The 115343-nt window shown below is 43.4% G+C and carries 89 protein-coding genes, 5 pseudogenes and 2 riboswitches; of the genes and pseudogenes, 61 read left to right on the plus strand and 33 right to left on the minus strand.

What is annotated here, in order from left to right; all coding sequences use genetic code 11:
* The first annotated feature begins 372 nt into the window (after positions 1-372).
* The 5 genes from V7K49_RS10735 to V7K49_RS10755 all read left to right on the plus strand — a co-directional run bounded on the left by V7K49_RS10735 (position 373) and on the right by V7K49_RS10755 (position 6622).
* Positions 373-1557 carry an AbrB family transcriptional regulator gene (locus V7K49_RS10735; protein ID WP_335205520.1) on the plus strand — a complete coding sequence of 395 codons (1185 nt, stop codon included), beginning with the start codon at positions 373-375 and terminating at the stop codon, positions 1555-1557.
* A gap of 930 nt (positions 1558-2487) precedes the next feature.
* Complete coding sequence (locus tag V7K49_RS10740; RefSeq protein WP_335205521.1) at positions 2488-4029, plus strand: calcium-binding protein; 1542 nt, start codon at positions 2488-2490, stop codon at positions 4027-4029.
* Entirely contained in the window at positions 3965-5035 is a 1071-nt protein-coding gene (locus V7K49_RS10745; protein ID WP_335205522.1) for a calcium-binding protein, read from the plus strand. The genes V7K49_RS10740 and V7K49_RS10745 overlap by 65 nt, the downstream gene beginning before the upstream one ends.
* Positions 5036-5634: 599 nt before the next feature.
* Positions 5635-6450, plus strand: a complete 816-nt coding sequence (locus V7K49_RS10750) for a DUF1838 domain-containing protein (RefSeq protein ID WP_335205523.1) — start codon at positions 5635-5637, stop codon at positions 6448-6450.
* Positions 6451-6493: 43 nt separating this feature from the next.
* Positions 6494-6622 (plus strand): hypothetical protein, encoded by a 129-nt coding sequence (locus tag V7K49_RS10755; protein WP_335205524.1) that lies wholly within the window; start codon positions 6494-6496, stop codon positions 6620-6622.
* Positions 6623-7016: 394 nt separating this feature from the next.
* Here V7K49_RS10755 and glsA read toward each other — a convergent pair whose 3' ends face one another.
* Positions 7017-8000 (minus strand): glutaminase A, encoded by a 984-nt coding sequence (glsA, locus tag V7K49_RS10760; protein ID WP_335205525.1) that lies wholly within the window; start codon positions 7998-8000, stop codon positions 7017-7019.
* A 1249-nt stretch (positions 8001-9249) separates the two neighbouring features.
* On the opposite strand from glsA, the gene V7K49_RS10765 reads away from it, so the two are divergent.
* The 7 genes from V7K49_RS10765 (at position 9250) to V7K49_RS10795 (ending at position 16674) form a co-directional block, all read left to right on the plus strand.
* Positions 9250-10368, plus strand: coding sequence for a septal ring lytic transglycosylase RlpA family protein (locus V7K49_RS10765; protein ID WP_335205526.1), 1119 nt, complete (start codon positions 9250-9252; stop codon positions 10366-10368).
* 183 nt (positions 10369-10551) lie between these two features.
* Positions 10552-12159 (plus strand): bifunctional pantoate--beta-alanine ligase/(d)CMP kinase, encoded by a 1608-nt coding sequence (locus V7K49_RS10770; protein ID WP_335205527.1) that lies wholly within the window; start codon positions 10552-10554, stop codon positions 12157-12159.
* 509 nt (positions 12160-12668) lie between these two features.
* On the plus strand, positions 12669-13271 hold the full coding sequence (locus V7K49_RS10775) for a superoxide dismutase (RefSeq protein WP_335205528.1): 603 nt from the start codon (positions 12669-12671) through the stop codon (positions 13269-13271).
* 348 nt (positions 13272-13619) lie between these two features.
* Entirely contained in the window at positions 13620-13955 is a 336-nt protein-coding gene (locus V7K49_RS10780) for a hypothetical protein (protein WP_335131698.1), read from the plus strand.
* 143 nt (positions 13956-14098) lie between these two features.
* Positions 14099-14326 carry a hypothetical protein gene (locus tag V7K49_RS10785; protein WP_335205529.1) on the plus strand — a complete coding sequence of 76 codons (228 nt, stop codon included), beginning with the start codon at positions 14099-14101 and terminating at the stop codon, positions 14324-14326.
* Positions 14327-14388: 62 nt separating this feature from the next.
* Positions 14389-15525, plus strand: a complete 1137-nt coding sequence (locus V7K49_RS10790; protein WP_335205530.1) for an AIR synthase related protein — start codon at positions 14389-14391, stop codon at positions 15523-15525.
* 462 nt (positions 15526-15987) lie between these two features.
* A complete protein-coding gene (locus tag V7K49_RS10795) occupies positions 15988-16674 on the plus strand; it encodes a PHP domain-containing protein (protein ID WP_335205531.1) in 687 nt (228 codons plus the stop codon).
* A gap of 97 nt (positions 16675-16771) precedes the next feature.
* Here the strand turns inward: V7K49_RS10795 and V7K49_RS10800 are convergent, their stop codons facing one another.
* From V7K49_RS10800 to V7K49_RS10815, 4 genes are all read right to left on the minus strand, one after another.
* The gene (locus V7K49_RS10800) at positions 16772-17476 is read right to left on the minus strand and encodes a precorrin-2 C(20)-methyltransferase (protein ID WP_335068202.1); all 705 of its coding nucleotides are present in this window, start codon (positions 17474-17476) and stop codon (positions 16772-16774) included.
* Between the two features lie 2 nt (positions 17477-17478).
* Entirely contained in the window at positions 17479-18105 is a 627-nt protein-coding gene (locus tag V7K49_RS10805) for a precorrin-8X methylmutase (RefSeq protein WP_335205532.1), read from the minus strand.
* Positions 18106-18273: 168 nt separating this feature from the next.
* Positions 18274-19875 carry a precorrin-3B synthase gene (gene cobG, locus V7K49_RS10810; RefSeq protein WP_335205533.1) on the minus strand — a complete coding sequence of 534 codons (1602 nt, stop codon included), beginning with the start codon at positions 19873-19875 and terminating at the stop codon, positions 18274-18276.
* A riboswitch (adenosylcobalamin-variant (AdoCbl-variant) riboswitch) is annotated at positions 19862-19954 on the minus strand. Its footprint overlaps the gene before it by 14 nt.
* 140 nt (positions 19955-20094) lie before the next feature.
* Positions 20095-20511, minus strand: a complete 417-nt coding sequence (locus tag V7K49_RS10815) for a hypothetical protein (RefSeq protein WP_335205534.1) — start codon at positions 20509-20511, stop codon at positions 20095-20097.
* A 386-nt stretch (positions 20512-20897) separates the two neighbouring features.
* Here V7K49_RS10815 and V7K49_RS10820 point away from each other — a divergent pair, with 386 nt between their 5' ends.
* Entirely contained in the window at positions 20898-21098 is a 201-nt protein-coding gene (locus V7K49_RS10820) for a hypothetical protein (protein WP_335205535.1), read from the plus strand.
* Here the strand turns inward: V7K49_RS10820 and V7K49_RS10825 are convergent.
* Positions 21095-21946: an FAD-binding domain-containing protein gene (locus V7K49_RS10825; protein WP_335205536.1), complete on the minus strand. Its 852-nt coding sequence runs from the start codon at positions 21944-21946 to the stop codon at positions 21095-21097. The two genes, V7K49_RS10820 and V7K49_RS10825, sit on opposite strands and share 4 nt — an antisense overlap.
* Before the next feature lie 225 nt (positions 21947-22171).
* On the opposite strand from V7K49_RS10825, the gene V7K49_RS10830 reads away from it, so the two are divergent.
* The 4 genes from V7K49_RS10830 to V7K49_RS10845 are packed head-to-tail and all read left to right on the plus strand — an operon-like array spanning position 22172 to position 26024.
* Entirely contained in the window at positions 22172-23680 is a 1509-nt protein-coding gene (locus V7K49_RS10830; RefSeq protein ID WP_335205537.1) for a serine/threonine-protein kinase, read from the plus strand.
* On the plus strand, positions 23628-24107 hold the full coding sequence (gene bcp, locus V7K49_RS10835; protein ID WP_335205538.1) for a thioredoxin-dependent thiol peroxidase: 480 nt from the start codon (positions 23628-23630) through the stop codon (positions 24105-24107). Before V7K49_RS10830 ends, bcp begins: the two co-directional genes overlap by 53 nt.
* A gap of 54 nt (positions 24108-24161) precedes the next feature.
* Positions 24162-24788: a type I restriction endonuclease gene (locus V7K49_RS10840; protein WP_335205629.1), complete on the plus strand. Its 627-nt coding sequence runs from the start codon at positions 24162-24164 to the stop codon at positions 24786-24788.
* Between the two features lie 3 nt (positions 24789-24791).
* On the plus strand, positions 24792-26024 hold the full coding sequence (locus V7K49_RS10845; RefSeq protein ID WP_335205539.1) for a cysteine desulfurase family protein: 1233 nt from the start codon (positions 24792-24794) through the stop codon (positions 26022-26024).
* Here the strand turns inward: V7K49_RS10845 and V7K49_RS10850 are convergent.
* Positions 25972-26928, minus strand: coding sequence for an aldo/keto reductase (locus tag V7K49_RS10850; protein ID WP_334869259.1), 957 nt, complete (start codon positions 26926-26928; stop codon positions 25972-25974). The two genes, V7K49_RS10845 and V7K49_RS10850, sit on opposite strands and share 53 nt — an antisense overlap.
* Before the next feature lie 311 nt (positions 26929-27239).
* On the opposite strand from V7K49_RS10850, the gene V7K49_RS10855 reads away from it, so the two are divergent.
* On the plus strand, positions 27240-27980 hold the full coding sequence (locus V7K49_RS10855) for an SDR family oxidoreductase (RefSeq protein ID WP_334869257.1): 741 nt from the start codon (positions 27240-27242) through the stop codon (positions 27978-27980).
* A 276-nt stretch (positions 27981-28256) separates the two neighbouring features.
* Here the strand turns inward: V7K49_RS10855 and V7K49_RS10860 are convergent, their stop codons facing one another.
* The 4 genes from V7K49_RS10860 to lepA form a co-directional block, all read right to left on the minus strand.
* Positions 28257-28481, minus strand: a complete 225-nt coding sequence (locus tag V7K49_RS10860) for a hypothetical protein (protein WP_335205540.1) — start codon at positions 28479-28481, stop codon at positions 28257-28259.
* A gap of 31 nt (positions 28482-28512) precedes the next feature.
* Positions 28513-29493, minus strand: coding sequence for a cyanophycinase (locus V7K49_RS10865; protein ID WP_335205541.1), 981 nt, complete (start codon positions 29491-29493; stop codon positions 28513-28515).
* 556 nt (positions 29494-30049) lie between these two features.
* A complete protein-coding gene (locus V7K49_RS10870; protein WP_335205542.1) occupies positions 30050-31237 on the minus strand; it encodes a glycosyltransferase family 4 protein in 1188 nt (395 codons plus the stop codon).
* A 1079-nt stretch (positions 31238-32316) separates the two neighbouring features.
* On the minus strand, positions 32317-34128 hold the full coding sequence (lepA, locus tag V7K49_RS10875; protein WP_334869249.1) for a translation elongation factor 4: 1812 nt from the start codon (positions 34126-34128) through the stop codon (positions 32317-32319).
* 734 nt (positions 34129-34862) lie between these two features.
* Here lepA and V7K49_RS10880 point away from each other — a divergent pair.
* The 8 genes from V7K49_RS10880 (at position 34863) to V7K49_RS10915 (ending at position 45900) form a co-directional block, all read left to right on the plus strand.
* Positions 34863-35099, plus strand: coding sequence for a hypothetical protein (locus V7K49_RS10880; protein WP_012408258.1), 237 nt, complete (start codon positions 34863-34865; stop codon positions 35097-35099).
* Positions 35100-35268: 169 nt separating this feature from the next.
* A complete protein-coding gene (locus tag V7K49_RS10885; protein ID WP_335205543.1) occupies positions 35269-37071 on the plus strand; it encodes an ATP-binding protein in 1803 nt (600 codons plus the stop codon).
* 532 nt (positions 37072-37603) lie between these two features.
* Positions 37604-37834 carry a NifU family protein gene (locus tag V7K49_RS10890; protein ID WP_012408256.1) on the plus strand — a complete coding sequence of 77 codons (231 nt, stop codon included), beginning with the start codon at positions 37604-37606 and terminating at the stop codon, positions 37832-37834.
* A gap of 78 nt (positions 37835-37912) precedes the next feature.
* On the plus strand, positions 37913-40147 hold the full coding sequence (locus tag V7K49_RS10895; RefSeq protein WP_335205544.1) for a glycoside hydrolase: 2235 nt from the start codon (positions 37913-37915) through the stop codon (positions 40145-40147).
* A 444-nt stretch (positions 40148-40591) separates the two neighbouring features.
* On the plus strand, positions 40592-41644 hold the full coding sequence (locus V7K49_RS10900; protein WP_335205545.1) for a serine/threonine-protein kinase: 1053 nt from the start codon (positions 40592-40594) through the stop codon (positions 41642-41644).
* A gap of 444 nt (positions 41645-42088) precedes the next feature.
* Entirely contained in the window at positions 42089-44122 is a 2034-nt protein-coding gene (locus V7K49_RS10905) for a serine/threonine-protein kinase (RefSeq protein WP_335205546.1), read from the plus strand.
* Positions 44123-45192: 1070 nt separating this feature from the next.
* Positions 45193-45492: a WGxxGxxG family protein gene (locus tag V7K49_RS10910; protein WP_334869236.1), complete on the plus strand. Its 300-nt coding sequence runs from the start codon at positions 45193-45195 to the stop codon at positions 45490-45492.
* A 216-nt stretch (positions 45493-45708) separates the two neighbouring features.
* Positions 45709-45900, plus strand: coding sequence for a hypothetical protein (locus tag V7K49_RS10915; RefSeq protein WP_334869234.1), 192 nt, complete (start codon positions 45709-45711; stop codon positions 45898-45900).
* Positions 45901-45999: 99 nt separating this feature from the next.
* Here V7K49_RS10915 and V7K49_RS10920 read toward each other — a convergent pair.
* Positions 46000-46641: pseudogene (locus V7K49_RS10920) on the minus strand (universal stress protein); the annotation flags it as partial.
* A gap of 326 nt (positions 46642-46967) precedes the next feature.
* Between V7K49_RS10920 and V7K49_RS10925 the strand changes: the two are divergent.
* Together V7K49_RS10925 and V7K49_RS10930 are read left to right on the plus strand one after the other, a co-directional pair.
* Positions 46968-47537 carry a hypothetical protein gene (locus V7K49_RS10925; RefSeq protein ID WP_335205547.1) on the plus strand — a complete coding sequence of 190 codons (570 nt, stop codon included), beginning with the start codon at positions 46968-46970 and terminating at the stop codon, positions 47535-47537.
* Between the two features lie 493 nt (positions 47538-48030).
* Positions 48031-48895: pseudogene (locus tag V7K49_RS10930) on the plus strand (LynF/TruF/PatF family peptide O-prenyltransferase).
* 9 nt (positions 48896-48904) lie between these two features.
* Here the strand turns inward: V7K49_RS10930 and V7K49_RS10935 are convergent.
* From V7K49_RS10935 to V7K49_RS10950, 4 genes and pseudogenes are all read right to left on the minus strand, one after another.
* Entirely contained in the window at positions 48905-49825 is a 921-nt protein-coding gene (locus tag V7K49_RS10935; protein WP_335205548.1) for a hypothetical protein, read from the minus strand.
* 69 nt (positions 49826-49894) lie between these two features.
* Positions 49895-51554: pseudogene (locus tag V7K49_RS10940) on the minus strand (chloride channel protein); the annotation flags it as partial.
* Positions 51555-51749: 195 nt separating this feature from the next.
* The gene (locus V7K49_RS10945) at positions 51750-53063 is read right to left on the minus strand and encodes a TldD/PmbA family protein (protein WP_335205549.1); all 1314 of its coding nucleotides are present in this window, start codon (positions 53061-53063) and stop codon (positions 51750-51752) included.
* A gap of 252 nt (positions 53064-53315) precedes the next feature.
* Complete coding sequence (locus V7K49_RS10950) at positions 53316-54176, minus strand: Tab2/Atab2 family RNA-binding protein (RefSeq protein WP_334869221.1); 861 nt, start codon at positions 54174-54176, stop codon at positions 53316-53318.
* A gap of 200 nt (positions 54177-54376) precedes the next feature.
* On the opposite strand from V7K49_RS10950, the gene V7K49_RS10955 reads away from it, so the two are divergent.
* Both V7K49_RS10955 and V7K49_RS10960 read left to right on the plus strand, forming a co-directional pair.
* A complete protein-coding gene (locus tag V7K49_RS10955) occupies positions 54377-54877 on the plus strand; it encodes a hypothetical protein (RefSeq protein WP_335205550.1) in 501 nt (166 codons plus the stop codon).
* A gap of 38 nt (positions 54878-54915) precedes the next feature.
* Complete coding sequence (locus tag V7K49_RS10960) at positions 54916-56175, plus strand: hypothetical protein (protein ID WP_335205551.1); 1260 nt, start codon at positions 54916-54918, stop codon at positions 56173-56175.
* A gap of 68 nt (positions 56176-56243) precedes the next feature.
* Here V7K49_RS10960 and V7K49_RS10965 read toward each other — a convergent pair whose 3' ends face one another.
* Positions 56244-56891, minus strand: a complete 648-nt coding sequence (locus V7K49_RS10965; protein ID WP_334873684.1) for an HAD-IA family hydrolase — start codon at positions 56889-56891, stop codon at positions 56244-56246.
* A 463-nt stretch (positions 56892-57354) separates the two neighbouring features.
* Positions 57355-58548 carry an NAD(P)/FAD-dependent oxidoreductase gene (locus V7K49_RS10970; RefSeq protein WP_334873686.1) on the minus strand — a complete coding sequence of 398 codons (1194 nt, stop codon included), beginning with the start codon at positions 58546-58548 and terminating at the stop codon, positions 57355-57357.
* A 193-nt stretch (positions 58549-58741) separates the two neighbouring features.
* On the opposite strand from V7K49_RS10970, the gene V7K49_RS10975 reads away from it, so the two are divergent.
* Both V7K49_RS10975 and V7K49_RS10980 read left to right on the plus strand, forming a co-directional pair.
* Positions 58742-59365 carry a 4Fe-4S single cluster domain-containing protein gene (locus V7K49_RS10975; RefSeq protein WP_334873688.1) on the plus strand — a complete coding sequence of 208 codons (624 nt, stop codon included), beginning with the start codon at positions 58742-58744 and terminating at the stop codon, positions 59363-59365.
* 248 nt (positions 59366-59613) lie between these two features.
* A complete protein-coding gene (locus V7K49_RS10980) occupies positions 59614-60033 on the plus strand; it encodes a hypothetical protein (RefSeq protein WP_335205552.1) in 420 nt (139 codons plus the stop codon).
* A 165-nt stretch (positions 60034-60198) separates the two neighbouring features.
* Here the strand turns inward: V7K49_RS10980 and V7K49_RS10985 are convergent, their stop codons facing one another.
* Entirely contained in the window at positions 60199-60516 is a 318-nt protein-coding gene (locus tag V7K49_RS10985; RefSeq protein ID WP_334873692.1) for a DMT family transporter, read from the minus strand.
* Positions 60517-60983: 467 nt separating this feature from the next.
* Between V7K49_RS10985 and V7K49_RS10990 the strand changes: the two are divergent.
* Positions 60984-61433 (plus strand): annotated as a pseudogene (locus tag V7K49_RS10990) (Hsp20/alpha crystallin family protein).
* A gap of 241 nt (positions 61434-61674) precedes the next feature.
* On the opposite strand, the gene V7K49_RS10995 reads toward V7K49_RS10990, so the two are convergent.
* Positions 61675-61974 (minus strand): ferredoxin, encoded by a 300-nt coding sequence (locus tag V7K49_RS10995; RefSeq protein WP_334873694.1) that lies wholly within the window; start codon positions 61972-61974, stop codon positions 61675-61677.
* 103 nt (positions 61975-62077) lie between these two features.
* The gene (locus tag V7K49_RS11000; protein WP_335205553.1) at positions 62078-62947 is read right to left on the minus strand and encodes a uroporphyrinogen-III synthase; all 870 of its coding nucleotides are present in this window, start codon (positions 62945-62947) and stop codon (positions 62078-62080) included.
* 958 nt (positions 62948-63905) lie between these two features.
* Here V7K49_RS11000 and V7K49_RS11005 point away from each other — a divergent pair.
* Together V7K49_RS11005 and V7K49_RS11010 are read left to right on the plus strand one after the other, a co-directional pair.
* Positions 63906-64745 carry a hypothetical protein gene (locus V7K49_RS11005; RefSeq protein WP_335205554.1) on the plus strand — a complete coding sequence of 280 codons (840 nt, stop codon included), beginning with the start codon at positions 63906-63908 and terminating at the stop codon, positions 64743-64745.
* A 221-nt stretch (positions 64746-64966) separates the two neighbouring features.
* Positions 64967-65878: a S1C family serine protease gene (locus tag V7K49_RS11010; protein WP_335205555.1), complete on the plus strand. Its 912-nt coding sequence runs from the start codon at positions 64967-64969 to the stop codon at positions 65876-65878.
* A gap of 193 nt (positions 65879-66071) precedes the next feature.
* Here V7K49_RS11010 and V7K49_RS11015 read toward each other — a convergent pair whose 3' ends face one another.
* Positions 66072-66215 carry a hypothetical protein gene (locus V7K49_RS11015; protein WP_335205556.1) on the minus strand — a complete coding sequence of 48 codons (144 nt, stop codon included), beginning with the start codon at positions 66213-66215 and terminating at the stop codon, positions 66072-66074.
* Between the two features lie 77 nt (positions 66216-66292).
* Between V7K49_RS11015 and V7K49_RS11020 the strand changes: the two genes are divergently transcribed.
* The 7 genes from V7K49_RS11020 (at position 66293) to V7K49_RS11050 (ending at position 73214) form a co-directional block, all read left to right on the plus strand.
* Positions 66293-67129, plus strand: coding sequence for a S1C family serine protease (locus V7K49_RS11020; RefSeq protein WP_334873706.1), 837 nt, complete (start codon positions 66293-66295; stop codon positions 67127-67129).
* On the plus strand, positions 67126-67758 hold the full coding sequence (locus tag V7K49_RS11025) for a response regulator transcription factor (RefSeq protein WP_334873708.1): 633 nt from the start codon (positions 67126-67128) through the stop codon (positions 67756-67758). Before V7K49_RS11020 ends, V7K49_RS11025 begins: the two co-directional genes overlap by 4 nt.
* A 401-nt stretch (positions 67759-68159) precedes the next feature.
* Positions 68160-68636: a GlcG/HbpS family heme-binding protein gene (locus V7K49_RS11030; RefSeq protein WP_335205557.1), complete on the plus strand. Its 477-nt coding sequence runs from the start codon at positions 68160-68162 to the stop codon at positions 68634-68636.
* Positions 68637-68719: 83 nt separating this feature from the next.
* Positions 68720-68908: riboswitch (cobalamin riboswitch) on the plus strand.
* 19 nt (positions 68909-68927) lie between these two features.
* Complete coding sequence (locus tag V7K49_RS11035) at positions 68928-69119, plus strand: CbtB-domain containing protein (RefSeq protein ID WP_334873712.1); 192 nt, start codon at positions 68928-68930, stop codon at positions 69117-69119.
* A gap of 38 nt (positions 69120-69157) precedes the next feature.
* Positions 69158-70378, plus strand: coding sequence for a hypothetical protein (locus tag V7K49_RS11040; RefSeq protein WP_335205558.1), 1221 nt, complete (start codon positions 69158-69160; stop codon positions 70376-70378).
* A gap of 830 nt (positions 70379-71208) precedes the next feature.
* Positions 71209-71640, plus strand: a complete 432-nt coding sequence (locus tag V7K49_RS11045) for a DUF1636 domain-containing protein (protein ID WP_334873718.1) — start codon at positions 71209-71211, stop codon at positions 71638-71640.
* Between the two features lie 356 nt (positions 71641-71996).
* Positions 71997-73214 (plus strand): glycosyltransferase family 4 protein, encoded by a 1218-nt coding sequence (locus tag V7K49_RS11050; protein ID WP_335205559.1) that lies wholly within the window; start codon positions 71997-71999, stop codon positions 73212-73214.
* A 205-nt stretch (positions 73215-73419) separates the two neighbouring features.
* Here the strand turns inward: V7K49_RS11050 and V7K49_RS11055 are convergent, their stop codons facing one another.
* Positions 73420-73701, minus strand: coding sequence for a hypothetical protein (locus tag V7K49_RS11055; protein ID WP_273764913.1), 282 nt, complete (start codon positions 73699-73701; stop codon positions 73420-73422).
* A complete protein-coding gene (locus V7K49_RS11060) occupies positions 73682-73927 on the minus strand; it encodes a hypothetical protein (protein WP_334873723.1) in 246 nt (81 codons plus the stop codon). The genes V7K49_RS11055 and V7K49_RS11060 overlap by 20 nt, the downstream gene beginning before the upstream one ends.
* A 1528-nt stretch (positions 73928-75455) precedes the next feature.
* Here V7K49_RS11060 and V7K49_RS11065 point away from each other — a divergent pair.
* The 9 genes from V7K49_RS11065 (at position 75456) to V7K49_RS11105 (ending at position 86233) form a co-directional block, all read left to right on the plus strand.
* Positions 75456-76241 carry a hypothetical protein gene (locus V7K49_RS11065; protein WP_335205560.1) on the plus strand — a complete coding sequence of 262 codons (786 nt, stop codon included), beginning with the start codon at positions 75456-75458 and terminating at the stop codon, positions 76239-76241.
* Between the two features lie 483 nt (positions 76242-76724).
* Positions 76725-77945 carry an MFS transporter gene (locus V7K49_RS11070; RefSeq protein WP_335205561.1) on the plus strand — a complete coding sequence of 407 codons (1221 nt, stop codon included), beginning with the start codon at positions 76725-76727 and terminating at the stop codon, positions 77943-77945.
* A 142-nt stretch (positions 77946-78087) separates the two neighbouring features.
* Positions 78088-79065 (plus strand): hypothetical protein, encoded by a 978-nt coding sequence (locus V7K49_RS11075; RefSeq protein WP_335205562.1) that lies wholly within the window; start codon positions 78088-78090, stop codon positions 79063-79065.
* Between the two features lie 341 nt (positions 79066-79406).
* On the plus strand, positions 79407-80267 hold the full coding sequence (locus V7K49_RS11080; protein ID WP_335205563.1) for a toll/interleukin-1 receptor domain-containing protein: 861 nt from the start codon (positions 79407-79409) through the stop codon (positions 80265-80267).
* Between the two features lie 759 nt (positions 80268-81026).
* Positions 81027-82082, plus strand: a complete 1056-nt coding sequence (locus tag V7K49_RS11085; protein ID WP_335205564.1) for a BMP family protein — start codon at positions 81027-81029, stop codon at positions 82080-82082.
* Positions 82083-82280: 198 nt separating this feature from the next.
* Positions 82281-83777: an ABC transporter ATP-binding protein gene (locus V7K49_RS11090; RefSeq protein WP_335205565.1), complete on the plus strand. Its 1497-nt coding sequence runs from the start codon at positions 82281-82283 to the stop codon at positions 83775-83777.
* 15 nt (positions 83778-83792) lie between these two features.
* On the plus strand, positions 83793-83975 hold the full coding sequence (locus tag V7K49_RS11095; RefSeq protein WP_334873735.1) for a hypothetical protein: 183 nt from the start codon (positions 83793-83795) through the stop codon (positions 83973-83975).
* A gap of 181 nt (positions 83976-84156) precedes the next feature.
* Positions 84157-85218, plus strand: a complete 1062-nt coding sequence (locus V7K49_RS11100; protein WP_335205566.1) for an ABC transporter permease — start codon at positions 84157-84159, stop codon at positions 85216-85218.
* A gap of 76 nt (positions 85219-85294) precedes the next feature.
* Positions 85295-86233, plus strand: coding sequence for an ABC transporter permease (locus V7K49_RS11105; RefSeq protein WP_335205567.1), 939 nt, complete (start codon positions 85295-85297; stop codon positions 86231-86233).
* A gap of 87 nt (positions 86234-86320) precedes the next feature.
* Here V7K49_RS11105 and V7K49_RS11110 read toward each other — a convergent pair whose 3' ends face one another.
* Entirely contained in the window at positions 86321-87766 is a 1446-nt protein-coding gene (locus V7K49_RS11110) for an FAD-binding domain-containing protein (RefSeq protein ID WP_335205568.1), read from the minus strand.
* Between the two features lie 293 nt (positions 87767-88059).
* On the opposite strand from V7K49_RS11110, the gene V7K49_RS11115 reads away from it, so the two are divergent.
* A complete protein-coding gene (locus tag V7K49_RS11115) occupies positions 88060-88413 on the plus strand; it encodes a S8 family serine peptidase (protein WP_334873785.1) in 354 nt (117 codons plus the stop codon).
* On the opposite strand, the pseudogene V7K49_RS11120 reads toward V7K49_RS11115, so the two are convergent.
* A pseudogene (locus V7K49_RS11120) lies at positions 88350-88664 on the minus strand (hypothetical protein); the annotation flags it as partial. The gene V7K49_RS11115 and the pseudogene V7K49_RS11120 overlap by 64 nt on opposite strands.
* 361 nt (positions 88665-89025) lie before the next feature.
* Here V7K49_RS11120 and V7K49_RS11125 point away from each other — a divergent pair.
* On the plus strand, positions 89026-89469 hold the full coding sequence (locus V7K49_RS11125) for a TOBE domain-containing protein (protein WP_334873742.1): 444 nt from the start codon (positions 89026-89028) through the stop codon (positions 89467-89469).
* 214 nt (positions 89470-89683) lie between these two features.
* Here V7K49_RS11125 and V7K49_RS34640 read toward each other — a convergent pair whose 3' ends face one another.
* Positions 89684-89941, minus strand: a complete 258-nt coding sequence (locus tag V7K49_RS34640) for an LCCL domain-containing protein (RefSeq protein WP_442942330.1) — start codon at positions 89939-89941, stop codon at positions 89684-89686.
* A gap of 451 nt (positions 89942-90392) precedes the next feature.
* Between V7K49_RS34640 and V7K49_RS11130 the strand changes: the two genes are divergently transcribed.
* Positions 90393-90578 carry a DUF2949 domain-containing protein gene (locus V7K49_RS11130; protein WP_334974369.1) on the plus strand — a complete coding sequence of 62 codons (186 nt, stop codon included), beginning with the start codon at positions 90393-90395 and terminating at the stop codon, positions 90576-90578.
* 92 nt (positions 90579-90670) lie between these two features.
* Positions 90671-92539 (plus strand): ATP-dependent zinc metalloprotease FtsH4, encoded by a 1869-nt coding sequence (gene ftsH4, locus V7K49_RS11135; RefSeq protein WP_334873746.1) that lies wholly within the window; start codon positions 90671-90673, stop codon positions 92537-92539.
* A 204-nt stretch (positions 92540-92743) separates the two neighbouring features.
* Here ftsH4 and V7K49_RS11140 read toward each other — a convergent pair whose 3' ends face one another.
* From V7K49_RS11140 to V7K49_RS11155, 4 genes are all read right to left on the minus strand, one after another.
* Positions 92744-96370 (minus strand): beta strand repeat-containing protein, encoded by a 3627-nt coding sequence (locus V7K49_RS11140; protein ID WP_335205569.1) that lies wholly within the window; start codon positions 96368-96370, stop codon positions 92744-92746.
* Between the two features lie 281 nt (positions 96371-96651).
* Positions 96652-96822, minus strand: coding sequence for a hypothetical protein (locus tag V7K49_RS11145; protein ID WP_335205570.1), 171 nt, complete (start codon positions 96820-96822; stop codon positions 96652-96654).
* An 84-nt stretch (positions 96823-96906) separates the two neighbouring features.
* Positions 96907-98079, minus strand: a complete 1173-nt coding sequence (gene moeB / locus V7K49_RS11150) for a molybdopterin-synthase adenylyltransferase MoeB (protein ID WP_335205630.1) — start codon at positions 98077-98079, stop codon at positions 96907-96909.
* 140 nt (positions 98080-98219) lie between these two features.
* Positions 98220-98678 (minus strand): M67 family metallopeptidase, encoded by a 459-nt coding sequence (locus V7K49_RS11155; RefSeq protein ID WP_334873750.1) that lies wholly within the window; start codon positions 98676-98678, stop codon positions 98220-98222.
* 372 nt (positions 98679-99050) lie between these two features.
* Between V7K49_RS11155 and V7K49_RS11160 the strand changes: the two genes are divergently transcribed.
* The 4 genes from V7K49_RS11160 to V7K49_RS11175 all read left to right on the plus strand — a co-directional run bounded on the left by V7K49_RS11160 (position 99051) and on the right by V7K49_RS11175 (position 108550).
* Complete coding sequence (locus V7K49_RS11160; protein ID WP_335205571.1) at positions 99051-99656, plus strand: hypothetical protein; 606 nt, start codon at positions 99051-99053, stop codon at positions 99654-99656.
* Positions 99643-101106 (plus strand): calcium-binding protein, encoded by a 1464-nt coding sequence (locus V7K49_RS11165; RefSeq protein WP_335205572.1) that lies wholly within the window; start codon positions 99643-99645, stop codon positions 101104-101106. Before V7K49_RS11160 ends, V7K49_RS11165 begins: the two co-directional genes overlap by 14 nt.
* 1126 nt (positions 101107-102232) lie before the next feature.
* Positions 102233-104311 (plus strand): calcium-binding protein, encoded by a 2079-nt coding sequence (locus tag V7K49_RS11170; protein WP_335205573.1) that lies wholly within the window; start codon positions 102233-102235, stop codon positions 104309-104311.
* 1356 nt (positions 104312-105667) lie between these two features.
* Positions 105668-108550: a beta strand repeat-containing protein gene (locus tag V7K49_RS11175; protein WP_335205574.1), complete on the plus strand. Its 2883-nt coding sequence runs from the start codon at positions 105668-105670 to the stop codon at positions 108548-108550.
* An 87-nt stretch (positions 108551-108637) separates the two neighbouring features.
* Here V7K49_RS11175 and V7K49_RS11180 read toward each other — a convergent pair whose 3' ends face one another.
* The gene (locus V7K49_RS11180; protein WP_334873763.1) at positions 108638-109984 is read right to left on the minus strand and encodes a DUF58 domain-containing protein; all 1347 of its coding nucleotides are present in this window, start codon (positions 109982-109984) and stop codon (positions 108638-108640) included.
* Between the two features lie 729 nt (positions 109985-110713).
* Here V7K49_RS11180 and V7K49_RS11185 point away from each other — a divergent pair.
* Positions 110714-111712: a helix-turn-helix transcriptional regulator gene (locus V7K49_RS11185; protein ID WP_335205575.1), complete on the plus strand. Its 999-nt coding sequence runs from the start codon at positions 110714-110716 to the stop codon at positions 111710-111712.
* Between the two features lie 313 nt (positions 111713-112025).
* A complete protein-coding gene (locus V7K49_RS11190; RefSeq protein ID WP_335205576.1) occupies positions 112026-113201 on the plus strand; it encodes a TonB-dependent receptor plug domain-containing protein in 1176 nt (391 codons plus the stop codon).
* Between the two features lie 812 nt (positions 113202-114013).
* On the opposite strand, the gene argJ is transcribed toward V7K49_RS11190, so the two are convergent.
* Positions 114014-115327, minus strand: a complete 1314-nt coding sequence (gene argJ, locus V7K49_RS11195; RefSeq protein WP_334873770.1) for a bifunctional ornithine acetyltransferase/N-acetylglutamate synthase — start codon at positions 115325-115327, stop codon at positions 114014-114016.
* Between the last annotated feature and the right edge of the window lie 16 nt (positions 115328-115343).

The following is a 115343-nucleotide window of genomic DNA, read 5'->3' on the forward strand; positions in this document are numbered from 1 at the left end:
CCTCTAGTTATTTTGGGCGATCGCATTAGCTTGAGTACATAAGTTAAATTAATAAAAAAGCTTGTATCGATGAATCAAAGTGTAAGTGTTGCTCCGCTGAACCATTGAAAGGAATACAAATATATTTGTAAGGGGCACAACCGCAATTGTGCCCCTATCCTCTCTCTATAGGCATTTTTGTTTGAATGGAAGACGCGGTAAATTTAGACCTAGAACACCAATTCAGTAATCCTGGAAAAACCTCTCTCCCAACCGTTGTCGGGTTGGGGGCTGGGGGGTTAGGTTTTTGATTACTAAATCGATCCTCTAGTTATTTTGGGCGATCGCATTAGCTTGAGTACATAAGTTAAATTAATAAAAAAGCTTGTATCGATGAATCAAAGTGTAAGTGTTGCTCCCAACCTGGAAGAACACACTCATGAAAATCCAGTTATTACCAAACAACAGCTATTTGCGAAGCAACTAATTGTCCTTGTCTTGGAAATACTTCTGGCATTACCTTTGGGTTTACTGCTGGCAAAGTTTCAAATTGGCAGAATTGCCTGGATATTTGGTGGGATTGCTGCTGGTACATTGGTTCTTCAAGGGTGTCGAATTTTCTATCAATATTCCCCCCAACCTAACCGCACTGCTAGAAAAGTGGGAATGGCACTTGTAGGCTTAACTGTTGGCGCTTCCAGTGCCCACAGTAATCTAGCTAGTGTTGTTTATGATATTCCGATATTTATTTTTCTTACCTTGTTTCTGCTGCTGAGTGGAAGCTGTATTGGTTATATTTACTCCCGCCTCAGCAAAACCAACTTAATGACAGCAATGCTGGCTACAGTTCCTGGCGGTGTCGGAATTATGGCAGCGATCGCCGCCGATTACAATAAAAATGTTACCTTGGTTGCCCTAGTTCAGGCGATTCGCGTCACCTCAGTAGTTGTTCTCATTCCTTTCATTGCTAAAACATCAGCTGGTAATTACTATCCCCAAACACTCCCGGTCAACGGTGCTTGGCTCAATTTTGATCCATCTCAACTAGAATTACTCTTATTAGTACTGCTAATCACTGGATTGGTAGTTTATCCCGCTATATTATTTAAAATTCCCGCTGGCGATTTTTTTGGTGCATTATTAATTGGTATCGGGTTTAATCCTTTGCTACATTGGCTGCCTTTCGTGGGTGATATTAGCTTTAGTCCGCCGCCTTTAATTAACTTATTGGGTCAAATGCTCCTGGGAATTACTATTGGTGAGTATTGGGGAGACAAACCCAACTTTACAAAGCAGACTGTCGCTTATGCCTTGATGTCTGTAGCGATGACCCTTGTAGCCGGAGCGATCGCTGCTATACTTGCAATGCAATTAACCTCTTGGGACTGGCTAACCTGTCTCTTAGTCACAGCACCAGGAGGATCAGCAGAAATGATCCTGGTTTCCCTAGCATTGAATCATAATGTTGAAATTGTCACAACTGGTCATTTAGTGCGATTGATTGCGATTAATAGTTCTTTACCACTCTGGGTGTTTTTGTTTCGCCGTTTGGATGAGAAAGTTTCAAAGCCAGTTTAATTGATGAAGGCAGGAAACAGGGGGCAGGGGAGGCATACTTCTCTACGAGAGGCTGCGCCAACGACTGCGCTCAGGTTTCTAGCTTTGAATTGGTTGCACACTCAGGCGATAGCGGAGATTGTGCAGAATAAGACCAGATTTGGGGACGTTTGCCCTGGCACTCACTCCAACCCTAAATTTCGTATTTTTAGCCTTAAAGAAGTATCCTAGAGCGATCGCTTCATCTCCATGAAAATATAAAGATTACATAAAGATAAGTATTTCTGTATACATTTACCAGCAAATAATGTGAAGAGTATGCAAAGATATATTTTATAGTATAGACATTTAAGTAAATATTCGGGTAGTTAATTATTGTTGGGTTATTTTAGATATTTCCTATTTTCAAGCTATACACCCACAAACAATAGCCCACAACAAGGGCATAAAGATATCCCCTGTCACGCTTAGGGTAACACTCGTTCCTTGCTAACGCTGCGCGATCGCAGTCGCCTGGTTCGGGAAACCATCCTGTAGCGCTGTCTTAACCTATTCCTTTTTTTCAAAATAGTAGGACTTACGCATTGACAAAAAACCAAATATGAAGTGTGGGATTTAGGCATTCAAGCTTGATTCTCGGCATTTTTCCAGTAATAGCTACTGAATCAAAGATAGTTTAGAAAAGCCTGAAACAACCTATTTTCCTTAATACACACGCTCATAAATTTGTAGAGTGCCTAAGACTTAGAGAGTCCAAGATAGTTCAATAATTGCTACTTAATAAGCTGGTCAACAGATTGAATCTTGGGAAAAATTTGTAACCCTCAAGGGTGACTTTAAAGTATTGCCAAAAGTGTCAACTCTTGGCGAGTTCATTGTACTTTAAAACAGTACTAACAGCAGGTTGAAAACTTAACTTACTCAAAAAATCGATTTAGGTAGATAAAAGGTATGGCAAATATCATTGGAACCAACGGTAATGATACCCTAGTGGGCACCTCCGATGCGGACAAGATTAACGGTAAAGCTGGGAACGATATCATCATAGGCAATGAAGGCAATGACACCCTAACTGGTGGCGGTGGCAATGATAGATTTATTTTCACCTCCTCTTTCAACTCCCAGTACGAGACTGACATTATCATCACTGATTTTGGTGGCGTAGGTAAAAGCTCAAATCCCTCGGCAGCAGTCATAGCTGAAGTGGATACTTTGATATTTCAAGGTTCTGGCTTCACTGCCCAAAATCTGCTACTTGCCCAGAATGGCAGTAATCTGGAAATTTTCTTTGGGGGTAATAGCAAATTGATCCTGCAAAACTTTACCTTGGAAAACTTAAATAACCTATCAACGGTGGGCAATATCCTGTTTGATGGACAAATCAGCATTCAGGACAGCTTTGATGTCGTCAATGCTAACTCCACCCAACAGAACCCGTTTCGCAAGAACACAGTCACCTTCTTTAACGATCTGAATAACTATGTCAACGGCTTTGACAATTCAGATGATGTTATTAATGGTCAGGGTGGTGATGACTACATCAACGGTAAGAGTGGCAATGACCTGCTCCGTGGCGGCGTGGGGAATGATACTCTCATTGGTGGTGCGGGGAATGATACTCTCAGCGGTGATGCGGGAAATGATGTTCTCAGCGGTGGTGCGGGGAATGATAATCTCAGCGATGGTGAGGGGAATGATGTTCTCAGCGGTGGTGCGGGGAATGATTATCTCAACGGTGGCGAGGGGAATAACACCCTTAACGGTGGTATTGGTAACGATAGCTTTGGCTTTACAACAGGCGCTAACCTAATCAATGGAGACGATGGCAATGATTATATCTCTGGCTATGTCTTCTACCGCGACGGTAATGGTACTTCTGGAAATAACACCCTCAACGGTGGCGCTGGTAACGATACCTTGAATATTGACAATTCAAGAGGTGATAACCTACTGTTTGGGGGCGATGACGATGATTCTCTAAGTGCCTCTGGTGACTCAACTAGATACGGCAACGCCGCAGCCTCAGGCGATAACACTCTAAATGGTGGCGCTGGTAACGATACCTTGAATTTTGACTTTGCAACAGGCGATAACCTACTGTTTGGGGGTGATGACAATGATTATCTCTCTGCCTCTAACTACGATTTCCCTGATGGCATTGCCGCTTCTGGCAAGAATACCCTCAATGGTGGCGCTGGTAACGATTTCTTGGGTATTGACTTTGCAACAGGCGATAACCTATTAGATGGAGGCAGTGGTAATGATTATCTCAGAGCTTCTGCCTACTACTCCGACGGCTCCACCTACGTCTACAGTGGCGCTTCTGGCAATAACACCCTCAACGGTGGTACTGGTGATGATACCTTGAATGCTGACTATTCAAAAGGCGATAATCTGCTTTTTGGAGGCAATGGCAATGATTCTTTGAGTGCCTCTGGCTACTACAAAGAATCAACCAACAGATTCTTCTTTTGTTACTGCCTCAGGCAATAACACCCTCAACGGTGGTGCTGGTAACGATAAATTAAATGTTGACTTTTCAACGGGTAATAACTTATTAGATGGAGGCGATGGCAATGATTCTCTGAGTGCCTCTGGTAAATACGGCTATACTCCTGGCTTGTTTGGCAAGAATACTCTCAGTGGTGGTACTGGTGATGATAGATTGAGTGTTGACTATTCAACAAGCGATAATCTGCTCTCTGGAGGAGATGGCAATGATTCTTTGAGTGCCTCTGGCTCCTACAGATATGGCGATACCAATGAATCTTACTATACTGCTTCAGGCAAGAATATCCTGGACGGTGGTGCTGGTGATGATACCTTGAATGTTGACGATTCAAAAGGCAATAATACCCTCAACGGTGGTGCTGGTGACGATAGCTTGAATGCTGACGGTTCAAGAGGCAATAATCTGCTCGTTGGGGGCGATGGTAATGATTATCTCTCTGCCTCTGGCTTGACCAACTACAGCGGGGTTACTTTGGGCAATAATACCCTCAACGGTGGTACTGGGAACGATTTCTTGGATATTCAGTTTTCAACAGGCAAGAATTTAGTTGATGGAGGTGATGGCAATGATTATCTCGTAGCCTCTAACGCCTCAGGCAATAACACCCTCATGGGTGGTGTTGGAAATGATACCTTGACAGGTGGAAACGGTAATGATGTCCTCTATGGAGGGACTGGTACTGATACCTTTGTTTTCTTAACTTACAATCAAGGCGTTGATAGTATTTATGACTTCAACGCAAGTAGTGAACTTATTTGGGTATCGGCTAGTGGTTTTGGTGGAGGGTTATTACCAATTTACCTCTCAGCTAGTCAGTTTACACTTGGAACATCTGCAACGACGAGCGCCCAGCGATTTATCTATGATGACACTACAGGTGCATTGTATTTTGACCAAGATGGTAGTGGGGGTGCTACTCAGGTAAAATTTGCCCAACTATCTGCTGGAGTGTCACTAACCAATAACAATTTTTATGTGACTGGTTAATCGTAATGAGTGCTTCATAATTATATTGGCGTTTAGACTAGTCAGGAGTGCAAAACTCAGAAGGCTCATTCTATAAAGCCTAAAAACCAAAGTTTTAGTTTCTGGAAACATCTTAAATCCGTATCCTTATTTTTTGGAAATTTAGTTTCGCACCGGAAACTAGTCTAAACACCAATTCTTAGCTGGAGAACTGAAACCTGAGAATGTTGCGTAGGCGTAGCCCGTCGTAGACATCGCAGTTGGGCTTGCTTCTTTCGGACTTGATTTGTGTAGCGCCGTTCGCAGCAATGGCAAATTAGATGAAGAGAAGCTCAAACTATTCTTCCAACAATTGAAATAGCGTATTGGGCACTTGTACTGAGCATCTCGACTTCTCTACGAGACGCTACGCGAACGCTCGATGCAGCCGGCGTCGTAAAGCCTGCGGCATAGCTACGCTTAGGGCGCAGCCTCTGGTAGAGAAGTATTGGACTGGAGGCAGATAAAACTCCCAACTCCTGTACAGACGCGATTAATCGCGTCTCTCCTAACTCCCAAAGATGCAACTTGAATGCTGATTAGCTTATTCTTTTGTTATCCAGATACTAAGGATGCTTTAGATGGTTGCCCAAATCCAAGAACTTGAAGCCCAGCACTGGGTTAAAACTCGTTCTTCCCTCGACCCTAGCGAATCCACTTTCCTGATTTGGAAAGGTAAAATTTACGCCTTTATCCCCGGTGAGAAAAGACAACTCCTGTTTAAGATGCTGGGATTGAGTGTTAGCCGATGTATTCCCACAGCAGAAGGTAGCTGGGATTTTACTTCTAGGGAACTGACTTACTATCTCAACCCAAAAACAGATGAAGTTTTGTCCAAATGGGAGAATCCTTGGACAGGCGAGACAGTTCCGGTGATTCACGTTGCCAATAATCCAGTGCAGGGTAAATTTGATGGAAATTTTCCCGCACAAGTAGACGGTGACAGCACAACCTTCGTTTTTGATATATTTCCCTATTACCCCAATCCCTTAGCAGACGATCCAAAATTTGCCGAATACAGCCCAAATCCAATTTATCAGGCAGCCGAATTGTTTAAATTGACTGTGCCAACCGCAGATTTATTCAACACAGCCCTCCCCTCAGTTTCTCAACTCAAACTGAGTTGGGATAGGATTGGTCAATGGCTTCCCTGGATGAAAATGGGCGATCGCCCCGGTAATCTGATCTACAGTGCTGTTGGCAGCAAAGTCAATGGTTTAACAGAACTGCCCCCACTGCTGCAAGACGAAATTAATAACCGTATTCCTCTATATAAAAAAGCCCCAAAAGCATTGACAGATGGAGAAGATATGACTTCCTGGTTGTACTTCCAAAAGCACTTTCAAGCTTACTTGGCTGGTGAAATCTTCCCGCTTCCCCAAGCAGAAGAATTGTAAACTAGCCAGAAAGCAATATCGAACTCTTGCCAGGAAATAGCTGATGGTGATCCGAGAAGCCAACTTAGCCGATGCACCCACAATCGCTAGAGTGCATGTAAATGCTTGGCGGACAACCTATAGCAACTTAATGCCAGCAAAGTTTCTGGCAGATTTATCTTATGAAGAATGAGAGACAAAATGGGTAAAAATTTTCAGCAATATAGCTCAAGATAATTTCACCTATGTTGCTGAGGGTGAAATCGGACAAATAGTTGGTTTTGCTAGTGCAGGTCAAGAGAGGACAGGCGATCGCATTTATCAAAGTGAGTTGTACGCTATCTATATATAGTGTTATTTTGCGATCGCTAATAAATTTCAGATTAGATCTCTTGCATAAATCAAAAGCCCTCACCCTAAATCCCTCTCCCAAGGATGGGAGAGGGACTTTGAAATTGCCTCCCCTTCTCCCAAGGATGGGAGAAGGAGTTGGGGGTTGAGGGTAGTTTTGTATTCGTGCAAGAGGTTTATTGTTCAATCCAAAATCCAAAATCCAAAATCCAAAATCTAAAATTCTTCTACCTCCTTCAATCAAATTTCGCCTCTTGACCTGAACAATCAAATAGATGTAAACATAACCGTTGGGAAAGTTCTTCACACACCTTTACCCCCCGCACACTGTTACCACGCACATCCAGCAGCGGCGAAAAAACTCCAATGCCCATCTTATTGGGTACAACGGCGATAATCCCACCACAAATACCGCTTTTCGCCGGAATACCAATTTTATAAGCCCACTCACCTGCAAAGTTGTACATGCCACAGGTATACATAACACTCAGAATATCTTTGATGTAATGCTTATTTACCGCCTGTTCTTTGGTGATCGGGTTAATACCTCTGTTAGCAAGGGTAGCCGCCATCACCGCTAAGTCTTGGCAATTCACCATCACAGCACACTGCTGGAAATAAAGATCCAGCGCTTCTTCAATGTTCCGGTCAATCATCCCAAAGTTGAGCATCAGATGCGCCATTGCGCGGTTGCGATGCCCTGTACTCCGTTCTGAGGTAAAAACTGAAATATCAACGAACACGTCGCGGCCAATATATCGCCGGAACATATCTAGCATCCGGTTGAGGCGTTCGGTTGGGCCGAAACCTTTGATTAAGCTAGTGGTGGCGATCGCTCCAGCATTTACCATTGGGTTATAAGGTCGCTTTGATTGCTCATCCAAAATAATCGCGTTGAATGCATCCCCCGTTGGTTCCACGCCAACTCTAGTCAAAACGTAATCCAGTCCATGATCTTCTAGAGCAAGCCCATAAGCAAACACCTTGGAAATTGACTGAATGGTAAAGAGTTGCTCGTAGTCCCCAACTTTGTAAATCTGACCATCTACTGTCACAATGCAAATGCTGAACAATTCCGGGTTTACCTTTGCCAGTTCCGGAATGTATTTCGCTACTGCACCCTCCCGCAGTAACTTGTACTGGGAATGCAACTCGTTGAGAACAGCTAATAATGGCGATGGATCGATTTCTAAATCTCCTTGATTTGCTTGGCTTGTCATCAGGCTGATAGCATTTCCCAAATTACCTAGTATATAGGAATCTTATTTGATTTGTGAATAAGCTCCGTACATCTGTAAAGTGTCGAAATCAAAGGTAGTGTGTCTAATAAATGCGATCGCAACCCTAACTAAAAAATTGGAATCATAATCTTGCCAAAAAAGATAGTTTTAAGATTTTAGGACTAGCCCTTTTAAGGTGAGCATATGTACTATCAACGTTTTTACGGCATTTCAGGCATCGGCTGGAATTGAACAAAGAATTTATCCATTAAACTCCAATTTGGACTGTAAATTAAGCGATGCCTACGGCGGGCTACGCCTACGCCTCAGCCAAAATACCAAACATTAGGTTAAAACATCATTTATTTCATAGTACAAACGTTCACCTTGAAAGGGCACAGCCCCACATCTCTACAGTTGAAAAGATTTTTGAAAAGATAGCTTGCTCTCAAAAATCATTCTTGATCAACTACTTAGTCCAAAAAACAACCCTTGTTTTTTTTTATACCTTATAAATTTAATCTCAAAGCGATCGCCAAGATTTACCAATTTTTTCATCATTAATCACAAAAAATATTAAGTTGAGTATCCTCCTTTTTTTTATACTCAGTAATACTGTCATAATAGGTTACATTTATCACTAAATTTAGTCTAGTCATGGAGAATAAAAGTCATGATTAATGTCAGTAGAAAAAACTTTGAAAAAAGATATTAAACTCAAACTAATTTGCATAATTATTTCGGATGTAACTCTTATCACGACTTATTCATAGGTAAATCTAAATATTTCATTAAATAAATAATTTTAAGTATTTATGCTGATGCCATTTGATGAAATTTATTATATCGGGGTTTAATCGTAAATAGTCGATAGGAATGTTATCTATAATACAATGGTCGTTGCGAGCCTTTAGAAGCGATGTGAATAGGGTATCGTCACTTTGGTGTGCAATAAATGTAAAGTTTTTTTAAGAAATTTTTGACTTGCATTAAAAAGCGTTACATAGCCAAAGTCCCCATTTGAGAAAGGTTTCGCCCTTGAAATTGGAATTTAAATAGAATCAAGTTGCCGATAATTACGCTAAAACCCTGATCCCCAAGCCAAAAGGTTCATGCTAGTCTGTTGCAGTTATCAAAACAAAGTGAAGACGGAACGAGTTCAAGTTATCAGGAGGGAAGTCACTCTCACTAGTGAAAAATCCCGCGAGTTATAAAACTTAAGTTCTACAGTCGCTTTAAAAACGGACGCATGAATCAAAGACATTTGTGGATTATTGTTACCCTGTCTATGGCTGTTTTGGGCATCCCCTCAGTCGGTTGCACTCAAACCATCAAGGGAAATGCGCTAGCTTCCCAAAAATCGTCTGCCCCTGATGTGGTGAAGGTGGGAGAGTACCAATCTAGAGCAGGGAAACAAACCTTGGATGCTGTGATTACCCAAATTCATCCTCACAACATTGGAGGACGTAAGGCAGCAACCCTTTTTATCCGAAATATACCTGTTCTCACCTTTTTGAGTTCTCTACCAGATACGAGCGTTGAAACTAAAAAAGTTGGTGCAATTGGAGATACTGGGGGCGTACAATCGTACGCCCTTATTGCTAGCAATTCACCAAAGACGGTGAGGACTGGGAACTTAACGGATGTGAGTAACCAGATTAGCTCTGTTGACAATGATCCGGTTCAGATAGCTGGTGTAATAGCAGCAAAGATCAACCAGTTGAACCGGGAAAATGTGGACGGGAGTAAGATTACCGTAAGTTGGAAAGCAGGGGGCGAATCTACTGCCAATCAAGCCCAAAACAAAAGCGCTCCCCTCCAGCCAGATGGCGATCGCTATGTAATCAAAATTAATGGCGAAGAATTGGTCGAAATCAACGAAAATACGCGATTAGCAGGTACTACCAACAATTTGGCGGAAGATGCATTGCAAGCAACCAATCGCCTGCGGAGGCTACTAGGCAATGCATCTCCCTTAAAAGATATTGCGAATTTACCAGTGCGTATACCAATATCAATACCTAAATTATCAATACCTAAATTGCCAAAACAGATTGCCGTCGGCCCAGTGCGAATCTCTTTCGGAGGCATGGCTTCCTATTACGGCTATGATGGTTCTGGTAATCGTACTGCTAGCGGTCAGAGGTTCAATCCAGAAGAAATGACTGCCGCTCATCGCAGCTTACCCTTTGGTACGCAAGTTCGTGTAACTAACACCTACAATGGTCGTTCTGTAGTAGTGCGGATTAATGACCGAGGCCCGTTCATTCGCGGGCGAATCATTGACCTGTCTGCTGGTGCGGCTCGGATTTTGGGAATGATGGGCAGTGGCGTGGCACAAGTGCATATTGAAGTCTTAGAGAAATAATCAAGTGCTGAGTGCTGAGTAGGGAATCTCACTTCTTTACTCAGAACCGGAACTCAGAACTCGCAACTGTTTTGCCCAATCCCCAGTTCCGGATTACTTAATTCCCCTAGTTCAACCATCTCTTCCCTCTATTTCAGATATAAACTAGCGGGGGAGGGATCGATAAGAACTAGGGGTATTTTTGTGCGCCTGTTGACAACAGTCGCAGCTTTACGCTGCTATTTAACTAAACGCTGCTCAGAAAACAAGCTGATGGCAGTTACTGAGGATCTGAGATTAGATGAGATGACTAACTGGTATCAGACGGCAGTTGGGCTGGTGCCAACGATGGGGAATTTGCATCAAGGTCATTTAAGCTTGATCCAACGGGCGCGGCAAGAAAATTCTACGGTGATTGTTAGTATTTTCGTCAATCCCCTGCAATTTGCTCCCAACGAGGATTATCAACGCTACCCTCGCACTTTAGAGCAAGACCAACAATTTTGCGAACAAGCTGGGGTAGATGCCATTTTTGCACCAACTCCGGAAGAAATGGCAGTTCCCCACAAAAGTATACAAGAATCAAAGGTTACACAAGTTATCCCCCCATCTGCTATGATAACAGGCTTGTGTGGTCGTTCTCGGCTAGGTCACTTTCAGGGTGTCGCTACGATTGTGACCAAACTTTTCAACTTGGTACAGCCTGACCGTGCCTACTTTGGTCAAAAGGATGGCCAGCAACTGGCAATTATTAAACGCTTAGTAGCTGACTTAAATTTGCCAGTAGAAATTGTTGCTTGTCCAACAGTACGCGAAGCGTCAGGTCTTGCCTTCAGTTCTCGTAATCAATATTTGACTGCAACGGCAAAAGAGCAAGCAGCGGTGTTATATCGCGGCTTGCGACGAGCTGAAGCTGCATTCATTGCAGGCGATCGCAATAGCAACAAGTTGATAGCAGTGGTACAGCAAGAAGTGGCAATGGTCAGCACGATTTTAGTGGAATATATTGAATTGCTTGAACCGACTACGTTGATGTCTTTAGAAAAAGTTGAGGAGGAAGGAATGTTGGCGATCGCAGCTCGTCTTGGTTCTACACGTTTGATTGACAATACGATATTGCGCGAGCGTCAACCTATTATCGCCATTGATGGCCCAGCCGGTGCTGGAAAATCTACAGTGGCGCGTCAAGTGGCAGCAAATCTAAGTTTAGTGTATTTAGATACAGGAGCGATGTACCGTGCTGTCACTTGGTTAGTACTGCAAAAGGGGATTGCCATTGACGATGAGTGTGCGATCGCCGAATTAACTAGCCAGTGTAAAATTGAACTTACTCCTACCCAGGATTTAGAATCGACAGTGCGGGTTCGGATTAACGGTATCGATGTTACCCAGGCAATTCGCACGATTGAGGTAACATCTCTTGTATCGGCGATCGCGGCACAAAGCGCTGTCCGTCAAGCATTGGTTAAACAACAGCAAAACTGGGGTAAAAGAGGTGGTTTAGTAGCTGAAGGTCGGGATATCGGTACTCACGTGTTCCCCGATGCCGAAGTTAAAATCTTCTTAACCGCTTCTGTGAGTGAACGCGCCCGTCGCCGCCAGCAAGACTTTAACAAACAAGGTCAACCCGAAGTGAGTTTAGAGCAGCTGGAACACGATATTGCCGAACGTGACTGGAAAGATAGTACACGCAAAGTTTCTCCTTTGCAAAAAGCAACGGATGCGATCGAAGTTCAAACCGATGGTTTGGACGTATCTGAAGTCACCGCACAAATTGTTAACTATTACCAGCAGCGTTTATCTCAGTGGTAATTACCGCTATTTGCTGTTAGTTTTTTAGTTTCAAGGGGTGGTGGGTGAGTGATTATTCACTTACCATCCTCAACACTGCACCCAAAAACAAAATATTAGATAATTTTACTATTGGCTTTCTTGACTGAAATCAAGCTTTGTATTAGAAATTTTAGATAATTTAAATATTATTAAATCATCTCGCTTTCGGCTGATTTATTACATCATAATTAATCCTACTAAAGATAGAAGTATGAAAGTTTTAATTGCTAAATGCTAATTAATTATCGGTCTCTAGCGATGAAATATTAGCCATTTTTATTTATAATCATTAATTACTAGCGATTTGACTTATCACAAAAGTAGTTTGTTTTCATCTTCACTTTGTCTTCATTTTGGTAGTAAAATGAGATGTTAAGTTTTATGTTCCATAATGAAAGACATAAAACTCTCAAAAACAAAAGCTGCTAATTTCCTAAGCTTCTGCAATAGCTTTCAACTGGAAACCGATAAAGAGAGGATTTCACACAATGGTATTTGTACAAGAACCACTACCCTTTGACAAGAATGCTTTAGAGCCTTATGGCATGAAAGCTGAGACTTTCGAGTATCACTATGGCAAGCATCACAAAGCTTATGTAGACAACCTGAACAAGCTCACTGAAGGTACTGAACTTGCCGATAAGTCTCTGGAAGAAGTGATCAAAATTTCCTTTAAAGACTCCTCTAAGGCGGGAATCTTTAACAACGCTGCTCAAGTTTGGAACCACACCTTCTTCTGGAATTCTTTGAAACCCGCAGGTGGCGGCGCACCCACTGGTGAAATCGCAGCCAAGATTGATAAAGACTTCGGTAGCTTTGACAAATTCAAGGAAGAATTCTCTAATGCAGCCACAACTCAATTCGGCAGCGGATGGTCTTGGCTGATTGATGATGGTGGTACGCTGAAGGTGATTAAGACACCAAATGCAGAAAATCCACTAGCTCATGGACAGAAGGCACTCCTAACCTTGGATGTTTGGGAACACGCTTACTACATTGACTACAAAAACGCTCGTCCAGCGTTTATCAAGAATTTCCTAGAACAGTTGGTGAACTGGGACTTTATTGCTGAAAATTTGGCTAAAGCTTAATGAATTGCCAGTTTTGAACTGGCTGCGATGCCTTTTGGCAAGCTGCTTTGCGTCTACGTGGCTTGTGCCAGATATGTAAAGTAGAAACAATCAGTTAATTGACCAATATTGTTAGCAGTCACGAACTAGTCTCGTGGCTGTTTTTGGTTGAACGTTGAAGGGATGGGGGAGATCAGGGAGTAAAATCTAGCTTTTCTGAGAATTGCGATTGATTAATTATGACCGGGATAATGCTGTTGGTTTTGTGTCATGAATCGTAAAATAGCATTTGGATCGTAACTGGGACATCCTCTATTTGCCCCAGATTAGAGCTAAAAATTTTGAAACCTGGACTTAGGAGTAAAAACAATGGTGCAAGCTGTACAACAAGAACTGACACTAGAAAAGGTAAATAAAGCTATTGAGGCAATCCTCAATGTTTTGGATGTTCCCGAACCCGGAAATGATTTACACGCCAAGGCTTTATCTGCCTTTGTAAATGGTGATTACCAAACTGTAAAGCGGTTAGCCTCGACCAATTTATCTGATTGTTATGTTAAGGCACTGGGTTATTTAGGTGGGGCTTTGAAGCTAACGCCAAACACTGACACAATTCTGGCAGAGTCGGCACGAGCAGCAGCTGACTTTGCACGAGAGAGAACATTACGTGAACTTGGAGATGCGATCGCATCTGCACTCAATTAATAGTTTTTCTTAGAGGATGTTTTAAAAGTCCTCACCACTTAATAGTTCAGATGAACTATAAATTACAAATAAAAAGGGAGATGAAAAATTGTCTACGAAAGTTGATACCCTTATCAGATATAGATTTTATTCAATTCGAGCAAATGTCAAATAATGAGCTAACGGGCAGTAGTAAAGAACTAGCACAATACATCGAAGCAACGAATAGCATCTCTAAACCTTGGCTATTGGTACAACTGCGCCTCAAAAAATTGCAAGAGCGTCGAGCCACCCTTACAAACGATGTCTATACCAAAGAATTAGAAGATATTTACCAAGACTTGATGAATTTGGGGGAATGGTGGCACGGTATTGAAGATGAGGTATTTTAAAGTGAGGAGTTATGAGTTTTCCTAACTCCTAACTCCTAACTCCTAACTTAAAACGCAACCTGATGCCTCAAGCTCTCGATCAAGTCGATTACGATACTCTCGATGCCGCAAAGCGACGCTTCATTGATGCCGCAAAACGCACACTTGGCTTTGCAAGCGCTTATGGTATCGTGCCTGCATCGGGTCTCGGAGCAAGCGCTAACACCTTCAACTTCAACCTCGCTCCGTTTCTGGAGGTAGGGGCTAGAGAACTTTCTATGACACTTGTCCCCGAGGGACTGGGCACCGCAGACGATACCCGCCCTGACGACCTCTGTGAAGAAGAGCTTCGACGATTCTGGTGGAACATTGGTATCAAGATTATCTCGTGTCTGACGAACGACGCCGCAACCTCAGGTATGCAGACTCTACTTCTTGGTCTCTATCTGCCGTCAAGCACTCCTGAAACAATCTTCACCCCCGCCTTCCTTGATGGGTTTCTTGATGGAGTGGTCGAGGGGTGCAAACGAGTGGGCTGCGTGTACCTCTCAGGGGAAACTCCTCAACTCAAAACCAAGATGATTCCAGGTCGGCTCGACATTGCAGGCTCCGTCTTTGGAGTTATGCCGCCTGGTGTCGCTCCCATTGATAGCTCGCGTCTGGATGCCGGAAATACCATTGTTCTGGTTGAGAGTTCGGGGCCCCATGAGAACGGCTTTACCCCAATGCGAAAGCTTGCCCAGTCGCTCCCTGATGGCTATAGAACAAAACTTCCCAGTGGGCAGGAGTTCTGGGAAGCGATGAATGCCGCGTCGTATCTCTACACACCACTTGTGCAGGCGGTGCTTGGCGAGGGAATTCGTCCCACCGCGATGGAGAATATCACTGGACATGGATGGCAGAAGCTGATGCGATCTGTGAAGCCGCTCCGGTACGTGATCGAAACGATGCTCCCAGTGCCGGAGATATTTACGTTTGTCGAGGGTCATCTTGAGGGCGGGGCAGAGACGATGCTTTCCGTGTTCAATTACGGTGCAGGATTTGCATTCTATACAGAGTCGGAGCAGGATGCAGAGAGGATCGTCATTCTCGCAAGAGAACATAAGCTAACGGCTGTGATTGCCGGAAGGGTTGAAGCGTCCCTTGCCCGTGAGGTGGTGGTAGCGCCACTTGGAGTCACCTTGAAGGGAGAGTCTTTTGGGATTGCGCGGGGGGTATAATCAGCTGTAAGCGATCGCTAGTTTTCTTGGAGCTATTCTAGACTCACTTATGCGATGCCTGCGGCGGGCTACGCCTACGCTAAAGTCATGACTGGATTAAATAATTCAGTGTAAATATTGAAATAAACGGTGCTTTTTTGCACGCTCTTTATAGTTACAGTTCAGGCTGATTAGAGAAAATTATTCTACTAAGTCTTTAAAAATAAGTCATTCAGCACAAATAAGATAAACAGATTTCTAAAATTTATATGTAATATTATTTACTACTTATTGAGAATGTAGTTTAAACTACCTATTACCACTGAGGTTAAGATTTGCTAACCTAGTCTTAACATATTGAAAAATTTGCTGAGAAAGCTGAGAAAGTAGCCACCAACACTAATTTATAGTGTTGGAGATTTCTGATCTATAAATGGGGCATTTTAGTGTGTTAAAAAAATATATTTTTATTCAGAGGGGGTTATGGCTGTAAATTTGGCCCAAACTACTGCTTCTGCGGAACTTTTGAAGCAAGTATTCCAAAACATTGATGCACAGAGTTGTCCAAGGTTATTCAACTTTCATATGCACACTGTCTACTCGGATGGCAGGTTGCAGCCGAGTGGATTGATGGAGCAGGCGATCGCTATTGGGCTAAAAGGGTTAGCCATCACCGATCATCATGGTATTATCGGCTATCAAGCGGCCCTTGCTTGGTTAGAAGACTGGAAGTGGAATAATCCTGGTGCAAGCACTCCTTACCTGTGGAGTGGCGTGGAAATCAATGCCAACCTTTTGGATATAGAAGTTCACATTTTGGCTTATGCTTTTGGAACAGAACACCCTAGTATGAAACCCTATCTGCAAAGAAGGGCGACTACAGGCAAAGAATATCAGGCAAGTAACGTGATTGCCGCTATTCATGAAGCTGGGGGATTGGCAGTTCTGGCTCATCCAGTTCGTTACAAGCGATCACATTTTGACTTAATTCCCGCTGCATCCCAAAAGGGTATCGATGGTGTGGAAAGTTTCTACGCCTACAATAACCCTAACCCCTGGAAACCCAGCACTTTGGAATCAGAACAGGTGCAAAAGTTGGCTGATGAATACTTTCTTTTCAATACTTGTGGTACTGATACCCACGGTTTGAGTATGCTACAACGTTTGTAAAAATGAATCCATTTTTTTCGACTCTCCTGGTTGAATCTGCCAGGAGGTTATTCTATTTTGGATTTTCGATTAGTCAAGCCGACTATTCATCAAAGGACTATAGTCGATTCTTGGTGGGAATCACAATCATCGAGAAATAGGGGACTTTGGCTGGATCAACTTCATCCAGAGGTATGATGCGTTGCTGTGACGTTGATGCCCGCTCAATATATCTTGCTCGCGATGCTAACCCTAATTTATGTAGGATATCCCGCACTTTGGTAAAGTGGCGACCTAGTTTCATAATTGCTGCTGCATCAGTCATCAGCAGATGTGTAGTAAGTTCTTCTGCTGGCAATGGGGCGGGTAGGACTGTGAGAATATCGGTGTAGTAGGTGAAAGGTACACCCAAGGCTACCGGACAAGCCATCAGCGAGGAAACTCCGGGGACAACTTCTGTTTCATACTGGTCACATAACCGCGTGAACAGATACATGAAGGAACCATAGAAAAATGGATCGCCTTCGCACAGCACTACAACATCTCGACCCGCTGCTAAATGGTCGGCAATTGGTTCAATTTCCTTATCATAAATAGACTTGGCCTTTTCTGGCTCTAAGGCGCGGGGGAGGTGAAATAGCACCTCGATTTGATTGCCAGGAAGATACTGCGCCACGATCGCTCTAGCAATACTCTCTTTATTTGTTGCTGATTGATAGGCTACCACGGGAGCCGCACGTAATAATCGCAGTGCCTTCAGAGTCAATAGTTCTGGATCGCCTGGCCCGACACCAATTCCATAGAGACGACCTTTGGTTTTCATATTCATTCTTCCTCCGTTGCCAAGGCGTTAACTGCGGCGGCGGCGATCGCACTCCCACCGCGCCGACCATGTAAGGTTAAAAATGGTACATTCCTACTGTCTGCTGCGAGTGCTGCTTTCGATTCGGCTGCACCAACAAACCCAACTGGAAAGCCTAAGATAATAGCAGGTTTGTCAGCTACTTCATCAAGCATTTCTAAGAGTCTAAATAGTGCTGTAGGTGCATTGCCAATTGCGATAACTGCTCCTTGGAGGTGCGATCGCCATAATTCTAAAGCTGCCGCCGACCTTGTAGTACCCAAACGCTGGGCAATTTCTGGCACTTCCGGCTCGTTGAGGGTACAAATAACTTGATTGTTTGCAGACAACCGCCGCCTGGTAATGCCATCGGCAACCATCCGGCAATCGCATAGAATCGGCGCTCCTGCTGCCAGTGCTGCCCTTGCGGATTGCACCGCTGTTGGTGAATATCCCAAGTCAGTGACGATATCCGTCATCCCACAGGCATGAATGAGACGTACAGCAACTTTTGCTACATCCGTTGGTAACACATCTAGGTTTGCTTCTGACCGGATGATTGCAAAAGAATTACGGTAAATTTCGTTGGCATCTCGGATGTAGTCGGGCATTCGATTTGGGATTTTAGATTTTGGATTGATTTGTTTAATATAGATATTTCCTTTTGATTAGAAGAATACCTAATTTAATTAACCGCAGAGGCGCAGAGAACACAGAGGAAGAGAAACAGAGGAATTGGGTAATCTTGCACTGTGAAGGGAGTAATCAATTATCTGTATTTATTTGTGTGCATCTGTGGTTCCATTTTCTAAGTATTTATTAAATAATTGCTGTAATTGTGCTAAGTGATATCGATTAGCAAATTTCCCAAAGGACTGATCAGAATTTAGGCGTTGAATTTTGTATACATATAGCATCCGCTCTATTAATGCAGGTAGTTCGGCAAAAGTCACATATTGATATAGTTCACGTCCGAATTTCTGCTTGCTGTCACCAACATAAACGTGATAGCCCTCTACAGTTCCATTGTCCGTCTCAATGCTGACACCGAGCAGAGTAATATCACTCTTGCTATGCTGGGCGCAGGATTTTTTGCAGCCACTGAAGTGGATATTAACTGGGCAATCCAGAGTGACGCGAGTTTCAAGATATTCTGCTAATGCCAACGCATGACTTCTGGTGTCCGTGGCAGAAGCAGCGCAACCCTTCTTACCAGAACAGGCAACTAATGCACTCTTGATGTTGGTTGCAGAAGAATCTAATCCTAATAAAGCAATTTCACTTTGGACATCGGCAAGCCATTGCTGAGGAATATCTGTTAGCAGCAAATTTTGCCAGGGGGTTAACCGAAGAGTGCCGCTACCATATTTTGCTGCTAAATCTGCCAAACCCCATATTTGCCTACTCTCCAATCGTCCCAGAGGTAAGACGATACCAATGTAAAATAAGCCTTTCTGACGTTGGGGATGGATGCCAATATGCTGATATTTCCCATCTCCTTCCAAAAGAGTAGAGAATTCTTTCCCCAACCCTACAAGGGTTGGGGGTTCGGGGATTAGGTCTTTTCTTGTTTCACTGTACAAAAGAGGGAAAGGTAGACGCTGCTGAACTTCCTGAAGATAATTTTCACAACCCAACGTATTCAATAACTCTAAGAGACGTAGCCGACGCTTACTTGTAGTATGACTATGAGCTAGATAAACATCTGCCAAAGCTGCCAAGACGGGCAAACATTGCTCTGGTGGTAACAAAATTCCTATATCGCTAGGCGGTTGACCCTTTGTGCCTACACTAAGATAGAGGCGGAAGTAAACATTACCATCAATTAAAACAGCCGCAAATAGGATATCATTCAAGCGATCGCCCACTCGAATTATTCCACCACCATCAAAGCAAACGCTAAATTTTGCCGACAGTCCCGAAAGTGCCGAATGTGCAGCAATATAATTTTCCCAAGCTTGGACAAAAGGGCGAGTGTCAATTAATTCCTGCTGGTCGATACCAGCAGTTGGACTGGTCATAATATTACGGATGTGGTCTACAACAGTGTTGCCAGAACCCAATCCCATATCCTGTAAGAGCTTCAGAACTTCAGCACTTATCCCCGTGCGGATCTCACGGATTTGGAGGTTAGCTCGATTAGTCACATCCACATAACCGCCCCCGTGCTGCTCTGCTATGTGTGCAATCGCACGGCACTGCTGACTACTAATAATTCCACCTGGTATTCTAATCCGAGATAATATACCATCTGCGGCGGGTGTAGGATAAAACAAGCCAGGACAAGCGGCAAATCCAGAAAGCAAACTTGGAACTCCTTCCCCGTGCAACGCAGGGAGTAGACGGTGAGTGTATCCTGAGGACATCTTGAGAGTTGGCATTCTGACTTGGGTGATCCCATCACAGCTGCGGCACAGTCCCGGAATTTCACCGGAGTTTCCCAACTCCAAGTTTTAGTAATTTAGCACGAGATGGTAGTCAGAAAATTTAATGCTTCATATTTTGAATCAGCCTATCTACTACCAAGGAGTTGCGATCGCAAAATCTTGCATCTGTTGGTAGAAGAAGCGATCGCCAGACATTACAATTTTACAATTGGGCTATTCAAAAACATAATTTTGAGCCACTTTCCAATAGCGTGAGAACCGCTTCAGGTCAATATAGCCGTCATACTCAAAAAATGGCTCTACCTCCAGCACTTCCACTGCTATAGAACCCTTCATTTGATTGCAGATATCATCAAACCGGGGACTGGGACTGTTAGCTGTGACGACTAAATTCGCATCATGTTCTTGAGCAAAAGCTAAAATTTCTTGTGCCATATCACCACGACGGATAACAACAGGTAACTCTAGCAAGCATTCGTAGATGAAAGTGAGGCGTTTGAGACTCAGTTGCCATTCTTTTATCAAAGCCTCGTCCCAAACCCAGATAGCTGGGGCATCGGAGTATTTTTGCAGTACAGGGTTGTATGGACTGAGGCAATCTCCATGTACCCAAACAATTGGTTTACTCATTAGATTTTGGTTTTGTTTCCTGTTAAAAGGCAAAAAATCTTAATACAGCATTTCACTAATTCATAGCGAATTACAGCAGTTTTCATGTATTTAGAACCACATCTGTCGTAGAGGCACAGCATTGCTCATTGGTGTCAACTTAAGCAAAAACTCCTTTAAAACCTCGTTTCCAGTCTCTGGCTGGAAATGCTCTTTCATTGCGGCTCTGCCGCTAGTCTTGAGGCAGAGCCTCTCATTAGGCATTCCCAATCGGAGACTCTTAACGAGACACCTCTAAAAGTTTGTTCTAGACTGGCTTTTGCCTTAAGTTGACACGTATGAGCATTGCTGTGCCCGTAGAGCGTGGTCTATTTACCTGAAAATAAGCTGTAAATTTGGCAATGCCAATGCGTCCCTCTACAATGCCAATGCGTCCTTCTGCAATGCCAATGCGTCCCTCTGCAATGCCAATGCGTCCCTCTGCAATGCCAATGCGTCCCTCTGCAATGCCAATGCGTCCCTCTACAATGCCAATGTGTCCTTCTGCAATGCCAATGTGTCCCTTTGCATTTAAAAATGCGACAAATGTTATGCTGACATGTACTTAGCGCCGCTTCTTCCCACGCTGCCAACTTTGGCTATTGGCTTGTTGACTAAATTCCCCTTTAGGAAAAAGTCGCTGTTCTAATTCTTCATAACTACCTTCAAAATCACAATGACCGTAAAGGGGACATTTCTGGCAATAAACGCTTTTGGTGTAGCGTTCTAAGTTTTCACGGTTGAAAAAATACGGTTTCTGACTAAATGTGCTGGCAACCCACTGCCATGACATATTATTGCTAGCAGGATCTCCATCTAAAAGGTGTTCGAGAAACCACTTGGCTCCTGTTTGCCAACGAATACGCCGCCAATGGACAATGTAAGCCGCTAGCCACATCCGGGCGTGGTTATGTAGATAGCCAGTTTCTTTTAAGTCACGGCTAAAGCTGTCGATGCAAACTCTGCCTGTGGTTCCTTGTCTGATATCTTGCGGCAATTCCGGTGCATATTCACCCACAGTGTAACCAGTTTTGTACTCTTCCTGGTCTTTCCAGATTGCATCCCCTAACTTGACATACAACCGTTGCCAGTAGTCACGCCAACCTAACTCGTTAATTAGTTTCGTAGCATCGTCTTGCTGCTGTACCCGTTCAAGGACATAATCTCGGATTTCTCGCAAACTCAAAACGCCATAGCGGATGTAAGGCGAAAGTCGTGTTACAGCACCTGTAAAAAAATTACGTGTTTGCGCGTAGCTTATTGGGTCGATTTTTTGCAGCGCATCTTCTGCCGCTTTGCGTCCTCCCAAAGTTTCGCTGATGTGGCGATCGCGTTCTGCTGCATCTGGGAATTGTCCACGGAGGTAGGCTACCAACTCATCGCGGTTAGTAAATTCGCGTTGCATATCTTTAGACATATGAACTTTGAAAGGTGGGAATAAATAAACAAAAATACCTGTAGGCTAAGTCATTATTATCGCGGATAAATACAAGCGATCGCTCTCAACCTGATGAGATAACTTTTTTCAAGGAATGGGTGCGTAGGCATAGCCGCACAGCAGGCATCGCTGTGATGCAGATTTTATCCAGGCTATCAGTAATTAAAGCTAAAATATGAGATAAATATGTAACTTTTCGAGACGATGAGCCTGTGTATCAATCCTAACTGCCAAAATTCTGACAACCCTGATAATCTACTGTACTGTCAAAGCTGTGGCTCTGAATTGCTACTAGAAGGGTGTTATCGAGTCACACAACCTATAGGCAAAGGTGGCTTTGCTAAAACATTTGAGGTAAGTGACAGTGGTAAGCTAAAAATTTTGAAGGTTCTTATACTTAATGAAATTAAAGCAGTATCACTTTTTCAGCAAGAAGCTGAAGTTTTAAAGCGACTAAATCATCCAGGAATTCCTAATGCTGAGGAATATTTCAAGTTTTTTCCTCAAAATAGCCAAGAGCCAGTTCACTGTTTGGTAATGGATAAAATTGATGGAGAAAATTTACATGAATGGTTAGAAAAACGTGGTAATCGCCCCATCAGTGAAAAGCAAGCAGTCCTTTGGTTAACACTGTTGGCAAATATTTTGCACGAAGTACATCAGCAGCAGTTTTTCCATCGTGATATAAAGCCTTCAAACATTATGCTAACTGCTAATGGACAATTGGTATTAATCGACTTTGGTATTGCGCGGCAAATTACCGGAACTTATGAGATAAAACAAGCAGCAGGTCAAATCACAAGATTTGCTTCTGATGGCTATGCTCCGTTAGAGCAAATCACTGGTCATGCTGTTTCACAATCAGATTTCTTTGCCTTGGGTCGTACTTTTGTCCATTTGCTGACAGGAAAATATCCTCTTGATCTGATGAATGACCCCTATGGCGATCCATATACTGCTGATCTAAACTGGCGTGTTGAGGCTAATCATATCTCTCCTTTGTTAGCCAATTTTATTGATCATCTGATGATGCGATCAGTAAAGGATCGACCAGTCAACACCCAAGCAATTTTGGAAAGCTTGGCAGAAATTCACTATACTTTATATCCGCCTAAACAACCAAAACCTAAGCTGAGTAATCTACAAACAGCAGTAAAGTCGCAAGAAATCACATTACAAAGCATCATCGGTGATTTATCATCTTGGCATTCAAGCCCAGTTAACTCTGTAGCTATTAGCCCCGACGGACAAATATTAGCTAGTGGTAGTACAGATGGAAAAATCAAAGTGTGGAACTTGGAAATAAAAGAAGAAATTTACACCCTTACTGAACACTCTGCCTCTATTAACTGCGTTGCAATCAGCTCAGATGGAGAAACTCTAGCTAGTGGTAGTGAGGATATGACAAGCAAGATATGGAATCTTAAAACTGGGGAATTAATTCAAAGCTTTGGTGTCCACTCAAAGGGTGTTACGTCTGTTATATTTCATCCAAGTAAGCAGATTCTGTTTACTGCTAGCTTGGACAACATTATTAAGCAATGGGACTTAAAAACAGAAAAAATAACTCATACTCTTGTTAAACATGGTAAATACGCAGTATCGCTCAACTTATGTACAATTCTAAAGCGATGTCTACGCAATCTTTCATACCCCCATCATGAGCAACATTCCCCAAGTCGGACAACCAGCGCCAGATTTCTCCACTCCTGACCAAAATGGCAATTCAGTCACTCTCGACGACCTTAGCAGTGAGTGGATTGTCTTCTACTTCTACCCCAAAGATGATACACCGGGCTGTACCACCGAAGCAAAAGATTTCACCGAGTTGTATCAAGACTTCAGCGCACTGGGAGCTAAAATCTTAGGCGTGAGTCCAGATTCGGGTAAGTCCCATTGTAAATTTATCAGCAAACATAATTTGTCAATCACCCTTTTAAGTGACCCAGAACATATTTTGACAGAAGCCTACGGCGCTTGGCGCTTAAAAAAGTTTATGGGCAAAGAATATATGGGCGTTGCTCGCTCAACTTTCCTAATTTCACCTGATAAAATTATTGTCTATGCTTGGCCTAATGTAAAAACCAAAGGTCATGCTCAGGCAGTTTTAACTAAATTACGGGAATTAGCAGCCACGTAACGTAATTGGATGCAGGTATAGTTACAGCAATGCTACGTGAATTATATTTATAGTATGGTTCAATTTATCCAAGCCCAAAATATCGGGCTTGCTTATCTGGAAGAAAGATTTAGTCTACAGCTAGTCGAAGATGAGACGTTCTTCACAGAATGGTTTGATAATTTACCGGAAATTACAGATTTAGAAAAGCAAGATTTAGACAGAGTAAAACTTCATTTTCTCCGTTTAATCAAGCGTCCTCCTTTGTCAGAAGAAACGGTGAAATTAGTAGTTTTATCTCCTTTACTCAATTTAGCTGGATTTTATGATGAGCCTTTTTATCTGAGAGGCGAGCAATCAATAGAAATTTCTGCTGAGGATGAAGAAGAAATTATCAGAGGGCGCATTGATGTTCTAGTTATTCAAGAAAAATTGTGGTTGTTAGTAATTGAATCTAAAAGGGCTAGTTTTTCTCTTTTAGAAGCCGTACCTCAAGCACTTGTTTATATGCTGGCTAATCCTAGTCAAGACAAACCTAATTTTGGATTAGTAACAAATGGTAGTGATTTTATTTTCCTGAAACTTACCAAACAAAATCAGCCAAGGTATGCTATATCTGACCAATTTACACTTTTAAACCGAAAAAATGAATTGTATCAAGTTCTAAGTGTATTAAAAAATTTGAGTCAAGTTTTGAGTTAATTTATGTCTATTCGCCCTATCTATCTTGATTGTCATGCTACCACCCCCGTAGATGAACGGGTATTAGCAGCAATGCTCCCCTACTTCACAGAACACTTTGGTAACCCATCGAGTATTAGTCATATTTATGGTTGGGAAGCAGAAGCTGCTGTCAAACAAACACGAGACATTTTAGCAGCAACAATTAACGCCACACCAGAAGAAATTGTTTTTACGAGTGGTGCAACAGAAGCGAATAATTTAGCTATTAAAGGTGTTGCCGAAGCTTATTTTCAAAAAGGTCAGCATATTATTACTGTTGCCACTGAACATAGTGCAGTTATTGATCCTTGTAATTATTTAAAAACTCTCGGTTTTGAAATTACTATTCTCCCTGTCCAAAAAGATGGATTGATTGATTTAAATGAGTTAAAAAAAGCTTTCCGTCCTGAGACAATTTTGGTATCGGTGATGGCTGCAAATAATGAAATTGGCGTGTTACAGCCTTTAGCAGAAATTGGGGAAATGTGCCGCGATGGGCTACGCCCCGCCGGAGGCGATCGCCAAGTCCTATTTCACACCGATGCAGCCCAAGCTATTGGTAAAATTCCCCTAGATGTGCAAGCGATGAAAATTGACTTGATGTCGTTAACAGCACACAAAGTATATGGCCCAAAGGGCATTGGGGCGCTGTACGTCCGCAGGCGCAACCCCAGAGTGCAACTGGCTCCCCAGCAGCACGGCGGCGGACATGAGCGGGGGATGCGTTCTGGGACATTGTATCCACCGCAAATTGTCGGCTTTGGGAAAGCTGTAGAAATCGCTTTGGCAGAACAAGCAACAGAAAGCCAACGCCTCACCCAGTTAAGGCAAAGCTTGTGGGAACAGCTTTCCCAAGTTGAAGGAATTCATCTTAATGGACATCCACAACAGCGATTGGCGGGAAACTTGAATATCAGTGTTGAGGGAGTGGATGGAGCCGCACTTTTGCTAGGATTGCAGCCAGTAATGGCGGTTTCTTCTGGTTCTGCTTGCTCGTCGGCAACCACTGCACCCTCCCATGTTCTTACAGCACTGGGACATTCAGAACAGCTAGCTTATGCCTCAGTGCGGTTTGGTATTGGACGGTTTAATACCCAAGAGGAAATTGATATTGTGGCAAAACATGCGATCGCTACCATTCAAAGTTTACGCAATCCCTATTTTATGGATTCTCCCGTAAGAAAGCGCCAATCTGATCTAGCTCCTGCTGATTGAGGCGAAACTCTCCAGCCCCGATGATTCCTTCTACCTGCTTGGGATTGCGTCCGCCAACGATCGCCCCTGTCAAAGCCGGATTGTTTAAAGTCCAAGCGATCGCCACCTCACCGGGGGAGCGATCGTGTTGTTCACCAATGTGCTGCAACACCTCCACCAGCTTCAGGTTACGAGATAGACGTGGCTCCTGAAATTCACTATTCTTTTTGCGCCAATCATCATCTGGGAAATTAGCAACCCGCTCAGGTGTCATCTTTCCTGTAAGTAAGCCAGATTGCATAGGTGAATAAACAATCACACCTATGTTGTTTTCCTTACAAAAAGGTAGAATTTCCTTTTCGACATCGCGCTTAACCAGTGAATAAGGCGGTTGCAATGAGGTAACTGGTGCAATCTCCTGGGCACGTTTCAACTGTTTTACATTGAAATTTGAAACCCCGATATAGCGAACCTTGCCCTCATCCTTGAGCTTGGCGAGAGTTGTCCAGCCTTCTTCAACTTCTGAGTCAGGGTTGGGCCAGTGGATCTGGTAGAGGTCGATAGTTTCAATATCGAGTCGGCGCAGACTAGCTTCAACCTCCCCCCGCAGAGAATCCGCCTTCAGGCTATTACCAATTTTGCCCTTTTCATCCCAGATCATTGAGCATTTAGTGAAAATGTAAGGGCGATCAGATCGACCTTTGAGCGCCTTAGCAACAACCTCCTCTGAATGCCCCAGACCATAGACAGCTGCGGTGTCAATCCAATTAACGCCGAGGTCGAGAGCGTGATTGATCGCTGCGATCGATTCCTGGTCATCCTGCTCTCCCCAACCAAAAGCCCATCCACCTCCACCGATCGCCCAGGCTCCAAAGCCGATTGGGGTAATGTGAAGCTCCGAATTGCCGAGCTGTTTGGTTTGCATATCTAGCTTATCCAAAAATTTTTGAGTCAATTGCTAGTGTACGCTGCAAATATCTTCTCAACCGCTATCTGAAGTGTGAATGGCTATTGGTGGAAACACGACAGCTAATCACTACTTGTGTAGATTACTAAATCTTGAATGTTGTGTTGTTCCTTAATTCTTGTACACTAGTACACTGTGGCGAAAAATAAGCGGCATCCTCTTGTTTTGTCTGGTTAAATTGAGATGCTAGCTGGATTTACGCGCCCGCTGTACTAGACTTGCTCGAAGATAGTAACATTTGTGAGTGTTTATCAAAATAGAGAAGTAATATGTCAGAAGATTTAAAAGGCAAAGTTGCGCTGATCACAGGTGCAAACAAAGGTATCGGGTTTGAGATTGCCCGCCAATTGGGTTCTAGAGGTGCTACTGTTCTTGTTGGTGCAAGAGATATAGGACGTGGTGAAGAAGCAGCGAATAAACTTCGTTCAAATCAGATCGATGCCCGAACAATTCAGCTTGATGTCATCGATCAAAAAACAATTGACTCTGCGGGTAAACAAATCGAGAGCGAATTCGGAAAACTTGACATCCTTGTAAACAATGCTGGGATAGTAAGTGATGGCGATCGCTTTCCACCCAGTCAAGTTGAAATTGAAACACTGCGACACACTTACGAGACAAATGTGTTTGGAGTGTTTGCAGTTACAAAAGCCCTGTTGCCACTCTTGAAGAAGTCAAAAGCAGGGCGAATAGTGAATTTATCAAGTGGTTTAGGTTCTCTGACTCAAAACTCTGACCCAAATGGTGAGTTCGCTGATTCTAGGTATCTTGCTTATAACTCATCAAAGACAGCATTGAATGCGATCACAGTTCTGTTGGCCGGTGAACTTAAAGATACCCCGATTAAAGTCAATGCTGCTGATCCTGGTTTCACAGCAACTGACATTAATCAACACCGAGGGTACCGCACTGTTGAGCAGGGAGCGATCGCACCAGTAAGACTTGCTACTCTACCTGATGATGGTTCTAGCGGAGGGTTTTTTAATGAAAATGGCGTGGTTCCCTGGTAGAAAGTAAGGGGGCATGGGGCACTTGTACTGAGCATCTCGACTTCTCTACGAGACGCTACGCGAACGCTCGATGGAGCCGTTGTCGTAAAGCCTGCGGCATAGCTACGCTTAGGGCGCAGCTTCTCCAAGAGTTGTATTGAGCAGGAGTTAGAAAACTCGTTTCATCCACCTTTGAACTGGATGAATCCACCTTTGATACTCGTTAACGAGTGTTTGAACTGGATGAATCCACCTTTGATACTCGTTAACGAGTGTTTGAACTGGATGAATCCACCTTTAATACTCGTTAACGAGTGTTTGAACTGGATGAATCCACCTTTGATACTCGTTAACGAGTATTTGAACTGGATGAATCCACCTTTGATACTCGTTAACGAGTGCTTGAACTAGATAAATCCACCTTTGATACTCGTTAACGAGTGCTTGAACTAGATAAATCCACCTTTGATACTCGTTAATCAGTCTTTGAACTGGATGAATCCACCTCAGAATTCCGTTCATCCACCTTGTCCCCTTGTCCCCCACTCCCCACTCAATAGGGATTTGAATCAATCCGTCCCCTTTTAACACTCCTGAGATAGTAGCCAGAAGTTGGTCTATTTTTAAGATTAAAGGTGTCGCCCTTGCGAACTTTCCAAATTTTGTAATTGGAAAAGGTCAAAGGCGTTCGGGGTTCGCATACTTCAGGTATATGATTACCAAGTACAAAGTACACCGCACCCCTACCCATAACTCTCACTAAACCGTTTTTATCCACAAGAACCGATGTACTTTCACTAACCGCTATGCCTAAAACACTGCTAGATACACCGTCCTTAATTTGACGGGCAATAAAAGTCATAATTCGACCCATTCTTTCCCGCCTGTCGAAGTGCGTATCTACAATAGTTCCCTTCAAATTGCTCCAATTGAAAAAGTTGTAAGTAAAAGTGATGTCCCGGTAAGGATCTTCGAGTGCGTCTCTAGTTTCAATGCCTTTTTCGGAAGAAGCACAAGCATCATAGACACAATCACTTTGGATCATCGCACCCGCACTGGTGCCACCAACGCCACCACCCTTAAGGTAAACTGACTTAACGGCAGCCTCAAGCTTGGTATCTTTCCAGTTGCGGATGTATTCACATTGGTCGCCACCAGCAAAGAAAATCACATCAGCATTTCTGACTTTTTCATAAATCTCAGCTTTGTTTGCTTCTTGCCTATTGCTAATCACAAGAGTTTCCACAAACTTTACGCCCCTCATGGCATAAATTAGCCGATTGTAATCGTGATTACCATTAGTGCGGATAACTACAACATTAACTTTAGTGCCGGAGTCACTACCTCCCCTGACTTCGTTAATCATCCACTGGATGGCATCATCAACATCGGGGCCACCCCCACCTAAGCTCAGGACTGGGCCCGCTAAAGAAGAACGGATATCATTGGAGGGGGAGGGGCGGACATCAACAGTGTCACCCAGGAAGTAGCGTTTCCAGTTTTCGATAAAACGGGTTATAAGGAAGGTTCCCATATTCAACAACTTGATTCCTGTACTTATTCAAGCGCCTTGCTATGCTTGGGAATGCCTTTGTCATACTAAGCTTCTGGAGCAAACTGCAATTATTGCTAGGCTGTTACGCATTTTTATTGCTTATTTATTCGTGATCGTCGTTGATCATTAGTCCTTAGTCACTTGTATTTACAATTTGACCTTGGACAAAGGACTAATGACAGTTTTAACGAAAAAATCTGCAATTTAAACGCGCACTAGCTTAACTCTGGCACTACAGAGGGTAGAATTTCCAGCGTACAGGGCTTGTACTGTTTTTTTACGCCATAAGAACCCAGAGTAATCATTAATTCTCTGCCCTACTCTGCGAAAATCTCTACATTGCTTGTGTCCTTTATGGCTTTGAAATCCCCCTTCCCTACAAGAAAATGGGAGTAGGGGGATTAGATTGGGGAGCTTTTGGTGTTAGCAATAATACTTTTCAAACATTTTCTAAGGACTAATGTAATTTCAAAGAAAATTTACATTGGATTTAGATCCCCGACTTCTTCAAGAAGTCGGGGATCTAACAAGTCCCTTACCAGACAATTTGCGATCGCTCCAAGGCAACTCGCTGATATACTTCTTCAGTTTGCTTGGCTAATTTTAGCCAGCTAAAGCGCCGCTCTAAATCCTCATAAGCATTATCCACCAGCCATTGCCGATAACCTGGATTTTTCAACACTTCCAAAATTCCCCAAGCTAAAGAATCGGGATTATTCACCCAAGTAACAATGCCTGTTTTGGTATGTTGGACCACTTCTGGTAAACCACCAGTATCAGAAACTACTACAGGAACGCGGGAAGCAAAGCTTTCTAAAGCCACAATCCCAAAGGGTTCGTAAAGACTAGGAAACACGGCACAGTCAGCGACAGTTTGGAATCTATCTAAGTATCTATCAGAGATAAAACCTGTAAAATAGCAATGATGCCAAATTCCCAAATCCCAGGCTTGGCGCTTGAGATGGTCAGTATTGCCGCCACCAACGATGACAAGTTTAACGTTACCTCCCATTTGGGAAAGGATCTTAGGTACGGCATTGAGCAATACAGGTACACCCTTTTCATAGGTCATGCGACCGAGGTAGTAAACGATTTTCTCATCGTCTGTAGCGAATTGGCGGCGAAAATTCAGAGCATGAAAATCTACGTGATGCTGTTTCTTTTCGGCTCGGATTCCGTTATAAATAACATCGATTTTATCCCAAGGACTGTGTAGTACTCGTTCTATTTCTTGGCGCATATAGTCGCTACAAACAATAATCCGCCAAGCGTTGAAAGCCAGCAAGTTTTCTTTGCCATTAATATAGCCTTGGATGTCGGTGTGAATACCGTTATAGCGTCCGTATTCCGTAGCGTGAATTGTGGCAATTAGTGGTATTTTGAAATTATGCTTGAGAGCGATCGCAGCATCTCCTACTAACCAATCATGGGCATGAATTAAATCAAACGATCCCTCCTCTAGAATCAACTTACCACCGTGATCTCCCATACTCAGGTTGAGATTGACTACCCAGTGGAAAAAGTCATTACTATAGCCGACTGGCACCCGATGCACCTTTACGCCCTCAACTACCTCATACATTGATGCCTGACCAAACTCTGCTGTAATCAGGTGGACTTCATGCCCTAGCTTTACCAGTTCCGGGTACAACTCCGCTACATGCCGCGCAATTCCCCCAACAATCCTCGGCGGAAACTCCCAACTCAGTACTAGTATCTTCATCTGCTAGACTCCCCGACGCTTTACAAATATTTAAAAAACTACATTTATCTAAAAATACAAGGATGCTGAATGCAGTGAGTATGTTTACTAAAATTTTTAGATGTCTTTAACAGTGATTTTGTTAAAGCTTATCAAAGGTTATCAACTGTATGCTAGGGATAATAAGCAAGGTCAGGGTAAGCGCATCTTGTCAATAAATCCTCAAAGATGATCTAATAAGTAAGCATTATTGATCATCTTTTAGGCGACGCCAAATAGCCCGCACTTCTCTACGAGACGCTGCGCGAACAACATGGTTCGACTACTTCGGCTCCCTTCGGCTCCGCTCAGGGCAAGACGCTCAGTACAAGTGCGCTCACCAGCGGCTCAGTGACCATCCAAGACATCGCTTTGAGCCTTGCGAAACAAACCAAACTAGAAACTCTGATTATTCGTTAATCCACAAACCAAGGTTTTTGTCAAGACTAATTTAGATGCGCTTACCCTGTAAGCAAGGTATTATTCTAATTCGTAATTCGTAATTCGTAATTCGTAATTAGAACAATTGAGCGCCCGTTTTGCAACTCTGGCTTTAAGAAGGGGTAAGTAGCTGTTCAGTAATTTCTAGGCTTTCAAAAGCATTTGAGCCTGTATAAAAAGATTGTCTAATACCATTTCACTTTAATAATGATACAAATACGTTAGTAGGAGCATGGGATTGCCATGCCCCTACAAGAAATCTATCTGTATCAGGGTTTTCGTGAATTGGTATAACTCGTTTTCCCGATTTTTCGTTTGAAGCGTCTGAACTTGAATCTGAGTTTGTTTGTTTTAATGAATTTGACGAAATTGATGGCAAAACAATTTGGGATTTGAGCTATTGGATCGAAGTAAAAACAACTTCACCAGATCGTATTCCTGAATGCGACTATTCATTTGAGCAGTTCGAGCAATGGCGCAAGACTGGAGAATCTATGTATCGGGCTTTGACTCCCCCAACCTTAATAGGGAAGGGGGCTAGGGGGTTAAGTCTCTTTTATGTTTTTTCAGGTTGAGGTGTAGCCGTAGCCAATTGTCTCTAAGGATTAAGCACTCTTAAATTAGCTTTGATCTAAGCGCAGTACTGCCATAAAGGCTTCCTGGGGTACGTCCACTGTACCTACAGATTTCATTCGCTTTTTACCTTTTGCTTGCTTCTGTAATAGTTTCTTCTTCCGGCTGATGTCACCGCCGTAGCACTTGGCTAGTACGTCTTTCCGCAAGGCGGGGATGTGTTCGCTGGCGATAACTTTACTGCCAATAGATGCCTGAATTGGCACTTTGAATTGATGGCGAGGAATTAGTTCCTTGAGTTTCTCTGCCATTGCCCGTCCGACGTTGTAAGCTTTATCCCGGTGTACAATCATCGCCAAGGAATCTACGGGATCGCCGTTAATCATGATATCCAGCTTCACTAGAGGATTTTCACGGTAGCCGATCAGGTGATATTCCATGCTGGCATAACCGCGCGATCGCGACTTCATCTGGTCAAAAAAGTCAGTCACAACTTCCGCCAAGGGGAGTTCGTAAGTGAGGGTGGTTCGTCCTTGGGTGAGATATTTCATATCCTTGAAAATGCCACGGCGATTTTGTGACAACTCCATCAAGCTGCCGACATAGGTTTCCGGCGTAATCATCTCTACTTGGACGTAGGGTTCTTCAATTTTTTCGCGATCGTTGGGAGAAGGTAGACGGCTGGGATTATCGATGTACAGTTCCTCCCCTTTCAGGGTGATCACCTTATAAACCACCGAGGGGGCTGTAATGATTAAATCGAGATTATACTCTCGCTCTAGCCGTTCTTGGACAATTTCCATGTGCAACAAGCCCAAAAACCCGCAACGGAAACCAAACCCCATCGCGCTAGAAGTTTCTGGTTCGTAGTGCAGCGCCGCATCGTTGAGTTCGAGCTTTTCTAAGGCTTCCCGCAAGTCTTCAAATTGGTCAGCATCAATGGGGAACATCCCACAATAAACCATCGGGTTCGCTTCTGCGTAGCCTGGTAAGGGTGACTCCGCTTTCGCCTTACTTAGGGTAATTGTGTCTCCTACCCGGGCATCAGCTACAGCTCTAATTGCCGCTCCTAAATAGCCTACTTCCCCAGCGTGCAGTTCTTCAACTTGCTTTTGAGTAGGAGAAAGGACGCCTAACTCATCAATTTCAAATTCTTTACCGGATGCCATTAAATGAATGCGATCGCCTTTTTTCACGGTGCCATCCATCACCCGGAAATACACAATTACTCCCCGGTAGCTGTCGTAATAGCTATCAAATATTAACGCCCGTAAGCGTTCATTTATCGTATTGGGTGGTGGCGGTATCCGCTCGACAACTGCTTCTAAAATCTGATCAATACCAATTCCTTCTTTAGCAGAGGCCAGAATCGCACCACTGCAATCTAGACCGATAATTTCTTCAATTTCGCCTATTACGCGTTCTGGTTCAGCCCCTGGCAAATCAATTTTATTCAAAACCGGGATAATTTCCAGGTTGTTCTCTAACGCTAAATATACATTCGCCAAAGTTTGCGCTTCCACACCTTGGGACGCATCTACTACCAATAGTGCTCCTTCACAAGCCACAAGAGAGCGGGAGACTTCATAAGAGAAATCCACATGTCCCGGAGTATCAATCAAGTTCAGAACATACTGCTGACCATCCTTGGCTGTGTAGTTCATCCGGGCAGCTTGCAGCTTAATTGTAATCCCGCGCTCCCGTTCCAAATCCATATTGTCGAGAAACTGTTCCTTCATCTGTCGGTCTCCAACAGTGCCAGTAGCTTGCAGCAAGCGATCGGCAAGGGTTGATTTCCCGTGGTCGATGTGAGCAATAATACAAAAATTGCGAATGCGAACTGCGGGAACGTCAGTCATATACTATCTTTGCCTTAGCAGCAACCAAAGTTAAAAGAGCAATTTACTTAATGTATTTTAATGCTTTCTTAGCCAAGACGCTCCTAGCTTTTAGTGCTGAGTTCCGTTAGCGGATAGCTATGGTTTAGCCCGTGCTGAGTTAGGAATGGGGGAGTTAGGAGTTAGGAGTTACTATTATCTCTCCTGCTCCCCTGCCCCCCTGGTTACTGAGCGACCTGTCCTGAGCGGACTTTTACTAAGCATCTCGACTTCTCTAGGAGACGCTACGCGAACGCTCGATGGAGCCGGAGTCGAAGTAGCCGTTCGCGCAGCGTCCCGTAGGGAAGGAAGTCGAAGTATGCCTTTGTGCCTCCCCTCTTCACCCCATCTTTAAGTTTCGATCTAAATAGGTGGACTTTTAAGAATATTATGAAAGTCTATTTGTCACTGCTAGTAATCATCAGCTAGGAGCGTACAATAAATGTAAATAAGTACATGTAGGGATCATGTAGGGATCGTGGGTAATTACCACCCGTAATTGCCCGGAATCACTGATTTCTCGGCAAAACTTCTAGAGCCATTGTCTAGTCAGTTATATGAAAAATGCGATTTGAAAGTCAAAGCTGTTACTTTGGTGCTATTTCAGGGAACTATCTAACTGTGCCCTTGAAGATTTTTCAGCGAATTAGCCCAAATGATGAATATAACTACTTTACAAAGCTTTAGACAAAACCAATTCAGAGTATATCAAATCTATGAATATGCAAGAGAAAACTACCGAAGCGGAAAACACACGAGCCGATAAGGTAGAAATTGCTGTCCGCCTAGACTCCGAGTTACTAGAACAAATTCAGCATCTCACCAATGATCCAAGTAAAGTCATTGAGGTGGCGATTCGCCAGTGGTTAAGGGGTGAAATCCTTAGGGATGACGAACTGACGCGTACCCCTGTGCGTACCCCTGTTCCTCCTCGGGGTGAATGGAACGATTGACATGATCAATCAGCTGTCAATGCAAGTTAAAAAATGAAGTTTGCCAATCTAGATTTCAGAACACCAAGAAATACCCAATAAAATGAAAAAGCTGTAAAAATTTCTGCATAAATTTGAGCAGCTTTAGTAAAATTACGGTCGGATACCCTTTGTCTATCCAACTCAATTAATGACTATTACTGCCAATTCCCAATTGCCGAATGTATTTTCCCAAAATCTGGAATCTATCACCAGTAAGACTGATGGCTCATTACCAACTCTAGGAGCCGAGTTGGTGTATACGCAAGATGGGGCAGGGCGCTATCTGACCTTTTGTTGGCAGCAGAGCGAACTTGTGGGGTTAAATACTGAAAAAATAGTTGACGATCTCAACCAGTCCCAAACCTTTGTCCCAGTGGATAAAATTACTTATTTGGAACGATTGCACCGAATTTTGACAAGTTTGATGCCAGAAAGGTTTCAGTGTTGGTTTAGCTACCACCAGAAATTATTTGAGTTGGACTTAGTGATTAGTCCGATTATGCCGAGTTTGGGAACGACTGCCACTACAGTTTTAGTGATGGGACGGTTAGTGCAAGCGACACTAAACAAAAAACAAGTGCGTGTGGCACCAAAAACGCCCACACAAATAGAGTTGGCTTTACGTTCACAGCAACACCAAAAATTGGTAAATCGCATTACCAGAAATATTCGCCGGACATTGGATTTCGATATTATTTGGCAGCAAACAGTTGACAGTTTGGGGAAAGCACTGCGGCTAGAGCGCTGCATTATTTATCGTCCTTACCAGCCTTGTAGCTTAAAAGTGAAAGTGATGGCTGAGTATCATCAGCCAGAACTCAACTCAATCATACTAGGCTCAGAAGAAATAGATATAGCTTCTGAGCCTGCCTTTGCTCAGGCTTTGACAACCCTAGAACCGGTTGTGATGGAAGTGCCTGGATACACAAAGTCTGGGCGGCAGAACACTTTGGTGATTGCGACTTGCTATCAAGACCAAGCCAATGGATTGGTTGCCTTGACTTGGCAGGATGAATGCTACACACTAACAGAATCGGAATTAGAACTGGCAAAAGAAGCAGCAGATCAATTGGGAACTGCGATCGCACATGCTACTTTATATAAAGAATTAGAAGCAGCGCGTCAAAAAGCCGAAGAAGCTTCCCGCCTCAAAAGCGAGTTTCTAGCTAATGTATCCCATGAAATTCGTACCCCGCTCAACGGGATGATCGGCTTTTTGAAGCTGATTTTAGAAGGGATGGCAGATGATCCAGAAGAACAAAACCAATTTTTGGCAGAAGCTCACCAATTATCGATACATCTGCTGAATATCATCAACGACATTTTGGACATTGCCAAAATTGAAGCGGGCAAAATGGACCTAGTTTACGCTCCAGTCAAGCTAGATGAGCTATTCAGTGATGTAGAAAGTTTCATGCGTCCCCAAGCAGAAATGAGAAACCTCAGCTTCCGGATGCAAATGCCTGCTACCTCCGATGAAATCATTGTCCTAAGCAACTACCAACGATTGCTACAAGTTATGCTCAATTTGCTAGGTAACGCCATCAAATTTACCCATGAAGGTGGTGTCACTGTCAGTGCCGATTTAGTACTAAAAAAAGCGAAGCCGAACTTTCAAGGTCAGGAATTTCCTGGCATGGTGAGAGTCCGTGTGGCAGACACTGGCATAGGTGTTTCTTTGGACAAACAAGATAAACTGTTTCAATTATTCTCTCAGGTGGATGGCTCCCGCACTCGCCAGTACGGCGGTACAGGTTTAGGACTGGCAATATCCCAGAAGCTAGTGGAGGCAATGGGCGGCGAGGTACATTTTTATAGTCTGGGCGAAGGACTTGGTTCAACAGTGACATTTACAGTGCCACTATATCAACAGCCAGTCATGGTTTCATCTAGTGATAGCGACTCAACAAACAGTGCTGTTAGCGGTAGCGGGGCGTTTAGCCCGTGCTGAGTTAAGAGTTAGGAGTTAGGATACATTAGAATACTGGGTTTGAAGTTTTAAACATTATTATTTAATAACAAAATTGGGGATTGGAGATTGGAAAGAATTCCGTCTTTAGTCCACAAAAAAATTGTATAATTATAGGCTGGGTTGAGAAAAAAAACACAACAAACGCCTAAATGTTGGCTTTTGCTTTGCTCTACTCAATTTACGAAAAATAGTATTTTTGACCCCTTTTTACGGTGACGTATAGTTAAGAGCATTAAATCCTGCGTTCGTTGGACTGCAAAGCAGAATCTAAAGGCTAGAGTAAAGTAAGCAGGCTCACAGCAATGTAATTACTGTCTTCTTTATCAGGCGCCCTCTCTAGGCAGCCTCAACTCTTGGAGAGGCTGCGCCAACGACTCCGCCTAGAGAGTGTCATTAGTAATTACGAATTACGAATTGTTAATGCCCAATGACGCCACTTGCCTCAACCGGGGGAACTCCGGCAACGCAGTGGCTCCCCAATGCCCATCATTAACTTAGCAGGTCTAAAAGTATGGAACTCACAATTGACAACGTTGAAACAGTCTTAGATGAAATGCGCCCTTATCTGATGTCTGATGGCGGCAACGTGGAACTCGTAGAACTCGATGGGCCTGTTGTAAAACTGCGGTTGCAAGGTGCTTGTGGTTCTTGCCCCAGTTCTGCAATGACTCTGAGAATGGGTATTGAGCGCCGCCTCAAGGAAATGATTCCCGAAATTGCAGAAATTGAGCAAGTGGTGTAAAAGTTAGGAGTTAGGAGTTAGGAGTTATGAGTTTTGAATCAACTCCTAACTCCTCATTCTTAACTCCTAACTATTCTTATGTCCCATCCTCTTTACATCGCTTTTATCTGGCATCAACATCAGCCGCTGTACAAATCTCCTGGCAGCGGCGTTTCGCTATCTTCGAGTCAGCAGTACCGGCTACCTTGGGTACGTTTGCATGGGACTAAAGATTATTTGGATTTGATATTGCTTTTAGAGCGGTATCCTAAGTTACACCAAACAGTGAATTTAGTTCCATCGCTGATATTGCAACTTGAAGATTATATTGCTGGTACTGCTTTTGACCCTTATCTCACAGCCAGCTTGACACCAGATGAACAACTCAAGCAGCAACAGCGGGAATTCATTATCCAACACTTTTTCGATGCCAATCACCACACCCTGATTGACCCTCATCCCCGCTATGCCGAGTTGTACCAGCAAAGGCAGGAGAAGGGGCAAGCTTGGTGTTTGGCAAATTGGGAATTGCCAGATTATGGTGATTTGCTAGCTTGGCACAATTTGGCTTGGATCGATCCGCTCTTTTGGGATGACCCGGAAATTGCTGCTTGGTTAAAACAGGGACGGAATTTTACTTTAAGCGATCGCCAGCGCATTTATTCCAAACAGCGAGAAATCCTCAGCCGCATTATCCCCCAACATCGAAAAATGCAGGAGGCGGGGCAGCTAGAAGTTACCACCACGCCTTACACTCACCCGATTTTGCCCTTGCTAGCTGATACCAACTCTGGTCGGGTAGCTGTGCCCAATATGATACTACCTGAGCAGCGATTTCAGTGGGCAGAAGATATTCCCCGCCACTTGCGGAAAGCTTGGAACTTCTATAAAGAACGCTTTGGACAGATCCCTCGTGGTTTGTGGCCTTCGGAACAGTCAGTAAGTCCACAGATACTTCCAGATATTATTAACCAAGGATTTAAGTGGATATGCTCAGATGAAGCCGTCTTAGGGTGGACGCTGAAACAGTTTTTTCATCGGGATGGGGCGGGGAATGTGCAGCAACCAGAACTGTTGTACCAACCGTATCGCCTGCAAACCGCAGAGGGCGACTTGTCAATTGTGTTTCGTGACCACAGATTATCAGATTTGATTGGCTTTACCTACAGTGCGATGCCAGCAAAACAGGCAGCAGCGGACTTAGTGGGACATTTACAAGCGATCGCTAAAATGCAAAGAGATAGTCAAAGTGAACAACCTTGGCTAGTTACCATCGCTTTGGATGGGGAAAATTGCTGGGAATTTTATCCCCAAGACGGCAAACCCTTCCTAGAAGCTTTGTATCAAAGTTTGAGCGATGAACCCCACCTCAAACTCGTCACCGTCTCCGAATTTCTGGAAGAATTTCCAGCCACAGCCACTATTCCCGGAGGGCAACTACATAGCGGTTCTTGGGTGGATGGCAGCTTCACCACTTGGATCGGCGATCCTGCCAAAAATCGTGCTTGGGATTACTTGACAGAAGCCAGGAAGCTGTTGGCAAGTCATCCCGAAGCGACGGAAGAAAACAACCCAGAAGCCTGGGAAGCATTATATGCCGCAGAGGGTTCTGACTGGTTTTGGTGGTTTGGTACAGGACACTCTTCAAATCAAGATGCCATCTTTGACCAGTTATTTCGAGAACATCTGTTTGGCATTTACAAGGCATTAAATGAACCTGTACCGCCCTATCTCAAGCAACCAGTGGAAATCCACGAAGCACAGGGAAACCACACCCCACAAGGGTTTATTCATCCCGTCATCGATGGTAAGGGTGATGAACAAGACTGGGACAAAGCTGGACGCATAGAAATCGGTGGGGCGCGGGGGACGATGCACAATAGCAGTGTCATCCAGCGACTTTGGTATGGGGTAGATCACCTCAATTTTTATTTGCGGCTGGACTTTAAAAGTGGCGCTGCACCAGGGCAGGATTTGCCAACAGAGTTGAATCTGCTCTGGTTTTATCCAGAAAAAACAATGGTCAACAGCCCAGTTCCCTTGGCAGATTTACCAGATGCAGCCCCACTTAATTACCTTTTCCACCATCTTTTGGAAATTAACTTGCTGACACAATCGATTCAGTTTCGGGAAGCTGGAGACAATTGTCAATGGCATCCCCGTTTCAGCCGCGCTCAAGTAGCTTTAAATAGTTGTTTAGAGTTGGCAGTGCCGTGGGCAGACTTGCAAGTTCCGCCAGATTATCCGTTGCGCCTGATTTTGGTGCTTGCGGATGAAGGGCATTTTTCCAACTACTTACCAGAAAATGCTTTGATTCCCATTGAGGTGCCTTAGAACTCACTACCCTTGGTGTTATAGCTTTTCACAAAATACTTATACCAATTCTTTGTGAAACTGCACAAAATCACGCTTGGTAAGACTTGGGGCAAAATTCCCTTGTTCTATGTAACCTCACAGGTAATCAGTATTAGTCCAGTGGGCGTGTAAATCTAGCTACCATCTCAATTAACAAGACTTGGGGCTTAACAAGGGGCAAAATCCCCTTGTTAAAGGTCGGCAAAGTTGCGCCCCTACAGTCGATTCATGTGTTGCAAAGATTTTTGGAAAACATATTTAATTCTTTCTTGTCAATCCGTAAGTTCTACAAAAATTTATTTTTGCTTTTTGAATTTTTAACAGAAAAGTAATGAGGATTTAGCGAAGATGCAGTAATTTTACTGTTACCAAGAAATATTTATCGTAAAATTAGAGACATGTCAGAGTAAATATCCTATACTAATGAATCGCTTTTATCAGAAAATAACAAATTCTCAAGAGAGCATTTCACAGCAAACTCAACTTGGTCAGATGTGTGGTTCCAAGAAGCTATTTCGCGATCGCTATGAAATATTGCAAATTTTGGGTAGAGGTGGTTTTGGCATCACTTTTTTAGCCAAAAATACCCTATTACCTGGGAAGCCCCTGTGTGTTATTAAACAGCTTTGTCCGAAAGTGACTAATCCGCAAAGTTGGCAAAGGGCATGTATGCGCTTTGAAAAAGAAGCAAGAACTTTGGGTCAACTCGGTAGTCATTCGCAAATTCCCATGTTATTAGATTACTTTCAGGCGAATGGAGAGTTTTTCTTAATTCAAGAATACGTACCGGGTTTGACTTTGGCACGAGAAGTGCGGCAAACTGGGCCCAAAGGTGAAACCTCAGTTAAACAGTTTTTACAAGAATTATTACCAGTATTACAGTATCTTCATCAACATCGTGTAATTCATCGGGATATTAAGCCCCAAAATTTATTGCGGTGTGAGGATGATGGGCGGGTAGTGCTGATTGATTTTGGTGCGGTGAAAGAGCAATTAGTTGATGTTTGTGAAAACTCAATCAATCAAGCTGCACACACCAATTTTATTGGGACTAGGGGATTTGCACCACCAGAACAGTTTTCTCTACATCCAGTTTATGCCAGTGATATTTATGCACTGGGTATAACTTGTATTTATATGTTGACTGCTAAAAGTCCTTTAGAATTTGAGTACGACGCGAATTCTGGTGAGATATGCTGGGAAAAAGAGGTAAATATTAGCGACAGTTTCGCTCATATTTTAGGAAAAATGGTGAAAGTTACGTTAAATGATCGGTTTAAGACTGCCGATGAAGTGATGAAAGCTTTAAGTAAGAAAAGCTATTTGCCTACTTTGGCAAACTGTCTAACTACCCAAAAATTAAATAATAAAAGTATTATACAACACGAAAATTTTCAGGAAACTCCTGATGTATACATACCACCTGTCGCCAGAACTGCTAGTGCTATTCGGAAATGGAGAGCAAAGCTCAAGTAAACAAGGTGACAGAATTAAGTTGAAGCTTTATTTGGCTAAGGTATCAAAAGAATAATTAATCATGGGCGATTTAAAATATTAAAAACAAATTTAGTAAGCATTTTGACTAGATTTCATAGTCAGTAATGGTTAATTAATCAGGGTTTAACTTAATACTTAGTCACTTGTCGCCTGCCAATATACAAGCAAAATTACTAGGGCTAACATTTCAGAAAAAATTTCTATTCAGATTATTATATAATCGAGAGAATAATTAATCTTATGGCTCTCGTAGTTTTCCACAGATAAGGAAGACTGACTACTATTTACAAACGCTAACGATATAAGTAATTCCCCAATCCCCAGACAGGGTTTTCTACCACAAGTAAGCGAGAGTCAATTTTCTTAAGGGAAAGTTAGGGGCAAACTTAGCCTAAGTTGTCATGCAGTCGCGCCTGTCAGATCATGATCTGCTGCTTAAATCCCGATTGCCCAAATCCCCTGAATCCCAATGGAAAGAAGTTTTGCCAAAGTTGTAGCACCCCATTGGTGTCACTTTTAAGAAATCGCTTCCGTGTCATCCGAGTCCTTTCAGATGAGGGGGGATTTGGCAGAACCTATCTATCAGAAGACGTAGATAAACTCAATGAACGCTGTGTTATCAAGCAATTAGCTCCAAAATTCCAAGGAACTTGGTCGCAAAAAAAGGCGATGGAGTTGTTTGCAGAAGAAGCGCAGCGACTACAAGACCTTGGGGAACATCCCCAAATTCCGACTTTGCTAGCTTACTTTGATCAAGATGGCTGCCTATATTTAGTGCAGCAGTTTATCAATGGGGAGAATTTGTTAAAGGAGTTGCAACAGCGCAAGGCGTATAAAGCTAGTGAAATTCAATCTATTTTGCTAGATTTACTGCCCATCCTCAAATTTATCCACGATCGCAAAGTCATTCATCGGGATATCAAGCCAGAAAATATTATCCGCCATAAAAGTGATGGGCGATTAAGTCTGATTGATTTTGGTTCCTCAAAGCAATTCACCGCCAGAGTTCAGCAGAAATCTGGTACATCCATTGGTTCGCATGGTTATTCTCCCCTAGAACAGATTAGAGATGGTAAAGCTTTTCCCGCCAGTGACTTATTCGGTTTAGGGGCTACCTGCTTTCATCTGCTAACGGGAAATTCCCCCTTTCAGTTGTGGATGGAATCTGGGTACGCCTGGGTGAGTAATTGGCGGCAATATTTGCGGAGTCCATTAAATCCGGAGTTGGATTTTGTGATCGACAAGCTTTTGAAAAAAGACATCCAGCAACGTTACCAGTCAGCCGATGAAGTCCTCAGAGACTTGACTCCAAAACAACTCCTCGCACTACCACCAGCCGGGAAATCCTCTGGAAAAATACCACCAACTAAGGCCCCATATTTACCAAAAAGTTATCCCTTACTGAGAATTTTAATTTTGCTAAGTGCTTTGATTCTGTTGTTCGGATTCCAAAAATCTTGGTATAAACATTTTCGCCGGATTCAGACCAGTTTAGTCTCTAGGCTTCAGCACAATAGCCCTGGCAAAGATGAAGCGCTTTTAGGTCAACCGTCAAAGATTACCTTGGCAAAGGTTTCCTTAGCTAACACCCTCCAAGGACATGGAAACTCGGTTTTATCTGTCGCCATCAGCCCCGATGGCAAAACCATTGCCAGCAGTGGCGGCGATCGCACCATCAAACTTTGGAATCTAGCAACCGGAAAAGCAATCTCTTTACTCAACGCGCATTCTCAGCAGGTAAATGTCGTAGTCATCAGCCCAGATGGCAAAACTCTGGTTAGTGGTAGTGATGATAACACCATCAAAATTTGGAATTTGACAACGCGAAAGCAAATTCGCACTTTGCAGGGGCATTCTGACTCAATTCATGCCCTAGCCATCAGTGCTGATAGCGAGACTCTAGTTACTGCCAGTGATGACAACACGATCAAAATCTGGGATTTGGCAACAGGAGAGCAAATTCGGACACTGGCAGGGCATACATTTTGGGTGCGCTCAGTAGCCATCAGCCCCGATGGTGTGATTCTTGCCAGTGGTAGTTTTGACAAAACTATCAAAATCTGGAATCTAACAAAGGGATACCCAATCCGCACACTAGAAGGAAATTCTCAAACAGTAACAACCGTAGCAATTAGCCCAGATGGGAGAACTTTAGCCAGTGCTAGCCGCGATCGCACCATCAAACTTTGGAATCTACCTACGGGAAAAGAAATTCGCACACTGGCGGGACATGGCAACACTGTCACATCCGTAGCCTTCAGTGCCGATGGTAAAATTCTTGCTAGTGGTAGCCGCGATCGCACCATTAAACTCTGGAATCCAGCCACAGGAGAGGAAATTCTCACATTGGCAGGGCACACCAACACTGTGACATCCGTCGCCTTCAGTCCTGATGGCAAGACCCTTGTCAGTGGTAGTGAGGACAATACTATTAAGATTTGGCGGTTGTCTCAGTGAGGAGGAATCATCCTGAATTGCATCGGGGTGCATAGATGTGCATTGGTGTCAACTTAAACTAAAACACGCAATTTGCCATCGTTTTAAATCACCCAACCCCCAAGATCGCAAAATGTCTGTTTAAGAGAATCGCTTTGCTCATAAATATCTTTCTGGTGGCAGCAAATTATCAAAGCGCCAAATTTTGATAACGTGTGTTCAAATATATACTGTTGTTTGCTATATATCAACCTATCTTACTTTTCACGCCATCTGAAAAAGCCCACGAAAAACCTAACCCCCTTCCCGACGCGGGAAGGGGGAAAGTTCAAAGTCTCTGACGCCACATGCTTCTCCCTTGGCGCTAGCCTCTCCCTTTGGGAGAAGGGGAGACGCTGCGCGTAGCTTGCTTCCCCGCAGGGGTACAAGTTGGCAGAGCGCAAGGGCGCAGTGGCTCCTCCTTTTAGGAGAGAGAAATAGAAGTGAGGTTTTCCAGATACCGTGAAAAGTCAGATCAACCTATTGGGTTGTCAAATAGCTGCTGGTGGGCAGCAACTTGCCCCTGAAATGTGCAGCCGATGAAAAACAGACGATTGGTTTGATACGTAGTCAAAACAAGGTTTGGGATCTGAGCAGCCAGGTTTTTTATTCGACATAAAGCGATAGTTTCAAATAATCTAAATTATCAGAAGATAGTCAATCTGTATTTACCGAGTTCATGTGGATTCCAATTTTTTAATTATTAAGCCCACCCCTGACCAAAATCACTGGATTTTTAAACCAGAGGCGATAGCTGCGGAAATATTGCTTTCTACTTATCGGCATCTGTCATCCCTGAAGACGTAATTTTTGGTTTTAAAAATAAATATTTTCCCTTCTGGAATCGAGCTAGCTTTAATGCGATCGCTAACTACACTATTGCCTAATTTGTCATGCATCGGAATCTATATGTATACCAAAATGCTTATTTGGCTGATCACAAATGCAACTTTAAGCAGATTTATATTTGCAGCTAAAGATTGATGCTGGCGCTGTCATAATTTAATATACTTTAATTATTATTTAGAACAATTTAACTGAGGAATGTGATCGTGAAACGCTTTAATGTCTCTAAAATTCTGGGAAGTAGTGTTCTAGCTTTAAGTTTGGCTACGTTGCCCACAGTTCTACCTGCTTCTGCTCAGACAACAACCACTCCTGATTCTAGTGTTACAGATACTACTACAGGTCGCACTGCTACTGACGGAAATCATCGGGATGGTGATTGGGGTTTACTGGGCTTGCTCGGTTTATTTGGTTTATTTGGTCGCAAGAGCCGCAGAGGCGATGATATTGTAGGTAATGGTGACTCTAATGTGGTAGGCTCTTCTGGCTCCCGTTCTAACTTGTAGGCAGCATGTAAAAATAAGTTGTACAAATTTGATTTGGAATGGGTTGCTAAATATAGCTTTTACGTGAAAATTGTTCATGTTATTTTTACACAGCTCCTTAATAAGGAGTTGTGTTGTAATTTGGCATAAGTTATAAAGATAATTATGGGTAAAGCCTGCCAATGCAGGCTTTGTTTGTATGTTTACATTTTTTTGTATACATATAATTGGAAAAAAATGGAAGATTCAGTATTTATTATATTTCTTGTTTTTGGGTGTATTTGGATTTTGATGGGAGTTATAGGTTGGATTGCGTTTTTAAAATCTGAGGGTGAGGAAATTAAGTTTGGGAAGTGGGGACTTATAGTTGCTATTCCAATCCTAATACCAATAATTATTGCTTTGATTATTAGTATATTTTATTATTAGGGACTTCCAGTTAAAAAAACATCCCATCGTAGGGGCGCAAGGCCAAGATCCCCTACAAATGTGCAAATAATTTTGGATAATTTATTTTTTGTCAGTCCCTTAACTGTTAATTGCACCCCTAACCAAAATCACTGTACTTTCTACACCAGAGGCGATCGCTTCTGGAATATTACCTTGAATCGCCTGCTGCAACAATCCCTCGTGCGAAGCTCCCAAAACTACAACATCGTAACCTTCGGTTTTCACTAGGTTAATCACACCTTCCGCTACTGAATTAGCTTGGACTGGGAGAGCAACTACAGTACTGGACAATTGGCAGCGACGCATCAAATGGCGGATGGGTTTTTCAAAAACTGACATATCTGATTTTGGTTCAGATGGCTTAAACACTTGTGTCAGGCGAATTTGCGGTTTACTTCCCAATGTAATTAAAGCCGGGAGCAATTTAATCGCTAGCGGGGAATTGGGGCCACCAGCCATCGGGATTAGCCAGCGATTGAAGGAGGGCTGAGAATGAAGTGTTGATTGCACTGTAGTGCCTAATTTTACTAACACTACTTCGCAAGTGGCTTGGCGAATTAGGGTGTCTACAACGCTGCCAAAAATCCGACCAGGGGTAGATGTGCTACCTTTCCATCCCATTAAAATTAGGTCGATGTGTTGTTCGTTGATTGTCTCCAAGATTGCCTGCGCGACATCGTGAGGTATCGGCTCAATAAATAGGGGGAGCCGATACCATTTTACTTTGCACAAAAAGTGGGAGAATGTCTCGTAAGAAGCAGTACTTACAAATAATGACAATCACTAATGTCAGTCACCAATACGTTATATGCGCTTCGCTTCTAGGGCACACTGGAGCCAAAAGCTCCTGAACCGAGTTCATCATCTGGACTGTCGCACCAATCGCTTACATACGATTTAGATGGATGGTGGGGATCGAGGAGAAGACTTTATGCGTTGGATGATGGATGTTTTTCGGTGGATTGTTGAGGTCGTTAAGAAAACTTTTGCTGTTTCTGGATAAGTTTTGGCAACACAAATGTATAATTAATTAGGAGAACATGCTCATGTCTAATCAAGATGTCGTTAAGTTTGGTGATACCTTCTATATCAAGCATGAGAGCAGTAAATACTTGATTGCGGTTGAACAAGGACGCTACAACTGGCCGAAGTTGAGCCAAGAGAAAAAAAAAGTAATAAAACTTGAACTTGTGGGCGGCAATGGCGAGGTTCAAGCCAACAGCCGCATCAAAATCAGAACGACAGAATCAGCAATGGGCAACAATAATATTTTGGGGGCTTTTGCGGATAGCCATGATTGTTACTATTGGCAAGATGGCTATGATGAGGATAAACAGAGCTGGCAGATTACTAAAGCTGATGGCGATACAGGTCTAATTCGCTATGGTGATCGCGTTCGCATCACCAACATCTCCTACAGTAATCAAAGCCTAGCTCCCGATATAAAGTACGATGGTTATATAACTACCGTGGAAAATGCTGGCGACTCGTGGATCTTAGCACCTGCTGCCGCTGTAGACAGTTCTTATAGAGGTTTAGACGATACGGGGAGGCACGATCCGGAAGAAGTAAGTGATGGAGAGGAGGATGATGATGATGTTCCTACTTGGTTCTAATTCATCTGTACTACCGTCTTCTTCTCATTCGTCATCGTGGTTTTGCGTCGTGTTGCGTGTTTGACGCTAACCACTGATACAGCAAAGATACTGATCTTGCTTTAAAGTTTCTGTGAACGGTTCCAAAAAACAATTACTTAGGACTTACGCATTGATAGAGTAGTAAAATTCCCTACGTACTTATACTTCCCTAGTCCCTGATTTATGTACTAAGCTGTCGCGTATATAACTTGCACTTTTGATGTTCTGGAACCCTTATTGCAACGAGGACACTCTAGAAAATTAAAGACGCGACAGCTTAGCGTCACCGCTTGTCAACTCATATCTAAGCCTTAGGCAGGCTTCGCCAACAACTATGCAGTTTGGCTGTATTTCACCTTTCCGTTAAGCTACTGTGACGTTGAGAAAATGTGATAAGCATACCCAGTCTGAAAATTGCGCTTTTTTCCGGTCATGACTTTTCATTGATAAGTTGAAATGGGGAGTGATAAAAATGAATATACTGCCTCAAAAACTACAGTTCATCTCCAAGCATGAACAAGCTTTTGAGATTAAGAATCTAAATGGATTAGAACTCTTCAAATCTTTTGTTGCAAAAATTGAGAAAATCGCAGAGGGGTGTTTTCTAGAAGCCGGGTGTAAAGTTAAAGCAGATCGAATCTATTTTGCGCGGTTTAGTTTGGGATTCAAGCTCGAAAACACAACCCAACTAGGTGTAATAATTGACTTCTTTGATCAAATCAATTCAAGAATTGATGTTGATCTAAATTACTCACTAATTGATAGATTCCTTACGGTTGATTCTGATATCAGCAAAATTAGCAAGTTCATGTTTGGTGTTGATCTGCCTAGAGACCCTGCAGAGTCATCATTAGACATTGGTCTGACTGTTAAAGATTATCCAGAGAAACAAGAACTGGCGATTAACCTATATTGGGAAGAATCTAGAAGCAGATGCACGAACATTGCTGATTAAAAACTCTCTGCACATGGGTTTCGATTTTGGCTTTAAGGGCGAAAGCAACATCGAGCTTTATCCCCGCTTTAATAAATATGAGTGGCAGCAGCCCAATGTACAACAACGATTAATGCAAGTCCTCTCGCCAACAGTCTTGAAGCTTCTACCAATCTGTAACTGGATTTACATCGGGCTATCAACAGCCAATCCATCCCGAAAAATCTACTACTATTTAGAAAATTTTAATGACTTTTTCACTTACTTTCCTGCCAATGATCTGGCTCATAAAGTTCATGCCTACTATCAGCACCAACCTGTAAAAAGCATGGCGATCGCTGTTCTAGAAAGTGAGCTACAGTCTCAGCACATCGAGGAAATGAATCTTTATTACGTTCTATAAAAATGAAAACTAATTGAGAATTAACTCTAATTCTCGTCCGTTTTGCAATACTTTCACTACACTCAATCGGTCTTTATTGGCAGTAGTCGAGTAGATTGTATATAAAGGGTTGCACACTACATTAGTGGTGTAGTTCACCCCACCCACCCGCGCACCTGTTTGGTCTAAGTGTTGCCAAGGACTGCTCTCTAGTCCCGACGCATATACTTCTGTTTTCTCGCTTTCAAAATCAACGTGGTTTTTAATTAGTAGGTTCGATAAATATCCTGCTGATATGGATATCCCAATATCTTCTAAAAACTCTAATAATTTGCCTTGGGTCATGTTACCAAGGCAGCTTTGCGGGGGAAGCTTCCCCCGCAAACGTGCCGCCCCGTAGTACAGACTAATCACTAAGGTTTTGATTCCAGACCCGAATTCCCCTTCGTAACCACAAGGAAGTTCGGCTAAATAGGTTTTTCCAACTGATGATGAGTAGTATTTTTCTTTCCGGAATAATATGTTGTCCGTTAAGAGAGTGATGTCTTGGATGATTACTTCTTGATAACCTTTAAATTCTGCGTCTGCTGGCAGTTTGTCTTGGGGGTATTTCAGTATTTCTTCTCTATCTATTTTAATCGTCCCGTTCTTACTGCCTTTGCTGTGCTTTTTTAGGGTCTGTCGTTCTTTTTCTGATGAGTGATTTTTGGCATCCCCTTTCTTGTTGGCTTTGATGTCTGGCTGACTTTTTTCTCCTTTCAGGCGGTTATTTTCATCTTTTAACTGTTGATTTTCTGCTCGTAATTCTTTTACTTCTGCTTGTAATTGCTCTATGAGGTTCAGTAATATTTCTATTGTTCGACGCATTGATTCGTCTGCAATTTCTTTTGGCTCGATGGCTTGCAGTATCTCTTCTCCCGTTTTCTTACTCGAATCTAGCTTTTGCGTCATGTCTGATATTTTATTATGTTCTGTCTCCTAACATTCCTTATTTTTCTTGGCTCCCCCTATTTATTGAGCCGATACATCGTGAGTAACTCGAATCTGCGTGTGCAGGGGAATTTGCCATTTTTTTGCTAAGACTTCCGCCTGTCGTAGCAAGCGGCGACTTTTTGCCGTTCTTACCTGTGATTTCTGATGGGGAACTGTGGCGCGACACCAGCATTACTTGCACACACTCTATTTCATAATGGCGATCGCGGGCAATAGCTGCTGCCATTTGTAATAAAATAGCCGCTGTTTCGGGATTAGCTACTGGCACTAATAATCTACCAGTGCCGGTGCTGGGCGATCGCGTTTGGTAAACTACATATGAAGGTTCTGGTCGCAGTTTAAAAGTCCCGTTTTCACAATTGAGATGATCTGCTTGTGCCCGAATAATATCTGCACGGGTAATAATCCCAATTAGTTTTCGTCCGTCCACCACTGGTAAGCGACTGATTTGATAGCGATCGAGTAAATACAGTACGTTCCCCAAGGTGTGAATTGGTGTTACTGTCATCGGCACAGGCGTCATTATTTCTTTTAGGAAAATATCGGTTAGATTACGTTCGCCAAGCGTGTGGTTTGCACTCTCGCGGATTTTCAGCAAATCTGTTTGCGTCACAATTCCTACTAACTTGCTATCTTCTACCACCGGGAAACCGCGATGATGGGAACAGGCTAAGGACTGCATTGCTTCTTCCAAGCTCATCTCTGCATCTAGAGTTTCCACCCGTTTTTGCATTACATCTTTTACTTAGTTAATGCCCCCTCTATAGGAACTTCTTTAGCGAGAGTGATGCCCTTTAACTCCAAAAGTTTCTCATAAAGCGAACCAGGCACTACCTTATCCGCAACCAGATAAGCTGCTACACAAACAATCATCAAAGGTAGCACCAGATTGAAATCTGTAGTCATCTCGAACACAATCACAATTGCTGTGATTGGCACTTTGGAAACGGCGCTAAAAAATCCACCCATACCCGCTAACGCGTAAGTAGTAGGAGAACCCACTCCGGTGATATATAACTCAGATACACCGATGATGTGTCCTAAACAAGAACCCAAAATCAGACTGGGAGCAAATAATCCCCCCGGCGCTCCTGAACCAAATGCTATCAGTGTGAGGATGAACTGGGCCCCAAAGGCGATCGCTGCTACGGTAGGATGGGAACCTTCAGTAATTAAGGACTCCCGTAATCCCGTATTATCACGAAAGGATGCCGGGAGCATTGCCACGATCACACCAGAGGTAAATCCAGCTAAAGCTACCCGCAGTGGTAAGCTAATGTGTAATTTTCTATAGAATTTAATACTAAATATTAAGCCGCGATTAAACAATGCACCCAACAACCCTGCCAAAATACCCAATAGCAGGAAAAAGGGAATTTCTGGGATCGAGAATTGTCACAGGCACATTGGCTAGAGTTGCTTTGACTTGCGGAATACCGCTACCAGAAGCCTCTGGTGCCAACCTTTCCACCAACCATCCAGCTACAAACCCCAAAATAAGACCAATTGCCGGTAGTGCTAGCCATGCTGGTAACAGGTGGGTACTATGGACTCGCCATGTCCCCAGCAATCCTGATCCCACTTTCAGGAACACCGCAGATAGGGCAGCAACCAGACCGATCACACAAGCTTCGGCGATCGCTAAACCTCTTCTAGGCTGCCACCAGGTGCAAAAGTGCTGATTCATACCAATTTTGGATTTTAGATTTTGGACTTCGGCTTACAAGTCTCTTAATCCCCTCATTTTTAAGCAAGAAAAAGGAGGATAAAGCCTTAACCCAAGTGTATTGGACTACACAAATACTGTCTTCAATTACGAATTACGTAGCTTGCTTCTCGCCTCTGGCGAGTATTACGTTAGCGTAGCGTCATTACGAATTATTTAATTGCTTCTCCCCGTGGTGGATAGCCCTTCTACTATCAGAGATGGAGTATAACAAGAACCATTCCAATCAGCATCGTTGCCCAGTGCAACCAATTGCTTCAGGGCTGTGTAGACATTACCTGCAACCATCGTATCTTTAACGCGCCCAATGACGTGACCATTTTGCACGCGGTAGCCTAAATCAACGTTGATTGAAAAATCTCCAGAAATACTGCCGCCACCACCCAGCATTTGATCCACAATCAAGCCATCATCTAGTTGTTTAATTAAATCTGGTAGTGATGCCGAACCTGGCTGGATGAGAAAATTAAATAAACCAGGAGTGGGATAGCTACCTAAACCAGGGCGAAAACCATTTCCAGTGGTGTCAGTACCCAGTTGGACTCCGGTGGTGCGATCGCCATAAAAATGCTGCAAAGTCCCGTTTTGAATAAATACTAAAGATTGAGTCGGAGTGCCTTCATCATCGAAAGGACAACTGTAAGGGCCGGCTTCTGGATCTTGGTAGAGGGTGAGGCTGGATGCAACTACTTGCTTCCCCAAACGTTCTGCCCAAGGCGAAGCTACTTCTAAAACTCGCTTACCATTCAAAGCTTCTTGCACAGTACTCCAAAGCATATCCGCAGCTTTAGAAGTGAACAAAATCGGGACGCGACCAGTCGGAGGTGAGATATTTTCTCTGGACCAAATTAACCGTTGTAAAATTTGATTAGCTAATCTCTCAGGGTGGAGTTCCCCTCGCTGAGTTTGTCCATCGGAAACATTCAGAAAATCATCGCCACGCACCCATTCTGCTGATACATAGCAGCTGAGGGTAGTGTCAGTGTAGTGACAATCTAAACCTTTGGTATTGATTAGTCTGGTGGTTTCAACATCACATTCCCAGTCACCATTGCATACAACATCGGCATTGGCATCACGGATGAGTGCGATCGCTTCTTTGCCCCAGTCTACCAAAATCTCTATCGGCACACTTTCCCCTAAATCTGGGTAGGAGGGTTGAAAGTTAGAGCCTAATTCTACTGTTTCTGGTTGATTTAGTTGACTTAGTGCCAGAGCTTTTTCTACCATTACTTCGGCGAGGACAGAACCGTAAGCCACCGTGAGTCCCGGACGCCCGTTTCGCCAAAGCCGCAATGCTGTGCCTTCAGATTGGTTAATTTCTAGCTGTTTGAGTCGGTTTGCCTCAAAAAACACTGGACGAGAAAGCGATCGCGACTGATACACCTCAGCAGCTTCGGCTCCAGATTTTATCGCTAGTTCCAGCAACTGTTCGGCTAGTGTATCTTGTGACAAATTTTCAGAAACCATGACCCTTAGTGCATTGTGGATTTTGAACCGCATATCAACACTGTCTCTTGAAAGTGCGATCGCACTTTTTGCTGATGGACGCAGATAATTATCAAAAAATCATCAGCGTGTCTTTGCAGTTGCGATTTGGAACCGCAGAGCAACGCTGATGGACGCAGTTAATTATCCCAAATCATCGCCATGTCTTGACGGATCTTAGCGATCGCTATTTTCAGTCATTAGTCATTAGTCATTCCTGCCCATTCCCCATTTTCAGAGGTTAACCTCTTGCAACAGCCAAAAACCAGCAAAAGATTCTGCTTTGGGATCAGACTGGACACCGAGGAAATGCACCCCGTTAGCTTTTTGCTTGGCTTCTTCAAAACCTTTGGCTTCTGCTAAGATTTGAGGTTTTTTGATATTTGCCACAATCCAGCTTTCAGTTACACCAGTTTCTAAAAGCAATCTCGCCTCTTCGCTGCTGTCAAATTTTAAGAAAGCCAACTCCAAACCAGACATCCAGCCTGCCAAGGGCAACGCTCTAGATGAGAAAATCAAAATCCCAGGAATACGGGCTTCGGGTGGAACTTGCGCCAACTCTAGGGGGAAAGCTTCACCAAAGCCAATCTCCCACTCTGGCATATCTGCAAAATCCGCAGCATCTAAGGTAACAAATACCCACTGCTGTCCTTCCAAAGCATCTGGTAAACGTTGCGGCAAAGGTTTTTCTAAGCGGACTGAGGGATTAGTCCCCCCCTGATACCCTGGTTCTTGAGGATACACTTCTTCCATCCGCTGTTCTAACCATTGGTTAAGAACCAAAGTGCGGCGGCTAGGCTGGGCGGGAATGCCCAAGTCTTGGCAAGCTTTAGTAATCATGTTGTTCATTTGGCGGCGGAAAAAGCGGATTTTAATTGGTGCTTTTCCAGCTTGGTTAATAGCCTCCTGTAATGCTGTCCGCAACCAGCCCGAATTTACCTGGGTACTAGGACAATATTCAGCATAGCGAAACAAAGAATCTGCTTTTGTGCTGATATCCAAGGGACTTTCGCAGACTAAGACTTCCCAAATTTTTTTCTGATTAGCGTCCAATATTGGACGGGAGTAAAAATCGATTTCCCAAATACTGCCCATGTTTTGCGGTAAAAATCTGGCTGTTATGTTTTCCTGATATTTTGATCATACGAGTGTTAGGGCAGCATTGGGCATTAGGCATTGGGCACTTGTACTGAGCTTGTCCTGAGCGTAGCCGTTGGCGCAGCCTCTCGTAGAGAAGGGCGACTTGTGCCGAGCATCTCGACTTCGCTCGATGGAACCGGAGCCGAGGTAAGCCGTTGGCGCAGCCTCTCGTAGAGAAGTATTGGGAATTGGGCATTGGGAATGGGGATTTTGAGTATCTGAGGTGGATGAATGAGTCTTTGAGGTGGATGAATGAGTCTTTGAGGTGGATGAATGAGTCTCTGAGGTGGATGAACGAGTCTTTGAGGTGGATGAACGAGTCTTTGAGGTGGATGAATGAGTCTCTGAGGTGGATGAATGAGTCTCTGAGGTGGATGAATGAGTCTCTGAGGTGGATGAATGAGTATCTGAGGTGGATGAATGAGTATCTGAGGTGGATGAATGAGTCTCTGAGGTGGATGCTTCAAGTTCTAAGGGAACTCCAAAAAATAAATTATCCAATTTCTGGAATAAAAACGATGTTCCATCCCCCAGCTAAGTGCCCTCTGCTCCCCTGCCATAAAAGCGTTCGTGTAGCGTCCCGCAGGGATGGGATATTTTTTTACTTGCAAGTCCCTAACTCTTCACCATCTCCCTTATTTCTCATGACAGTTTGAGAAATTACAGTATAAATAATCTGTTATAGATAATTAATATGAGTAGATTGCAGAAATTTGGCTATTGGACTTATGTCTTCTTAACTATTGCTATAAGTTTATTTGTACTCCGAGTTAATTTTTGCCTGTTAACAGTGTCAGCCAAAGATTATGCACCTGGACAACTTAGTCCTGATGCACTAATGCAATTAAAGAACATCAAACGACGGTTAAATGCAGGTGAAGGAAAAACGATGCAGGCGTTTTTCCCAGAAGGATGGTTTTTTAGCCATATAGTCTATGGTTACAGTTGGGTGAATGTTGCTTTGTCTTCAAAGTCCGAACCTCTTCGCCAACAAGCAATTCAAGAGGTGCGTTGGGTTTTATCTCAAGTAGATACACCCGAAGGACGCGCACCTTTTACAGCAGATACCCAAGTTGCCAATGGCGTCTTTTATTTAGGTTGGAGTAATCGGTTGTTGGGTGGACTATTAAAAATTCAGTCACCAAAAGAGCGCTCGCTCCAAGATATTACTCAATTTCGTGCCCAATCTCAAGAGTTAGCCCAAGCGTTTACAAAAAGTCCCACTGTAACCATTGATGCTTATCCCGGACAAGCTTGGCCTTGTGACCAAACCGTAGCTTTAGCATCTTTAGCTTTGCACGATGAATTGTTTGATAGTAATTATCAGCCAGTAATTCAGCGTTGGGTTAGCTATACTCGCCAGCATCTTGATCCACAAACAAATTTAATTCCTCACAAAATTGACGCTGTGACTGGTGAAATTAAGATTGGCGCACGAGGTACCAGTCAAGTCTATCTTTTGCCGTTTCTACTAGAATTAGATTCAAAGTTTGCAAAACAGCAGTATGCTCAGTTTCGCAAACAGTTTGTTCCCTCAGTCTTAGGCTTTTTCCCCGTGAGGGAGTATCCCGTCAACGTTGATGGCCACGCAGATGTTGACTCTGGGCCACTTATCTTTGGCATTGCCCCAACCAGTACAATTGTCAGCATTGCTCCAGCACATGCTTATCAAGATACTCAGTTGTTTGAGAGTACGCTCGCTATCATTGAAATTTTGGGATTACCGCTAGTATGGGGTGAGGAAAAGTCCTATGCTTTGGGGTTATTGCTAGTAATTGATGATTTTTTGGTTTGGGGCAAAACTTTAGTACCCTGGACGCAGGTTAATAATTCCGTCTACACCGAACAAAGACTTGCAAACAAGATTCAGTTCTTGATTTTAGGTTCTGGAGTTGTGTTGCTTGTGCTTTGGAGTCCAATTGTTGCCAAACAGTTTTTAAACAAATGTGCTTGAAATTGTTGACTGATACACCCTGGGATTCCACTTTAAAAATTTGGCGTTGCTGAATTGAAAGTATCCCCTCATTTTCCACGGTTGATCCAAACGCCTCTGAGTCCAGCTGCTTTAGCTCCGTGGTAGTCTTCTATGATGCTATCGCCAATATGCCATGCTGCCTCTGGGGAACATTTATGTTTGTCTAAGGCAATGGCAAAAATTTGAGGATCGGGTTTAGCTGCACGTACCTGGGTAGAAATGGTAACGGAGGAAAAAAACTCTCTCAATCCCAAACTTTGCAATACTGAGTAAATCCGAGAATCGAAATTGGACAGCACCCCCAAAGTAACTCCCAACCGCCGCCAGTTGATCAAAGCTGGTAAGACATCAGGATAGATAAACCACGGTTCCCCTGTGCCAAAGTGGATGTAAAGTTCGCTAAAAAAAGCCGAAAAGTCAGAAAATTGCTTGAGAACACCAGCACTTTCAAAAGTGTTCAAGGCAATTATCCGCCACCAATCAAACTCGCGCTGGGGAATATCTTGCAGTTCTGCATCTAGAAATATCGGCGGCGGCGCGGCTTTAAAGCTTTTGATGAAGGCTGTATTCAATCTTTCGGCTGAAACTGTAACGCCAAAATCCTGGGCTATCTGACCATAAACTTCGCCCACACTGCCTTTAACGTCGAAGAGTGTGCCCACAGCATCTAACAAAATAACTTTCGGTTGTTCCATCAAAGTTTGAAGATTTTGAATGTTGAATTTTAGATTTTGGCTTGCTAGAGAGCTTCTGTGGCTAGCAGTTTAACATCTGCTAAGTAGGTTGGCGCAAATAAAGCAAATCATCACAAATGTCTTGGTTCTTTACCAACGCCCCTCAGGAGTGCTGTTAGCGGATAGCTATGGTTTAGCCCGTGCTAAGTGGGGAATCTCACTTTTTTACTCAGAACTGGGAACCTCGGAAAAGAGGAACTGTTTTGCCCCATGCCCAATACAACTCTTGGAGAGGCTGCGCCCTAAGCGTAGCTATGCCGCAGGCTTTACGAGGCCGGCTCCATCGAGCGACTTGTGGTGAGTTTAGCCTGAGCGGCGTCGAAGGGCGCAGTCGTTGGCGCAGCCTCTCGAAGAGAAGCAAGCCGAGATGCTCAGTACAAGTGCCCCATGCCCAATGCCCAATGCCCCATGCCCAACCTTAAAGTTACCGAGAAAGTGTTTCTATGATCGGACGGACTAGCCAATTAAAACCAACTTTGAGTTGATGGTCTAAAGTTGGCAATCTATATAAATAGGCAATCCGCCGGGCGACGGATGCCAAGCGCCCATCTAGTTTAATTCCCAAACCAGTGAGAGTGGCGTTGTCTATTCCTAGTGCCATCATTTCTCCTAACTGTTGGTAGTGGAAGGGAAGAAGGGGGCGATTAGTCAGAGTTGCCCAGATATTCCAAGCAGTATAATCAGCTTGTTGAAAAGCCGCTTGTGCGGTGGCGGGGACTTGCTGTCCTTCAGCATCATGAGAGTCTGCTAAATCTCCCAAGGCAAAGATTTCTGGATGATCGAGGACTTGCAGATTGGATGTAGTGCTGATTTGACCACGCTGATTTTGCTTGAGGGGAAGAGATTTGACTACGGGCGCAACCCTGGTTCCCACAGTCCAAATTACCAAATCCACAGGAATTATGTCTAACTGGTTTTTGTACTCTAGAGAAATGGTATTTTGCTCTATTGATTCGACTTTGGTTTCTAAATCAAGAAATACGCCACGCGCTTCTAAAGCTTTTTTTGCTGCTTCCCGGTTAAACTCTGGAGAAGTTCGCAAAATTTGGTCAGCGATTTCAATGATCCGAAAGCGTCCTCTTTCACCTAGTCTGTCGGCTAACTTACAAGCTAACTCTACACCACTGTAGCCAGCCCCAACGATCGCTACCCGAATTTTATCAGCATCGGATTCTTCTAAAAATCGCAGGCGTTCTTCCAAACGATAGGCATCAGAGATTGTACGGAATGTGTAGGCGTAAGCTGCTGCACCAGGGACTAAATCTAGCGGTGTCTCACCTCCTAGCGCCAGCACTAAGCGATCGTAAGGGATTTCTGGCCCTTCATGTACATTTACCCGTCGCTCGTCGATGTCAATTTCAGAGACAAGCCCTTGATAAAAACGCACTCCTGTGCCTTCTAAAAGTTCTTCAAAGGGTGGGGCAATTTCCCAGGTTTGCAGTTCACCAGTCAGTAATTCGTAAAGTAAAGGAGAAAATAGGAAGCGATCGCTTTGATCTACCAGAACAATTTCGGGTTTTTGCGTAGATTCCCAAGGTAACTGGCTTAAGCGCAAGGCTGTGTAGAGGCCACCAAAGCCTCCGCCAAGGATACAAATTCTAGAAGTTTGTTGAGTCATCGATTCTATGTATGAGACGGTCAATGCTAGCTGGGCAACTAACTTCAGTCTAGTCAGTTAAAGCGGACTTTTCAAAATCCCCTAAAGTTTTTGAGAGATTAGTCATTAGTTTCAGTCCACTTGTCGCAATTATCTAATTGGAGATTCGCTATAGTTAACGGTTAACAGGCAACGGCTAAAAGGAGTTAAAGAGATGGAAATTAAGCCAACTGACCCATCGCTAGCACTCATGGAAATTCCCTCTGGCTATCTCAACATTATGGGTTACGTTGATCAGTCAGAAGTTAATGGCCCTGGTTGTCGTGCAGTCGTCTGGGTACAAGGTTGTCTTCGTGAGTGTCCTGGCTGCTTTAATACTGACTCTTGGTCATTTGAAGCTAACCAATTGATTGCTGTTGATACCCTTGCCGAGAACATTCTCAGCAATTCTCGCAACACGGGTGTAACGTTCTCTGGTGGAGAACCCTTTTGGCAAGCAACTGCACTGGCGTCTTTAGCTCGTCAGGTAAAAGCTGCTGGGTTAAATGTAATGTCTTTTTCTGGGTTTACTCTTAAGCAACTACAGTCCCAATCTGCGCCGCCAGGTTCCCAAGCATTGTTAGAACAACTCGATATCCTGATTGACGGCCCTTTTGTCCAATCTCTAGCAATTAATTCTCCTAACTCTCCAGTTTCTTCCAGCAATCAACGGGTTCGTGTGTTAAACCCAGCTTTCCAAGACCAGATTACCTGGGCCAGCGACCAGATAGAAGTCCACATCCTCAAGGATGGTGGCCGCATTGTCACTGGCTATCAAGGTGGGCTGGAGTTGACTTAAAAGTAATTTTTAAGTAGCAATCGAGTAGCAGCAAAAAATCAGGCAATTCAGCGTTAACTACTTCTGGATGACAGTAGTGTTGCAAGACGATCTGAACGGTATCGCCGATCCAGAGTGCAACTTTATCAGGGGTGATATCACTGCTAATCGCCCAGATAGCCAATTCAAAAACAAATGCGGGGATTCTCCGATGCTTTTAGGTGGAGAATTCCTGCATGGTAGATTGACAACCGGCTCAATCCAATCTCATGCAAACCTTAACAGATTTAAAGAAAAAATTACTAGAAGTACGCCAGATCCAGTCCCAACTAGACAATAAAAAAGCCGTATTAGTGGAGACAAAGCGCCAACTGGACAAGCAAATGAAAGAACTACTCCAGAAGCAGTCCGAACTGGAGAAGCTAATGGCTCGAACACGCCAGAAAGAGTTGCAATTACAAAGTCAGATAGAACTCAACAGGGCAGAAGTACAGTCAGATGCACCAGAGGTAGACTATCTTCCAGGTGCTGCAAGCAAAAATCTACAAAACGAACTGCTTGCTTTACTTTCTGGTAACGGAAACATTGCCACCAGATTACTCAAACACCAACAAAAGCTGAATCCAGGGAGGTCGTTGGACTGGTATTTGGAGAAAGTGATTTACGACTTGAAACGCGATCGCTACTAGCTAGTAGCTTCAACTAAGTGAAGTTTGGCGGTGGCTGACCAGCACCAAGAATTGAATATGTTAAAACTTTCCCACTACTTAATTTTCACATGCACTAAAGTGGGTTTTGTAGTGGGATGTTTTAGTAAACCCGATGAAACATGAGCCGCCTAATTCCTATCCCCATCAACTTGCATTTATGCCAATTACCCCGATGATTATTAAGGCGATTGACATAAGTTTCATCAATGTGGCAGATTCCCGAAACCAGATAATACCAATGATAGCAATTAGGATAGTTCCCAATCCAGCCCAGACAGAATAAGCCACACTCACTTCAAGTCTCTTGAGAGCAAAGGTCAAAAAAGTAAAACAAAGTCCATAGAAGACAAATATTAATACCGAAGGGAGTATTCTAGTAAATCCTTGCGATAACTTCATGCAAGTTGTGCCTGAAACCTCAAAAAGGATTGCTGCAATAAGGTAAATCCAACTTGTTGACATATCTGTTATCAGCAGTTTGTTAGGAATCTCTTATTATCTCTGTGAAATTAAAAAAATACAAGAGGTCAGCCCCAACTCTTGGAGACGCTACGCTAACAGGGAAGTCAAAAGTCAAAAGTCAAAAGTCAAAAGTTAAATTATTATCATTAATCGCATGAATATACTAAAAATTTGTAGGATACACTACACATACAAGCTTTAAGAGTAGGGGTACAGGTGATGCTCGTACCGATGTTTTAAATAGAATTGCTATATTTCAAGTCTACTTTTGTAGAGTTCATCGAAAACACACTATTTGAAATTATCGGACTTTTTATTAAGGAAATTTCTGGTTCGCAATCTTCCCAAATCAGGTGAGAAAAACCGAATTTACACCACTTTCCTTTTTCAATACTATGAAAACAAAGCAAGGAATCAAATCCTCAATTAGTTGGACAGTAAAGATACTGATTATCCGAGGTAGAGATATGACATTAGTTCGTTGGAACCCTTGGCAAGAATTTAACACAATACAACGCCAAATCAATCGCTTATTTGATGAAGATACTTTGCCAACTGCATTTTTAGATAGAGGTTTATCCAGAGTTCCCGCTGCTGAGTTAAAAGAAACTGAAGATGCAATTCATCTAAAACTATAACTTCCGGGAATTGAAGCTAAAGACCTGGATTTGCAAGTTACAGAAAATGCTGTATACCTTAGTGGTGAGCGAAAGTCTGAAACGAAATCTGAAGATAAAGGTGTGATCAAAAGCGAATTCCATTATGGTAAATTCCAACGTGTAATTCCTTTACCTGCTCGGATTCAAAATACCAACGTCACGGCAGATTATAAAGATGGCATCTTGAACCTGACGCTACCCAAAGCTGAAGAAGAAAAGAATAAAGTTGTCAAAGTTAATCTAGCATCATCTGGCTAATTTCCGCTTGATATCTGCTAGTTATCTATGAAACTAAATAAAAAGCGCTCCCCTTTTGGAGAGCGCTTTTTAATGTGAATTACTCAGCCTATACAGATTTATTACAAAAGTGCAAAATTTTAAATCTAGTAGAGTGTGTTATCGCTGAGAGTACGACACCACCTCAGATTTGAAGTGCGCTAGGGTGAATGTTCTAACGCACCCGACAAAACTTGCTCTTTATTAAATCCACATCTATTAGTTAAGCGTTAAGCGCTTCTTCTTGATTGGTTTCGATAACGCAGTCAGAAGTGGCATAGGCAACGCAGGTGAGAACCCATCCCTCGTCCATTTGATCGTTGTCTAAGAAGTTCTGATCTGATTGGTCAATTGTACCTGAAATCAGCTTTCCGGTGCAGGTAGAGCAAGAACCAGCGTTACAGGAATAGGGCAAGTCCAGCCCATTTTCCTCGTTAGCGATCTCTAGGATGTACTCATCATCAGGAACGTCAATTGTTTTTTCTCCATCTGGGGTACGTAATGTGACCTTGTAAGTTGCCATGTCAAAATTCCTAGCTAAATCTAAACTCTATGTTCGATACTACGGGTTTATGTGCAGCTAGTCTAGAGTTAAATGTAGTTGATTACTCTACATCACCAAGGGCTTAGTGTGAACTGGAAGTGAGAGTAAAAAATGTTGCGATCGCTTCAGCAAATCCTTCAAATGAACTATAATCTTTGGACACAATAGAGACATCCACACCCAACTTTTGGGCATTGGCAGTTGTATAAGGGCCAAAACATGCAATAATACAACGTTCATAATCGCTTTGCGAGTTGACCATTGTCAAAAAGCTTTCTACTTCCGCCGTGCTACTAAAGGCTATTACATCGATCATTCCTTGACGCATCAAGTTTAATTCAATACTGTAGATACTTGCGTCTAAACCCTGTGTAATATAAGTGGGTACAGGAGTTACTTTTATACCCAATTTCTGCAAATCCGTAATTAAATTGGGTACAACATCAGGTTCAGGCAAACCAACAACTTCTGGAGCGGGTATCAGCACTTTTTTCTCATGAATTTGCGGAAGTTTCGCGAGTTCTGCTACAATTCCGGCTGGGCTAGATTCTGTGGGGATTAAATCTACTTTGCCACAAAAAGATGATAAGCTTTCTGCGTCTTCTCCTAAAGCACATAATTGACATTTTTGTACCACAGATACGGGAATATTTAAATCATTCATCCGCTGAAAAAATGCAGTGATACCATTTCTACTGGTGAAGACAATCCAATCAAATTCACCTATGTGGTTTAGAGCGGCATCTAACTTAGTGTAGTTTGATAAATAGCAGGTTTCGATAGTAGGCATGAGAACAGGTAGACCACCTTGTTTGATGATTTGTTCAGATAACCTATAAGCATAATTTCTCGGTGCTGTTACTAAAATTCTCTTGCCATATAGAGGTAATTCTCTAGATGGAGTGAGCAGGTCGATTTGTGTTGATTGAGTGTGCATTTGTTCGTCTTTCATTTCATTGCTATTCCTACCTTAGAATGGGCGTTGCTGAATTTATAGCGGTTTTCGATCAGGTACGCTAACATCTCTCATTTGGATAGGGAGCATCCCAATGCAAGCAAATTTACCAAAATCGTTACAAGTCAAACGTGTAGTAGGGGCGCACAGCTGTGCATAGGTCAATACAGTTCAGTTAAGCATTTTTTCCTTCTCTCTGTGTTCTCGGTGCCTCTGCGGTACCCTGCGGGAAGTGATGCTCGGCTCGTTCCTCGCTAACGCTACGCTATCGCTAACGCTGCGCTAACAGCAGTCGCTCATGGGGGAAACCCCCTACAGCCCTTCTCCTAAAGGAGACGCTACGCGAACGGGCATCCTACGGCAGGTGCTAGCCTCTCCCAATGTGAGAAGACCGCGCTGCTTCACCGCTTTGCGTCTACGTTAAAAAAATTGACTTTAATAAAGAGTTTTAACCTTAACCCAAGCGGATTGGTGCATAGGTGTCAATTTAAGGCAAAAGCCTGTCTAAAACAAGCTTTTAGGGATTGTCTCGAAAAGAAGTCTCCAACTGGGAATGCCTAATAGGGGGCTGCTGCCTCAAGACTAGCGGCACCGCAATTGAATAGCATTTTCAGCCTCTGGCTGGAAATGAGGTTTTATATCAAGTGCGGATGAATACTTCTAATTAGACTGTCCGGGTGAGAGGCCACCAGTGATAACAAGTTAATCCTTGGATTAAATCATGTTGTTTGATTAATTGTTGACATCGAGTTCTTCTCGATTAAACTCTAACTTAGGAACTATCGAAGCAAAAGTGAATTAAAGGTTGTCGCGGCTTCAACTTACGCTGATTTTCCGCAAGGTAATGTACCAAGCTCGACTTTATGCAAATGCTGAGGTTGTGTCCCAATGATTCTTGGGGTGTCGATTAAACATAATAAGGGACTTCTTTAATTCGTCAATGAACTTCTTTAACTTGTCAAAACCAAAAGTTCCTGCTGTATCGCCTCGCTCGTCTGATCCTATCCACAAACGAAATCATGGCGGCATCATTTCAGTGACCGGCGTAAAAACTACTTTGCTTGGGTTTGCCTCTTTGTTGGTACTCACGGTAGCTATCTCTTCCCGGATCGCCTCAGCCCACCAAGCGTCCAACCCTCAAAAGACTGACACTGGTAAGTCGATAAGTGAAAAACTTGTTGCCAACTTCCGACCCAAGCCTGATGAGGTGGTACAGCCCACGGTTCTCCCCGAAATCGGCAAATGGATGCTCAATCCGGATTTCACACCGGCTGACTGGTTGGGTGAAATCTACCAGGGGAAGACCCTGAGGGAGCCGATCAATATGATCATTGTCGATCCAGTGGCAAATTCGCCCGAAGAAGCCAAGAATCGACTCATCGCGGCTTGTACGGCAGCGGGTTATCCCAGTCGTGAAGGGCACTCAAGTGGTTATTGGGGATACATCGACGAGCAACTTCAAGCACAAGTCCCGCAAACTCAAGATCATGCTTTTTCAAACGAGCTATATATCTTCAACAATAATCATGGCAGGATCTTCGGACCTTATCGTTACAAAGGGGCGTATATTTTCATCGGCGCATTCAGCCGTGAGAAAGTGATGCCGTTTTCAAAAATTAAGCACCAGTTCGTCTCCTTCAATCAGGCGCGGGATGATTTTGCCAAGAACATTAATATAAAAACAGAGTACCAGATAAACGGGTATCTGAACTTAGATAATGCGATCGTGAATAACCCAAAGATTACGACCGGCGATTATGACGGGATGGCTGTCTTACTGAAGGCAAAAAAGTAGCTCTTTGTGAAAGCGGTAGATTCAAAGTGATAATGCCTTGCAGATTCTGGTTCATCCATTTGTATTGCACAAAATTATTTATATCTTGATTCAGCAACGCCAAAAAGCTTATATAAATCCTAGCCATTTTTCTAGGGTGAATTCTCCCCATTTGTCCGATGCCATCTATGCGTACAAAACGGCACGATATGAATATCTAAGAACGTTTGTGGATAAATCTTATGTCTTCATTAGTGGCTTTGTCCAACAGTTTAGCCGACACCGCAGAACAAGCTGGGAGTGCTGTGGTTGCAGTGAATGGGGGTACTCGTGTTTCCCCAAGTGGCATTCACTGGCGTCATGGCATCATTGTTACCTCTGATGAGTCTCTCCAGCGCTATGACGACATCACTATCACCTTATCAAATGGAAGCACTGCACCAGTAACACTCGTTGGTCATGACTCTAGCACCGATATTGCTGTTTTTAAACTAGAAAATGTCGAAATACCTGTAGCAAAAGTTGGCGATGCCAAAACACTCAAAGTTGGTCATCTGGTGTTAGGACTGGCAAGAGGTAGCGAAGGTGACTTAAGGGCGGCGATGGGTGCGGTGAGTGTGATTAGCGGTAGTTGGCGGAGTATGAGTGGCGGAAATATTGACCAATTCATCCGCCCAGACATCACCCTTTACTCTGGCTTTGCAGGTGGGCCGCTCGTAGATGCTGCGGGTTTTGTGGTAGGAATGAATACATCGGGGCGGCGTGGTACTGCTCTGACTATTCCCACTGCTACAGTCGATCGCGTGGTTGACCAATTAGTAGCAAAAGGACGCATTTCAAAAGGCTACTTGGGTGTGGGAATGCAACCTGTACGTTTACCAAAGAATCTGAAAACTGCTCTTAATTTAACTTCTGCAACTGGGGTAATTGTCGTTAATGTTGAGCCTTCTGGGCCTGCTGACAATGCAGGTGTGCTGCTTGGCGATGTTTTGGTAACGTTCGATGGCGTAACTGTGGGCGATACAGGTGATGTACTGGGGCTGCTCAATAGTAGCGATCGCATTGGTAAAGCTGTCAATGTGCAAGTTGTCCGGGGTGGAGTGTTAGTTGAGTTAGCGATCGCAGTTGGCGAACGACCTACTAAGGAAGAATAATGCCAATTTGGGATGGGTTTAACTAGCTCTGTCAAGATTTTCTCAATTTTCTATTCATTCGAGCTTCTGAACTTGGAACTTCTACCTTTTTGCTCGAACGTTGAGCCTCTGAACACGAAACTTCCACCTTTTTACTCGAACGTTGAGCTTCTGAACTTGGAACTTCCACCTTTTTGCTCCAACGTTGAGCCTTTTAACTCGGAACTTCGACCATTTTGCTCGAACGTTGAGCATTTGAACTCGGAACTTCCACCTTTTTGCTGGAACGTTCAAGCTTTGAACTCGGAACTGTCAGAATTTGCTTTCCAAAGTTGGGTTGACTGATATCTTGCAGCATTCTCAATTATCCCAACCCGACTAAAAACTATTGTCAGCGCACTGATTCTACTTTGACATGCTCAAAAATTGTATAACATGGCAAACACAACATTAACTAACATCGCGGCTGAATTGACAGAGGTAGCTGCTAGGCTACGCCTACGCACTGTGAAAGTGAAAAGCGGCTCTCTGGGAGTCGGTTCTGGTGTTATTTGGCAACCTGACGGACTAATTATCACTAATGCCCATGTGGCAACTAGCAACCGCGCAACTGTGGAATTGGCAGATGGAAGGGTATTTGATGCGGTGCGGACACAATTTGATCCACAGCAAGATTTAGCCGCCCTGAAAATTGTCGCCACTGATTTAATTGCTGCAACCATTGGCAATTCTGAGGCGTTACGAGTGGGTGAATTAGTCTTGGCGGTGGGTAATCCGTTTGCTGATAGTGGTGCTGTGACAACTGGGATTATCTATGCAAATAATCCGCGGGCTGTTATGGCCGATTTGCGGCTGTATCCTGGAAATTCTGGGGGGCCGCTTGCCGACTGTCTCGGCCGAGTCGTGGGAATTAACACCATGATTGTTAATGGTTTGGCTGTGGCAGTTCCCAGCAAAACCGTTGAGCGTTTTTTACAGGGCAATAGTCGTCCGCAACTGGGAGTCACACTGCAACCTGTGCTTTTAAATCGGCGTAGCCTTGGTTTATTGGTGTTGTCAATTTTACCTGACAGTCTAGCGGAAACTGCTGGTGTGCAAATCGGCGATGTTTTAATTGGAGTTTCGGGGCGATTATTCACTAGCATGAATGACTTACCCAAATATCTCCATGACAGTAAAGGATCTGTGCCGCTACAACTCCTACGCGGTGGGCAGCAATTCGTGATTTATGTTGCCGTGCAAGCTGGGAAAACTGCTGTGGAGGCGACATGATCCGAGTGATGGTAGTTGCCACTTCCCCTGTAGTCCGGGCAGGGTTATCAGCTGTGGTAACTACCAATCCTCGGCTGACAGTTGTGGGGAGTGCATCCGATTTGGATGTATTGGCAAGGGAAGTTGGGCAATTACAACCAGATGTGGTGCTGGTAGATTTGAGCAGCAATTTTCAACAATCGGTGTGGGAAAAATTGCTGCTTATTCAAGAGGAGCAATACCCATTAGCAATGATCGTTATTATTGAGGAACTCGACAGCATCGACTTAGAGACGGCATTACGTTCTGGTATCCGGGGGATATTGCCCAGTAGTAGCACAGAGTCAGAAATTGTCGCTGCTGTGGAGGCGATCGCTTTTGGTTTGGTGGTACTGCACCCGGATGCTGTAGAATTACTGTCTATCCGGGAAAAAGTGGTGGCGAATCCTGTACAAAGCTTGACACCACGAGAGATAGAGGTTTTAGGAATGCTTGGGTCAGGGTTGGGGAATAAAGCGATCGCTAAACGTTTGCACATTTCTGAGCATACGGTCAAATTTCATCTCTCATCCATTTTTCAAAAGCTCAGTGTCTCCAGCCGCACTGAGGCTGTTGCTGTGGGTGTGCGACTGGGTTTGATTATGCTTTGATCTGTAGTCTATTATCAGTTGAATGCAATTGATCATCAGCTAAGATCCCGTCTAAAAAATAAGAATTAAATAACATCCAATTTATGTCCCTGACTTACCTCACCCTCAATCCCTCTCCTTATAAAGGCTACGGTGTACACACAAGTCGAATTACCCCCCTTAATCCCCCCTTTATAAGGGGGGAAATAGGAAATTTGGTTCCCTCCCCTTTATAAGGGGAGGGTTAGGGTGGGGTAAAACCTTGGTTAATCAGCTATTTCAGACTTGTGTATACACCGTAGCCTTATAAAGGAGAGGGAAGCAAGATAGAGGATGAAGTTTTGCATTTTATTTAATCCACGTTCCTAAGGAGCGCTTGAAGTCTTCCCGGTCTTGAAGGGGTACACCGAGAATTTCTGCTCATGATATCCTTTATTGATGACCCGCCCCTGAAGGCACAAATTTCTTCGATTGAAAAAATTACCATGACTTCTGACAAACATTCTGTATCTTTGGATGACGCACGACGAATACTAGCGGCTGGAGAAGCGAAGGCTCGTGCAATCGGACAACCAATGAATCTTGCGGTTGTTGATGCTGGCGGGAATCTTGTTGCTCATATTCGGATGGATGGAGCGTGGATCGGAAGTATCGATATCTCAATTAACAAAGCATTTACTGCTCGTGCGTTTGATCTCTCTACCAAATCTCTTGCTGAGGATGCTCAACCAGGAAAACAATTTTATGGTATTCACGCCTCAAATGGAGGACGAATCATGATCTTTGCCGGGGGTATACCACTTCAACGTGATGAGCAGATAGTTGGTGCGATCGGAGTAAGTGGTGGTAGCGGTGAACAGGATCAAGCTGTAGCTGAGGCAGCGGTCGCAGCTTTCTAATACCATTACGCTCTTGAGGAAAAAAGTTTTCGATTTACTGAAATATTTTTTAGAAATTATTGTAATATATTACATGTTCGTGTATGATTAGTCCACGAATCGGTTCTGACGGGTGCTTACCGTTAGAGGAAACAGGGAAAGTGTAGTGAAACTCTACCGCTGTCCCGCAACTGTAAACTTCAGCTATCAGTCATCTGTTTTCAGTTATTTACTGTTTACTGCTCACTGCTGACTGGAGAAGTCAGAATGCCTGCCGAATCAATTAATATCGTCTGATCTGCGAGGTACAAAATGACGGTTCAATCTTCTAGTTCAGTTCAGCAACAAGTTGCCGGTCGGGTGCTATCAGTACCTGTACAATCAGCGCTCTATATTGCACTGTGTTCTTTGACTCTGTGGACAATTTATTTCACTACATACCCTGCGATCCATGATACGACTCATAGTCTGCGTCACCACACAGCGATGGTGGGTTGCCATTAGTTGATTGAGTCAATGATTAGCAGGAGTGAAGAAATCAAATGACAAAACTTAAGTGGTCTAAGCTGATCGGTGCGATTTGCATGATCGGAATTGTCCTGTATGGTTGGATCGGACTTGCCCAATCCCCTCAACCATCGGTGCGGCTAACAACAAATCCACCGATTAATCAGGTTCGACCCCTTGAGGCTGAAGCCACCACAGTTTTGGGATCAGGGCACTACAATCCGCCAGTGCAGCTGATGCTGCAAGCTGTAGATGCTCAAGGGCAATCTTTAAAGGATGCCAAAATCCACTTGCAATTGTTTACCAATCCTAAAAACCCCTGGTTCACAACAGATTTTCCGATCGTCGAGGGGACAAAGTTGCTGGACATTGAGGGCAATGCACCAACAGGTCAGTTACAGGTTCAACAAACCCTGCCGATCCGGGGAACGTATCAACTCCAGGTAGCAGTTACTCCGCTCGTTGCCAATGCGTTTGAGCCGATTCAGCAAAAGCTGACGCTGACGTTGCCTGAAAATCCCTTAAAGTTTCGCTACTTTGGCATCCTGGTTGTGATTTTGCTGGCAGTTGGACTATTAGGAGGTTGGGTGATTGGGGGCAGACAAGCGATTCAACCGGGAGAAATGGCCCCGCAACAGGTGCGATTGTTGTTAACTGGATTGATTGTAGTAGCGATCGCTGCACTCCTCTGGGTCAACATCAGCGCTGAACTTGCCGAATCGCACCATCATAATATGTCAATGCCAGGCATGGGAGAAGAAGTTCCGCCCTCTGGTAAGCCCGCCAAATTGCAGTCTCAAGGACTTTATATGCAATTATCGGGTGACCAGAGTGCAACGGTGGGTCAACCTGCAAAATTGCAGGTCAGCGTTAGTGATCCCACAACCAGCCAACCTGTGACAGATGTAGTGTTGAAGGTAACAACTACCCAACTCGAAAATAATTGGGTGGCGTTTGCTTATCAGGGGACTCCAGACACCAACGGAAAATTGGCGTGGGAGCAGGAATTCTTTGACGGTGCCCCCCATAGTATTGTTGTCGAGGTTGCACCGCTTGCAAACGCAACCCGGCAATTTCAGCCATTCCAAGTTGCAGAGAATATTCCAGTCGAAGGTGTCGCTCCGCCGATGTCTGTCCGGTTGATTTCGCTGACTTACTTCACCGGAATTGTGGTAATTGGTTTGCTGCTGGGACTGTGGCTGCGACAACGGCAGACTCCGTGTAGTGGGATGACTTGGAAGCGTAGCGTTTCTTAGTCAATGTCAACCAGCGTTATTGCTATATCAAACAGTTTTGCGTAAAAGCGTAGCGTTTTTAATTCAGGGGAATGCATTGGCATTGCATTGAGATGCATTAACAAGGCAAGCCGACGCATTAACAAGGCAAGCCGATGCATTAACAAAGCAAGCCGACGCATTAACAATGTATCCTGATGCATTAACAAGGCAAGCCGACGCATTGGCCATGCAGGGTATTGCTAAATTTAATTCGCTACGAATTAATGAAATGCTGTATTTAGTTTCTTTGCCCAATGACCGCACAGACTGATTGCCTAAAATTCATGTCGGATACCATTGAGTGTTCGACATGAATTTTTATAGACACAGTATGATCAATTGAACCGGGAGCATCTCACCGGGTGCAAATTACCTGGCGATTAGAAATCGCGGCTAATACAAACGAAGTCCTTCCGGGTGACGCTCCAACTCTTGGAGACGCTACGCGTAGCTTGCTTCCAGGGGTACGTCGCTAACGCCAGTCGCCTACGCAGACTCAAGGAATTTGAAACCCACGGAGGTGGGTAAAGTCTCGTATATAGCGCTTCTCGGTTAAGTCCAATATAGACCTAACCCCCAGCCCCTTCCCTACAAAGGAAGGGGGGTAAGATTCAAAGCCTCTGACGCCACGTGCTTCAAGTCAGCCGCCCAACGCAGTGGCTCCTCCTTTTAGGAGAGAGGAATGCAAGTGAGGTCAAAGTGGATTGCATACAAACGAGAAGCGCTATAGCTGCGAATTCCATTCGCCAGGGCTAGGGCGTGTTTTTACACTCATTGAGATGCTCCCAATTGAACCCGGCAATTTATCTATGAATCATCAACACATTATATTCGTCTGCACAATCTGTGGAAGTAGTGATCAGACAAAACAGTATGTTGCTAAAAGCGACGGTGAACGGCTGCTAGAGAAATTACAAACCCTATATCATGACTGGGTATTGCAAGACGAGTTCTCGATTCAACCCGTTAAATGCATGGGTGTTTGTGACCAGGCTTGTGCAATTGCTTTCGTCTCTTTTAACAAACACACCTACTTATTCGGCGATCTACCTGCTGATGCTGAAGGTGTAGAGAAGACAGCAACTGCTGTACTTGAGTGTGCTAGTCAGTATCACGCCAAGCCGGATGGTTTACTCCCCTACGCCAAGCGCCCGGAACTGCTCAAAGCCGGAGCGATCGCCCGGATTCCACCTATGCCGACAGAACTTTCAGAAGCGGACATTGGAAATCATTTTCCCTGATCATGAATCGTCTTGTCGGCGATTTGCTGGGTGGTGTCGATCAACATCTGAAATTTCCCTCAAACCTAAAATGGCCAGTACTCATCTACATACAAATTTGTGATCAAAATGGAAAGTTCTGATCCGATAGCGTAGCCCCAACTTTACCAGAGGCTACGCCAAGGAGTCCGTGAGCGTCAAAAGCCGCTCTACGGCACTCGCATTCGGCTCAGATTTGATGCTAAATTTATTTATGGGGATTGTAATGCGTGAATTTTGAATTCGGAGCGTCCCTTGCGCGTCTGGTAGAAAAGCGACGTGACATATAGCCTCCTATGAGGTCATGGTGTATGTATCACATTTGATTCATCACTTTTATGAACATTTTAATGCTATCTTCCACCTTTCCCTACCCACCAACGCGCGGGGGAACTCAAGTAAGGACATTTAATTTACTTAAATACCTGAGTCAACGCCATACTGTTACCCTTGCAACTCAACGCGAAGGCGATGTGACAGATGCAGAAGTAGCAGGATTACACGATTGTGTGGATCATCTAGCTGTTTTTGAACGTCCGCGAGATTCTGGAACCACCGGAATATTGAAGAAAATACAGCGATTTGGTAGATTTTTGCAACAAGGGACACCGCCAAGCGTACTCAATCGCTACTCAATTGAGATGCAAACGTGGGTTGATAACTGGGTGGAAGCGGGAAAATGTGATGTGATTACCTGCGAACATAGCGTCAATGAAATTTATGTACCATCGCATTTTCAGAAACAGCTAAAAACTATAGTTAATATTCATAGTTCTGTTTACGCTACTTGTCGCAACCAATTAGCAACAGGTATTTCGGAAAATTTCCTCAGAGACAAAATTAATTTGCCACTTTTGCGTCGTTATGAGCAAAATTACTGTGCTAAATTTTCGGCAATTGTAGTGACAACAGAAGAAGATAAAATTCAACTACAAGAGCTTAATCGCAATAGTGAAATTACAGTTATTCCCAATGGTGTAGATTTAGTTTCTTTCCCGAACCGTAGCACCGATCCAGGAGGACATCGCTTAATTTTTATCGGTGCAATGGATAATTTGGCAAACATTGATGCTGTCTGCTTTTTCAGTAACGAAGTCTTGCCCGAAATCCAAAAACTTTATCCTGATACAACTTTCGATATTGTCGGTTCTCATCCAGTGCCAGAAGTTTTAGAACTTGATCAAAAACCAGGAATTAATGTGATTGGGCGTGTACCTTCGATGGTAGAATATCTACATCAAGCCACCATCTGCGTTGTACCCATGCGAACTGGGTTTGGCATTAAAAATAAAACTTTAGAGGCAATGGCAGCTGGTGTACCCATAGTGGCAAGCGATCGCGGTTTAGAAGGATTAGCCGTAGATGTTGCTAGTGATTCATTACGGGCATTACGAGCGAATAAACCGGCAGAGTACGTCACCGCTATTAGTCAACTATTTGATCATCCACATCTGCGATCGCAATTGTCTCACAACGGCAGACAACTGGTAGAAACAGAATTCACTTGGGATATCGCTGGTAAAAGCTATGAACAAGTTTGTCTGAGGAGAGAGTAGTACTAATTCGTAATTAGCACACACATAAAAATGCTTAGTCTAATAAAGATGTCACCACTAGCTTCTAGATAAATTCTAATTGTTCTTTCTTGTCGGTGTGGGACAAATATGTGTAGAGACGTTGGATTGCAACGTCTCTACTTCAGTTGTGCAAATTATCTTATCTAAATCGTATTGGTTCAGGGTTAGCTCGTGAAGAAGCACGTCAATTATTGTCAAACCGAGTCGAAGCTCCTAACACAAGTAATTTCTTATGCTTACGTTTATTCTTATTTTTGAGGGTAGTCAAATAATTATCAACGTAGCGAAAAGCAGCTGCACCGTCGTAATCAGCAATGGCTATAGCTTGCAAGAAAACCTTTGAAGGAATTTCAAACCCTAAAAATTTTTCGGTCAAAATTAACAAATCTTTATCTGTAGCGGGAAAAGTAGTTTCTTCTGCTTTTTCTGGATCATGGAAGATATCTTCAATTAATGCTTTGTACACTTTGTACCTCCCCAAATGCATAAGATGCAAAGCCTGTGATAAAGTTAAGCTGCTGATCGCGAGTTTGTAAGTTAACTGGGAGTTCAGTACTAGGACATCCTATCTCCTGTAAAATCTCTAAACAATAAGTACTGAGTTCAGTGTGTGGAGCAAGCTCCAACTCTTGAGCTACTTCTAGAGCCATCTCCATATTGACTTGGATAACCATCGTTACAGGGTTGGTCATAAACACGCCCTAATAAACTGGATGCTCTAAGTTTTGATCACAAGTACAAATAGCGTAACGGTGTTTTTGCGGAATTTATGAAGAGGGCAAAATAAAGTATCAGCGCATTTGCGGTAATGTATCCGAAATTATGTAAACTAGGCTGAGAGCTAGACAATTTCGATCATGGTGCGATCGCTGCACCAGAAGAAGTTGGCATAACCCTTTGGGGATCTTGCTACGCGCAGTGTGTCCTAAAGCCTGCGGCATAGCTTCTCTATGAGACGCTACGCGAACGCTTAGGGCGCAACCTCTGCTAGAGAAGACAAGCGATCGCTCTAAAAAATTAAGTACAAATGCCTAATAAATAATAAGCCGTATAAATTATAGATGTCAACAGATCGCGCCCAAGATTAAGAGACTTCATTCATCTTGTTGGGGACGCCACTTGACAAAAAGAGGCAAGGGGGTAACGGAGAAAAAGGATTTTCGGTACGAGCCGCCGCCATTAGGGGCGAAATCTTCTGATATTTGAGCGCTGTTCTGCCTCGCCCCTGCCAAGAACTGCCTCTGGCTGACGCATTGACACAGAAGCCAAAATAGTAGATGTGGTTTTCAAAGCTTCTAGCTAAATTTTTCAATTACCTTTTAGCCATGCCTGGGTTGGGTTACATCTATGCAACTAATAAAAGGTGATTAGGGACTGACAAAAAATAAATTATCCAAAATTATTTGTACATTTGTAGGGGATCTTGGACTTGCGCCCCTACGATGGGATGTTTTTTTAACTGGAAGTCCCTTAGCAAAAACCTGAAACAACCTATTTACGTTGATACATAAGACGATTATTTTGTATAGTGCATAGATCACAATTTTATTGCTTCTCAATATTTCCGACACAATAACAAATTTTTGATAAACCTGAATTTTTATGCATTTTTCTTTCACCACATATATAAAATAAGATTAATTATGTTTAGGTATATTTCATCAGAATTTTATAATTCTGAACATTGTAATATGCAAATATTACAACGATAAATATATTTGAACCGTAAAACTACAAAGGTATATATTATTATGTCTATTAATGTAAAGAAGCAATCCCAAACCCTTGCGATTCCTTTATTTCACTTCAATTCATTCACAATGACAAATGTATATTTAATTTTGCACTAGTACTTAGATGTGTCCCAATTTTTACCTGGGGTATCTGCCACCGCTGACCTGTAAGCTGAAACTATCTCTGCTAATAACTTTCCTGGTCAGTGATACAGACACGAGCAATTGTCTTTGTACCTTAGGATAAAAGTTGTGTTGCAAAAATGGGATTAGGCTGGAAAAAGTATGAATTGTGTCAACTCTCACCACCTAGCCCTGAAGAAGTTTTGGCAACATAACCATTGAACATAGTAGTTGCTTCTCCTGTCAAAGACGCTACGCGAATAACTATCTCGACCAGAACAATGCATTGCCTGATGCTGGGTGTTGAATTATTACATTTTGATGATATTTTCTAAAAAATTAAAGAGGAAGCCTTGTGGCATTTATGAGCAATCAATTATTTAAGTTATCTGTCAAATATCTACCAGCAATCACAGCTATAATAACGGTTCTTGCATTACCAGTTAAAGCAGCTACATTTTTAGTAACTGAACGCGCTGTCTTGGGAAGCAATGATCAAGTCGATTGGGGAAGTTTAGGTAAAGTATTCAATCCCTCCGCTCCTGACTTTTCTACTTTTTTACCTAACTCTTTTTTAGCAACATCACAAGGTGGCTTAGGGTTGGATATAAATATAGCTCCAACTAATAAACCTCAGATTACTCCACCGTTTGTCTTTCAAACTTTACCTCCACCTGGGATTCGGACTAACTTTGCTCAAGGAGATTTTGTTCTCTTCGGAGGTATAAATCCAACAGGTTTTCAACCTCTTCCTCCTGGTGCTCCTGATCCTCGTCCTCAGGGGAATGGAGGGCCTTTTAGCATTAATTTTGCCCAGCCAGTTTTTGGCGCTGGTGCTCAGATAGCAGTAGACATTAGTAATTTGGAAGTTGAAACTTTTATCACCGCTTTTGATAACACCAATAACCTGTTGGGTAGTTTCTCCGTTCTAAGTACTTCGTCATTAGCATTAGATAATTCGGCAGTGTTCTTGGGGATTCGTAGTGATACTCCAAACATCTCGCGACTCGTTTTTAGCAGTTCTGAGCCACAATACGGTTTGGCCATTAATCAGTTAAGCATTATTGCAGTTCCCGAACCAACTTATACCTTGGCAATATTAGCTTTTGGTATTTCAGGTGCTGTTTTGAAACTACGCCAACGCACTTGATACTCCCACGGTGTCAAAATATTTCATTTAATAAGTTAGACGTTTCGGATATATTCAAACTTCTGTAATACCAATTACCTATAAGGTTGCTCGCGAAAAATAGGCTTAAGCTTATTGTCTTACCAAGCTTGATTTTATGCAGTTTCACAAAGGATTGGTATAAGTTCGTAAGTTCTAAATAATTGTTATTTTTAGCAAAATTAAAGTCAATGTCATACAAAGAATTAGAAGGAATGATAGACGCTAAGATCCAAAAAGCTATACGGAAGCACGAGTTCATAGTTGCTTTCATTAGTAGTATTATTGGCTTGATTTTTATAATGGGTTTGTTCCACGCTATTTTGCTCAACCACACTCAAATTCATGCATTTTGCTTGAACTGATTACTAGTTGCATTCAATGGATCTTTATTATTAAGTGTTCCCTAATGTCCATAAAAATAATCTAAGTTACACATATTTTTTCTAAAAAGGAATTGCACTTATGGATAGTAAAAATAATAGCAGGGCTATATTCGTCTTATTTTTAACTGTATTTATAGACTTGCTCGGCTTCGGAATTATCCTGCCGATACTGCCTTTGTATGCTGAACAATTCGGCGCAAAACCTAATGAAGCGACTCTACTTATAGCTATTTATTCTTTAATGCAGTTCTTATTTGCACCATTATGGGGTAGTTTTAGCGATCGCTACGGTCGTCGTCCGATTTTATTATTTACTTTATTAGGTTCTGTAATTGCATACGCTGGGTTAGGCTTTGCCAACTCATTATGGATTTTGTTTATTGCTCGTAGTCTTGCCGGGATTATGGCAGGGAATATTGCTACTGCTCAAGCGTACATAGCAGATATTACCACGCCAATTAATCGAGCTCGTGGCATGGGCATAATCGGAGCAGCTTTTGGTCTTGGCTTCATTCTTGGCCCAGCGATTGGAGGTCTTTTGATTGGGTCTGATGCGGACAACGCTAACTTCCATCTACCGTCGTTGTTCGCAGCCGGATTATCTTTATTGGCATTGCTTTGTGCTTTGATATTACTTCCAGAATCTCTAAATTCTGAGACTAAAGCCAAAATTAAAGCTTATCGCTACCGTCAGCAACGGCTGAACTTGCTACATCTGTCACAGCGTCCCCAGTTCTGTATGCTTCTTGGCATCTACTTTTTAGTAACCTTTGCTGTTGCGGCTATGGACTCTACATTGGCTTTATGGTCTAAGCAGCAATTAAACTGGGGTCCTCAACAAACTAGTTATCTTTTTGCCTTCATGGGGATTGTCAGCACAATCATTCAAGGAGGACTGATCGGATTCCTCAAGAAACACTTGGGTGAAATAAAGTTACTTATCTTGGGGATATTAGGGTTAGGTTTAGGATTACTGCTAATTGGATTCTCACAAAGCTTAATTTTATTGTTGGTGTCCACCACACTTTTGGCATGGGGAATTAGTGTCAGTCAACCAATATTGAACAGCCTGATTTCCCAGATGACCCCCGCAGAAGAACAAGGACAAATATTAGGAATTGCCAGTTCTTGCTCTGCGTTGGCACGCATTGGTGGGCCAACGTGGGCAGGGGCTAGTTTTATGAAATTTGGGAGTTCTGCTCCTTTTTTGAGTGGATCTTTAATAGTGCTGATAGCTTTGACTCTTAGTTTGCGAGTGACTAAAAGCGCATCTGAATCAAAGACAGAACGTGTAGCCTGAAAATCCTGATTTCAAAGTAAAAAGGTAAGGATTCAGGATTCAGAAGGCTTTGATAACCAAGCTTAATAATTTTTTGAATAGCCTTGTACTAAAGACTTTTAATCGCAAATCTAAAATCTAAAATCTAAAATCTAAAATTAGTATGACAGGTCGCCGAGTATTGTTTTTAGGCATCTTTGTAAGCATCCTCCTCACTTACGGAATTTGGATCGGTGGGGGCATTCCTGCAAGCATCACCAAACTTCCTGACCAAGGATTAAACTGGTACTACTGGAAGCTTCCCAATCCGACCTTTTGGAGTCGAGCGACGGCTTGGGGCATGTACCTTGGGCATCAGTTTAGCATCTGGGCGTGTATCTTGTGGGCGCAGCGATCGCAGTTGAAATATAAATCAGCGTTGCACCCGATTAATTACCTTATGCTTGGCATTAATGGTGCATTCATCGCTTTACACTTTCTCCAGACCTATATTTGGTACGATGCTCTAGCTCAAGATACTTCAATTTGGACTTCCCAAGGTGCGGTTGTACTCCTACTGGTCTTCGTACTTATTTTAGAAACGCCTCGACGCGGTTTGTTTTTCGGCAATTCTGTTCCATTCCATCAACAGTTTTTGGAAATTATCAAGCTGTACCACGGCTACTTTTTCTCCTTTGCCGCGATCTACACCTTTTGGTATCATCCAATGGAAGCGACTTTGGGGCACTTAATTGGTTTTCTCTATATGTTCTTGCTTCTACTCCAATCATCATTGATTTTTAACCGCACCCATGTAAACCGTTGGTGGACATTCACTTTGGAAATTACGGTGCTTTTACATAGCGTAGTTGTATCCTTGATGCTAGGACAAAGCAAGTGTCCAACATTTTTCTTTGGTTTTCTTGGCATTTTAGTGCTTACTCAGCTCCACGGTCTACCTGTTAGTATCTTGACTAAACGTACTATCTACGGAGCCTTTTTAGTGAGTGTACTGGCCGTTTATGGACTGACTGAACGAGGCTTGGGCAGAATTTACGAAGTAACCTATATCCCTCTGATTGAGTTTGGGCTGGTTGGGGCAATTTACTTAATCTTCCTGCTCATCTTATGGACAATTTTTCGTTTACCTGTGAAGACGTAACTTCTCAATGAATCCCCCCTCCTCTAGCCCTGCTCGTTGTAACGCTTCCCGGCTAAGATTTTACACTTTCCCAGCGTACCAGCCTTAAAGCCACGTTTTTCGTTCACCAAAGTGAATAATGATGAAATCTTATCGGTCTGGTGTGGCGGGGCGATAAGTTTCACTTAACTTTCACGTGGGTTGCAGGGGCAATTCACTTTCGGGTTTGAAGGAAGAAAATACGGGGGGGCAATCGCTGCCAGCAATATTTATTCTGGATTTTATTTCCACACTTGGGGAAAAATGTTATCCCAGTGTCATGAGACAGACACCAAGAAAACAAAACTAGCAAATAGGTAAATATGGCATCGCTTTATGAGTATTTCATCAAAGATACCTCAAATAATCTTACTTTGAACAAGACAATATCGGTTAGTGACAGGTTTGGTAATGTTCTGTTAGAAACTATTGGGCGAGTTCATTGTGATTTTGATGCTGGTGGAGTCTATATATCGTTTTATATACCATTTTCAGACAAAGTAGAATGTCCAGAAACTTTATTATTAGATGACATAAATGATCTGCTAAAATGGTGTGAAACAGATGTTCAAGTACGTGCTGGTCTTGTGGGTTTTGCGGATATAGATATGCAAGATGCACGTGACCTCACTTTTACAGGGCGTGTATATTTGTATTCAGAGCAACCAGTTTCCGCTCAATTGAAAGAGCAGATAAACAGCAAGTCCGAGTTACAAGGTCATAGTCTTATTTTCCGAAGTGTAGAATATGTTGAACAGCGGAATAAATTTGAGAAGCCACAGGCATTTATCTCTCATGATTCTCGCGATAAGTTGGAAATTGCACAGCCGCTTGCGATACGTCTTCAAAAACTTATGTGTCCAGTCTGGTACGATGAATATTCATTAAAAGTTGGAGATAGCCTTAGAGATAGCATTGAGAAAGGGTTGAAGGAATGTCAAAAATGCGTGTTTATCATAACCCAAAACTTTTTAAGCAATGGTGGATGGTCAAAGCGCGAATATGATTCAGTTTTTACACGAGAGATTATAGAGAAACGCAATGTTATTATACCTATCTGGTATAACGTTACACCAAAAAATGTTTATAGCTATTCACCAATTTTGGCTGATAGGGTTGCGGTTGACTGGTCTTTAGGTATTGACAAAGTTGTAAATAAAATACTACCTGCGATTAATGCTTAAATAATTATATTTATTTGCGTGGCTACTTTTTGTATTGATTTTGCTGCATTAATTTTTAATATCAAAAATCTTTATTTACCGTTATTTTCTTACCTAAACGTAAAGATTGCAACTGATAAAAACATCCCAAAAAGATTATTTTTGGCAATTATTATGTTTAAGTCCCTGCGGAAGTTAATTTAGCTTTAGCTTATTTTATTAAATGCATAAGTATCATAAATCAATATGCAGACTCGTCAACTTTTATATGCTGTCTGCTGCTGTATTCTCAAAAACGACCCTTGTTGAGAATTTCTGCGTGAGAGTCACTGCGGCATGTAAAAATAAGGCGTCGCCATTCTCATAAATAGTTCTTGAATCAGCGATGGAGCAAAAACCCTCTCCAGGTGAAGTTTACGATTGCACATAAGACAAAATGGCTCTTTCGTTAACCCGCTCCCCTTTGTGGCAAATTCAAAGTTCGTTTCCAAATCACCCCCTTTTTTTAAGTACCTGCCTTAACTAGTCAGGACTTAACTTTATTGAGCGTTCTTGTTCTAATTTTGGGCTGGATATCGTTGGTTGTAAGCCAAAACATGGGTTCGTTCGCAGAGCGTCTCGTTGGCGCACTTGTGCTGAGCGTAGCCGAAGTAGCCTCTCGTACAGAAGAGACGTTTTTGTACCTTGATTGCGATATCCGGGAAAAATTATTTCCAAAATACCACATACGACTTTAGAGTGTTGAAATAACTAAAATAGCTATCTATCTGAAGGCGAGGTATGACAACAAACTTTAGTCGGCGTGAATTTATCTTGTTTGGTTCAGCGGCGTTTGGTACCAGCTTACTAGTGCAAGCTTGCAGTAGTAAGCCGACGACACCAACAGCGACAACAACGGGTGGTGCTGAAGGGTTTAAAATAGCGATCGCTCTCCCTGGAATGATTACCGACAAAGCCTGGAATGAATCTGGTTATGAAGGAATAAATCTAGCAAAACAAAAGCTAGGTGCAGAAACCGCCTATGTAGAAAAAGTAGCACAAGCAGATCAAACAGAAGTATTAACAGATTTTGCTCGTAAAGACTACAATCTCATCTTCGCGCATGGCGGACAATTTGATGCCGCAATTGAACAAGTCGCCTCACAATTCCCCAACACATTTTTTGTTGGAGTAAATGGTAATCTCAAAGGTGAGAATATTGCTTCTTTACGAATAGATCACCTACAAGCTAGTTATTTGTGTGGCATTATCGGTGCTTCTGTCACTAAATCTGATAAATTAGCTTATATTGCTGGAGAGAAGTTTCCCGCTACCGAGGGAGAACTGCGGGGATTTGAATTAGGGGCAAAGTCTGTTAAACCAAATATTCAAATTATTTCTACTTTTACGGGTGATTGGAATGATGTTGCCAAAGCCAAAGAAGCGACTATCGCACTAATTTCTTCTGGTACTGATGTCATCTATCAATGGTTAGATAATGCCTCAGCCGCCGTCTTACAAACAGCAGGTGAAAAAGGGGTATATGCTTTTGGTAACACAAATGATCAATTAGACGTTGCACCAAAAGCTGTCTTAACCAGCGCTGTCAAACGCTTAGATTTAGCCATAGCATATATAGCAGAATTAGCTAAACAAAAACAAATTAAAGGACAAATATATACAATTGGATTAGAAAGAACAGATATATTATTTTTAGGAAAATTTGGGGCAATGATACCGGAGGCAGTTAAGCAAAAGGTATTGAATGCAAAGCAAGAGATTGTTAATAAAAAAATCGTTTTTGAAGACTGCAAAGAGACTGGTAAAGATACACGCTGCGTGAAGAAAACAACATAGGTTTAGCATATAGCAATCCTAAATGAGTCGTGAAAATCTTCGATTCCTCTCTCTGCTCTCTCTGCGCCTCTGCGGTTAATTTATTTTTACAAATGATTTAAGACTGCTATATAAATATCTTAAAAAGCTTTTGTAGTCAGGACTATAGTCTTAAAATCTGGGCTGAAACTCTGACTCCGATCTATCATTTTTGTGAACATGAACTATTTACGCTTAAAAAATATTACCAAACGATTTGGTTCTTTTATCGCTAACGACAATATCAATCTCTCTGTTGCATCTGGAACCATTCATGCAATACTAGGCGAAAATGGTGCAGGCAAGAGTACTTTAATGAATATTATTAGTGGACTCTATCAACCTGATGCTGGTCAGATTTACCTTCAAGAACAACCAATAAAAATTCCTTCACCAAATGAGGCAATTAAATTAGGCATTGGCATGATTCACCAACACTTCATGCTTGTACCCCAATTGACTGTCACAGAAAATATTATCTTAGGAACAGAGAAAACTTGGCGACTGAATTTACAATATAAACAGCAAGAAATAGCCGCATTATCCCAAGCTTATGGATTAGAAACTGACCCCAGTGCCAAAGTTGAAAATTTATCTGTTGGGGCACAACAAAGGGTAGAAATTCTCAAAGTTCTCTACCGTCGAGCAAAATTGTTGATTCTTGATGAACCTACAGCCGTTTTGACACCGCCAGAAGTAGAATCATTAATTGCTATCTTACGCCAATTGGCAGCCGCAGGCAACACAATTATTTTTATCAGTCATAAATTAGAAGAGGTAATGAATCTTTGTGATTCAGTAACAGTTTTGCGCCAGGGAAAGGTAGTAGCAACAACATCAACTTCAGCGGCGACACCTCAGCAGTTAGCAACATTGATGGTAGGACAGGAAGTAGCTTTCCAGTTAAATAAAAGTCCAACATTACCAGGAGAAATTATCCTGTCGGTGCAAAATTTACAAGTTGCTGATGAAAAAAGTATTCCTGCTGTAAATAATGTATCTTTTGAACTGCGGGCGGGGGAAATTTTAGGAATTGCTGGTGTCGATGGGAATGGACAGCGAGAATTAGCTGATGCAATCGCTCTTTTGCGGACTATTAAGCAGGGTAAAATTGAGTTTACGTACAAGCATTCCTTAGTGGGCTACATCCCAGAAGATAGGCAGACAATGGGATTGGTGTTGCAATTTAGCATCGCCCAAAACTTGATTTTAAAAGCTTTTAAATATCTGCCATTTTGTCGCCGTTTTTTGTTACAACAAGAAGCGATCGCCAATCGTGCCCAAGCTGCAATGCAAGAGTTTGACATTCGGGCGAATTGGATTGATATCAAGGTAAGTCAGCTTTCGGGAGGAAATCAACAAAAAGTGGTGTTAGCGCGAGAATTGGCGCAAGCACCAGCTTTAATTATCGCCATGCAACCCACAAGAGGGTTAGATGTAGGGGCGACAGCAGCCGTCCATTCTCGAATATTAACAGAACGCGATCGCGGTGCGGCAATTTTGTATATTTCTACTGAGTTAGAAGAAGTGATGACAATGAGCGATCGCATTGCCGTAATTTACAGAGGTGAGTTTGTCGCTATTTTGGATGCACAGACGGCGACAGTGGAAGAAATTGGTTTGTTGATGGCTGGAGGACAAATAGGGAATAAAATACCAAATCTTTTTAGAGTCTAATTACAGAGGTAATAAATGAAAAACTTGCATAGCAAAATTGATCCTAGAGTAAAAGCAGCAACTGCATCAGCCATTGAACAGCATCGCCAGCTTGGTCAATCAATTAGGATTATGCAGGATGAGAAAATTGTAACTTTAACTGCTGATCAGATTTCAGCAATTCCGAATCAACAGAATAATATAAATCAATGCTCCTAAAAGCGATCGCATTGTCCTAATCTATAAGCAATTAAGCCCATTGTTATAGAAAAATGGTATAAGATGTTTTTTTAACTGGAAGTCCCTTAGGAAAGTTTCAAAATGCGATTTTTTATGTTCCAGTTATGTCCCAGTATATAGGTGTGCTGGCATTTATAGGAATTCAATAAATCAGATATAAATGACACTAATTAATCGGATTCATCCTAGATTGCTGCCCATACTATCACCGCTAATTGCGATCGCCTCCGCCCTGATCGTCGGTGTTATCCTGATGTTAATTGCTGGGGCAAATCCCATCACCGCATACAGCATCTTATTTCAAGAATCTCTCTCTACCTACTTTGGATTTGGTAACACTCTCACCAAAATGACACCGCTATTGTTCACCAGTTTAGGCGTGTTAGTGGCGTTGCGGGCTGGGCAATTTAATATCGGTGGGGAAGGACAAATTTATCTGGGTGCGTTGGGAAGTACTTTAATTGGGTTATATGTGCAAGGATTACCTGCGGTGATTCATATCCCCTTAGCACTTTTGGCAGGATTTTTCTTTGGTGCCGTTTGGGGTTGGATTCCTGGTTATCTCAAAGCAATGCGCGGAGTGAATGAAGTAATTACTACGTTGTTGCTCAACTATATCGCAGTGAATTTAGTTAGCTACCTCGTCCAAAATCCATTAATGGCAGCAGGTGCGCCTAGTCCTTATTCATCATTAATTGCCAAAACATCCCGTTTAGCTATTATATTACCACAAAGCCTCGCCCATGCTGGTATTTTATTAGCTTTAATTGCCGCAGGTATTTTATGGGTATTGTTAGTGCGATCGCCTCTAGGTTATCAAATTACAGCAGTGGGATTTAACCCGATTGCCGCCCGTTATGCCCACATATCTGTTGAACGTACCATTATGCTGGTGATGGCTGCTGCGGGTGGTTTAGCTGGGTTGGCTGGGAGTTGTGAGGTGATGGGGTTGAAATATCGACTATTTGAACAAGTTTCACCAGGTTATGGATTTGATGCCATTGCGATCGCTTTTTTAAGTCGTGGTAGTGTTATCGGTGTAGTATTGACTTCTTTGTTTTTTGCGGCGCTTCGCAGTGGTGCGAATGTGATGCAGCGTAGTGCAGGTGTGCCGGTAACTGTGGTTTATGCGATTCAGGGTTTTATGGTGTTGTTTATTGCTATCAGTTTCGCAATCGAAAGAGAGATCAGAGGAAAAACCCAGACAAGCACAAAGGTTTAACGCAGACTAACACCAGACAAAACTCTGCGAAACTTTGCGCTTTCCTCTGCGAACCTCTGCGTTTAAAAAAAGCTCTATGAATAATCTCAACTTCTTCTCTGATTACTTGGTAGCTACTTTGCGTCTAGCAGTCCCCTTAGGATTTGCTGCCCTTGGAGGATTGTACTCAGAACGGTCAGGGGTGTTAAATATCGCCTTGGAAGGGATGTTGCTTACTGGCGCTTTTACCAGTGCTGCTGCCACTTTCTCCACTGGTAATCCCTGGCTTGGTATCCTCGCTTCCTTAATTGCTGGGGGATTAGTCGGACTACTCCATGCTATTTTATGTGTAACTTTGCGTGTTGACCAATTGGTGTCTGGACTAGCAATTAATCTTGTCGCATCTGGGTTAACGTCGTTTTTGGCCCGGTTAGTCTTTAATGGCAGTAGTACACAGCAGTTACCTGGAATCGGGGCAATTATTATTCCTGGTTTAGCCAATATTCCCCTGATTGGGCCGCTACTATTTCAAGAAGATATTTTAGTATATTTATTATTTATATTAGTTATTTTAACTACATACATTTTATTTGAAACTAGCTTTGGACTGACATTGCGGGCAGTCGGAGAATCTCCTAAAGCTGCTGATACGGCTGGAATTTCGGTACAAACTGTCCGTTATATCGCTGTGGTGATTAGTGGCACTCTTGCGAGTTTGGGAGGTGCTTATTTAACTCTGGTACAGGTCAGATTTTTTGCCGAGGGGATGAGTGCTGGTAAGGGATTTATTGCGATCGCAGCATTAATTTTTGGCAGATGGCATCCTTTTGGTAGTGCTTTGGCTTGTTTGCTGTTTGGGGCTACAGAAGCTTTACAACTGCGAATTCAGGCATTAGGGGCAAATATACCTTACCAATTTTTAGTAATGCTACCTTATGCGATCGCTTTATTAGCATTAGTGGGTAAGTTGGGAAAATCTACACCCCCTAAAGCTTTAGGTACTCCCTACTTTGGAGAAAATCGCCACTCAGACTAAAAAAACGTTCCTTCGACGAATATTTTTGACCCCTGATCTAACGGCAAGAAAGTGACATCACTTTTCAACCATCTGTCAAAAGTTATTTCAATCACCTCTACTAACGGTTTTTTGCTGTTGATAACGCAGTTTAAACTGGTGTTGTTGTATTTTATGATCCACAATTGGATCAGGATAGCCAACAGCATGACGTTCTAAAGGTGGAATTTTACCAGTAACTAAATATTCTGGATCTACAGACCGCAATTCTGATACCCATTGCCGAATATATTCCCCTTCTGGATCAAATTTTTGTGTTTGACTGGCTGGGTTGAAAATCCGCACAGGTTTCGGGTCCATGCCGCTAGAAGCACTCCATTGCCAACCGCCATTGTTAGAAGATAAATCACCATCAATCAGCTTCTGCATAAAGTATTTTTCTCCCAATTGGGGATTAATTAGCAAGTCTTTGGTGAGGAAACTGGCAACAATCATCCGACAACGGTTGTGCATCCAGCCACTTTCATTCAATTGGCGCATTGCTGCATCTACAATCGGGTAGCCAGTTCTCCCCTCACACCAAGCTTGGAAATATTCTTCGTTAGTTTGCCAAGGAAAGTTTTTGAAGGTGTCACGGAAAGCACCGTCAGCTAATTCGGGGAAGTTATACATTGCATGTTGATAAAACTCCCGCCAAGCTAATTCCTGTTGCCACGTGCGAATATTAACTGCTGTTTCCTCACTACGGCTATTTTCTTGTGCTTCTATGGTGGCTTGCCAAACGGTGCGAATGCCAATTACGCCAAATTTCAAAGCTGCACTCAGTTGCGATGTTCCATGAACTGCCGGAAAATTGCGTTGTTCTTGGTATTCAGTAATAGCTTTAATAGTAAATTCCTCTAGCCGTTCTTGCGCCGCCGCCTCTCCGGGTGAAATAATCAATTCTCCATCCCAAATAAATCCTAAATCTTTTGCTGAAGGTAATGCGATCGCTCCTGCAAGTTTTGCAATTTCCTGTTCAGCTTCCGTTAACCCCTCAACATTTTGCAGTGTTTCTACTGGTTGAGCCTTGGGTTTGGTAATCCAATTTTTCCAGAAGGGGGTGTAAACCGTGTAAAAACTGTTACCACCGGTGCGTAACTCATCTGGAGAGTTGAGGATTTGATCCCAGTTTTGGTTAAGAAACTGAATACCTTTTTCTTTGAGGGCATTTATAACGGTGCGATCGCGTTCTTGTGAATAAGGTTCTACATCCCAATTCCAAAAAACAGCTTTGGCTGTTAAAGCCGCTGCTAAAGCTGGTATCGCTTGTACAGGATTGGCGTGGAGTATTAATAACTGGCTACCAACTTTAGCATATCGCTCTTGGAGTTTCTGCAAACACCCAATCATATAAGTTACTCTCGCAGGAGCAACATCATCCCGTTCCAGAATATGCGGATCAAGGCAAAACACCCCTATCACTTTCGGACTCTGCTGTTTTGCCGCAGCCAGTCCCGTATTGTCAGAAATGCGTAAATCGCGCCGATGCCAAAACAGAATTAAGTCAGACATTCCATACTGGATATAGTTCACCCGTACTAGCTTAGATGCTAGTGGTACCAATGAACATCATTCTGGCGATAAATTTCTTCTTTGACATTCTCCCACGGCTAAAGCCGATAGCGCCACGCAAAGCGAGTCCGCGAAGCTATGCCAGTTGTTAATTGAGTGCTGTAGAAACGCTCTACATGTTAGTGCTGTTGAAGTAAGAGAGTTGACAGAGGAAAAAAAAAGCGTAGACGCTTCTTCGCAACTGGGGCGAAACTTACCAGGCTCAAGGCATTTTGGCACCGGGCGAAAATATCTTGGGGGCAAAACCTGGAGGCGGAACAACTCGGTTAAGCGGGACAAGTTTTGCTACACCGATCGCAACGGGAGTGGCAGCGCTGCTATTAAGTTTACAAAGAGAGCGGGGCGAAACCCCCGATCCGCAAAAAGTCAGGGCAGCACTATTAAATACTGCATTGCCCTGTTCGCCTGCCGACACTCCCGATCCACCTCGTTGTTTAGTTGGCAAACTCAATATCTCTGGAACTCTTGAATACCTGTTTGGACGAACTGTGTCAGATACTTTGTCAACGGTTGCTGCTTCAGTTTGTTGCAAAATGGGTAGCAACTTTATAAGTGGGGTGGAAATGGTAATTAGTTCTTTTGGATGAAACACTTGTTAATAGTCGCTACACTTGCCTTGTTTGCTTTGAATCAAACTAGAGCGTTCTACATAACCGCTAATAATATCTCCCGTCTCAACGCCGATAACATCAAAATTTTGTGCCTGCATCCAATGCAGCACTTTTTTCACCCCCGCATCAGCTGGCATAGATTTGAGGGGTTCTGCCACGTATTCAATGGTGATATTGTTCTCAAATAAACTCCGCAGGTTTTGAGAACGCGATTTTAGGTGTTTCATCCCCCTGCTGTGAACTCACGTTAAATAATCCTACGGCACTCACGCGATCGCCGCTTTCGGTTTTTTCTGCCAGATTGCCTCTGCGCTCGCTATTCCAACAAATACCATAGCCCAATCTTATACCATCCTTGTTGGTATTAAATGTAGTGACAGTTAGATATTTTCAAGTAACAGAATATTTTCCACCTGCAAAAAAATAAATATTTATATAGTTATCTGTATCATCTATTTCAGATTAGTTGATTAATTTTCGCTGAAAATGCCGAAAATCCTGATAAAAAAAATGTTATTACTAAAACGACATATCGAATTGATACTTGGTAGAATCATACCAAGATAACCAAAATTGATAATATATATTATGCCAAGAAAAGAACAAGGATGGGTCACATTTCAAACCTCAGAGGACGAGCGGAAGATTCTAGAGGAGTTTTGTGAACAGTCTCAACGCACCAAGACTGAGATTCTGCGGGAACTCGTGCGTAGTCTCAATCAGCACTCATCAGCACCAATCTCACCACCAAGTCAACAGGAAAAACAGGAAGATACCTATACTCAAAAGCCTGAGAGAGAAAGTAATATTCAAAAGAAATCATTAAAAGTTAGCTCTCGCAATATTCTTAAAGGTGTCGTTAAACGAGTTATTTATGGAGCAGTTAATAGTGAGGTGACTCTAGAGATTATTCATAAAGTAGAATTAACGTCTATTATCACCAGAGCTTCCGCAGAAGAGTTAGAACTAGCTGAAGGAAAAGAAGCTTATGCAGTCATTAAGTCTAATGATATTGTCATTGCCAGAGAATAAAAAAACATTGATTTTTGGCGTTGGATATTAAGAGGATGAATTATCATCACTAACATTTTTAATTTTGGAGAACTGCAATATAAATTGATTATATTTTGTTTAATAGCTTTGTGAAAGCTAGGATGAACGCGGTCATTTCAACAATTTGATTTTTATGTTCCAAGGCAAAGCCATTGTTTGCCCCAGGAATTTTCTAGTGAACTACTGATAGTCATCATCTAACAAAAATAAAACTTCCTCCCCAACTACCGTAGTTTCGGCTGTTCACTCCATTACGAGTCGTCCCATAGTAGGAAACTGCTCCCGGACAAATTCTAATTCTCACTTGTCCGCCATTTCTAGTTGTGATTAGTCCGGCATGTACAGCCGCATTGCAAATTGAGGAATCGTCGGTATAAACTGTCGTAGGGGCGCAAGGACTTGCGCCCCTACTGCGTGGTCTATTTACCTGAAAATAGCTGTAATTAGATATTCATATGAATATTTAAGCAGTGTCAATATGCTAGGTGTAATTCTGGTAAAGTTTTTACGTCACTGAACAACCCATCATAAACAGATCACTTTCCAGATTGTGTATATATCTATCTAAAGATAGAAATCATTGGTGAAAAATGAACATCACACGGGGATTTATCTTTACGTCTCCAATCTCTGCGTTTTGTCTCATTTCGAGTGATGTTAATTATTTGAGTACGGTAAACCGTATTTGCTCGTTAGTTCCCAAAGATTAATTTAATTGTTAAGTTTAGTTACATAAATAAAAAAAGACTGCAAACATTACTAGACAGGAGAATTTATGAGAAGTAGTAGTATCCTTGACGATCAAGACAAACTGTACAATTTTGTGATCCAGCCTGGACATTAGATCACACAAGTCAAGCTCTCTCAGAAATAAGACTTATTTAACATTGTTTAACATTACTATGAAAGCGACAGATAAATTAGTGCATTTTTTAGAGGAGGAGTTGGGTATTTCTGATGGAGCAATTTCTCTTGCTTTGCGACATTGTGAGCAGACCCCCAACTTTCTAGCCATGACCCTCTGGCAGTATGGGCTGGTAACACTGGATCAGTTAGCCCAAATTTTTGATTGGTTGGAAACAGTATAAGCTGCTTCAACTATTCGGATGGTAAATATGCCGACTTTCCCAGAAAGTCACATTCTCAACAGTTTTCATTCTAAGGATTGGTAACAACATCTATGGCAATTAAAGAACAACCTAAGTCACCTCGGTTTCGGATCATTGCAAATATATTGCTGGCAGTATCAGGGCTATTCCTGCTCTTAAATTTATTTTTGCCTGGTTTATTTGCTTCTGGTCCTGCTGGCGTTCCCTATAGCCTATTTATTCATCAAGTACAAGAAGGGGAAGTCAGCCGCGTTTCCGTTGGTCAAAACCAGATCCTTTACCAACTAAAAACAGAAAATGCCGAGCCAGTCCAGGTGTTTGCAACTACACCAATCTTCGATTTAGAGTTACCCAAACTGCTAGAACAAAAAGGAATTGAGTTCGCTGCTACACCTCCACCTAAGAATACTTGGATTACAACCCTCTTGAGTTGGGTGATTCCACCACTGATTTTTATCGGCATTTGGCAGTTCTTTCTCGCCCGTGGTGGTGGTGGCGGTGGCCCCCAAGGTGTTCTCTCTATTGGTAAAAGCAAAGCTAAGGTTTATGTTGAGGGCGAATCAGCTAAAATCACCTTTGCAGATGTGGCTGGGGTAGAAGAAGCGAAAACTGAGTTAGTGGAAATCGTGGATTTCCTCAAGACTCCAGGACGCTTTACGCAAATTGGCGCTAGGATTCCCAAAGGTGTGCTGTTAGTTGGCCCTCCAGGTACAGGTAAGACACTTTTAGCGAAAGCCGTAGCAGGAGAAGCAGGAGTTCCATTCTTCAGCATCTCTGGTTCGGAGTTTGTAGAATTGTTTGTCGGTGTGGGTTCTTCCAGAGTGCGGGATTTGTTTGAGCAGGCCAAAAAACAAGCTCCCTGTATTATATTCATTGATGAATTGGATGCGATCGGTAAGTCTCGTAGCAGTAACGGCTTTTACGGTGGTAACGATGAACGAGAACAGACCCTCAACCAATTACTAACTGAGATGGACGGGTTTGCAGCTGGGGATGCAACAGTGATTGTACTAGCAGCTACCAACCGCCCCGAAGTACTAGACCCGGCATTGCTGCGTCCAGGCCGCTTTGACCGCCAAGTATTGGTAGACCGTCCCGATTTATCTGATCGTGAAGCAATTCTCAAGATTCACTCTCAAAAGGTAAAACTAGGAGATGATGTCAATCTAAAAGCGATCGCTACTCGTACCCCTGGTTTTGCTGGCGCAGATTTGGCAAACTTGGTGAATGAAGCGGCATTATTGGCAGCTCGCAATCTGCGTCAAAGTGTTGCTCAAGAAGACTTTGCCGAAGCAATTGAGCGGGTAGTCGCCGGTTTAGAGAAAAAGAGTCGGGTGATGAACGAGACTGAGAAAAAGATTGTTGCATACCATGAAGTCGGTCACGCAATGGTAGGGGCGCTAACAACAGGAAACGGTCGTGTAGAAAAGATTTCGATTATTCCCCGTGGGATGGCAGCTTTAGGCTACACTCTGCAATTACCTACTGAAGACCGCTTTTTGATGAATGAAGAAGAATTACGCGGTCAGATTGCTACTTTGTTAGGTGGACGTTCCGCCGAAGAGATTGTGTTTAACAGCATTACAACAGGTGCTTCTAACGATTTGCAACGAGCAACTGACTTGGCAGAACGGATGGTAACAGCCTATGGTATGAGCAAAGTCTTAGGGCCACTGGCTTATCAACAAGGACAACAAGCAATGTTCCTGGGTAATGGTGCGACTAATCCTCGGCGGGCGGTGAGTGAAGACACATCCAAAGCTATTGATAGTGAAGTCAAGGAAATCGTGGAAACAGCCCACGAACAAGCCCTAAATATTCTCAGAGAGAATCGAGACTTGCTAGAAGCGATCGCTACTCAACTTTTAGAAACAGAAGTCATTGAAGGGGAAAAACTGCACAGTCTGCTGAGTCAAGTTAAACGTGTAGCTCATTCATAATTAAGAAAATCAGGTTTTAAACGCAGAGGGACGCAGAGAAAAACTCTGCGTCCCTCTGCGTTTGAGAAAAGCCACTCATTTTCATCCCGCAATCAGCAACGCCAACACAACATATACTAATTGCATTGATCAATCGAATCCAAAGTGCTACTTTTAGTACCTCGCAAGCCGTACTTAGAATGATAGCAGAGCGCTAAATCACAATTAAACAACCACAAAATTATTTTCCGTTAGTGTCACACCGCCCAAAAGTTGTGCAAATTTTATCTGAGTAAACCCACTTGCACTGCCATCTTGGTCAAAGTACAGTCCACCTGTAATATTGTTATAGATGAATCGTTGATTGCTTGTCGTTGCAGATGTTCCAAGGGTAAACTGGCTTGTCTTAAGTGAACCGATTGATAACCCGCCACCAAAACCAGCGGCCGATACCTGAATCAGTTCATTAGTGGCATTGAAGTCATAAAGACGATCAACGCCTTCATTGTAAGTATTGAAAGCAAAGGTATCAGTACCATTCCCTCCATAAAGGGTATCATTACCTTTCCCACCTGTGAGGATATCATTGCCATTACCACCTTGGAGGGTATTCTTACCAGAGGCGCTAGAGGCAGAGATATAATCATTGCCATCACCCCCAGAGAGTAGGTTATCGCCTGTTGAACCGCCAGCACTCAATGTATCGTCACCAGCGCCTCCGTTGAGGGTGTTATTGCCTGTTGAGCGGTAGTCGAAGCCGTCGTTGTCGCCAGAGACGTCAAGATAATCATTGCCATTACCCCCAGAGAGCAGGTTATTGCCTGTTGAACCGCTAGCACTCAAGCTATCGTCACCAGCGCCTCCGTTGAGGGTGTTATTGCCTAAAGAGTGAGAGTTGCTATAGAAGCCGCCATAAAGGTCAAGAAAATCATTGCCATCGCCCCCAGAGAGCAGATTATCACCTGTTGAACCGCTAGCACTCAAGCTATCGTTACCTACACTACCGTTGAGGGTGTTATTGCCTGTTGAACCGCTAGCATTCAAGCTATCGTCTCCAGTACCACCGTCGAGGGTATCATTGCCTGCACCGCCAATGAGAGTATCATTGCCTGCACCGCCAATGAGAGTATCATTTCCTGCACCACCTCTCAAAAGATCATTACCACTCAAGCCGTCGATGATATCGTCACCCCCCTGACCATTGATGACATCATTGGAGTTGTCAAAACCCTTAATGTTGTTATCGAGGTCATTGAGGAAGGTAACAGTGTTCCTGTTGAATAGGCTAGTTTGAGTGGAATTAGCATCAAACACATCAAAACTGTTGGTGATGTTGGTTTGTCCATCAAACAGGATATTGCCAATAGCTGGTCGTGAAGAAGTTGCTGGCAGATTATCTAGGTTTTCTAATTTGAAGCTTTGGAGAATGACTTTGCTTTTATGGGCATCATCTTCAAAGGTGATTTCTAAGTTGTTACCATTTTGAGTTAATTGTAGATTTTGAGCAGTGAAGTCACTACCTGTAAATTGCAAGGTATCTAAGGAGTCAATCACCGTTGCTGAGGGATTTGAGCCTTTACCCACGCCACTAAAATCGGTGATTATATCAGTGCCGTTGCCCAAGTAGCCGTCGCCCAAGTTGTAAACAAATTGATCATTGCCCGCGCCACCAGTTAGGGTGTCGTTATCATTCCCACCTGTTAGGATATCATTACCTGCACCGCCGATAATCGTATCATTTCCAGAACCCCCAAAGAGCGTATCGTTCCCACTGTTCCCCACAATATTGTCATCGCCGAATATACCTGAGATATTTAATCGTTCGATATTCTTGTAGCTAACCCGACTAGTGCCCGCCGTAATTAATCCAATGTTAGTAGTGGCATTGAAAGTCGTTGTGATTCCCCCTGTACCACTATAGCTATTGAACACCAACGAATCGTCACCTTTACCCCCATCTAGGGTGTCATTGCCACCATAGCCCCCAGAGAGCGTATCGTTACCATCGTTTCCCACAATGTTGTCATCGTAAGCTGTACCTGAGATATTTAATCCTTCGATATTCTTGTAATTAACTCGATATGTGCCTGCCGTAATTGATCCAATGTTAATAGTGGCATTGAAAGTCGTTGTAATACTGCCTGTAGCATTACTGTAATTGATGGATAACACATCGTCACCCTTACCGCCATCTATGGTATCATTGCCACCAGTTCCCGTGGAGAGCGTATCGTTGCCATTGCTCCCCACAAGAAAGTCATCGTAGGCTGTACCTGAGATATTTAATTCTTCAATATTCTTGTAATTAACCTGATATGTGCCCGCCGTAATTGATCCAGTGTTAGTAGCAGCATTGAAAGTCGAAGTGATCTGCCCTGTAGCATCTATGTAATCGACGGACAACAAATCGTCACCCTTGCCTCCATCTACCGTTTGAGTCACGAAATCAGAGGGGGCAGTATCTGAGGATGTGGTGCTTAGATAGAAGGAATCATTGCCATCGCCCCCAGAGAGGAAATTATTGCCTGTTGAAATGTCAGCATACAATTTATCGTCACCAGCGCCACCGTTGAGGGTGTTATTGCCTGAGGAGAATAAATAAAAATAGGGGTCGTTATAGCTAGAGGTGGAGAGAGTATCATTGCCATCACCACCAGAGAGTAGGTTATTGCCTGATGAAAAGTCAGCATACAATTTATCGTCACCAGCGCCACCATTGAGGGTGTTATTGCCTGAGGAGCTAAAACTATACAATCTATATTCATAAGAGCCAGAGGTGGTGAGAAAATCGTTGCCATCACCCCCAGAGAGTAAGTTATTGCCTTCTGAACCCCTAGCATTCAATGTATCATCACCAGCACCTCCGTTGAGGGTGTCATCGCCTGAAGAGTTAAAAAAGATGTACCCGTTATCAGTAATGTCTGAGGCGTAAAGAGAATCATTGCCATCGCCCCCAGAGAGCAAGTTATTGCCTTTTGAACTCCCAGCATTCAAGTAATCATCACCAGCGCCACCGTTGAGGGTGTTATTGCCTGTTGAATATTCAACATGGCCTGTTGCCTTTTCAACAATATTCAAGTAATCGTTACCAGTGCCACCAACGAGGGAGTTATTGCCCGTATCATCGTTCAGGGTGTCATTCCCCGCACCACCAAGAAGAGTATCATTGCCAGCGCCACCCCGCAGTAGGTCGTTGCCACTCAAGCCGTCAATGATGTCATCACCCCCCTGACCATTGATCACATCATCTGAGTTGTCAAAGCCGTTAACATTATTGTCGAGGTCATTAAGGAAGGTGACTGTGTTTTTGTTGAAGATAGTGCTTTGATTGGAGTTGGCATTGAAGACATCAAAGCTGTCGGTGATGCTAGTCTGCCCATCAAACACTATATTGCCCAAGTCTACAGTGGCTCCTGTAGATTTACTGAGGTTATCCAGGTTTTCCAGGGCAAAGTTTTGGAGGATGAACAGGGGACCAGCAAAGTTCCGTTGATAAGAATTATCAATCGCCCCTTCAAAGTTGATTTCCAGATTGTTGCCATTTTGGGTGAGCAGCAAATTTTGGGCAGTGAAGCCAGCACCTTGGAAACTTAGGATATCCACTTCGGCAATGACTGCTGCTGTCGGGTTTGTCCCTTTACCTACGCCATTGAAATCGGTGATGGTATCAGTGCCGTTTTTGTAGTTGTCGTTGTAGTTGTAAACAAATTGATCCTTGCCATCGCCACCAGTTAAAGTATCGTTGCCCTGGCTAAATGTAATGGTATCATTCCCGGCAAGACCCTTAATTGTGTCCGCGCTATCGCTGCCCATTAGAGTATCATTACCGTTGGTTCCAATGATATTTGCCATAACTTTTACCTACCTAAATTGATTTTTTCAGTAACTTTCAGTTCTCAACCTTGAATTTAGTGCTGTTTTAGGGCACAAACAACTCGCCGAAGTTTGACGTTTTCGGCATACTTTATCCGTGACTCTTAAGGAACAGTAATATTTCTCGAAGATTCACCCATAGAATGGCTTTTGGTTAAGCTACACCTATAGTTTAAGATCGAGCGATGCCTGCGGCAGGCTGCTCGGTGACGCGTGTCGATGTATTGTATCTCAGCAAGAATTGTTATAAATTACTAAAGTTATAAACGCAGAGATGATCCAACAAAGCCCAAGAACACTTGCAGGCAATGGTGATTACTCCCTGCACCATTGCTAACACCCAAACTTGCACCCATAAAATATTCAGATGAGATTTTGAGGTAATCATCAGAAGGTGGGAAATAGGGCATTGGGCATTGGGCATTGGGCATTGGTTATTGGTTATTCCCTCCTCTGCCCCCTGCCCCTTATGCCCCTCATCCGCTTATCCACTCTTTAAGGAAAGTGATGCGTTTTTAATACTCCGGAACTGACGGATCGATTTCTTTACTCCAAGCGGTAATTCCGCCTTTGACATTCGTCCCGACAATCCCGGCTTCCTTGAGGATGGCGAGGGCTTTTGCCGATCGCCCGCCCATCTTACAATGAGCAATTAAGCGGTGACCGTTTAATATTTCCTTCACCTTAGCAACGCCATTGCCATTTTCAATCTCTGGTAAGGGCACCAACACTGAACCAGGAATCTTAGCAATGTCGTATTCATTGGGGTTGCGGACATCTAGCAGTACAAAATCCTTCGCACCACTATCCAGCAACTCCTTCAAATCCTTGACGGTCATTTCTTGACTTTCCATCTGCTGTTTTGCCTCCTCTGCCTTAGCTTGTGGAATTCCGCAGAATTGTTCGTAGTCTATCAACTTTTCAATCACTGGGCGAATCGGGTTAGGACGCAGCTTCAACTCTCGGAATTTCATATCTAAAGCGTTGTATAGCAGCAACCGTCCGCTCAAGGTGTTACCTTGTCCCAGAATGATTTTGACAGTTTCGGTTGCCTGAATTAAACCAATAATTCCTGGCAAAATTCCCAATACGCCACCTTCTGCACAAGAGGGAACCATTCCTGGTGGTGGTGGTTCTGGGAAAAGGTCACGATAATTTGGCCCACCTTTGTAGTTAAATACACTAGCTTGCCCTTCAAAGCGTAAAATTGAACCGTAGACGTTGGGCTTGTTCAGCAATACGCAGGCATCGTTAACTAGATATCTGGTGGGGAAGTTATCAGTACCATCTACTACTATATCATAAGGTTGGAGGATTTCCAAGGCGTTTTCGGAAGTCAAGCGAGTTTCGTAGAGATCAACCTGACAATAGGGGTTAATCTCGTGAATGCGGTTTTTTGCCGATTCAATCTTGGGTTTACCCACCCAGGATGTACCGTGGATTACTTGGCGTTGCAGATTGGAAGTATCAACAACATCGAAATCGACAATCCCGATGCGTCCAATACCCGCCGCCGCCAGATATAAAAGTAGTGGTGAACCTAGTCCACCTGTACCGATACACTGAACACTGGCAGCTTTCAGGCGCTTCTGTCCTTCTAGTCCTACTTCCGGCAAAATCAGGTGTCGGGAGTAGCGTTCGTAATCATCTTTGGTCAACTGGATTTCATCCAGATTGGGATTGAGCATAGCAGTTATCATCTGGGAGAGCGGAATATTAATCCTATCGAAAAACTGTATCTTCATAGGACATAGAGAGTGGGGAAGACGAGTTTTCATCCGTGGTGGCGGCGAAAACCGCTACGAGTGACTGTCTTTAAACTAAGCCGTTAAATTATATTTTCAATTGCCTCTGCTTGAAACTGATGATGATCATCAAGGCTCCAGCTTTCGAGTTCTCCAGCTTTGCCGTTTTGGACGGAAACTATTATATACGAGTATCCCTGCCAAGCGTATAGGCGATCGCATTCTGAGGGGATAGCAGGATGATCTGGGTGGGAGTGAAAAATACCGATAATGTTCAGTGAGCGATCGCGTCCTTCCCTTTGTGTTTTTAGCATAACTTCGGGTGCGATCGCATATTGCCGTCTTTTACTTTCTGCTGTGCGTTCCCCTGGAAACTCAGCAGCCGCTTCTGTATTCCAGGCATTTTCTGTTGGCATGACTTGTACCACAATTTTGCCCTCATTAGCCAGATAGCCTAAAATTATACCGCAGCACTCGTCTGGGTAAGTGCTTTCGGCATGGGTGCGGATGGTTTGCAAGTGTTCTTGGCTCAGTCTGATCATCTCTGCATTTGTAATTTATGAAGGGTGAGTTTTAGGCATTCAATTGTGAGATTTTTTGATGTTTGTTCAGTGATTTCTACTGAACAAACAAAGATAATTAATTTAGCCTGAAATGAGCGATTATCGTGAATACATAGGCTGATTAATTTGTACAGTGCTTAAGACTTAGATAGTTTGAGATAGTTAGGTTCAGTGCTACGTAAAAGCCTTTTCATGAGGTGAATCTTCCAGAAATATTACTGTTCCTCAAGGGTGACGGATAAAGTATGCCGAAAACGTCAAATTGAGGCGAATTTTGGTGCTCAAAAACAGCACTTACAGCAGGTTGAGAACTGAAGTTACTGAAAAAATCGATTTAGGTAGGTAAAAGTTATGGCAAATATCATTGGAACCAACGGTAATGATACCCTAGTGGGCGGCGACAGCGCGGACACGATTAATGGGAAAGCCGGGAATGATACTATCACAGCTAACCAGGGCAACGATACCTTAACTGGTGGCGGTGGCAAGGATAAATTTGTTTACGACTACAACAACGGCACTGATACCATCACTGATTTTAATGGCGTAGGTAAAGGAACAAACCCGACAGCAGAAGTCATTGCCGAAGTGGACACCCTAAAATTCCTTGGTGGAGGCTTTACTGCCCGAAATCTGCTGCTTACCCAGAATGGTAACAATCTGGAAATCACCTTTGAAGGGGTAGATGATACCAAAGTCATCCTGCAAAACTTTGCCCTGGAAAACCTGGATAACTTGAGCAAATCTACTGGAGCCACTGTAGACTTGGGCAATATCCTGTTTTATGGGCAAACTAGCCCTATCGATAGCTTTGATGTCTTCAATGCCAACTCCACCCAAAGCACTATCTTCAACAAAAACATAGTCACCTTCCTTAATGACCTTGACAACAATGTTAATGGCTTTGACAAATCAGATGATGTGATCAATGCTCAGGGAGGTGATGACAATCATTGACGGCTTGAGTGGCAACGACATGCTTAGAGGTGGTACGGGCAATGATACTCTCATTGGTGGTACGGGGAATGATACCCTCGTTGGTGGTACAGGGAATAAGTTTAGCTTGAATGCTAGCGGTTCAACAGGTGATAACCTGCTCTTTGGGGGCGATGGGAATGATTCTCTCTCCGTCTCTGGCGACGATGACCAGAATACATATGGAGATATCTATTTTGCCTCTGGCAATAACACCCTCAACGGTGGACTTGGTAACGATAGCTTGAATGCTAGCAGTTCAACAGGCGATAACCTGCTCTTTGGGGGCGATGGCAATGATTCTCTCATAGCCTCTAGCTACGACAACTATAGCATTGGCGCTTCAGGCAATAATACCCTCAACGGTGGTACTGGTGATGATACATTAAATATTGACTATTCATCAGGGAATAACCTCCTCTCTGGTGGCGATGGTAATGATTATCTCTCTGGCTCTAGGTTCCAGTATAACGACTACTACGGGCGCATTATTGCCACATCAGGCACTAACACCCTCAACGGTGGTACTGGTGATGATACATTGAATATTGACAATTCAACAGGCAATAACCTGCTCTTTGGAGCCGATGGCAATGATTTTCTTAGTGCTTTTGGTGCCTTAGGTAACAACACCCTCAACGGTGGTGCGGGGAATAATACTCTCATTGGTGGTACAGGTAATGACTACCTCGATAGTGGTACTGGTAACGACCTGCTGCGGGGTAATGCGGGAAATGATACTCTCATTGGTAGTGGAGGTACTAACACACTCAACGGTGGCGCTGGTGACGATTACTTGAGTATTAACTCTTTGGGTTCTAACTCTTTTGATCCCTTTAATCTGCTCTCTGGGGGCGATGGTAATGATTCTCTGTTTGCCTCTTACTCCAATGAAGCAGTCGGCTCCGCTTCCAACACCCTCAACGGTGGCACTGGTAACGATTACTTAATTGTTAATGGTCCTACTGGTGTAAACATCCTTAACGGGGGTGATGGGAATGATTATCTCTCGGTCTCTGGCTTCTTTAATTCTAATTATTATGGTAACACCCTCAACGGTGGCAATGGGAATGATACCCTCACAAGTGCCAATGGCAATGATATCCTGGTAGGTGGCAACGGTAATGATACCTTTGCTTTCAATAGTTACAATGACGGCGTTAATAGTATTAATGACTTCAACGCCACTAATGACCTGATTCAGGTATCGGCTTTTGGTTTTGATGGCGGCTTATCAATCGGTTCACTTCAGAAAAGTCAATTTACCATTGGAACATCTGCAACGACCAGTGCTCAACGATTTATCTATGACAACATTACAGGTGCCTTGTACTATGACCAAGATGGCAGTACGGGTGTATTTAATCAGGTAAAATTTGCACAATTATCTGCTGGATTGTCACTAACCAACAACAATTTTGTGGTTGGTTAATCATAATTAGCGTTCTTCTATCACTAAGCAGCAGGCAATGGGAGGTTCTATTTTAAGCACCTCCCATAAGATTGTTGAATACAATTACTGTTAGCAGAGAGTAGATGTTGGATTTTGTTCCTCAGCTTTGGGCATGGGTGCAAATAATTTGCAAGTGTTCATGTCTGCGCTGATAATTTTGGTAACCTATAGCGATTCTTGCTTAGATACAAAACATTGCCAGGCGTAGGCGTAGCCCGCCGCAGGCATCGCTTAATCTTGATCATAGGTGCAACTACGCCCAACCCAGGCGTTAGCGTTGGTGTCGCCTCTGGTAGAGAAGCTTACTTACCGTACCCCTATGGGGATCTTGCTACGTGTAGCGTTCCGCAGAAAAGGTATCGCTGCAATTAAAAGTCAAATATGTATTTTTTGAGCAGTCCTTTGAGCATTTGCCTGCTGCTTTCTGCAAATAAATAATTGCCTATAAACATTAAAAATGTGAAGAATAGACGAAGAGAAGTACTAATATATATACTTATCGGCAAATAATATCAAGAATATGTAAAGATTCTGCTGAAATCAGTATAAATGTCTCAGTAAATACGCTAATATCTAGTCATTATCGGGTTATTTAAATGTTCCCTATTTTCAAGCTAGACACCCACGGGCAATAGCCCACAACGAGGTCATAAAAATATCTATTCTCTATTAAGAGTCAATTGTTCGCTATTTTGAAGACAGTAAGACTTACGCATTGACAACAAAACAAACTATTAAGTGTGAGTTTTAGGCATTCAAGCTTGATTTTTCGACGAGGTTTTTTCAGCGATGGCTGGTTTAGGCTATGCGGAAGTTACTGAATCAAAGATAATTAAAAAAAAGCCTGAAACTATGTATTTGACTGAATGCACACGCTGATAATTGTGTACGGTGTCTAAGATTTAGATAGTTGTCAATAGTTGGCAAGTGTTATTTACAAGCCAATTAAAGGGTGAATCTTCGAGAAATATTACTGATCCTCAAAAGTGAAGTTAAACTATGCCAAAATGTCAAATTTTGGCGAGTTATTTGTGCCCTAAAACAGCACTAACAGCAGGTTGATAAATTAAGTTACTGAAAAAATCGATTTAGGTAGGTAAAAGTTATGGCAAATATCATTGGAACTAACGGTAATGATACTCTAGTGGGCAGCGACAGCGCGGACACGATTAAGGGTCTTGCCGGGAATGATACTATCACAGCTAACCAGGGCAACGATACTTTAACTGGTGGAGGCGGCAGGGATGAATTTGTTTACAACTTGTACGACGGCACTGATACTATCATCGGTTTCGGTGGTATAGGTAAAGGAATAAACCCAGCAGCAGCAGTCATTGCCGAAGTGGACACACTAAAATTTCAAGGTGCAGGCTTAACTGCCCGAAATCTGCTGCTCACCCAGAATGGTAACAATCTGGAAATCACCTTTGAAGGGCAAGATGGTACAAAAGTCATCCTGCAAAACTTTAAATTAGAAAACTTGGAGAATCTGAAAGCTTCTGGAGCCAGACCAGCTATCGGTAATATCCTGTTTGATGGGCAAACTAGCATCACCGACAGCTTTAATGTCCTGGATGCTAACTCTACTGATCCGAGCATCGGCATCAAGAACACAGTGACCTTTCTCAATGACCTATCCAACAATATTACGGGTTTAGATAACTCAGATGATGTAATTAATGGTCAGGGGGGTAATGACATCATTGACGGCTTGAGTGGCAACGACATCCTCAGAGGTGGTGCGGGCAATGATACTCTCATTGGTGGTACGGGGAATGACCTGCTGCAAGGAGATATAGGGAATGATACTCTCATTGGTAGTGCGGGCAATGATACTCTCATTGGTGGTGCTGGTGACGATTACTTGAGCGCTAACATTTCAAGAGGTAATAACCTGCTCTCTGGTGGCAATGGCAATGATACTCTCTTGGCGTCTGACTATGACACTTCTGGTAAAAACACCCTCAACGGTGGCGCTGGTAACGATTATTTGAGTGCTGGCATTTCAAGAGGTAATAACCTGCTTTCTGGTGGCGATGGCAATGATTCTCTTATAGCCTCTGGTAGCTACCGAGATGGCGCATCTGGTAAGAACACCCTCAACGGTGGCGCTGGTGACGATTACTTGGATGCAATGTTTTCAACAGGCAATAACCTACTGGATGGTGGCGATAACAATGATACTCTCTCCGTCAATCTTGCCGTTGGAAATAATACCCTCAACGGTGGCGCTGGTGACGATTACTTGAGCGCTAACATTTCAACAGGCAATAACCTACTGGATGGGGGCGATGGCAATGATACTCTCTTTGCCTCTGACTTCGAGGGCTACAGGTATTGGAACACCTCTGGCGATGACACCCTCAAAGGTGGCGTTGGTAACGATAACTTGAATGTTAACTATTCATCAGGCGATAACCTACTGGATGGGGGCGATGGTAATGATTCTCTCTTTGCCTCTGGCTACGGCTACGGCTGGGGAGGAAATTATTTTGGTACCACTGGCAATAACACCCTCAATGGTGGTGCTGGTAAGGATTACCTGAATGTTAACTATTCATCAGGCGATAACCTACTGGATGGGGGCGATGGTAATGATTCTCTCTTCGCCTCTGGCTACGAGTACGACGACTACTTAGGCGACGGCCACGCAATCTATCGTAGAGCATCTGGCAATAACACCCTTAATGGTGGCGCTGGTGCCGATAACTTGAGTGTTGATTATTCAACAGGCAAGAACCTACTCTTTGGGGGTGATGGTAATGATACTCTTTCCGCCTATGGCGCATTAGGCAATAACACCCTTGATGGTGGTTTTGGCAATGATATCCTCACAGGTGGCAAAGGTAATGATAGCCTAATTGGAGGAGCTGGTACTGATACCTTTGCTTTCAATAGTTTCAATGAAGGTGTTGATCGTCTTTATGACTTCAACGCGACTAATGAAATCATTCAAGTATCGGCTGCTGGTTTTGGTGGCGGGTTATCAATCGGTTCACTTAAGATAAGTCAGTTTACCCTTGGAGCATCTGCAACGACGATCGCTCAACGATTTATCTATGATAATTCTACAGGTGGATTGTTCTTTGACCAAGATGGCAGTGCGTCTGGGTTTACTCAGGTAAAATTTGCACAACTATCTACTGGATTGTCTCTAACCAAAAACAATTTTGTGGTTGTTTAATCATAATTAGCGTTCTTCTATCACTAAGCAGCAGGCAATGGGAGGTTCTATTTTAAGCACATCTCATTATATTGTTGAATACAATTACTATTAGCAGAGAGTAGATGTGGGATTTTGTTCCTCAGCTTTGGGCATGGGTGTAGATAGTTTACAAGTGTTCATCATAATTCGTAATTCGTAATTGAATAGGGGTTGATACCCCTATTTCTATAAACGGCTTGTTTTGTGTCGGGGTTGAAATCCCCGTCACAAAACATAATTACTGTCTTTGTAGCGCGAAGGAGTCCGCGTTCGCCTCTGGTCTGGTAGAGAGCGTCATTACGAATTACGAACTACGAATTGTTTAAGTCTGCGTTCATAATTTTGGTAACCTATAGCGATTCTTGTTTAGATACAAAAAATTGCCAGGCGTAGGCGTAGCCCGCCGCAGGCATCGCTTAATCTTGATCATAGCTGCAACTACGCCCAATCCAGGTGTTAGCGTTGGCGTCGCCTCTGGTAGAGAAACTTACCGTACCCCTACGGGGATCTTGCTACGCGTAGCGTTCCGCAGGAAAGGTATCGCTGCGATTAACGTTAAAAGTCAAATATGTATTTTTTGATCAGTCCTTTGAGCATTTGCCTGCTGCTTTCTGCAAATAAATAATTGCCTATAAACTCTAAAAATGTGAAGGGTAAACGAAGAGAAGTACTAACGGGACTTAAACAAAAATTAAGCCCAAATAAAGCCCAAACTGGCTTTGTAAGCAGCAAATAATGTCAAGAATATGTAAAGATTCTGCTAGAATCAGTATAAACGTCTAAGTAAATACGCTAATATCTAGTCGTCATTATCGGGTTATTTAAATGTTCCCTATTTTCAAGCTAGACACCCACGGGCGATAGCCCACAATGAGGCCATAAAATATCTTTTCTCTATTAAGAGTCAATTGTTCGCTATTTTTAAGACAGTAAGACTTAAGCATTGATAACAAAACCAACTATCAAGTGTGAGTTTTAGGCATTCAAGCTTGATTTTTCGACGAGGTTTTTTCAGCGATGGCTGGTTTAGGTATAGCCGAAGCTGCTGAGTCAAGGATAATTAAAAAAAGCCTGAAACTATGTATTTGACTAGAATGCACACGCTGATAATTGTGTACGGTGTCTAAGACTTAGATAGTCCTCAATAGTTCGCAAGTGTTATTTACAAGCCAGTTAAAAGGTGAATCTTCGAGAAATATTACTGATCCCTCAAGGGTGACGTTAAACTATGCCGAAAATGTCAAATTTTGGCGAGTTATTTGTTCCCTAAAACAGCACTAACAGCAGATTGAGAACTTAAGTTACTGAAAAAATCGATTTAGGTAGGTAAAAATTATGGCAAATATCATTGGAACCAACGGTAATGATATCTTACTGGGCGGTAACAGCGCGGATACGATTAAGGGTCTTGCAGGCAACGATACCATCACAGCTAACAAGGGTAACGACACTTTGATTGGTGGCGGTGGTAAGGATAAATTTGTTTACAACTTGGGTGACGGTACTGATACAATCACCGATTTCGCTGGCATTGGTAAAGATGTAAATCCCACAGCAGCAGTGATTGCCGAAGTGGATACCATTAAATTCCAGGGTACTGGCTTAACTGCCCGAAATTTGCTGCTTGCCCAGAATGGCAGCAATCTGGAAATCACCTTTGAAGGGGTGCCTGATGCCATAGTTATTCTAAAAAACTTCAAATTAGAAAACTTGGAGAATCTGAAAGCTTCTGGAACAACACCAGCTATCGGTAATATCCTCTTTGATGGGCAAACTAGCATCACCGACAGCTTTAATATCTTGGATGCTAACTCTACTGATCCGAGCATCGGCATCAAGAACACGGTGACTTTCCTCAATGACCTTTCTAACAATATTACGGGTTTAAATAACTCAGATGATGTCATCAATGGTCAGGGGGGTAATGACAAAATTGACGGCTTGAGTGGCAACGACTTGCTGCGGGGTGGTACGGGGAATGATACTCTCATTGGTGGTGCGGGCAATAATACCCTCAACGGTGGTGTAGGTAACGATGACTTGAACGCTAACAGTTCAACAGGCAATAATCTGCTCTCTGGGGGCGATGGGAATGATTCTCTCTCCGTCTCTGGCTACCAGTACACCAACTACCCAGATGACGGCGACCTTCGCTCGTCTGGCAAGAACACCCTCAATGGTGGGGCTGGTGAAGATAACTTGAGTGCTAGCGGTTCATCAGGCAATAACCTGCTCAATGGTGGCGATGGCAATGATTCTCTCTCCGTTTCTGGCTACTACCAAGGAAATCCTTACTTCAATAATGACTCTCGCTCGTCTGCCAATAACACCCTCAACGGTGGTGCTGGTAACGATACCTTGAGTGCTAGCGGTTCATCAGCCAATAACCTGCTCAATGGTGGCGATGGCGATGATTCTCTCTCTATCTCTGGCTACTACAGCTACACCCCCTACGAAGATCCGTACGAACCCCGCAACCTCTCCACCACATACGACTCTCGCTCGTCTGGCAATAACACTCTCAACGGTGGTGCAGGTAACGATAACTTGAATGCTAGCGGTTCAACAGGCGATAACCTACTCTCTGGGGGCGATGGCAATGATACTCTCTTTGCCTCTAATGCCTCTGGTAATAACACCCTTTATGGTGGTTATGGCAATGATATCCTCACTGGTGGCCGTGGCAAGGATAAATTTGTTTACAATTTAGGCGACGGCACTGATACTATCACTAATTTCAGTGGCGTGGGTAAAAGAACCAACCCGACAGCAGAAGTCATTGCCGAAGTGGATACCATAAAATTCCAAGGTGCAGGCTTAACTGCCCGAAATTTACTGCTCACCCAGAATGGCAACAATCTGGAAATCACCTATGAACATGAGGCTGATGCCAAAGTCATCCTGCAAAACTTCAAACTAGAAAACTTGGAGAATTTGAAAGCTTCTGGAGCCAGACCAGCTATCGGTAATATCCTATTTGATGGGGAAACTAGCATTATCGACAGCTTTAATGTCCTGGATGCCAACTCTACTGATACGAGCATCGGCATCAAGGACACAGTGACCTTCCTCAATGACCTCTCTAACAATATTACGGGTTTAGATAACTCAAATGATGTCGTTAATGGTCAGGGCGGTAATGACAAAATCAATGGCTTGAGTGGCAACGACTTGCTGCGCGGTGGTGCGGGGAATGATACCCTGATTGGTGGTGCGGGGAATGATACCCTGATTGGTGGTACGGGGAATGATACTCTGATTGGTGGTACGGGGAATGATACCCTGATTGGTGGTACGGGGAATGATACCCTGATTGGCGATAACCTCCTTTATGGGGACGATGGCAATGATTTTCTTTCCGTCTCTGGCTACTACAGCTTCGTGTACGTAAACGACTACTACGACTCTCGCTCGTCTGGCAAGAATACCCTCAACGGTGGCGCTGGGGACGATAACTTGAGTGCTAGCGGTTCAACAGGCAATAATTTGCTCTCCGGGGGCGATGGCAATGATTCTCTTTCTATCTCTGGCTCCTACGGAGGAGATCCCTACGCCTTTACGGACTCTCGTTCGTCTGGCAATAATACCCTCAACGGTGGTGCTGGTAACGATACCTTGAGTGCTAGCGGTTCAACAGGCGATAACCTGCTTTCTGGTGGCGATGGCAATGATTCTCTCTCCGTCGCTGGCTACATCGAATCCTTTCCCAGCGGAGATCCGTACTCACAACGCAACTCAGGTAGCACAATCGACTTTCACTCGTCTGGCAATAACACTCTCAACGGTGGTGCTGGTAACGATACCTTGAGTGCTAGCGGTTCAACAGGCAAGAACCTGCTGTCTGGGGGCGATGGCAATGATATCCTGACAGGTGGTTTTGGTAATGACACCCTCTATGGAAATAATGGTACTGATACCTTTGCTTTTAATAGTTACAACGAAGGCGTTGATTTTCTTTATGACTTCAATGCCACCAATGAAATCATTCGGGTATCGGCTGCTGGTTTTGGTGGCGGGTTATCAATCGGTTCACTTCAGACAAGTCAGTTTACCCTTGGAGCATCTGCAACGACGATCGCTCAACGATTTATCTATGATAATTCTACAGGTGGACTGTACTTTGACCAAGATGGCAGTGCGTCTGGATTTACTCAGGTAAAATTCGCACAACTATCTGCTGGATTGTCACTAACCAAAAACAATTTTGTGGTTGTATAATCGTGATTAGAACTCTTTCATCACTTTAGGCACGGATTGCGAGGTGCTATTTTAAGCACTTCGCATTTGATTCATCAATACAATTAGCTAAAGTTGATTTCGCGCTTTGAGTTGCAGATATCGCTCAACCAACTGATCGGCAATTTGATTTGCTGGTGCATCTAGTACCAATACACCTTTTCGTTTCAACTGAGCAAATGCTACTTGTCGTTGCATTAATAAATCGAGTGCCACTGCACGGGCATAAGCATTTGTAACATTATCTATGAAGGTGTGTGCCAGACGATCAACTTGCGGATCTCGCAGAGTAACGCAAAATGGGAGATAGCGGGGTGCTAGCTTGGAAAGTGCGGCCAGGAGTTCTGTAGAAGCGGTGACATCAACTAAGTCGGTAATCACCACTACCAGCGCCCTGCGAGTTTGACGTTGCACAACATTTGTCACCGCCCCCAAATAATCAGATTCAAATAACACTGGTTGAATTGGAGTCAGGCGATCAATTAACTGATTCAAATGATGTTGACCGCGTTCTGGGGGAATCCACGTATGCATCTGGCGGTCAAATACACCAACACCCACGCGATCGCCTCGATGTAAACCTGCCAAAGCTAAGGACAAAGTTGCATTTAAACCCCAGTCGAATCGCTGCAAATTCTGCACTTTTGCTGTCATTAACCGTCCGCGATCAAGCAAGATAAGTAATGTTTGTTCCTGTTCTGGTTCCAAAACCCTCACCAGTGGCGTTGCATTACCATAGGCCCCAACCCGACGGGCGGTAGCTTTCCAATCAATAAACCGTAAATCGTCACCAGTGCGATAGTTCCGCAGTTCGGCAAACTCTGTACCAATACCAGTTTGGCGAGATTGGCGCATTGATCCTGATAATTGCAGTGTCAAACGAATTGTCAGCGATCGCAACCCCACTAAATCAGGATAAACTTTCACTGGCAGACTTTGGGAAATTTGCCAATCATCCCAAGCTAATCCCCAAAGTCCCAACTGTCGGACTTGAATATTTCCCCAAGGAAACTCGCCCCGCTGTGTCGGGTTGACGGTATACGTCAATTCTTGGGTGCTGTTACTCTCAACAATAGCCCGGAGTGCGGGTGCAGATACGCCAAACCCTGTTGGGTAGTAATCGCAGATTTCAATTAGGGCATTGGCATTTGGCGATGTTACTTTTAGGATCACCGGATTATCCCGCCCAATCGATAATCGTGACGGTAATTCGCGGGTAATTTGCACGCGAGAACGCCGCACCCGTAAACCATCTATAACCATCAATCCTAGAACGATGGCATCAAATAACAAAGTGATGGCGATCGTTGCTCTAATACTGAGAAAAAGGGATATGATCGGGGCTGCTGCTATGCCCGTCGTAGATATTACTATACCCAAAACCAACAATAAATAAACTTGTCTGGAAGGAACCATTTTTGAGAGTGAGAATTTAGGAGAATGACGATTAGCTTAACCTACGTCATTATGGGCAAAGTGGTTAAAAAGGAAGTCTAAGGCAATGTCGGTAGCTGTCAAATTGCGGTTTTGCATGGCGTTTGGGAATTAAAAAGCTTAATAGCAATCCTAAATCATTTATTACTACTCCGTACACCGCAGGGGTTGCCAAAGGCATCGCCCTTGGCGGGTACGTAGCTTGCTTCCACGTTCGCGGAGCGTTCCGTAGGAAAGTGGTACGGCATCGCCTAATAAAATTATCACAATTACGTCGCAATCAGTTGTGCTGTTGTCAATAGTTAAGAATAAATTGTAGTAAAATTATTGAAAATAATTAGCATTAATTGAATCCTATCTACCAGTCGCCAACTATGACCATTACCTCCACTAGATCAGAGTGGCAAGAATTGTGGGCAGAAACTGCCAAAAATAGCCAACAAAACTCATTAGAGCCATTTGAATCCTATTGTTAAGTACCTAGACAACTTGGCAAAGGATATGTGTGAAATGTCGAAGTCTACCCCCAACTGTGGTTTGCGATTGAGGACTACGAATATTATGCCCCAAGCAACGGGGCGGCTTTCCTTGTAGCCTACGAGGTTGTACTGGTTTGCCGTCGCTTTCAATAAAGATACAAATTCTTCTTATCAATAGCTGACAATTAGCCGTTTAGATTGACCATTCACCTGACCTACCTCAAGACTCGCCATGACCATCACCGTTTCAGAGCAGGCATACAATGAACTGTTTCAGGAAGCTGAAGAAACCACCACTTACCTGACTGCAAGGGATCAATCTAATCAGTGGGATTCGATCTGTGAATATCCGCCGACTTTGGGGCAAGGATTGATTCGGAGAATCCGGTTGCGTGAAGGAATATGGTTGTCGATCTATGACTATCAACTGCACGATGATCTTGTGATTGGGGGTTCTGATTATTTTCAAGAGATGGGATTCAGTTTTTTTCTGCAAGGGGAATACAGCTATGATGACATGCCGCATGAAGCTGGGCAGCATCTTGTTTGCGGTAGTGGAAACGAAGCCGCAGCCGTTCGTAAGGAATTTACCAAGCTGCGATTTTTGCAAATTGATGTAGGATTGCAACCAGGGGTGCTGCGATCGTTTATGGGCAATGACTCAGGCGAACTCCCTCCTGAATTGCAACACCTTGTTCATTCCCCTGAGCAACCCTCTAACTGGCATTTGGGTACGACAACCCCTGTTATGCAAAGCATTGCACGGCAGATTTTGCAGTGTCCTTACCAGGGCATTTCCAGACGCATTGATCTGGAGAGCAAAGCATTGCAACTACTGGCGTTGCAAGTAGAACAGGAGATAGAACTTCACACTGAGCGCCGTACTATCTCTCCACTCAAGTCCGGAACGCTGGAGCGAATTTACTATGCCAGGGAAATTCTACTTCGACATCTGGATTGTCCACCGTCTCTGTCTGGGTTGGCACAACAGGTGAAGTTGAATGAATATACGCTCAAGCAGGGCTTTCATCAGGTATTTGGCACCACTGTATTTGGTTATTTACATGAATATCGCCTGGAACAGGCACGACAATTGCTTTTAGCAGAGGACATGAAAACATCGGAAGTTGCCCAAGCCGTGGGCTTTGCTAATCGGGGCTATTTTGCAGCTCTATTCAGAGCAGAAATTTGGACTCAACCCGAAGGAATACCGGAAGCAGCGAACAAATGACTGCTAGTGATCAAAAAAAACTCCGTCTGGTGATCAAATGCGCTTCAACTTTGCTCCACAAGTCGGTAAGCTTCTTAAAATAACGTGAGTTTGATGAGTTATATATAGCGGTTCTCGTTTACATGAAGTACATTTTCCAACCTCACCTCCAACCCCTTTCCTTACCAAGGAGAGGGGTTGGAGGTGAGATGACGACTGTATTGCACCGAAGTCAGAACCGCTATAGTGTCCCTCTAAATTAGCCGTAAAAAAAGACCTCTAAGAGATTTTACTACGTAAAACCGTCCCTCTCGCCCGTCGGAGAGAGACAAACTTGAACTTGAGTTCAAGGCAAGGAGAGACTGATATTCCTAATGCTCAACTGCGCTTACCCTCTGGCGAGGCATTCACATTCCGCTCCCAAAAACCGATTGCAGGTCTTCGTGAGATAACGGTAACGAATTTTGATGCCAATACTATTCGGGTGACTGTGACAGGGGAAGCAGGAGTACCACAGGTCGAATTATTTGACAGTCCAGACGAAGGTCTAATCTTCAGTGTTGCAAGTATTGCACCTTCGGCACCACAGGCGCAACCTCAAACACAACAACCCCAAACACAACAGCCAGAAAGTCAGACACAACCAAGTCAACCATCAGCTAGTGGTGATCAGCCAATTGAGTTGGTGGTGACAGGGGAACAAGATACCTATCGCGTAACAGATGGATCAACTGCGACCAAAACTGATACGCCCCTGCGCGACATTCCCCAATCGATTCAAGTAGTGCCTCGGCAAGTGCTAGAAGACCGGCAGGTGACAACCCTGGCTGAAGCGTTAAGGAACGTACCAGGTGTGGCGCAGGGATCAGATTCAAGCCGCTCAGTCTATGAGGTACCTTTGATCCGAGGCTTTTTCGCTGGCTTTGATATCAAAAGAAACGGGTTGACAAACCAAAGTAATTTAAATCAAAGTTTTGATAGGGCTAATATCGACCGGGTTGAAGTGCTCAAAGGACCTGCCTCTGTTCTCTACGGTCAGGGTTCGTTGGGAGGGGTGATTAACTATATCACCAAACAACCGCTGCGCGACCCTTACTATGCAGTGGAAGCCTCTCTTGGCAGCTTCAATTTCTATCGCAGTGCTATAGACCTTTCAGGTCCACTTAATCCCAGCAAAACGGTATTATATCGTCTCAACCTCACGGCTCAAACGACCGAAAGTTTCCTGGATTTCTACGATCAACAAAGATACATTGTAGCACCTGTTATTTCCTGGCAACTGGGCGATCGCACCAAGATTACGTTCACAAGCGAATATCAGGTGCGACCCCAAAAGTATAGTTCTACGGGTATTCCTGCTGAAGGGAGTGTCCTACCCAATCCGAATGGCAAAATACCGCGCAATCGCTACACATCATTCAATCTAGTCGCTTCAAAGGCTTGGGTTTTGGCATGGGGTTACTCTACTCCTAGCCCAAAGCCCTGTTCTCTCGTGATTTATTGTCATTAATATTAATTTATTCTCAATAAGTTATGCTCTGAAACCCTTGCTATTTCGTTGTTTCACGACTTAACGGGAAAAGTCAGGTTAAGGTAATTCTCCTAAGAGCCGAGTCAGTTGACGAAGAATGAGCGATCGCCCTTGGAAACTGAGCAAATTCTGAAGGGGCGTTCCCGCTTCTCCTGTAGGAGACGCTACGCGAAGGGGTTGCCGTAGGCATCGCCACCATTACCTCTCTCCACTCTTATAATCACAATACCTTGTGAAATTCCTGTCTATCATCAATGTCCTTCGATAACCTGTGCAAACTACTTTCGGAAAAACATCTCGTTACTTTTGCCAGTTGGGTATTAGGAACACCCTTCGGGTGACGCTCCTGCGTCGCTAACGCTGCGCTAACGCCAGTCGCCTGCTCCGGGAAACCCTCCCGCAGCGCTGGACTCACCGCAACGGAATGGCTTGACTTGAGCAAACTTTCCAAGACGGATGCAAGTCCTAAGCTGTTGCGCTTTTAATTTGTACTAATATTTTTTCAAGATGATTATGGGGTGGGTATCCTGCCCGGACTGATAATGCAAGTTGTATACGTAACAGCTTATTCAATCCCAAAATCCAAAATTTAAAATCTAAATTTGGTGAATGTAGCAGTGAAGGGTATTGAGGATTTGAGTTCCTTGAATAGAGACTTAGGGCTAGTACCGCAAGGCGGAAGTCAAAAGTCAAAAGTCAAAAGGTTTTAATTTTGGGCTTTCTGGCTGTTTTGAATGGTAGGTTTATTTCCGCCGACCTGTACTAGCAAGTTGTAAACAAGTCGGAGTAGTTCACGTAGTATACTCAGCGTTAATCTTCACGTAGTCATAACTCAAATCGCAACCCCAAGCTTTACCTGCACCATGACCGTTGCCAACGCTGACTGCAATGATCACCGGATTATCTACTCGTTGAGCCTTGATAGTGCTTCTATCAAAGGATAAATCATTACTATTATTGGTGGCAATGAAGTCTTTGGGCAGGGAAGAATCAGCAGCAGTTTGTTTCAAATAAGCGCTTGCTGCTGCACGATCAAAGGTTAAAGGTTGCCCATTTTCTAACATTAAGAAATCCCCTAGCTTAATTTGCAGGTTTTCTTGCTCAAAGGGCACACCTGCACGTCCAGCAGCAGCGGCGATGCGTCCCCAGTTGGGGTCACGTCCAAAGATTGCAGATTTAACTAAGGATGAGCCAGCGATAGTTTTGGCTATTTGCCGAGCTGAAAGTTCATCATGGGCCCCTGTTACTTCCACTTCAATTAGACAGGTTGCACCTTCACCATCACGAGCGATCGCTTTGGCTAAATGCTGACAAACTGCTGTTAACATGGCTTCTAATTTCTCTGCTTCTGCGCCCAATTCTGTAATTGCTGGGGTGCGAGATTGACCATTTGCCAAGGCGATTAAGCTGTCGTTAGTGCTGGTATCACCATCCACGGTAATCGAATTAAAGCTTCTATCAGCTGCCCTTGCTAACATCTGCTGCCAAAGAGTTGATGAAACCGCTGCATCACAAGTAACAAATGCCAGCATGGTTGCCATGTTGGGGTGAATCATGCCGGAACCCTTGGCAATACCGCCAATTCGTACCGGGCGTTCGCCTATAGTTGTCTCTAGGGCAATGGATTTTGTTACCAAATCTGTAGTGATAATCGCTCTGGCAGCGGCATCTGAGCCTGTTTCTGATAGTGCTGCTATTACCTTGGGAATCCCGCTTCGCAAAGCATCCATCTTAATTCTTTGACCAATCACGCCAGTGGAAGCCAATAACACAGATTCAGATGGGATGTTCAGTGCTTGGCCTACTGCCATAGCAGATTCTAGGGTATCAAGGTAGCCTGGAGTACCAGTAGCAGCATTTGCTTGTCCAGCGTTGCAGAGGATGGCACGAGCGCTATGTTTGGCTTGCAAGCGTTGGCGACAATATTCTACGCAGGCAGCTTTAACTTGGCTGGTGGTGAACACACCAGCTGCGATCGCTTCCACCTCTGAGAATATCAAAGCTAAATCTGGCAACCCCGAAGGTTTCAACCCTGCGGTAATTCCCGCCGCCTGATACCCCCTTGGTGCTGTGATGCCACCTGTTATTTTTTGCCAATCTGCCATTATTCTTCCTTACAAC

It is taken from the genome of Nostoc sp., assembly GCF_036919675.1.
In the GTDB taxonomy this organism is placed as follows: domain Bacteria; phylum Cyanobacteriota; class Cyanobacteriia; order Cyanobacteriales; family Nostocaceae; genus Nostoc.

Coding starts and splice junctions, on each gene's coding strand:
- V7K49_RS10735 (WP_335205520.1), top strand. CDS start 373: ATGAATCAAAGTGTAAGTGTTGCTCCCAACCTGGAAGAACACACTCAT.
- V7K49_RS10740 (WP_335205521.1), top strand. CDS start 2,488: ATGGCAAATATCATTGGAACCAACGGTAATGATACCCTAGTGGGCACC.
- V7K49_RS10750 (WP_335205523.1), top strand. CDS start 5,635: ATGGTTGCCCAAATCCAAGAACTTGAAGCCCAGCACTGGGTTAAAACT.
- V7K49_RS10755 (WP_335205524.1), top strand. CDS start 6,494: ATGGTGATCCGAGAAGCCAACTTAGCCGATGCACCCACAATCGCTAGA.
- glsA (WP_335205525.1), bottom strand. CDS start 8,000: ATGACAAGCCAAGCAAATCAAGGAGATTTAGAAATCGATCCATCGCCA.
- V7K49_RS10765 (WP_335205526.1), top strand. CDS start 9,250: ATGAATCAAAGACATTTGTGGATTATTGTTACCCTGTCTATGGCTGTT.
- V7K49_RS10775 (WP_335205528.1), top strand. CDS start 12,669: ATGGTATTTGTACAAGAACCACTACCCTTTGACAAGAATGCTTTAGAG.
- V7K49_RS10780 (WP_335131698.1), top strand. CDS start 13,620: ATGGTGCAAGCTGTACAACAAGAACTGACACTAGAAAAGGTAAATAAA.
- V7K49_RS10785 (WP_335205529.1), top strand. CDS start 14,099: ATGTCAAATAATGAGCTAACGGGCAGTAGTAAAGAACTAGCACAATAC.
- V7K49_RS10790 (WP_335205530.1), top strand. CDS start 14,389: ATGCCTCAAGCTCTCGATCAAGTCGATTACGATACTCTCGATGCCGCA.
- V7K49_RS10795 (WP_335205531.1), top strand. CDS start 15,988: ATGGCTGTAAATTTGGCCCAAACTACTGCTTCTGCGGAACTTTTGAAG.
- V7K49_RS10800 (WP_335068202.1), bottom strand. CDS start 17,476: ATGAAAACCAAAGGTCGTCTCTATGGAATTGGTGTCGGGCCAGGCGAT.
- V7K49_RS10805 (WP_335205532.1), bottom strand. CDS start 18,105: ATGCCCGACTACATCCGAGATGCCAACGAAATTTACCGTAATTCTTTT.
- cobG (WP_335205533.1), bottom strand. CDS start 19,875: ATGCCAACTCTCAAGATGTCCTCAGGATACACTCACCGTCTACTCCCT.
- V7K49_RS10815 (WP_335205534.1), bottom strand. CDS start 20,511: ATGAGTAAACCAATTGTTTGGGTACATGGAGATTGCCTCAGTCCATAC.
- V7K49_RS10820 (WP_335205535.1), top strand. CDS start 20,898: ATGCGTCCCTCTACAATGCCAATGCGTCCTTCTGCAATGCCAATGCGT.
- V7K49_RS10825 (WP_335205536.1), bottom strand. CDS start 21,946: ATGTCTAAAGATATGCAACGCGAATTTACTAACCGCGATGAGTTGGTA.
- V7K49_RS10830 (WP_335205537.1), top strand. CDS start 22,172: ATGAGCCTGTGTATCAATCCTAACTGCCAAAATTCTGACAACCCTGAT.
- bcp (WP_335205538.1), top strand. CDS start 23,628: ATGAGCAACATTCCCCAAGTCGGACAACCAGCGCCAGATTTCTCCACT.
- V7K49_RS10840 (WP_335205629.1), top strand. CDS start 24,162: ATGGTTCAATTTATCCAAGCCCAAAATATCGGGCTTGCTTATCTGGAA.
- V7K49_RS10845 (WP_335205539.1), top strand. CDS start 24,792: ATGTCTATTCGCCCTATCTATCTTGATTGTCATGCTACCACCCCCGTA.
- V7K49_RS10850 (WP_334869259.1), bottom strand. CDS start 26,928: ATGCAAACCAAACAGCTCGGCAATTCGGAGCTTCACATTACCCCAATC.
- V7K49_RS10855 (WP_334869257.1), top strand. CDS start 27,240: ATGTCAGAAGATTTAAAAGGCAAAGTTGCGCTGATCACAGGTGCAAAC.
- V7K49_RS10860 (WP_335205540.1), bottom strand. CDS start 28,481: ATGAACGGAATTCTGAGGTGGATTCATCCAGTTCAAAGACTGATTAAC.
- V7K49_RS10865 (WP_335205541.1), bottom strand. CDS start 29,493: ATGGGAACCTTCCTTATAACCCGTTTTATCGAAAACTGGAAACGCTAC.
- V7K49_RS10870 (WP_335205542.1), bottom strand. CDS start 31,237: ATGAAGATACTAGTACTGAGTTGGGAGTTTCCGCCGAGGATTGTTGGG.
- lepA (WP_334869249.1), bottom strand. CDS start 34,128: ATGACTGACGTTCCCGCAGTTCGCATTCGCAATTTTTGTATTATTGCT.
- V7K49_RS10880 (WP_012408258.1), top strand. CDS start 34,863: ATGAATATGCAAGAGAAAACTACCGAAGCGGAAAACACACGAGCCGAT.
- V7K49_RS10885 (WP_335205543.1), top strand. CDS start 35,269: ATGACTATTACTGCCAATTCCCAATTGCCGAATGTATTTTCCCAAAAT.
- V7K49_RS10890 (WP_012408256.1), top strand. CDS start 37,604: ATGGAACTCACAATTGACAACGTTGAAACAGTCTTAGATGAAATGCGC.
- V7K49_RS10895 (WP_335205544.1), top strand. CDS start 37,913: ATGTCCCATCCTCTTTACATCGCTTTTATCTGGCATCAACATCAGCCG.
- V7K49_RS10900 (WP_335205545.1), top strand. CDS start 40,592: ATGAATCGCTTTTATCAGAAAATAACAAATTCTCAAGAGAGCATTTCA.
- V7K49_RS10905 (WP_335205546.1), top strand. CDS start 42,089: ATGATCTGCTGCTTAAATCCCGATTGCCCAAATCCCCTGAATCCCAAT.
- V7K49_RS10915 (WP_334869234.1), top strand. CDS start 45,709: ATGGAAGATTCAGTATTTATTATATTTCTTGTTTTTGGGTGTATTTGG.
- V7K49_RS10925 (WP_335205547.1), top strand. CDS start 46,968: ATGTCTAATCAAGATGTCGTTAAGTTTGGTGATACCTTCTATATCAAG.
- V7K49_RS10935 (WP_335205548.1), bottom strand. CDS start 49,825: ATGACGCAAAAGCTAGATTCGAGTAAGAAAACGGGAGAAGAGATACTG.
- V7K49_RS10945 (WP_335205549.1), bottom strand. CDS start 53,063: ATGGTTTCTGAAAATTTGTCACAAGATACACTAGCCGAACAGTTGCTG.
- V7K49_RS10950 (WP_334869221.1), bottom strand. CDS start 54,176: ATGGGCAGTATTTGGGAAATCGATTTTTACTCCCGTCCAATATTGGAC.
- V7K49_RS10960 (WP_335205551.1), top strand. CDS start 54,916: ATGAGTAGATTGCAGAAATTTGGCTATTGGACTTATGTCTTCTTAACT.
- V7K49_RS10965 (WP_334873684.1), bottom strand. CDS start 56,891: ATGGAACAACCGAAAGTTATTTTGTTAGATGCTGTGGGCACACTCTTC.
- V7K49_RS10970 (WP_334873686.1), bottom strand. CDS start 58,548: ATGACTCAACAAACTTCTAGAATTTGTATCCTTGGCGGAGGCTTTGGT.
- V7K49_RS10975 (WP_334873688.1), top strand. CDS start 58,742: ATGGAAATTAAGCCAACTGACCCATCGCTAGCACTCATGGAAATTCCC.
- V7K49_RS10980 (WP_335205552.1), top strand. CDS start 59,614: ATGCAAACCTTAACAGATTTAAAGAAAAAATTACTAGAAGTACGCCAG.
- V7K49_RS10985 (WP_334873692.1), bottom strand. CDS start 60,516: ATGTCAACAAGTTGGATTTACCTTATTGCAGCAATCCTTTTTGAGGTT.
- V7K49_RS10995 (WP_334873694.1), bottom strand. CDS start 61,974: ATGGCAACTTACAAGGTCACATTACGTACCCCAGATGGAGAAAAAACA.
- V7K49_RS11000 (WP_335205553.1), bottom strand. CDS start 62,947: ATGAAAGACGAACAAATGCACACTCAATCAACACAAATCGACCTGCTC.
- V7K49_RS11010 (WP_335205555.1), top strand. CDS start 64,967: ATGTCTTCATTAGTGGCTTTGTCCAACAGTTTAGCCGACACCGCAGAA.
- V7K49_RS11015 (WP_335205556.1), bottom strand. CDS start 66,215: ATGCTGCAAGATATCAGTCAACCCAACTTTGGAAAGCAAATTCTGACA.
- V7K49_RS11020 (WP_334873706.1), top strand. CDS start 66,293: ATGGCAAACACAACATTAACTAACATCGCGGCTGAATTGACAGAGGTA.
- V7K49_RS11025 (WP_334873708.1), top strand. CDS start 67,126: ATGATCCGAGTGATGGTAGTTGCCACTTCCCCTGTAGTCCGGGCAGGG.
- V7K49_RS11030 (WP_335205557.1), top strand. CDS start 68,160: ATGATATCCTTTATTGATGACCCGCCCCTGAAGGCACAAATTTCTTCG.
- V7K49_RS11035 (WP_334873712.1), top strand. CDS start 68,928: ATGACGGTTCAATCTTCTAGTTCAGTTCAGCAACAAGTTGCCGGTCGG.
- V7K49_RS11040 (WP_335205558.1), top strand. CDS start 69,158: ATGACAAAACTTAAGTGGTCTAAGCTGATCGGTGCGATTTGCATGATC.
- V7K49_RS11045 (WP_334873718.1), top strand. CDS start 71,209: ATGAATCATCAACACATTATATTCGTCTGCACAATCTGTGGAAGTAGT.
- V7K49_RS11050 (WP_335205559.1), top strand. CDS start 71,997: ATGAACATTTTAATGCTATCTTCCACCTTTCCCTACCCACCAACGCGC.
- V7K49_RS11060 (WP_334873723.1), bottom strand. CDS start 73,927: ATGACCAACCCTGTAACGATGGTTATCCAAGTCAATATGGAGATGGCT.
- V7K49_RS11065 (WP_335205560.1), top strand. CDS start 75,456: ATGAGCAATCAATTATTTAAGTTATCTGTCAAATATCTACCAGCAATC.
- V7K49_RS11070 (WP_335205561.1), top strand. CDS start 76,725: ATGGATAGTAAAAATAATAGCAGGGCTATATTCGTCTTATTTTTAACT.
- V7K49_RS11075 (WP_335205562.1), top strand. CDS start 78,088: ATGACAGGTCGCCGAGTATTGTTTTTAGGCATCTTTGTAAGCATCCTC.
- V7K49_RS11080 (WP_335205563.1), top strand. CDS start 79,407: ATGGCATCGCTTTATGAGTATTTCATCAAAGATACCTCAAATAATCTT.
- V7K49_RS11085 (WP_335205564.1), top strand. CDS start 81,027: ATGACAACAAACTTTAGTCGGCGTGAATTTATCTTGTTTGGTTCAGCG.
- V7K49_RS11090 (WP_335205565.1), top strand. CDS start 82,281: ATGAACTATTTACGCTTAAAAAATATTACCAAACGATTTGGTTCTTTT.
- V7K49_RS11095 (WP_334873735.1), top strand. CDS start 83,793: ATGAAAAACTTGCATAGCAAAATTGATCCTAGAGTAAAAGCAGCAACT.
- V7K49_RS11100 (WP_335205566.1), top strand. CDS start 84,157: ATGACACTAATTAATCGGATTCATCCTAGATTGCTGCCCATACTATCA.
- V7K49_RS11105 (WP_335205567.1), top strand. CDS start 85,295: ATGAATAATCTCAACTTCTTCTCTGATTACTTGGTAGCTACTTTGCGT.
- V7K49_RS11110 (WP_335205568.1), bottom strand. CDS start 87,766: ATGTCTGACTTAATTCTGTTTTGGCATCGGCGCGATTTACGCATTTCT.
- V7K49_RS11125 (WP_334873742.1), top strand. CDS start 89,026: ATGCCAAGAAAAGAACAAGGATGGGTCACATTTCAAACCTCAGAGGAC.
- V7K49_RS11130 (WP_334974369.1), top strand. CDS start 90,393: ATGAAAGCGACAGATAAATTAGTGCATTTTTTAGAGGAGGAGTTGGGT.
- ftsH4 (WP_334873746.1), top strand. CDS start 90,671: ATGGCAATTAAAGAACAACCTAAGTCACCTCGGTTTCGGATCATTGCA.
- V7K49_RS11140 (WP_335205569.1), bottom strand. CDS start 96,370: ATGGCAAATATCATTGGAACCAACGGTAATGATACTCTAATGGGCAGC.
- V7K49_RS11145 (WP_335205570.1), bottom strand. CDS start 96,822: ATGCCCAATGCCCAATGCCCAATGCCCTATTTCCCACCTTCTGATGAT.
- moeB (WP_335205630.1), bottom strand. CDS start 98,079: ATGCTCAATCCCAATCTGGATGAAATCCAGTTGACCAAAGATGATTAC.
- V7K49_RS11155 (WP_334873750.1), bottom strand. CDS start 98,678: ATGATCAGACTGAGCCAAGAACACTTGCAAACCATCCGCACCCATGCC.
- V7K49_RS11160 (WP_335205571.1), top strand. CDS start 99,051: ATGGCAAATATCATTGGAACCAACGGTAATGATACCCTAGTGGGCGGC.
- V7K49_RS11165 (WP_335205572.1), top strand. CDS start 99,643: ATGACAATCATTGACGGCTTGAGTGGCAACGACATGCTTAGAGGTGGT.
- V7K49_RS11170 (WP_335205573.1), top strand. CDS start 102,233: ATGGCAAATATCATTGGAACTAACGGTAATGATACTCTAGTGGGCAGC.
- V7K49_RS11175 (WP_335205574.1), top strand. CDS start 105,668: ATGGCAAATATCATTGGAACCAACGGTAATGATATCTTACTGGGCGGT.
- V7K49_RS11180 (WP_334873763.1), bottom strand. CDS start 109,984: ATGGTTCCTTCCAGACAAGTTTATTTATTGTTGGTTTTGGGTATAGTA.
- V7K49_RS11185 (WP_335205575.1), top strand. CDS start 110,714: ATGACCATCACCGTTTCAGAGCAGGCATACAATGAACTGTTTCAGGAA.
- argJ (WP_334873770.1), bottom strand. CDS start 115,327: ATGGCAGATTGGCAAAAAATAACAGGTGGCATCACAGCACCAAGGGGG.